Origin of the sequence: Romboutsia lituseburensis, assembly GCF_024723825.1 — a bacterium.
GTDB classification, from domain to species: domain Bacteria; phylum Bacillota; class Clostridia; order Peptostreptococcales; family Peptostreptococcaceae; genus Romboutsia_F; species Romboutsia_F lituseburensis_A.
Genome location: NZ_JANQBQ010000001.1, coordinates 2941251 through 3056593, shown reverse-complemented (window position 1 = coordinate 3056593; position 115343 = coordinate 2941251). Strand labels below are relative to the sequence as shown.

Annotated in this window: 89 protein-coding genes, 3 tRNA genes, 3 rRNA genes and 1 riboswitch (2 of these 96 cut by a window edge); of the genes, 7 read left to right on the top strand and 88 right to left on the bottom strand. The window is 28.6% G+C overall.

All coding sequences use genetic code 11. The features are described from left to right. The 23 genes from NWE74_RS14780 to NWE74_RS19125 all read right to left on the bottom strand — a co-directional run. A protein-coding gene (locus NWE74_RS14780) for a BMP family lipoprotein (protein ID WP_258243745.1) crosses the window boundary here: on the bottom strand, positions 1-492 show its beginning. 600 nt of this gene lie to the left of the window's left edge; the window shows 492 of its 1092 coding nt (coding positions 1-492); its start codon is at positions 490-492; its stop codon lies beyond the left edge, outside the window. Between the two features lie 194 nt (positions 493-686). After that, entirely contained in the window at positions 687-1442 is a 756-nt protein-coding gene (locus NWE74_RS14775; RefSeq protein WP_258243744.1) for a response regulator transcription factor, read from the bottom strand. Positions 1443-1453: 11 nt separating this feature from the next. After that, the gene (locus NWE74_RS14770; protein ID WP_258243743.1) at positions 1454-3217 is read right to left on the bottom strand and encodes a cache domain-containing sensor histidine kinase; all 1764 of its coding nucleotides are present in this window, start codon (positions 3215-3217) and stop codon (positions 1454-1456) included. Positions 3218-3500: 283 nt separating this feature from the next. Next, positions 3501-7271 carry a helicase-exonuclease AddAB subunit AddA gene (addA, locus tag NWE74_RS14765; protein WP_258243742.1) on the bottom strand — a complete coding sequence of 1257 codons (3771 nt, stop codon included), beginning with the start codon at positions 7269-7271 and terminating at the stop codon, positions 3501-3503. Beyond that, positions 7271-10723: a helicase-exonuclease AddAB subunit AddB gene (gene addB, locus NWE74_RS14760; RefSeq protein ID WP_258243741.1), complete on the bottom strand. Its 3453-nt coding sequence runs from the start codon at positions 10721-10723 to the stop codon at positions 7271-7273. Before addB ends, addA begins: the two co-directional genes overlap by 1 nt. Beyond that, entirely contained in the window at positions 10713-11492 is a 780-nt protein-coding gene (locus NWE74_RS14755; RefSeq protein ID WP_258243740.1) for a PD-(D/E)XK nuclease family protein, read from the bottom strand. The genes addB and NWE74_RS14755 overlap by 11 nt, the downstream gene beginning before the upstream one ends. Further along, positions 11485-13707 (bottom strand): ATP-dependent helicase, encoded by a 2223-nt coding sequence (locus NWE74_RS14750; protein WP_258243739.1) that lies wholly within the window; start codon positions 13705-13707, stop codon positions 11485-11487. Before NWE74_RS14750 ends, NWE74_RS14755 begins: the two co-directional genes overlap by 8 nt. A 1-nt stretch (position 13708) precedes the next feature. Further along, entirely contained in the window at positions 13709-15598 is a 1890-nt protein-coding gene (locus NWE74_RS14745) for a hypothetical protein (RefSeq protein ID WP_258243738.1), read from the bottom strand. Between the two features lie 154 nt (positions 15599-15752). Continuing rightward, the gene (locus NWE74_RS14740) at positions 15753-15935 is read right to left on the bottom strand and encodes a hypothetical protein (RefSeq protein ID WP_258243737.1); all 183 of its coding nucleotides are present in this window, start codon (positions 15933-15935) and stop codon (positions 15753-15755) included. 50 nt (positions 15936-15985) lie between these two features. Further along, positions 15986-16438, bottom strand: coding sequence for a hypothetical protein (locus tag NWE74_RS14735; protein ID WP_258243736.1), 453 nt, complete (start codon positions 16436-16438; stop codon positions 15986-15988). 95 nt (positions 16439-16533) lie between these two features. Beyond that, positions 16534-16650: ribosomal RNA gene (gene rrf, locus NWE74_RS14730) — 5S ribosomal RNA — on the bottom strand. Between the two features lie 135 nt (positions 16651-16785). Then, positions 16786-19687: ribosomal RNA gene (locus NWE74_RS14725) — 23S ribosomal RNA — on the bottom strand. Between the two features lie 234 nt (positions 19688-19921). Further along, positions 19922-19997: transfer RNA gene (locus NWE74_RS14720), tRNA-Ala, on the bottom strand. A 117-nt stretch (positions 19998-20114) separates the two neighbouring features. Beyond that, positions 20115-21617: ribosomal RNA gene (locus tag NWE74_RS14715) — 16S ribosomal RNA — on the bottom strand. The 16S, 23S and 5S rRNA genes sit together here with 1 tRNA gene alongside, the layout of an rRNA operon. Positions 21618-21930: 313 nt before the next feature. Next, positions 21931-22596 (bottom strand): glycoside hydrolase family 73 protein, encoded by a 666-nt coding sequence (locus NWE74_RS14710; protein WP_258243735.1) that lies wholly within the window; start codon positions 22594-22596, stop codon positions 21931-21933. 164 nt (positions 22597-22760) lie between these two features. Continuing rightward, the gene (locus tag NWE74_RS14705) at positions 22761-23813 is read right to left on the bottom strand and encodes an ABC transporter substrate-binding protein (RefSeq protein WP_258243734.1); all 1053 of its coding nucleotides are present in this window, start codon (positions 23811-23813) and stop codon (positions 22761-22763) included. After that, a complete protein-coding gene (locus NWE74_RS14700) occupies positions 23813-24487 on the bottom strand; it encodes an ABC transporter permease (RefSeq protein ID WP_330666396.1) in 675 nt (224 codons plus the stop codon). Before NWE74_RS14700 ends, NWE74_RS14705 begins: the two co-directional genes overlap by 1 nt. Before the next feature lie 104 nt (positions 24488-24591). Next, on the bottom strand, positions 24592-25428 hold the full coding sequence (locus NWE74_RS14695) for an ABC transporter permease (RefSeq protein ID WP_258243733.1): 837 nt from the start codon (positions 25426-25428) through the stop codon (positions 24592-24594). Between the two features lies 1 nt (position 25429). Then, positions 25430-26473 carry a spermidine/putrescine ABC transporter ATP-binding protein gene (gene potA / locus NWE74_RS14690; RefSeq protein ID WP_258243732.1) on the bottom strand — a complete coding sequence of 348 codons (1044 nt, stop codon included), beginning with the start codon at positions 26471-26473 and terminating at the stop codon, positions 25430-25432. Between the two features lie 19 nt (positions 26474-26492). Beyond that, positions 26493-27032, bottom strand: a complete 540-nt coding sequence (locus NWE74_RS14685) for a helix-turn-helix domain-containing protein (RefSeq protein ID WP_092727404.1) — start codon at positions 27030-27032, stop codon at positions 26493-26495. A 483-nt stretch (positions 27033-27515) separates the two neighbouring features. After that, entirely contained in the window at positions 27516-28265 is a 750-nt protein-coding gene (nagB, locus tag NWE74_RS14680; RefSeq protein WP_258243731.1) for a glucosamine-6-phosphate deaminase, read from the bottom strand. Positions 28266-28284: 19 nt separating this feature from the next. Further along, entirely contained in the window at positions 28285-29415 is a 1131-nt protein-coding gene (gene nagA / locus NWE74_RS14675) for an N-acetylglucosamine-6-phosphate deacetylase (protein WP_258243730.1), read from the bottom strand. Between the two features lie 12 nt (positions 29416-29427). Next, positions 29428-30162: a GntR family transcriptional regulator gene (locus tag NWE74_RS19125; RefSeq protein WP_270942713.1), complete on the bottom strand. Its 735-nt coding sequence runs from the start codon at positions 30160-30162 to the stop codon at positions 29428-29430. 200 nt (positions 30163-30362) lie between these two features. On the opposite strand from NWE74_RS19125, the gene NWE74_RS14660 reads away from it, so the two are divergent. Continuing rightward, complete coding sequence (locus NWE74_RS14660) at positions 30363-31205, top strand: S1 RNA-binding domain-containing protein (RefSeq protein ID WP_258243729.1); 843 nt, start codon at positions 30363-30365, stop codon at positions 31203-31205. Positions 31206-31315: 110 nt separating this feature from the next. On the opposite strand, the gene NWE74_RS14655 is transcribed toward NWE74_RS14660, so the two are convergent. The 20 genes from NWE74_RS14655 to NWE74_RS14560 form a co-directional block, all read right to left on the bottom strand. Next, positions 31316-31630, bottom strand: coding sequence for a PTS lactose/cellobiose transporter subunit IIA (locus NWE74_RS14655; RefSeq protein ID WP_258243728.1), 315 nt, complete (start codon positions 31628-31630; stop codon positions 31316-31318). Between the two features lie 63 nt (positions 31631-31693). Next, the gene (locus NWE74_RS14650; protein ID WP_258243727.1) at positions 31694-33001 is read right to left on the bottom strand and encodes a 6-phospho-beta-glucosidase; all 1308 of its coding nucleotides are present in this window, start codon (positions 32999-33001) and stop codon (positions 31694-31696) included. Positions 33002-33033: 32 nt separating this feature from the next. Next, a complete protein-coding gene (locus tag NWE74_RS14645) occupies positions 33034-34356 on the bottom strand; it encodes a PTS sugar transporter subunit IIC (protein WP_258243726.1) in 1323 nt (440 codons plus the stop codon). A gap of 214 nt (positions 34357-34570) precedes the next feature. Then, positions 34571-35275, bottom strand: coding sequence for a GntR family transcriptional regulator (locus NWE74_RS14640; RefSeq protein ID WP_258243725.1), 705 nt, complete (start codon positions 35273-35275; stop codon positions 34571-34573). A 146-nt stretch (positions 35276-35421) separates the two neighbouring features. Continuing rightward, positions 35422-36603, bottom strand: coding sequence for an NAD(P)-dependent malic enzyme (locus NWE74_RS14635; RefSeq protein ID WP_258243724.1), 1182 nt, complete (start codon positions 36601-36603; stop codon positions 35422-35424). Further along, complete coding sequence (locus NWE74_RS14630; RefSeq protein ID WP_258243723.1) at positions 36593-37138, bottom strand: Fe-S-containing hydro-lyase; 546 nt, start codon at positions 37136-37138, stop codon at positions 36593-36595. Before NWE74_RS14630 ends, NWE74_RS14635 begins: the two co-directional genes overlap by 11 nt. Before the next feature lie 12 nt (positions 37139-37150). Next, positions 37151-37990 carry a fumarate hydratase gene (locus NWE74_RS14625; protein WP_258243722.1) on the bottom strand — a complete coding sequence of 280 codons (840 nt, stop codon included), beginning with the start codon at positions 37988-37990 and terminating at the stop codon, positions 37151-37153. Between the two features lie 175 nt (positions 37991-38165). Further along, on the bottom strand, positions 38166-38678 hold the full coding sequence (ybaK, locus tag NWE74_RS14620) for a Cys-tRNA(Pro) deacylase (RefSeq protein ID WP_258243721.1): 513 nt from the start codon (positions 38676-38678) through the stop codon (positions 38166-38168). Beyond that, on the bottom strand, positions 38648-40441 hold the full coding sequence (locus NWE74_RS14615) for an aminopeptidase P family protein (protein ID WP_258244471.1): 1794 nt from the start codon (positions 40439-40441) through the stop codon (positions 38648-38650). Before NWE74_RS14615 ends, ybaK begins: the two co-directional genes overlap by 31 nt. A gap of 72 nt (positions 40442-40513) precedes the next feature. Then, a complete protein-coding gene (locus NWE74_RS14610) occupies positions 40514-41191 on the bottom strand; it encodes an ATP-binding cassette domain-containing protein (protein ID WP_258243720.1) in 678 nt (225 codons plus the stop codon). Next, complete coding sequence (locus NWE74_RS14605; RefSeq protein ID WP_258243719.1) at positions 41179-41952, bottom strand: ABC transporter permease; 774 nt, start codon at positions 41950-41952, stop codon at positions 41179-41181. Before NWE74_RS14605 ends, NWE74_RS14610 begins: the two co-directional genes overlap by 13 nt. Next, on the bottom strand, positions 41924-42922 hold the full coding sequence (locus NWE74_RS14600; protein WP_258243718.1) for an ABC transporter substrate-binding protein: 999 nt from the start codon (positions 42920-42922) through the stop codon (positions 41924-41926). The genes NWE74_RS14605 and NWE74_RS14600 overlap by 29 nt, the downstream gene beginning before the upstream one ends. Before the next feature lie 235 nt (positions 42923-43157). Continuing rightward, the gene (locus tag NWE74_RS14595; RefSeq protein ID WP_258243717.1) at positions 43158-43988 is read right to left on the bottom strand and encodes an energy-coupling factor transporter transmembrane component T family protein; all 831 of its coding nucleotides are present in this window, start codon (positions 43986-43988) and stop codon (positions 43158-43160) included. Positions 43989-43990: 2 nt separating this feature from the next. Further along, positions 43991-45691, bottom strand: coding sequence for an ABC transporter ATP-binding protein (locus tag NWE74_RS14590; RefSeq protein WP_258243716.1), 1701 nt, complete (start codon positions 45689-45691; stop codon positions 43991-43993). Between the two features lie 42 nt (positions 45692-45733). Beyond that, the gene (locus NWE74_RS14585) at positions 45734-46288 is read right to left on the bottom strand and encodes an ECF-type riboflavin transporter substrate-binding protein (protein WP_258243715.1); all 555 of its coding nucleotides are present in this window, start codon (positions 46286-46288) and stop codon (positions 45734-45736) included. 164 nt (positions 46289-46452) lie between these two features. Beyond that, a complete protein-coding gene (locus NWE74_RS14580) occupies positions 46453-48447 on the bottom strand; it encodes a YgiQ family radical SAM protein (RefSeq protein ID WP_258243714.1) in 1995 nt (664 codons plus the stop codon). A 278-nt stretch (positions 48448-48725) separates the two neighbouring features. Then, positions 48726-50078 (bottom strand): alanine:cation symporter family protein, encoded by a 1353-nt coding sequence (locus NWE74_RS14575; protein WP_258243713.1) that lies wholly within the window; start codon positions 50076-50078, stop codon positions 48726-48728. A 224-nt stretch (positions 50079-50302) separates the two neighbouring features. Further along, positions 50303-51952, bottom strand: a complete 1650-nt coding sequence (locus NWE74_RS14570; RefSeq protein WP_258243712.1) for an amidohydrolase — start codon at positions 51950-51952, stop codon at positions 50303-50305. A gap of 91 nt (positions 51953-52043) precedes the next feature. Further along, complete coding sequence (locus NWE74_RS14565) at positions 52044-53399, bottom strand: alanine:cation symporter family protein (RefSeq protein WP_258243711.1); 1356 nt, start codon at positions 53397-53399, stop codon at positions 52044-52046. A gap of 406 nt (positions 53400-53805) precedes the next feature. Next, the gene (locus NWE74_RS14560) at positions 53806-55329 is read right to left on the bottom strand and encodes a helix-turn-helix domain-containing protein (RefSeq protein ID WP_258243710.1); all 1524 of its coding nucleotides are present in this window, start codon (positions 55327-55329) and stop codon (positions 53806-53808) included. Between the two features lie 323 nt (positions 55330-55652). On the opposite strand from NWE74_RS14560, the gene NWE74_RS14555 reads away from it, so the two are divergent. Continuing rightward, entirely contained in the window at positions 55653-56960 is a 1308-nt protein-coding gene (locus NWE74_RS14555; protein WP_258243709.1) for a conjugated bile salt MFS transporter, read from the top strand. Positions 56961-57094: 134 nt separating this feature from the next. On the opposite strand, the gene NWE74_RS14550 is transcribed toward NWE74_RS14555, so the two are convergent. The 5 genes from NWE74_RS14550 to NWE74_RS14530 all read right to left on the bottom strand — a co-directional run bounded on the left by NWE74_RS14550 (position 57095) and on the right by NWE74_RS14530 (position 63130). Beyond that, a complete protein-coding gene (locus tag NWE74_RS14550; protein WP_258243708.1) occupies positions 57095-57553 on the bottom strand; it encodes a DUF1097 domain-containing protein in 459 nt (152 codons plus the stop codon). Between the two features lie 110 nt (positions 57554-57663). After that, on the bottom strand, positions 57664-58164 hold the full coding sequence (locus NWE74_RS14545; protein WP_258243707.1) for a PaaI family thioesterase: 501 nt from the start codon (positions 58162-58164) through the stop codon (positions 57664-57666). Positions 58165-58302: 138 nt separating this feature from the next. After that, entirely contained in the window at positions 58303-59934 is a 1632-nt protein-coding gene (locus NWE74_RS14540; protein ID WP_258243706.1) for an amidohydrolase, read from the bottom strand. A gap of 55 nt (positions 59935-59989) precedes the next feature. Continuing rightward, positions 59990-61333, bottom strand: a complete 1344-nt coding sequence (locus NWE74_RS14535; protein WP_258243705.1) for an alanine:cation symporter family protein — start codon at positions 61331-61333, stop codon at positions 59990-59992. 288 nt (positions 61334-61621) lie between these two features. Then, on the bottom strand, positions 61622-63130 hold the full coding sequence (locus NWE74_RS14530; protein WP_258243704.1) for a hypothetical protein: 1509 nt from the start codon (positions 63128-63130) through the stop codon (positions 61622-61624). Positions 63131-63584: 454 nt separating this feature from the next. Here NWE74_RS14530 and NWE74_RS14525 point away from each other — a divergent pair, with 454 nt between their 5' ends. Continuing rightward, the gene (locus NWE74_RS14525) at positions 63585-64862 is read left to right on the top strand and encodes a conjugated bile salt MFS transporter (RefSeq protein WP_258243703.1); all 1278 of its coding nucleotides are present in this window, start codon (positions 63585-63587) and stop codon (positions 64860-64862) included. Positions 64863-64904: 42 nt separating this feature from the next. Here the strand turns inward: NWE74_RS14525 and NWE74_RS14520 are convergent, their stop codons facing one another. The 7 genes from NWE74_RS14520 to hcp all read right to left on the bottom strand — a co-directional run bounded on the left by NWE74_RS14520 (position 64905) and on the right by hcp (position 71465). Beyond that, on the bottom strand, positions 64905-65615 hold the full coding sequence (locus NWE74_RS14520; protein WP_258243702.1) for a phosphatase: 711 nt from the start codon (positions 65613-65615) through the stop codon (positions 64905-64907). Between the two features lie 67 nt (positions 65616-65682). After that, positions 65683-66948, bottom strand: coding sequence for a 30S ribosomal protein S1 (locus NWE74_RS14515; protein ID WP_258243701.1), 1266 nt, complete (start codon positions 66946-66948; stop codon positions 65683-65685). Positions 66949-67134: 186 nt separating this feature from the next. Further along, positions 67135-67830 carry a DNA/RNA nuclease SfsA gene (gene sfsA, locus NWE74_RS14510; RefSeq protein WP_258243700.1) on the bottom strand — a complete coding sequence of 232 codons (696 nt, stop codon included), beginning with the start codon at positions 67828-67830 and terminating at the stop codon, positions 67135-67137. Positions 67831-67927: 97 nt separating this feature from the next. After that, complete coding sequence (locus NWE74_RS14505; protein ID WP_258243699.1) at positions 67928-69328, bottom strand: MATE family efflux transporter; 1401 nt, start codon at positions 69326-69328, stop codon at positions 67928-67930. Between the two features lie 220 nt (positions 69329-69548). Next, positions 69549-69623: transfer RNA gene (locus NWE74_RS14500), tRNA-Thr, on the bottom strand. A gap of 10 nt (positions 69624-69633) precedes the next feature. Continuing rightward, a tRNA-Cys gene (locus tag NWE74_RS14495) sits at positions 69634-69707 on the bottom strand. 117 nt (positions 69708-69824) lie between these two features. Further along, positions 69825-71465 (bottom strand): hydroxylamine reductase, encoded by a 1641-nt coding sequence (gene hcp / locus NWE74_RS14490; RefSeq protein WP_258243698.1) that lies wholly within the window; start codon positions 71463-71465, stop codon positions 69825-69827. Positions 71466-71580: 115 nt separating this feature from the next. Here hcp and NWE74_RS14485 point away from each other — a divergent pair, with 115 nt between their 5' ends. Further along, positions 71581-72219 (top strand): Crp/Fnr family transcriptional regulator, encoded by a 639-nt coding sequence (locus tag NWE74_RS14485; RefSeq protein ID WP_258243697.1) that lies wholly within the window; start codon positions 71581-71583, stop codon positions 72217-72219. Between the two features lie 48 nt (positions 72220-72267). Here the strand turns inward: NWE74_RS14485 and NWE74_RS14480 are convergent, their stop codons facing one another. The 7 genes from NWE74_RS14480 to NWE74_RS14450 all read right to left on the bottom strand — a co-directional run bounded on the left by NWE74_RS14480 (position 72268) and on the right by NWE74_RS14450 (position 81481). Then, positions 72268-72942, bottom strand: a complete 675-nt coding sequence (locus tag NWE74_RS14480; protein WP_258243696.1) for a copper homeostasis protein CutC — start codon at positions 72940-72942, stop codon at positions 72268-72270. A 73-nt stretch (positions 72943-73015) separates the two neighbouring features. Continuing rightward, positions 73016-73897, bottom strand: coding sequence for a cation diffusion facilitator family transporter (locus NWE74_RS14475; RefSeq protein ID WP_258243695.1), 882 nt, complete (start codon positions 73895-73897; stop codon positions 73016-73018). Between the two features lie 162 nt (positions 73898-74059). Continuing rightward, complete coding sequence (gene dinB / locus NWE74_RS14470) at positions 74060-75169, bottom strand: DNA polymerase IV (protein WP_258243694.1); 1110 nt, start codon at positions 75167-75169, stop codon at positions 74060-74062. 288 nt (positions 75170-75457) lie between these two features. Further along, positions 75458-76966 carry a DUF1846 domain-containing protein gene (locus tag NWE74_RS14465; RefSeq protein WP_092727368.1) on the bottom strand — a complete coding sequence of 503 codons (1509 nt, stop codon included), beginning with the start codon at positions 76964-76966 and terminating at the stop codon, positions 75458-75460. Positions 76967-77277: 311 nt separating this feature from the next. Next, entirely contained in the window at positions 77278-77463 is a 186-nt protein-coding gene (locus NWE74_RS14460) for a hypothetical protein (protein WP_258243693.1), read from the bottom strand. A 107-nt stretch (positions 77464-77570) separates the two neighbouring features. Next, positions 77571-80819: an ABC transporter permease gene (locus tag NWE74_RS14455; RefSeq protein WP_258243692.1), complete on the bottom strand. Its 3249-nt coding sequence runs from the start codon at positions 80817-80819 to the stop codon at positions 77571-77573. A 2-nt stretch (positions 80820-80821) separates the two neighbouring features. Further along, positions 80822-81481, bottom strand: coding sequence for an ABC transporter ATP-binding protein (locus NWE74_RS14450; protein WP_258244470.1), 660 nt, complete (start codon positions 81479-81481; stop codon positions 80822-80824). A gap of 242 nt (positions 81482-81723) precedes the next feature. Between NWE74_RS14450 and NWE74_RS14445 the strand changes: the two genes are divergently transcribed. Beyond that, a complete protein-coding gene (locus NWE74_RS14445) occupies positions 81724-82620 on the top strand; it encodes an SEL1-like repeat protein (RefSeq protein ID WP_258243691.1) in 897 nt (298 codons plus the stop codon). 50 nt (positions 82621-82670) lie between these two features. Here NWE74_RS14445 and NWE74_RS14440 read toward each other — a convergent pair whose 3' ends face one another. The 3 genes from NWE74_RS14440 to NWE74_RS14430 form a co-directional block, all read right to left on the bottom strand. Then, positions 82671-84332, bottom strand: a complete 1662-nt coding sequence (locus NWE74_RS14440) for a ribonuclease J (protein WP_258243690.1) — start codon at positions 84330-84332, stop codon at positions 82671-82673. A 180-nt stretch (positions 84333-84512) separates the two neighbouring features. After that, positions 84513-85547 (bottom strand): BMP family lipoprotein, encoded by a 1035-nt coding sequence (locus tag NWE74_RS14435; protein WP_258243689.1) that lies wholly within the window; start codon positions 85545-85547, stop codon positions 84513-84515. A gap of 208 nt (positions 85548-85755) precedes the next feature. Further along, positions 85756-86955, bottom strand: a complete 1200-nt coding sequence (locus tag NWE74_RS14430; RefSeq protein WP_258243688.1) for a M20 metallopeptidase family protein — start codon at positions 86953-86955, stop codon at positions 85756-85758. Between the two features lie 218 nt (positions 86956-87173). Here NWE74_RS14430 and NWE74_RS14425 point away from each other — a divergent pair, with 218 nt between their 5' ends. Then, on the top strand, positions 87174-87500 hold the full coding sequence (locus tag NWE74_RS14425) for a hypothetical protein (protein ID WP_258243687.1): 327 nt from the start codon (positions 87174-87176) through the stop codon (positions 87498-87500). Positions 87501-87553: 53 nt separating this feature from the next. Here NWE74_RS14425 and NWE74_RS14420 read toward each other — a convergent pair whose 3' ends face one another. From NWE74_RS14420 to NWE74_RS14310, 23 genes are all read right to left on the bottom strand, one after another. After that, complete coding sequence (locus tag NWE74_RS14420) at positions 87554-87742, bottom strand: hypothetical protein (RefSeq protein WP_258243686.1); 189 nt, start codon at positions 87740-87742, stop codon at positions 87554-87556. A gap of 166 nt (positions 87743-87908) precedes the next feature. Then, the gene (locus tag NWE74_RS14415) at positions 87909-88778 is read right to left on the bottom strand and encodes a hypothetical protein (protein ID WP_258243685.1); all 870 of its coding nucleotides are present in this window, start codon (positions 88776-88778) and stop codon (positions 87909-87911) included. Positions 88779-88840: 62 nt separating this feature from the next. Next, on the bottom strand, positions 88841-89941 hold the full coding sequence (locus NWE74_RS14410; RefSeq protein ID WP_258243684.1) for a hypothetical protein: 1101 nt from the start codon (positions 89939-89941) through the stop codon (positions 88841-88843). Positions 89942-90178: 237 nt separating this feature from the next. Further along, positions 90179-90550: an ACT domain-containing protein gene (locus tag NWE74_RS14405; RefSeq protein WP_258243683.1), complete on the bottom strand. Its 372-nt coding sequence runs from the start codon at positions 90548-90550 to the stop codon at positions 90179-90181. A 29-nt stretch (positions 90551-90579) separates the two neighbouring features. Next, positions 90580-91848: a dicarboxylate/amino acid:cation symporter gene (locus NWE74_RS14400; protein WP_258243682.1), complete on the bottom strand. Its 1269-nt coding sequence runs from the start codon at positions 91846-91848 to the stop codon at positions 90580-90582. Positions 91849-92263: 415 nt separating this feature from the next. Next, a complete protein-coding gene (locus NWE74_RS14395) occupies positions 92264-92689 on the bottom strand; it encodes a single-stranded DNA-binding protein (RefSeq protein ID WP_258243681.1) in 426 nt (141 codons plus the stop codon). A gap of 281 nt (positions 92690-92970) precedes the next feature. Beyond that, entirely contained in the window at positions 92971-94827 is a 1857-nt protein-coding gene (locus NWE74_RS14390; protein ID WP_258243680.1) for a glycoside hydrolase family 13 protein, read from the bottom strand. Then, entirely contained in the window at positions 94805-97252 is a 2448-nt protein-coding gene (locus NWE74_RS14385) for a glycogen/starch/alpha-glucan phosphorylase (protein WP_258243679.1), read from the bottom strand. Before NWE74_RS14385 ends, NWE74_RS14390 begins: the two co-directional genes overlap by 23 nt. A gap of 12 nt (positions 97253-97264) precedes the next feature. Continuing rightward, positions 97265-98707, bottom strand: a complete 1443-nt coding sequence (gene glgA / locus NWE74_RS14380) for a glycogen synthase GlgA (protein WP_258243678.1) — start codon at positions 98705-98707, stop codon at positions 97265-97267. Positions 98708-98726: 19 nt separating this feature from the next. Next, the gene (gene glgD / locus NWE74_RS14375) at positions 98727-99857 is read right to left on the bottom strand and encodes a glucose-1-phosphate adenylyltransferase subunit GlgD (protein WP_258243677.1); all 1131 of its coding nucleotides are present in this window, start codon (positions 99855-99857) and stop codon (positions 98727-98729) included. Positions 99858-99859: 2 nt separating this feature from the next. Continuing rightward, complete coding sequence (locus NWE74_RS14370; protein ID WP_309137289.1) at positions 99860-101014, bottom strand: glucose-1-phosphate adenylyltransferase; 1155 nt, start codon at positions 101012-101014, stop codon at positions 99860-99862. A gap of 36 nt (positions 101015-101050) precedes the next feature. After that, positions 101051-103084, bottom strand: a complete 2034-nt coding sequence (gene glgB / locus NWE74_RS14365; RefSeq protein WP_258243676.1) for a 1,4-alpha-glucan branching protein GlgB — start codon at positions 103082-103084, stop codon at positions 101051-101053. Positions 103085-103450: 366 nt separating this feature from the next. Continuing rightward, complete coding sequence (locus NWE74_RS14360) at positions 103451-104452, bottom strand: SPFH domain-containing protein (protein ID WP_258243675.1); 1002 nt, start codon at positions 104450-104452, stop codon at positions 103451-103453. An 18-nt stretch (positions 104453-104470) separates the two neighbouring features. Continuing rightward, positions 104471-104890, bottom strand: a complete 420-nt coding sequence (locus NWE74_RS14355) for an NfeD family protein (RefSeq protein WP_258243674.1) — start codon at positions 104888-104890, stop codon at positions 104471-104473. Between the two features lie 164 nt (positions 104891-105054). After that, the gene (locus NWE74_RS14350; protein WP_258243673.1) at positions 105055-105858 is read right to left on the bottom strand and encodes a PIG-L family deacetylase; all 804 of its coding nucleotides are present in this window, start codon (positions 105856-105858) and stop codon (positions 105055-105057) included. 188 nt (positions 105859-106046) lie between these two features. Further along, entirely contained in the window at positions 106047-106679 is a 633-nt protein-coding gene (locus tag NWE74_RS14345) for a hypothetical protein (RefSeq protein ID WP_258243672.1), read from the bottom strand. Positions 106680-106762: 83 nt separating this feature from the next. Continuing rightward, positions 106763-107530, bottom strand: coding sequence for an ABC transporter ATP-binding protein (locus NWE74_RS14340; protein WP_258243671.1), 768 nt, complete (start codon positions 107528-107530; stop codon positions 106763-106765). Further along, positions 107530-108612: a FecCD family ABC transporter permease gene (locus NWE74_RS14335; protein WP_258243670.1), complete on the bottom strand. Its 1083-nt coding sequence runs from the start codon at positions 108610-108612 to the stop codon at positions 107530-107532. Before NWE74_RS14335 ends, NWE74_RS14340 begins: the two co-directional genes overlap by 1 nt. Positions 108613-108755: 143 nt before the next feature. Then, positions 108756-108903, bottom strand: a riboswitch (cobalamin riboswitch). 169 nt (positions 108904-109072) lie between these two features. After that, positions 109073-110014: an ATP-binding cassette domain-containing protein gene (locus NWE74_RS14330; RefSeq protein WP_258243669.1), complete on the bottom strand. Its 942-nt coding sequence runs from the start codon at positions 110012-110014 to the stop codon at positions 109073-109075. Continuing rightward, on the bottom strand, positions 110007-111032 hold the full coding sequence (locus tag NWE74_RS14325; RefSeq protein WP_258243668.1) for an ABC transporter ATP-binding protein: 1026 nt from the start codon (positions 111030-111032) through the stop codon (positions 110007-110009). The genes NWE74_RS14330 and NWE74_RS14325 overlap by 8 nt, the downstream gene beginning before the upstream one ends. Before the next feature lie 65 nt (positions 111033-111097). Continuing rightward, positions 111098-112669 carry an ABC transporter substrate-binding protein gene (locus NWE74_RS14320; protein WP_258243667.1) on the bottom strand — a complete coding sequence of 524 codons (1572 nt, stop codon included), beginning with the start codon at positions 112667-112669 and terminating at the stop codon, positions 111098-111100. Between the two features lie 68 nt (positions 112670-112737). Continuing rightward, positions 112738-113631, bottom strand: a complete 894-nt coding sequence (locus NWE74_RS14315) for an ABC transporter permease (RefSeq protein ID WP_258243666.1) — start codon at positions 113629-113631, stop codon at positions 112738-112740. After that, complete coding sequence (locus NWE74_RS14310; RefSeq protein WP_330666390.1) at positions 113615-114631, bottom strand: ABC transporter permease; 1017 nt, start codon at positions 114629-114631, stop codon at positions 113615-113617. The genes NWE74_RS14315 and NWE74_RS14310 overlap by 17 nt, the downstream gene beginning before the upstream one ends. A 375-nt stretch (positions 114632-115006) precedes the next feature. Between NWE74_RS14310 and NWE74_RS14305 the strand changes: the two genes are divergently transcribed. Further along, positions 115007-115343 carry the 5' portion of a MarR family transcriptional regulator gene (locus NWE74_RS14305; protein ID WP_330666389.1) on the top strand. 95 nt of this gene lie beyond the right edge of the window, so the window shows 337 of its 432 coding nt (coding positions 1-337); its start codon is at positions 115007-115009; the stop codon falls past the right edge of the window.

The window sequence follows — 115343 nt, the reverse complement described above, 5'->3', positions numbered from 1 at the left end:
TGTGATTAAGCCAGCCATAACACCATTTAAAAATGTTTGTTCCGGCCAATTTGTATAAATTGAGCTTACATTTGGCAATTCTATTTTAGAGTCTATTATTGAAAATTTTTGATTTAAAAATTCTTTTGAGACCTTACTAACTGATTCCTCATGATCTAATCCAATTGAAATTATCAATTCATAATTTTGACTTTGTGCATAGTCCCTACAAATTTTTTCATAATCATCTTCAGATTTAGGTTCTGAATAATCAAACTCAACACCTAGGTCTTCTTGCGCTTTTAGTGCGCCATCATAACATAAATCATTAAATGATTTATCTCCTAGTCCAGGTGTGCTAAAAATAATAGCTACCTTTTTCTTTTCAGATGTGGAATTTGTAAATAAATTATTTAAATTTGTCTCATTATATTTAGTAGAACTTGTTATTATAAAAATAGCCACTATTGTGATTAAAATTACCATAACTATTTTTTTGTAATGATTCAACATATTATGCCCCCTATGTTTCTTCATAGTAAAGCAGTTTTCGTCAAATTTTTTCTTTCTACTTTACTAACATTATATTAAATAAAACGTTTTCTTTCCATGAATTATATTGATAACTCTCTCAATAATATTGATGTATATTTCTTAAAAAAGTTATCTTTACGGTAAAATTTTGACATTTGTGAAATATATTGATTTCAATACCTATCTTCATCAGGAGAAATACCTTTATACTTTTTATATGACTTAGAAAAATATCCTGAATTTGAATATCCTACCTCATTTGAAATTTGAGAAATCTTCATATCCGTATTTTTTATAAGATATTCAGCTTTTTTCATTCTATATAAAGTTAAATATGTTATAAAGTTCTCTCCTACTTCTTCCTTAAAAAGGCGTGAAAAGTACTCTGGAGATAAATATACATATTTAGATATACTTCCTAAAGAAATATGCTCCTTATAGTTTAAATCAATATATTCCATAGCTTTTTCTATGGCTTTTGAATAACCTCTATTATTAGTTTTACTACTATTTTCGTCTACTTTATCTATCGATACTTGTTCTTCGTTTTCAAATTTTATATTTTTATTTATTCCTTCTAATAATTCTTTTAATTCTTTTGGTCTTATTTCAGACTTTACTAAATATTCATATACTCCACAACTAATTGCTTGTTTTGCATATGAAAACTCTGCATAGTTAGTTAGCAAAACTACTATAGTCTCAGGCATAACTTTTTTTATTTGTTTTGTTAGCTCTATACCATCCATTATCGGCATTTTTATATCACTAATTATAACTTGTGGCTTAAGTTTTATTGCTAACTCATATGCTTCTTTTCCATTAGATGCACTCGCTAATACATTAAATTCTTTTGATATATTTGAAATTGTGTACACAACCCAATCTCTTATTGGAGCTTCATCTTCTACTATTAATATATTTAACATATTAATTCCCCCTAATTTGGTAGTATAAATGTAATTTTACTTCCTTCTCCTTCTGCACTTTCTATCTTTAGTCCATATTTTGATCCATAATTTAATTGAATCCTTTCTTGAACATTTATCAAACCGACCCTATTTATGCTAGCATCCTTATTTAAGACTGTTTCTAATTTATTTCTAGACATTCCAATTCCATTATCTTCTATAATGATTTTTATACAATCTTTTTGCTTATATCCTGAAACACTTATTTCGCCTAAATTATCTTCCTTTTCCATGCTATATAAAATAGCATTTTCCACTATTGGCTGTAATATAAAAGATGGAACTTCAAAATCATTAATTTCAGCATCTATATCATATACAACTTCAAAACAATCTGGATATCGAAGCTTTTGAAGTTCTGTATAATTTTTTATATTTTCTATTTCTTCTTCCAGCCTAATCATTTCACTTGCTTTTGGTAATAAGCTTCTAAGTAATTTTGTAAACCTATAAAGCATTTCTTCTGCTTCTTCTGTTTTGTTCATAGATACTAAAAATCTTATTCCGCTTAATGTATTATAAAGAAAATGAGGATTTATCTGAGCTTGTAAAAAACTTAATTCAGCAGTTCTTTTTTGCTTTTCTTGATTTTTTATTTCTTGTATAGATTCTTCTAGCCAACTTACCATTCCATTAAATGATCTTTCTAATTGTCCTATTTCATCAAAACGCTCATTAATAATTTTTATATTTAAATTTCCTTCCATGACTTCATTCATACTATTTTTAATATTTAATATTGGCTTTGTTATTCCAACTGATAATCTATAAGACACAATTATAGATATTATACTTACTAATAAAAGAACTAATATTGCTTTTTCTGTTAAAGCTTCTACAGGTTGCCTTATAATACTAAGTGGTATTTCTTCTACAATTACCCATCCATATTCATTAAGCATTGAGGATACTTGCATATTTTTTACATTATCCTTTGTAATTCTGTGATTTTGCTTATTTAGTAAATGATTTGTATTTTTTATACCCAACCCATAATTTGTACCTATGAGTCTCTTATCTTTTGTAGATATTATATTTCCTTCTTCATCAACTATATAAATACAACTTCCTTCTGTTAACACTTCTGAGTATCTATCATATAAAATAGTTTCACTTATATCTATAATCAAAACTCCCAAAGGTTTTCCTGTGATCAAATCTTTGATTAATCTTCCCATCTTAAAAACACATTTATATGGGCCTACTGCATTATCATCTTTATATGTGTTTATTAATATAGTTTTTCCATCAGCTTTGACAATTTTTTCATACCAATTATTTTGTTTTATATCTGACATAGTGTATTTAGTTTTTGAATAAGTATCATAAACTAATCCGTTTTCACCTAATACATAAAGTTCAGGCTTCATATTAAAATTTCCATATTTCCAAACTTCATCGGTTAAAAGTCCTTCAGCATAAGAATTCATATTTTTCTTTTGAGATTCATAATTTTTTAGTTCATCTTTAGGTATAGATAAAATTTCTATGAGTTTACTATCTATAGAAATTCTTTTTGCTATACTTTCTACATTTGATAATAGTATGGATATATTATTGCTAATTTGATTCAATGTTTGACTACTCATATTATACATCTCTGTTTCTATAGTTCTATTAGTATCGTTTATAAACCACATACCTAATATCATAGAAACTGATGCTGAAAGTCCAAATAATACTAAAAATAATTTATATGTTATACTCTTTTTTTCTAATTTTATATTTACCATCTCCCTATTTAACAAATATAGTGTCTAATTTATAATTTTAATATATTATTTTTTTAAAATCAATCTAAAATAGTAGTACTATATAACAGTTTTTGTATTATTTTGGAATTTTTAATTAAATAAATTTACCATTTTTAACATTTTTTAATATATTTATTTATATATAAAGAAGCATGGGATAATTTATAATTCCCATGCTTCTTTATTTTTTACGCTACAAATATTTAATTCATTTATAGTAAATTTTTTACTATATTTTATAGTTCTTTTAATATATCTTTAGTTATATTGATATATCTTTATCTATACCAAATAAATAAATATATTTTTCTTTTACTTCTTTACCCGTAAGCTCTTTTAATACATCACAATATAAATCTAATTGCTTTCTGTATCTATTTATAACTTCTTCTTTATTTTCATCATTTACAAAATCTGTTTTATAATCAACTAAAACTAATTTATCATCCTCTTCAAAATATGCATCTATAATACCTCTAAGCATAATACTTTCATCATCATATATTTCACTATTTTCATCCATAATTAAGTCTTCATAAATATATACATCTTTTAGTTTTATTTGAGTATATATAGCTTGTTCTCTCTTTATAAACTTAGCAGCTAACATTCTCTTTCCTAAATCAGATTTAAAGAACTTATATATTTTAAATGGGTTGATTACAGTTGCTTGTTTTTCAGTAATTATTTCTTTTTTAATAAATGAATTTATTTGTTCTTTAATTTCATCTACTGTATTTATCTTATTAAAATCGATAATTTGCATTATTAAGTGAATAATCGTACCTCTTTCAGCTCCAGTAATTTTTTCTTTATCTTCACTTTCTTGCATAAATAGAGGCTTTTTCAATGTTATTTGATTATTATTAAACATATTAGCTGAAGAATCATACTCTTCATGAGCATTCTGAATTTTTTTTATTTCTGTAACTGATATACTTGCCGGTTTTGTAATACAAGCTTGACAAGGATATTTAAAATCCAATTTATCTTTTATTACATCGTAGTACTGTGTATCAGGCTGTTCTAAATTAATATTTAATAATACATCACTTATATTCTCTTTTTCCTCTTCTTCTTTTGCTTCTAGTATCACATCTTCTTTAAACCAAAGCTTACCTAACCATTTTGATTTATGATTATCAATACTATCTAAATCTATTTCAGCTGCGTCCCTTAGATTTTCTAAATCTATATGTTTTAATACAGATGGCATTATCCAATCTAAAAATGTTTTACCTTTTAATACCTTATATTGTGATATTGGCTTATTTCCTTCAACACCATTTGCCCAAGTCCTTAGACTTTTTTCTATGTTTCTCGTAGAACCTGTTATTATAAGTTTTTCTTTTGGTCTGGTAAATGCAACATATAAAACTCTCATTTCTTCTGATAAGTTTTCTATATTTATTTTACTCTTTAATGCTTCTTTAGCTATACTTGGATAAGATATTTTTCTTTCATAATCAACTATTTGAGGTCCATATCCTAAATTATGATGGTATAAGATATTTTTCTTAAAATCTTGAGTATTGAAATTTTTTCCCATACCAGAACATATTACAACTGGGAATTCTAATCCCTTACTTTTGTGTATACTCATAATTCTAACTACGTCAGCATTTTCTCCCAGAGTTTTTGCACTTCCCATATCTGTATTGGATTTTTTTAATTTACTTACAAAGTTAATAAAATTAAATATCCCTTTAAAACTTGTTTCTTCAAACTGTTTTGCTCTTTCAAACAGAATTTTTAGATTGGCTTGCCTTTGTGATCCACCAGGAAGAGCTCCTACATAAGCATAATATCCTGTTTTCGTATACAGGTACCATAAAAACTCATCTGTACTCATATATAAAGATTTTTCTTTATAGTCATTAAGCCTTTCTATAAATTCAAAGCATTTTTTCCCTCTTTCATCTTTATATTGGCTAAACATCTCTAAAGCCTCATAAAAACTTTTATGACCATCTTCTACTCTTATATCTATTAAATCTTCTGGTGTAAAGCCACATATAGGAGATTTTAATACTGCTAAAAGAGGTATATCTTGCATCGGATTATCTATAACTTGTATTAAACTCATTATAGTTTTAATTTCTATGGTATCAAAATATCCTACCCCTATATCTGCATAAGTAGGTATATCCATATTCATAAGTTCATCAGCAAATACTGGTGCCCATGCAGAAGTGGCTCTAAGTAGTATTACAATATCTTTAAATTGAACAGGTCTATAATCATCTAATTTTTTATCATAAACCATTTGAACTTGTCCATCTTCGTTAGGAGTTCTTAAATCTTTAATTATTTTTCCTACCATTCTAGCTTCAAGTTGTATATTGTCTATTTCCTCTTGTTCTTCATTTTCATCATGTTCTTTTTCTTCATTATTTTCTACATCTTTTGATCTAGCCTTAGTTTGCATTATATGTATTTCAGATGGACCACCTACAATAGCTTCTTCATTAGTATTATCTTTGAATATCGCTCCTAGATTTAATCGTTCTTCTTCTGTGTATTCTATTTCTCCTATATTTTTGCTCATTACATTTTCAAATATATAGTTTGCACAATCTACAACTTCTTCTCTACTTCTAAAATTCTTATATAGCATTATTTTTCTATACAAAGATCCTTTTTCAGTATCATAGTCAGCATATTTTTGTAAAAATATTTCAGGTTTTGCTTGTCTAAATCTATAGATACTTTGCTTTACATCTCCAACCATAAATCTATTTGGTGTTTTTATTTTAGCTATAGTACTAAGTAAAACTTCTTGAACTAAATTACTATCTTGATACTCATCTATAAATATTTCATAAAACTTATCTCTATAAGTTAGAGCAATATCCGATGGTATATCTTTACCATTTTTATCTTTAGTAGCCAATATTTTAAGTGCAAAATGTTCTATATCATTAAAGTCTATTATTCCTTTTTCTCGTTTTCTAGCATCATAGGCTTCTTCAAACTTTATTACAACTTCAGAAATAGATTTAACAACTTGATATAAATATTTTATTTGTTCCTTGATTTCACCAGTTTCTTGGCTAAATGTAGAATCTTTCATATCCTCTACTGATTTTTTTACTTTCTTTCTAATATCATCAACTCTATCTTTTATATCCCTTATATAAGACGGAGTATCTTTGGCTAATCTTTTTACTCCTTTTACATAGTTTTCAAACTTCATTGATAACATTGCCTCAAAAGCTTTATCCCAAGATTCATTACATCCATTTAAAATTCTTTTTATTCCACTGTAATCACTTTTAAATTTATCTGTATATGTTTCAAGCTCTTCTATACCTTCTAATTCCTCTAAAGCTTTTGCCATACTTACTTCCATACCGCTAATTTCTATTTTTACTGTTTCAAGTATAGATTCTGCCCATATAGAATTTGAAAACTCAAAGCTATCATCTATATTAAATAACTCTGATGAAAATTTTAACCATTCCTTAGGATCTGGCGATGCCATTGCAAAGTTATATATACTTAATATAATTTCTTGTAAGTTATTATCTCCTCTTTTTTCAGCATAGCTTTCTACTAAATTTAAAAATCCTTTATCTCTATCTACATATAATTGTTCAAATACATCTTCTATCGCTTCTTGCTTTAGCAATGTACACTCTGTTGTATCACCTATCCTAAAGTTAGGGTCTAAATTTATTTTATGAAAATTTGATTTTATTACTTCTAAACAAAATGAGTGTATTGTGGTAATACTTGCTTTATTTAAAAGTATTAGTTGACTTTGAAGATGCTTGTTTTCTGGATTCTTATCTAATGCTTTACCTATGGCATCTCCTACTCTTTCTCTCATTTCTGATGCTGCTGCATTTGTAAAAGTAACCACAAGTAATTTGTCTATATCTATAGGATCATCTTTATCTGTTATCATTTGTATTATACGCTCAACTAGTACAGCAGTTTTTCCCGAGCCTGCTGCTGCCGCTACTAATAAGTTACAGTTTCTACTATCTATAACTGCTTGTTGTTCATCTGTCCATTTAGGAGAACTCATTATTTCACCTCTTCTCTCATTTGAGTTATTATATCATCATCACTTTTTTTATTTATAATTTTATATTTATTATCTTTTAAGGTAGTATCAAATTGGCATATGGCTGAATAATTGCAAAAAGCACAAGAATTCTGATCTTTATTTTTATATGGTGATATACTTATATTTCCACCAAGCATATCTTCACATATATCTTTTATAATACCTTTAACATATTTTCTTATAATATCGAATTCTTCTTTAGTAACACCTTTAGTGTATCTACCTAATGTTCCATCTTTATTTAAGTTTGCAGGTATTATTAATGATGTACTTCTTTCACCTGTTGCCAACGACTTGTCCATTTGTTTAATTATATCTGAATCTTTAATTAAAAGACCTTGCATTTTTAAACTTTTTAATATGTCTTCTCTTATTTCTTCATCGTCTTTATTTTCATCAAACTTAGCTATTGGATCATCAATCCTAGAATATAGTATTGCGGCTGGATTTACATCTTCACCCCTTAAGGCTCCACTTTCTAGGATAGCATCTAAATATACTAATAGTTGCAACTGAAGTCCATGATAAATATCAGTTAAGCTTAAATCTTTTTTTCCAGATTTATAATCTATTATTCTTATATATTTTCCATTTTCGCTATCATACTCGTCTATCCTATCAATTTGTCCTCTTAGATTTATTTCTTCTCCACTTTGTAAAATTATCTTTATAGGAGGATATTTACCTTTTACTCCAAAATCAACTTCATAATCCACTGGCTCAAATTCACCCTGTCTTATTTGTTCACTAATTATACTTATGGCTGATATAAGCATATTTTTTAATCTATGCGCTAAATACTTATATCTTTCTGAACTTTCTAGTATATATCCAGGTATTTTTCCTACTATATCATCTACTATTTGTGATACTCTATCTGAGATGTAGTTATAATCTATATCTCTCCAGTCTAAACTATCTATAATTAGTTGCTTTGAAAATCTATCCAAAATATTATGTATAAATGTTCCTAAATCTGGCGCAGTAAAAGAATATTCTTTCCTTTCTTTTGCTTTTAAACCATATTGAATAAAATATGCAAATGGACATTGAGCATATCGTTCTAATCTAGATACACTTAAGTTAGTGTCATATAAGCTTCTTATTTTTTGTTCCTCTACCCTTTGAACTTGATTAGTATAATTTAATCCACTTATTACTTTTTTAGCTATATCACTATACCCATTATCATTTAAATAGTATCTATATACATCTAGCCAAATGTTATTTATTTCTTTTCCATCATCACATTCTTTTATTTCTTTTATTAATTCATTAAATGTTGGAGATTTAACAGTTATCTTATCTATTATTTCTTCATCTGTCTTAGCTTCTATGTCTACTAAATAACTTTGATTATCAATGTTTGGGAATATCTTTTTAAGCCTTGATATAATTACTGAAGGTCTAACTGTTTTTCCTTCATGATCAGCAATTGGGTATGTAACTATTAAATTTTCACTTGTTGATGTTAAGGCTTTATACACTAAATATTGTTCTTCAAATGTTTTAGTCTTACTATCTATATCAACTTCTACACCATTTTTACCTAAGTTTTCTCTATCGCTATCACTTAATAGACCACTATCCTTTGCTATAAGTGGAAATGTTCCATCAGTTGTTCCTATTAAATATAAATATTTTGTATTAGGATTTTTAACTCTATCTACACTACTTACAAGTACCTGATCAATACTAGGAGGAACTAGTCCTAATTCATATTCATCAAATCCTAAACTTATAAGTTTAATAAATTTATCTAAGGATACTTTCTCTTCCCCCATTATTTCAACCATTTGATCAAATATATCTACAACTATATCCCATACCTGAGAATACTGATTTGCTACATCTAACACACCTTTACCTTTAAAGTTCATTATTAAATTTTCTATAGTTAATGGCATATCTATATCTATTAAAAATTCATATATATATGTGCAAATATCTTTTACTTTATTTTTTCCAACTATTTTTTCTTGTAATTTTATTATAGGTTGTAGCACTCTATTTTTTATTTCATTTACTTTTTGTCTTACTTCAATTTCTTCTTCTTTTTCTTCTGCTGAAATATTATGATTTATTCGGTATTCCCATGTTTCTTCAAACCATTTTTTACCCTTTATTCCATTAGCTAGAACATAATTTTCTAATAAACTTATATCCTCATTACTTATTCCTATAAGCCCACTTTTTAAATATCTAAACATAGTTTCATAACTATATCTTCTATTTCTCATTTCTAAAGCTGATATTATAAGTACTATTATTGGGTTACTTTTAGCTTCTCTTTTTTTATCTATAAAGTTTGGTATTTCATACTCATTAAATATTGAATGAACTAAAAAGTCATATTTATTTAAATCTCTTGTAGTTATAGTTATATCTCTATATCTAACATTTTTATCTCTAACTAAATTTACTATCTCCTTAGCTATTTCTTCAACTTCTGAATATAAATTATTAAACTCTTTTATTTTTATATTTGTAGTTGGCTTATCATAAACCTTATACGGATATGAATGATAATATTTTTCTAAATGTTGAAGTTCTTCACTATCTTTAAATCTTGGTATAACATCACTATTTAAATTTACTGGAGGATATAACTTTACACCTTCTTCATTACACAACTTTATAAGTTTTTGATATGTAAACTTTGTCCTTGAAAATGCATCTGCTTTGTTATAACTTATATTCATAGGATTATCTACTGTTAAAGATATACTTACTTCTTTCGCTTTATGAAATATACTATTTAAAGCTCTATACTGATTTGGTGTAAAACCTGTAAACTCATCTATATAAATATATGCATCATTAAAATAATCACACGAGCTTAATTTATCTGCTAATGATTTTAGTAGATCTTGAGAATCAACATAATTTTCATGTAACTGGTCTTCAAATTCTTTATATATTTTACTGACATCCTTTAACTTTAAACTTAAAGTCTCACTATGTACATCAGAAGATATATGTTCTAGCATTTCAGCACTAATATTGTACTGCTTAAATTCTGAAATCATATCAGATATAGAACTTACAAACCCAGATTGAGATGCAGATTTTGAGAATATCTCTAAATTATCACTTACCTTTTCTATTGCTCTATAAGTCATCATAGCATTACCACTTGAGTTTATATTAACATCAGTTAATCCACCTACATGAGAAAAAACAATACTACTCATAGTTTTAAAACTTAAAACTCTGGCTCTTAAATATTTATCTTTTTCTTCTCCTAAAAAAAGTTTACTCATTCTTTTTTCCATCTCAAATGTATACTGTTCTGGTACTAGGAGTATAACAGGAGATGTTTCATTGTCTTGTACTCTTTTTTTTATTTCATTAAGTATGTAAGTAGATTTTCCGCTACCTCCCCTACCTAATATAAACTTAACACCCATAAACTTCCTCCTCTAAAATACTGTAGTCTATGTCTTGATTATTACATAATTTATTAAACTCACAATATATGCAATGCTTTTTATTTTTAACTAATTCATATTTACAATTTTCTTGATTTTCATCATATTTAGTATAATTAATAGTATCTATATATGAAATTATTTTATTTCTACTTTGATTATACTTTTCTTCACTATATAAAATAGTTATTTCTTCTTCATCAAATTCAGGTTGATAATACTTCATCTTTATATTTTTAAACTCTATACTTAAATTAAATAATTTAGTAACAACTTCTTTTGCTAAAAACATATAAACTATTGTCTGCATTCTACTTTCAACATTTTTATAATCTATTTTCTTATTCTCAGTCTTCCAATCCCAAATTTCAATGCTATCTTCTTTTATTATTAATAAATCATATTTAGCTATAATTATATTTCCATTTAAATTATAGCTAACTTCATATTCTGGTAAATATATATTTTCATGTAATATTGGTACTAATTTTTTAACTTTTTCTATCCATCTTATAAAGTTTAAATTAGTATTTGAATTTGTGCCTAATGGTATATTACTAAAATATCTTTCACATAATAAATGAAATTCAGTACCTGTTTTAAGACTTTCATAATATTGTCTACTTTCTAAATCATCATGTTTCCAATTTATTTTTTCAATATATTTATATTTAAATTTTAAAGGACATGATTTATATGTATTTATAGAGTTTTGACTATATTTAAAGTTCTCTAAATTTTTATGCATTATTATTTACATCCTTTTTCCTTTGATTTATATATCTTTCAATCTCATTTATATATATACACGGTCTTTGTTCTTTATTTTTCTTTCCTATATCACTTTTATCTTTATATGCACTACATGATAATATAAGCATTTCTTTTGCTCTAGTAATTCCAACATATAGTAATCTTATTTTTTCATTTATTAAATCTATTTTGCTTTTATACATATAATTCATTGCTAGCTCACCTGTAAAGATAGCTTCTATTTCTGACTTAACTACAGCTACTGGATTTTTATATTTATCTTTTAAGTACCATTTATCACTCTGGAATTTTTGATTTACATTATCAGGAAAATTAAATTCTACTAAACCTAATAAAAATACACAATCCCACTCTAATCCCTTTGACTTATGGTAATTACAAATAGTTATACTTCCTGGTTCAGGTTCATAGCCATCCATCTCGTAGGCAACCTCAATTATATGATTAAAAACTTTATTTTTATTATTAGATAATAAATTATATACATCTACTATATTTGTGTTTATATTATCATTTGATATAAATTTTACATAAAAGGCTAAATAATCTATTATTGACCTATCTTCTTTTTCTAAATTTAACTTATCACCTATAAACAATAGTAATATATCTAGTCTTACTGTAGAATATTCTAATATTTCTTTTAAAATAGTTATACCATTTAAAAATCCTTTATAAACATCGCTACTAATATCTATTATTATGTTTTTAATTTTCTCATTATCATAAATTAAATCTTCAACAGTATATTGTCTAAGTATTGCTATAAAATCACTCTTACCTTGTTCATTATCACTATGAATAAATACTTTATCTAATACCTCTATAAGTTTTTCAATGTCATCACAGTTTATTAAAAAATCAATTATATAAGATAAATAATTCAATATCTTCCTTTTACTTAAGGCATTTGGACCTAGTTCTTCAAAATCCATTCCTTCTTCCATTAATTCTTTCGCTACTTGTGTTATTTGATCATTAAATGGTACTAAAATACCTATACTTTTATCTGGATATTTTTTCTTTATTCCTTTTATATATTTGATAGTCATCTTTAATTCATCTGACCAAGTTTGATATCTTTTTGTATTTATACTATATACATCAGGGTTAGGATTTTCTTTGTACCCCATTCCACTTGGAACAGTTCTAATCTCCATATCTTCCAAAGCATCTCTACATTCTGATTGTTTAAATTCAGATGTTACATATCTAACTAACCTATTAGCTAAATCTAGTATATCTTTTGAACTTCTATTTGACATATCCATTCTATAGCAATTATCAGCTTCCATTATAAATTCTTTAAAAAATTTAGGATCTGATGATGAAAACGTACCTGTTATACTTTGATTTATATCACCGACTCTAACTAAATTATTACTTTCTTGACATATTAATTTAATAATTTTACCTTGTATTTCATTTGAATCTTGACACTCATCTTCAAATATATATCTATATTTATTTTGAAACTTAGCTCTTAAATTTTCATCTATTCTTAGTGCTCTATATGCAAGTATCAATATATCATCATAATCTAATAGACCATTTTGTTTAAGTTTTTTATCATATTCCTTATATATAGGTAGTACTATCTTTAGTATTCCTTTATACCCTACTGATATAATATCTTCTAATTGTTCTGGAGAAATTTCCTTATACTTTAAATCTCCTATTGCATTTCCTATAAGATCATAGAATCCATTTTCCCAAGCATCCACCATCCTATCTCGCCACTGCCCATCTTTTTGCTCTTTTAAAAACCATTGAAAAGCTCGTTCTCCACCATTCATTCTAAATTTATATATACATTCATTTAGTATAATATTTTTTTGCAAGTCATCCGCAATACTAAACTCTTCATTTAACATAACTACTTCAGGTTTTTCTTTTATTATTTTTACCGCTAAGCTATGTATAGTCATAACTTCATATGAATTTTCTTCTTTTATTCCTTCTTCTTGCAATATACTTTTTATTCGTCCTTTAAAGTTATTTACAGCACTATTCATATAGGTAAGTATCAATATTTTTGAATTGCCATGCTTTTTTTCCCTTAGCAATTTTGCTACTAAATTAGTAACTATGAAAGTTTTACCCGCACCGGGAACTGCTGGAACTGCCATAGTTCCACTTTCATATGATATTATTGGTAATTGATCTTCTCTATAATTTATTTTCACCATACTACTTATCCCCTTTATCTAACATCTTTAATATTAAACTGTACAAGATACTTTCTTGTATATATCCGTTAACTGTATATTCACTTTTATATGCATATACAGTTTTTGCTCCTAAAAGTAAATTATAAACCATATTGTATAAATAATACTTTTTATACTGATCTTCCATTATGTCTGTATATATTTTATTTTCTTTAAATGATTTCCTAAGTACTATAACATTACTTATATCTTTTTCGATCTTCATATTCCATGCATTACTACCTATATCCACCCAAATCTGAATTGGCCTATCCATATTGTATGATATATATGAGTACGGAGTAGATATAACTACTTGATTTGAATCACTTAATTGTTGTAACTCTGCTACAGCATAATAATCATTTATTGAACTTTTTAATGCCTCAATAAATATCTGCTCTTTCTCTTTTTCATAATCTAGTCCTAATTTAGAAATATTATCAGTAAAAACTTCGCTTTCATGTATTATATTCTTGCATATATTTACATTTTCTCTACCATATTTTAAATTAAGCATTTTATCTATGTAAAATTGAATTAAAAACTCACTTATCTTTAATACTTTAGCTTTTTTATTTTCTATATAATCTAAAAGTTCCTTTAGATCTTCATTTTCTTCTTTGTTTTTATATATTTTAAATGCTTTTACTCTATTTACATTTAAAAGTATTTCTATAAAACTTATATACTCTTCTTCCTTTATATATTGCGTGTATTCATAGAAAATACAAGTTGCTACTAAAAGAGCATTAGAGTATGGATAATCAATTATTTTTCTGTCTTTCTTTACATTAAATACATCTATGTTGTTATCTTTTAATTTATTGGTTATTTGATAATCTAATATAGTATTATTTATAGGAGATATAATAGCTATATCATTCAAATCTATACCTTTTTCATAAAGATTTATAATCTTATTCGATACTTCATCTATCATCTCACCATATAATTGACTCGAATCATTTAATTCTAATTTAGCATCTAGTGAGAATAAATCCTCAATTTCTATACTATGTTTTACTATATCCATATCTTCTTTATATTTATTTATTAGTTTCTCTTGTATATACTCCATGTCTATATTATTAAAAACAGAATAATCTCTTGTTTTATTAAAGAATAAATAAGTATTTTCTGAATAACCTTGAACTAAATTTACAAAATCTACTTCTGCTGTAGAGCAACTTTCTAAACTTTCTACTACTAAATATTCGATTTGTAATTTTAAATATTCTATATATGATTCATTTTGTAAAAGATATTTATTATATAAATAAATACTCAAAGAATTATCTAGCATTGCACTTTGTAGCAAAGTATCTATATAATAATTTATTATTTCATTCATTTGACTATAGGAAAATTTCATTATACTATCTCTATTTTTCTTTGATAAATAAATTTTTTCTCCTATTGTATTGAAATCTATTAAACTTAAAGCTGCTTTATTTATATTAGTACTTATACTCATTGATATATTTTTATTTGTACAAGTTAAGTCTTCAAAATATCCTTCTAAATTTCTTTTTTGCTTTATCTTATTGTTTAGTATATAGTCAGTTAAACTACTTGATATAAATGTAGGCGATACTACTTCTTTTTTTATTTTATTACACTTGTTAGTAATTATTGGCCAAAATTTAATTAGCTCTTTTTTTACAAAACTAATATATGTAGTTACATTTAACTCTTCACTAAACTCAAAATGGATTTTACTTTCATAATTTAATTTTGTTGCATTATTAGGTACCAAAAGCATTATATTTTTAGATCTAAAGTTACTGTCTATTAATAATTGTTGATATAATTTTAAAACTTTAGAAAACTTGTTTTTGTTATTTGTTTCATTAAATAATTTTTTCATATTTACCCTTTCTACTTCAATTTATATGTATTTATAAATATAAAATTATTATATGCGAATTTAATTGCTATATATTTATTGATGCCCTTATTATGATTATACCATAATAATTTTATTGATTTTTTAATACAAAAATGCAGCCCTTTAGGGCTGCTTAATTTATTTTTATCAAAGCTATATCTTCATTATTAACTTCTAAATAACTTATTATAAAATCATCAATAAATATATTTTCAAATCTATAATAGTTATTTATTATATTAAATTTTTCACATCTAAAACTAAAAGGACCTTTATTGATTTCAAAATCCATATATCTCATTTGTACTTCATACATATAATCACCAACCCATTCTTAATACCTAGTTTTATACCTTATTATAAGTATTAAGACTTATTGATTAATCTATTCAGTATATTTTTAATTAATGATCCAGATATAACCAATAATATATTAATTAACATTATTTGAAATGCATATAAAATAGTTATATCTTTATAAAAAAAATCAATAATTGGTGTTGTTGAAATAAAATACGGCATTAAGATCCAAACTGCAGTATTTGGACAGTTTAACACAACTTGCACATAGATTGCAAAAAAGGATAGAAATATACCTACTCCACACCCCATAATTCCAACAATTAATGCTTCTGATGCTTTTAAATTATTTTTATATCCCATATAAAAATTTATTCCAAAGTATATTAAACAAATTATACTCCCTATAAAAAGTGTTATATTATTCATAGGAACCATTTTAAAATATACAAATGAAATAAGGCATATAATTAATACGTCAAAGAATAATCTTTCTCCTACATTAAATGCTTTTTGCATGTGCTCACCCCAAATTCCTTTATTTTATTATATTTTAATCAAAGGAAAAAGGTGATTGAAATTATATTTATCAAAATTTGCAATAAAAAAAGATTACGTGGCTACGTCTTACTCTCCCAGGGGGTCGCCCCCCAAGTACCATCAGCGCTAAAGAGCTTAACTTCTGTGTTCGGAATGGGAACAGGTGTATCCTCTTTGCTATAATAACCACATAATCTTTATTTTTAGAGTTAATACTCTGAAAACTGTATACCATTTAGATTGAATCATTTATTTTAGCAACCGAAATCTACCTTATTAAATATATAATAATGATTTGGTTGGCGATATAAACCTTTAGGTTTATTTTGGTCAAGTCCTCGACCTATTAGTATCGATAAGCTAAATACATTACTGCACTTACACCTTCGACCTATCAACCAGGTAGTCTTCCTGGGGTCTTACCCTTACGGTGGGAAATCTTATCTTGAAGTTGGCTTCGCGCTTAGATGCTTTCAGCGCTTATCCATTCCGTACATAGCTACCCAGCCATGCCCTTGGCAGAACAACTGGTACACCAGAGGTACGTCCATCCCGGTCCTCTCGTACTAAGGACAGGTCTCCTCAAATTTCCTACGCCTGCGACGGATAGGGACCGAACTGTCTCACGACGTTCTGAACCCAGCTCGCGTACCACTTTAATGGGCGAACAGCCCAACCCTTGGGACCTACTACAGCCCCAGGATGTGATGAGCCGACATCGAGGTGCCAAACCTCCCCGTCGATGTGGACTCTTGGGGGAGATAAGCCTGTTATCCCCAGGGTAGCTTTTATCCGTTGAGCGATGGCCCTTCCATGCGGTACCACCGGATCACTAAGTCCGACTTTCGTCCTTGCTCGACCTGTATGTCTTGCAATCAAGCTTCCTTTTGCCTTTGCACTCTTCGCACGATTTCCGACCGTGCTGAGGAAACCTTTGAGCGCCTCCGTTACTTTTTAGGAGGCGACCGCCCCAGTCAAACTGCCCACCTGACGGTGTCCCAAGACCTGATTCAAGGCCTATGGTTAGGATCCCAGTACTACAAGGGTGGTATCCCAAGGATGACTCCACACAAACTGGCGTTCATGCTTCATAGTCTCCCACCTATCCTGTACATGTAGTACCAAGACCCAACGTCAAGCTACAGTAAAGCTCCATGGGGTCTTTCCGTCCTGTCGCAGGTACCCGGCATCTTCACCGGGATTACAATTTCACCGAGTCTATTGTTGAGACAGTGCCCAAATCGTTACGCCTTTCGTGCGGGTCGGAACTTACCCGACAAGGAATTTCGCTACCTTAGGACCGTTATAGTTACGGCCGCCGTTTACTGGGGCTTAAGTTCACTGCTTCGGATTGCTCCTGACAGATCCCCTTAACCTTCCAGCACCGGGCAGGCGTCAGCTCCTATACATCGTCTTGCGACTTAGCAGAAACCTGTGTTTTTGGTAAACAGTCGCTTGGGCCTATTCTCTGCGGCCATCCAAAGGATGGCACCCCTTCTCCCTAAGTTACGGGGTCATTTTGCCGAGTTCCTTAACAATAGTTCTCTCGCTGGCCTTAGGATACTCTCCTCACCCACCTGTGTCGGTTTACGGTACGGGCGCCTTTAAACTCGATAGAGACTTTTCTCGACAGTGTGAAATCAGCTACTTCGCTACTAAATTTCGCTCCCCATCGTACCCCAGCATTATCTAGACGGATTTGCCTATCTAGACTGCCTCAGTACTTAGCCACACATAACCAACAGTGTGGTTAGCTTATCCTACTGTGTCATCCCATTTCTCAAACGCTTATTGGCGGTACAGGAATATCAACCTGTTGTCCATCACCTACGCCTTTCGGCCTCGGCTTAGGTCCCGACTAACCCAGGGCGGACGAACCTTCCCCTGGAAACCTTGGGTTTACGGCCCGTGGGATTCTCACCCACGTCTCGCTACTCATGCCAACATTCTCACTCGTATACTGTCCACATGTCCTTACGGTCATGCTTCAGCCTGCATACGAAGCTCCCCTACCCATCATAATGATGCCGTAGCTTCGGTAGTACGTTTTAGCCCCGGAAATTTTCGGCGCAGGATCACTCGACCAGTGAGCTATTACGCACTCTTTAAATGAGTGGCTGCTTCTAAGCCAACATCCTGGTTGTCTGTGCAATCCCACATCCTTTACCACTTAACGTACATTTAGGGACCTTAGCTGACGATCTGGGCTGTTGCCCTCTTGACTATGAATCTTATCACCCACAGTCTGACTCCCAAGTAAAAGAAAACGGCATTCGGAGTTTGATAGTCTTCGGTAAGTGCAATACCCCCTAGGACATTCAGTGCTCTACCTCCGTTTCTCTACGCTTGAGGCTAGCCCTAAAGCTATTTCGGGGAGAACCAGCTATCTCCGGGCTCGATTGGAATTTCACCGCTATCCACAAGTCATCCCCGAGCTTTTCAACGCTCGTGGGTTCGGTCCTCCACGAAATTTTACTTTCGCTTCAACCTGCTCATGGATAGGTCGCCCGGTTTCGGGTCTACGTCAAGTAACTTAGGTCGCCCATTTAAGACTCGCTTTCGCTACGGCTCCACACCTGAAGTGCTTAACCTTGCTACTTAACGTAACTCGTTGGCCCGTTCTACAAAAAGTACGCGGTCACACAAGAAATGTGCTCCCACAGCTTGTAAGTGCAGGGTTTCAGGTTCTATTTCACTCCCCTCCCGGGGTTCTTTTCACCTTTCCCTCACGGTACTATGCGCTATCGGTCACTAGGTAGTATTTAGGCTTGGAGGATGGTCCCTCCTGCTTCCCACAGGGTTTCACGTGTCCCGTGGTACTCTGGATCATGCTAGTAGCTTTCTCGTTTCAATTACAGGGCTATTACCTTCTATGGCGGAGCTTTCCAACTCTCTTCATTTACGATAGTGCATCCATGTTGCATGTCCGCAACCCCAACGAAGAAAACTTCATTGGTTTGGCCTTATCCGCGTTCGCTCGCCGCTACTTACGGAATCGAATTTCTTTCTTTTCCTCCAGGTACTTAGATGTTTCAGTTCCCCAGGTTCCCCTTATTAAGCTATGTATTCACTTAACAATACTTAGACATTACTCTAAGTGAGTTTCCTCATTCGGAAATCTTCGGATCAAAGTTTACGTGCAACTCCCCGAAGCTTATCGCAGCTTATCACGTCCTTCATCGGCTCCTAGTGCCAAGGCATCCGCCCTGCACCCTTAATAACTTGACCAGTTATTAAAAGTTATCGCTACTGAACAAACTTTGTATTCACTCGGTTTATTCCAGTGCTTAAAGTTGTAATTTTAAAGACTTTTTTTGTCGATGATATTTTTAGAAGTTATCTTCTTCATATATAAAATGATGTCATATCACTAAATGTTATACAGTTTTCAAAGTACTAAAGTACATCGCCAACGAACAATTTTCGCATATGCTCAACTTATTACGTTGCTTAAAGTACTAATGGTGGAGATGAGGAGGATCGAACTCCTGACCCCTTGCGTGCAAGGCAAGTGCTCTCCCAGCTGAGCTACACCCCCATTTTTCCGACACACGATATTTTAATACATTTAACCTCATATGTCAATAAGTTTTTTTACTTTTTTACAAAAAAAAATAAAAACCCTCAAAATTAAACAGTAGGTAATTCTCCTTAGAAAGGAGGTGATCCAGCCGCACCTTCCGATACGGCTACCTTGTTACGACTTCACCCCAGTTATTGGCTTCACCTTCGACGGACGCTTCCAAAAGGTTAGCTATCCGGCTTCGGGCGCCTCCAACTCCCGTGGTGTGACGGGCGGTGTGTACAAGACCCGGGAACGCATTCACCGCAGCATTCTGATCTGCGATTACTAGTAACTCCAGCTTCATGTAGGCGAGTTTCAGCCTACAATCCGAACTGAGAATGGCTTTAAGGGATTAGCTCCGCCTCACGACTTGGCCGCCCTCTGTACCACCCATTGTAGCACGTGTGTAGCCCTAAGCATAAGGGGCATGATGATTTGACGTCATCCCCACCTTCCTCCAGGTTATCCCTGGCAGTCCCTCTAGAGTGCCCAACTTAATGCTGGCAACTAAAGGCAAGGGTTGCGCTCGTTGCGGGACTTAACCCAACATCTCACGACACGAGCTGACGACAACCATGCACCACCTGTCACTTCTGTCCCCGAAGGGAAATCTCCGATTAGGGAGAGGTCAAAAGGATGTCAAGCTTAGGTAAGGTTCTTCGCGTTGCTTCGAATTAAACCACATGCTCCGCTACTTGTGCGGGTCCCCGTCAATTCCTTTGAGTTTCACTCTTGCGAGCGTACTTCCCAGGCGGAGTACTTAATGCGTTAGCTGCGCCACCGAGGGGGGTAACCCCCGACAGCTAGTACTCATCGTTTACGGCGTGGACTACCAGGGTATCTAATCCTGTTTGCTCCCCACGCTTTCGTGCCTCAGTGTCAGTTACAGTCCAGAGAGCCGCCTTCGCAACTGGTATTCCTCCTAATATCTACGCATTTCACCGCTACACTAGGAATTCTACTCTCCTCTCCTGCACTCAAGTCTCTTAGTTTCAAAAGCTTACTACGGTTGAGCCGTAGCCTTTCACTTCTGACTTAAGAAACCACCTACGCACCCTTTACGCCCAGTAATTCCGGATAACGCTAGCCCCCTACGTATTACCGCGGCTGCTGGCACGTAGTTAGCCGGGGCTTCCTCCTCAAGTACCGTCATTATCTTCCTTGAGGACAGAGCTTTACGACCCGAAGGCCTTCATCGCTCACGCGGCGTTGCTGCATCAGGCTTTCGCCCATTGTGCAATATTCCCCACTGCTGCCTCCCGTAGGAGTTTGGACCGTGTCTCAGTTCCAATGTGGCCGATCACCCTCTCAGGTCGGCTACTGATCGTCGCCTTGGTAAGCCGTTACCTTACCAACTAGCTAATCAGACGCGGGTCCATCCTGTACCGCCGGAGCTTTGATACTTCTACCATGCGATAAAAATATGTCATCCCGTATTAGCATACCTTTCGGTATGTTATCCGTGTGTACAGGGCAGGTTACCCACGCGTTACTCACCCGTCCGCCGCTCTCTTCCGAAGAAAATCGCTCGACTTGCATGTGTTAGGCACGCCGCCAGCGTTCATCCTGAGCCAGGATCAAACTCTCAAAATAAATTTGAATTTATCTCGCCAACGATATGTCTTCGCATTCGCTCAGCCACATCCGTTGCTCCAATAAAAGTTGTCCATCGCTCAGCTAATCATTATCTGAATATCTGGCTTGGTTTGTGTTTAATTCTATAAAGAATTATGTTTGTTTCTATAAATTAACCTACTGTTTAATTTTCAAAGTTCTTACTAGCTCTTATCGAGTACATTTAATATATTAACATTTTTATTGTAATAGGTCAATATTTTTATCTAAATTTTTTTAATTTATTAGATTTTAATTCCAAATATTCTTCAACGTCTATATAAATGACTTTTTATCTATATATCTTATCTATCTTATGAAGACCATATCTCTTTATTATATCTATTAACATGTCAGCGTATATAAACTCTCCACTTTTATTTTGTTTAGTGCTATATCCCGCATCTTCTAATGCTTGAGCTTGATCTTTATAATTTTTAGCTTTAAAAACTCCGTATTCTTCATATCTGGGGTTCTCAACTAAAAACTTAGCATGATCCTCTATTGATTTATTTATGTCTTCATACTTTCTAAATTTTGCAGTTATGGTATCATCATAATTTTCAGATGTTATTACCTCTACGTAATCTCCATTCCAGCTTATGTCTGCTTTAATTCCAAATATATTATTACTTTCCGTGGCTAATTTTGATTGACCCCATCCAGACTCTAGTATTGCTTGTGCTATAGTTACAGATGGATATATACCGTATTTTTTATAACTTTTCTTAGCACCTTTTTCTATACTTTTTATAAAACTTGTTTTATCTTTGTCTAATGATAATTCTATTTCTTTTTTCTCTTCTAATTCTTTTGTTTCTAAATCTTTTGTAATTAAAAATAATGCCACTATACTTAATAATACACATCCAGTAATACTTATTTTTTTACTGTATAACTTTAACTTGCTTAATATCTTTTTATTTTTTCCTAAGTGCTTTATTCTTTTTTTCCCCATTCGCGCCTCCTAATCTTTAAACTATATTAATTATATTATTGAGAAAATAAAAAAAGTCTTCTATATTTTATTTTTCCAGAAGACTTTTAATACAAAATAATTTATTCTTATATAATATAAAAAGAGTAGAAAAAAATCTACTCTTTTTATATTATATATTAAATTTACTTAGATTTTAATTCTATCCAAGCTCTATCATATACCTTTATATCACTACCTAAATCTACAAATGTTTCACACTTATCTAATAACTCTTTAGATGGGTAAGCAACAGGATTTGAAGTAATTTCCTTATCCAATAACTTTAATGCTCCTGTATTTGGAATAGAGTATCCTATATATTCCGCATTAACCTTCGCATTTTCTGGGTCTAGTAAAAAATTTATGAACATTTCAGATTCTTTTTTATTTTGAGCTGTTTTAGGAATACACATTGCATCTACCCATTTATTAGTACCTTCTTTAGGTATAGCATAATCTAAATTAGGATTTTGATCCATTAATGTTACTGCATCACCTGAATATATTATACCCATAGCAACTTCTTCACCTAATAATCTATCTTTACCTTCATCATTTACATAAGCCATAACTAAATCTTTTTGTTTCATTAATACTTCTTTAGCTTCATTTATTTCTTTAGGATTTGTCGTGTTTATGCTGTATCCTAACTTTTTAAGACCTATAGCCATAGTATCTCTAACCGAGTCAAACATCATTATATTACCCTTATATTTTGGATTCCATAATATATCCCAGCTATCTACAGGATCTTTTACCATTTTTTTATTATATAATATTCCAAATGTTCCCCACATATATGGTACACTGTACTCATTAGTCTCATCATATATCGGATTTAAAAATGACTTATCTATATATTTCATATTTGGTATATTTTTAAAATCTATTTTCTGAATTAAATTCTCACTCTTCATTTTTTCAACCATATAATCAGATGGGAATACTAAATCATAATTAGTGCTACCACTTTTAACTTTTTGATACATCATCTCATTAGTATCATAAGTTTCGTAAAGAACATCTATACCAGTTTCTTTTTCAAACTTACTGATAAGTTCTTCATCTATATAATCTCCGACATTATATACATTAAGTACTTTTCTAGAATCTGTTGATTTTTTACATCCTGTTGTTAAACTTAATGTAAGAATACCTATAGTCATTAGTGATATAACTTTTTTCATTTTGCTCATTATTCACCACTCCTTACTATAGATTGCTTCTTATTCGATAGTAAAAGTAATCCTAAAACTACTATAAACATTATAGTTGATAAAGCATTTATTTCAGGTTTTATACCTCTTCTAGCCATACCATATATTTCTATCGAAAGGTTGCTAACTCCATTTCCTGTGTTAAAGAAACTTATTATGAAATCATCTACTGACATAGTAAATGCAATCAGAAACCCAGATATTATACCTGGTTTTATTTGAGGTAATATTACTTTTCTAAGTGCATATATTGGTGTTGCACCTAAGTCCATCGCTGCTTCCTCTATATTTTGAGGTAAGCTCTTTATTTTTGGTAAAACTGATAATATTACATATGGGATATTAAACATTATGTGTGATAAAAGCATTGTAGTAAATCCAAATTCTATATTTACAAAAGCAAATAAACTCATTAATGCTACTGCAGTAACTATATCCGGATTTAATACTGGAAGATAGTTTATATTTAACATTAACTTTCTTCTTTTAGATCTCATTTTGTGTATACCTATCGCACTTATAGTACCTATTATTGTTGCTATTAAAGATGAAAGCAACGCTACTATTAAAGTATAGTATAAAGCACTCATTATACTTTCATTATGAATTAACCTTTCATACCATTTAAAAGTGAATCCTCCCCAGTGAGCCATCGATTTAGAATCATTGAAAGAGAATACTACTAATGCAAATATTGGTGCATATAAAAATATAAATACTAAAAATAAATATATATTAGATACTGCTTTCTTTAACCTTAAAATAATAACCCACCGCCTTCCTTGTCAGATTCATCTTCGAACTTAGCCATTACAGCCATTGATATTAGGATTACTATCATCATGAATATTGATACAGCAGATCCGAAATTCCAATCTCCAACTACTGTAAATTGTTGTTCTATTAAGTCTCCAAGTAACATAAACTTACCACCACCTAATAGTCTTGATATAGCAAAAGTCGTAACCGCTGGCATAAACACCATAGTTATTCCTGATACTACACCTGGTAAACTCAGCGGGAATATCACTTTAGTAAATACTTGTAAACTATTTGCACCTAAGTCTTTAGCTGCATTTACTAAATCATTATCCATTTTAGATAAAGATGTATATATTGGTAAAACCATAAATGGCAAGAAATTGTAAACCATTCCCAGCAATATCGCAAAATTAGTATATAATATACCAACTGGCTCTATTCCAAAGAACCCAAGGAATGAATTTATAAGTCCATTTTTGCCAAGTATAGCTACCCATGCATATGTTCTTAATAAGAAGTTCATCCACATAGGAAGGATAAATAATAATATTAAAGTTCCTCTTTTACTTATGTGCGCTTTTGATATTATGTAGGCTACAGGATATCCTACCACAAGACATATTAGAGTCGATATTCCCGCTAACATTATTGATCTAAAGAATACTTTAAAATATATCGGGTCCATTAATTCTTTATAGTTCTGTAGTGAAAAAACATATCCATTATCTGTTTCTTGTGAAAAACTGAAAAATACTACTAGTATTAAAGGGATTACAATAAATATTGCACTCCATATTATATATGGATATGCTAAAAAAGATTTTTTCTTCATTTTAATTACTCTCTTTTCTCATTATATGGATATCTTCTGGATATATATCCATACCTAATTCTGACCCAACTTGAGCAGTTTTAGTATTGTGAAGTATCCACTTTCTATCATTTTCTTCAAGTTCGATTTCATAATGAACACCCTTGAATACTGTAGAAGTAACTTTTCCCTTTAACATTCCATCTTCTGGATTAACCATTTTTATATCTTCCGGTCTGATTACAACCTCTATATTTTCATTTCTATTGAAACCTTTATCTACACAATCAAAAGTTCTATTGCAAAATTCAACTTTATAGTCATCTAACATTATTCCATCAAATATATTACTTTCACCTATAAATCTTGCTACAAACGAGTTTTTAGGTTCATTATATATATCTTCAGGAGTACCCATTTGCTGTATTTGACCTTTATTCATTACTATTATCGTATCTGACATACTAAGAGCTTCTTCTTGATCATGTGTTACAAATATAAAAGTTATTCCTAACTTTTGTTGCATCCTTTTTAATTCAATTTGCATTTCTTGTCTTAGTTTTAAATCTAGAGCTCCTAAAGGTTCATCCAGTAAAAGCACTTTAGGTTCATTTACTAAGGCTCTTGCTATAGCAATTCTTTGCTGTTGTCCACCACTTAATGAGTCAACTTTTCTATTTTCTTTTCCTTCTAATGCCACTAGTTTTAACATCTCTCTGACCTTTTTATCTATCTGAACCTTAGGCATTTTTTTTATTTTTAAGCCAAATGCTATATTCTCATATACATTCATATGTGGAAATAAGGCATATTTTTGGAATACTGTATTTACTGGTCTTTGATATGGTGGTATCTCATTTATATCTTTACCTTCAAATAAAACTTTTCCTTCATCTGCATATTCAAATCCTGCTATAATTTTTAAAGTTGTTGTCTTTCCACAACCACTTGGTCCTAGCAGTGTTAAAAATTCATTTTTCTTTATGTCTAAAGATAAATTATCTAATACTTTTAAATCATCATATTGTTTGCATAAATTTCTTAATTCTATTATGTTTTCTTCCAATTTTATTAACACCTCTTTTCTAGAATGACGGCGGGGTACTTACCCAAATCACTTTTGCAGTTGTTTTTCCTGCATTAGATATATAGTGATTTGCTCTTGGTTTAAAGTAAAAACTTTCGCCTTTTCTTACCTTACTCTTTTTATCACCTATATGAACATATACTGCACCTGCAAGTACATAGCCGAACTCTTCACCTTCATGGGGTTTTTCTTCTTTATATTGCCCACCTGGATATAAAGTTATTATTACAGGCTCCATTTCATTCTTTTGTGAGTTTGGTATTAGCCATTTAAATGTATACTTTAATTCTTCATCCTCTGTTTCAAACATATCATCTTTTGTAAAGCAGATTCTTTCATCATCTATTTCATTAAAAAATTCCCTTAAATTTGTACCTAATATTTCAAGTATATCTATAAGGGTAGCAATGGATGGTGATGTTAAGTTATTTTCTAATTGAGATATAAACCCTTTTGAAAGTTCACATCTATTAGCCAACTCTTCCTGGGTTAGTTGTTTTTCGATTCTCATTCGTTTTATTTTTTCACCGATATCCATACTTACACCTCCTAATTTTTATTTTGTTATTATAACTAAACCTAATGTTTAAAATATCTAAACAACAAAACTTATTATATAAAAGTTTATGTTATAATTCAATAGTTTTTGAACATTTTTTTATTTTTTATTTAAATAAAAAAATCTAGCATTTTAAACACTTTGTCTCATTTATTCTATAAAGAGTGTTTATATTAATATTTATAAAGTTTAGTATCTCTAACTCATATAAATATCTATATTTTTTTTATATTTAATAATTTTTGCAATATTTATTTATAATTACTTGCTTTTTCGCTTACTTTATATTAGATTCTAATTCAAATTAAAATATATTAATTCTTTAGATATAACTTATAATTTACATTTTTTCAGTAATATATTGATTTTTGATTATTTTTATATTTAATTATATTTTTACACATATAAAAAGAGCATTATAGGTATATATAAATCCTATAAAATGCTCTTTTGTGTTTTATATTAAACTAATTTGTAATCTTCAGGATTTAATTTGCTTGCAGCTGCTTCATCTAGTATAAGTACTATGTCATTGTGGAATTGTAATATCGATGCTGGAACTTCTGGTATTACTTTTCCATAAACAGTATTATATATAGCATCTGCTTTACTGTCTCCACATGCTAGTAGCATTATTTTTCTAGCTTTAAATATTGAACCTGTACCCATAGTTATAGCCTTTTTAGGTACATCTTCTATTTTTTCAAAAAATCTTGCATTAGCCTCTATTGTGCTCTCTTTTAAATCTACTAGATGAGTTCCTCTTTCAAAGTTTATAGTAGGCTCATTGAATCCAATATGTGCATTATGCCCTATTCCTAATACTTGTATATCTACGCCACCAGATTCTTTTATTTGCTTATCATATGTTTCACATTCTAATTCTACATTTGAAGCCATTCCATTTGGTATGTGTATATTTTCATTTTTTACATTTATATGATTAAATAGGTTTACCCTCATAAAATAATCATAACTTTGATCACTTGTTTTAGGTAAATTATAATATTCATCTAAATTAAATGTACTCACTTCTGAAAAATCAATCAACTTCTCATTATACATTTTTACTAATTCCTTATACATGCCTACAGGAGTACTTCCTGTTGCTAAACCTAATACTGAATTTGGTTTCAATGTAACTTGACTTAATATCATCTGAGCTGCTTTTTTGCTCATTTCATCGTAATTTTTACAAACTAATATTCTCATTTTTGTTGACCCCCGTAGATTATTTTTTATAGATTACTTTTCCATCACTTATTGTCATATAACAATTTATATTCTTATCAAATATTGCAATATCCGCGTCTTTACCTATTTCTAAACTTCCTTTTTTATCATCTATATTTAGAGATTTTGCAGGATTTATAGATGCTAATTTTATAACTCTTCTTATATCTAAGTCTGTGTTATTCATAAAATTATATACCATTTTATTTAACGGCATTACACTTCCTGCTAAACTTCCACTTTCTAGCCTTGCTTGATTATCTTTTACTATAACTTTTTGCCCACCCAAAGAATATTCTCCTGGTTCCAAACCTCCAGCCTCAATTGAGTCCGTTATTAAAATAATTTTATCCTCACCTTTATTCTTTAATATAAATGGGAATAAATCTTTTAATATGTGTATCTCATCTGCTATAACTTCGCAAAATACATCCATAGTTAAAGCTGCACCAACAACACCTGGATCCCTATGATTCAATCCACTCATACCATTAAACATATGAGTTATATTTTTAGCCCCTAAGTTAATTGCTCCTTTTGCCTCTTCAAACTTAGCTCTACTATGCCCAATAGATAAAACTATATTTGTATTTTTTCTAATTTTTTTTGTAAATTCAAAATTATAATCTGTTTCTGGAGCATACGTTATCACCTTAATTACATCTTTGTATTCTTCTATAAGATTATAGCTAGGAGAAACTATAAATTTAGGATTTTGAGCTCCTTTATAATCTACATTTATAAACGGTCCTTCTAAATGAGCTCCTAAAACTCTTGCCCCTTCTATATCTTTATTCATCAAGTGTATTATAGTGTCTAATGCTTTTTTTATAGATTCTTCATCCATAGTCATAGTTGTCGGTAAAAAAGATGTTACTCCATGTCTAGATATTGATTTAGAAATTGTAAATATTGATTCTTCATCTCCATTCATTACATCCTTACCCATATTTCCATGTATGTGTATATCTATTAACCCTGGGCAGACATAATTTCCATTTGCATCAATCACTTGGCATTCTTGTGGTACTTTATCCGTTATATCTATTATTTTTTCATCAAAAACTAAAACTTTATTTTCTAAAATTTGATTTTCTAAAACTATTTTTCCATTTATTATACATTTCATATATACCACATCCTATTCACTTAGTATTAATTCATACTGATATTTATCACTTCTAAATATTGAGATTGTATATTCTATAGGCTGATTATCTGCATTGTATGAGTTTCTTTGTATTTTAAGTGCTAAAGTTCCATCTTCTGCATCCAATATATTGCACTCTTCTTCTGACAACATTATTGGTTCCATGGTTTGCTCTGCTTTTTGGATTTTGTAATTATAATTTTCACTTAGCATTTTATAAAGTGAATTATTGTCTATCATTTTTTTAGTAAAACCTTTGCATGTATCTTCTGACAAGTATACTGTTTCTAATCCAAAAGGTTCTCCATCCATATACCTTAGTCTTATAACCTTATAAACATTTGTTTCTTCATTATCTATATTTAATTTTTTCTTTATTAATTCACTCGGTACTTCCATTTCAAAAGATAATATATCAGTTCTTATATTTATACCTTTTTCTTTCATTACATCTGTAAACCCTTTTACACTTCTAAATTGGTATTTCTTTTTGTTCTTTGCAACAAAAGTTCCTTTGCCTTGAACTCTATATAATAAACCTTCTGATACTAGACCTACAATTGCTTTATTTACAGTCATACGACTTACATTTTGCATATTACATAGCTCTCGTTCTGGGATTATAGAATCACCTTCTTTTAGTTCTCCAGTTTCTATCATCTTTTTTATTATAGAGCTAAGTTGAATATGTAAAGGTGTTGTGCTGCTTTTATCTACTATTTCCATTTATATCACCGCTTTTTTATATGGTATATACCTTTTTGGTATATACCAATTATAACTTATTTTTGTAGTAATTTTCAATACTTTCATACTAATTTGCACAAAATATTTATGTATTATATTTTTTATTTATATGCTATTATATTAAATTATGAATAATGTTTTATAATTTATTTAAGCATAAAACAAAGGAGATGATAATTTTGATAAAAATAGGTGATTACAATAAACTAGAAGTAAAAAGAAAAACTGATTTCGGTTACTTCCTAGATGGTAAAACAAATAATACAAATGACGATATACTACTTCACAACAGATTACTTAACAAAAACACAATCAATGTAGGTGATACTGTAGATGCATTTATATACATAGACTCTGAAGGTAGAAAAGCAGCTACTCTTGTACCTACAAAGGCTAAAGTAAATGAAATTGCATACTTAAAGGTTGTTGCTCATACTAAAATAGGTAGCTTTATAGATATAGGTCTACAAAAAGATATTTTAGTTCCTTTTAAATCTAAAACATATGATTTAGAAAAAGGATGTAGATATCCTTTCTTTATATACCTAGATAAAACTGGAAGACTTGCTGCTACAACAGATATCGATAGCTACCTTACAACTGATCACGAGTATAATGTATCTGATAAGGTTTCAGGGGTAGTTTACGGTTTCCAAACGAATAATTCAGCTATGATTTGTGTAGATAACAAATACGCTGGTGTTATCCTTCACAATGAATACTTTAATGAGCTAAAAATAGGTGATAATTTAGAAGATTTAACTATTATAAAGATATATGAAGACGGAAAACTTGGACTTTCTCCTAGATCAGGTAGAAAGGAAGAACTTGATTCTTTAGAAACAAAAATAATGAACTACCTTGAAGGTTCAGATGGATCTATGAGATTTAATGATAAATCAACACCTGAAGAAATAAGCACAGTTTTCAATACAAGTAAGAAAAACTTTAAACGTACTCTTGGAGTATTAATGAAAAAAGGATTAATATCTCAAGACGAAAATGGTACACACTTAAAGTAATATCTAAAAAAAATGTTGGTATATAGCCAACATTTTTTTATGCTTGCCAGCTTATATGTATATGCTAAAAGACTAGTTACTATGAGCAACTAGTCTTTATATTAACCATATTATTTTTCTAATCTTTCATATAAATCTATAAATTCTTCAGCTAATTGTTGGAAATTCATAGCATTCATAAGATGGTCTTGAGCGTGAACTAATATAACACTCATTTCAGTTTTATTACCACTTGCTTCATTTTGAATTAATTCAGTTTGGAATCTATGTGCTACAACCATTCCTTCTTTTGATTTTTTTATACATTCTCTCGCAGCTTCTATATTGCCTTCTTTAGCTTCTCTTATTGCCTCAAAAGCTAATCCCTTAGCATCCCCTGCATGAGCTATTATATTAAAAGATATTTCTATTATTTTTTCATCCATATGTCATTGCCTCCCCTGTATAAACTAACCTCTTATATATTTGTTATACTGTGATAATATCACTTATTTAAATTGTGGTAAATACTCTTTATGAGCTTGCATCATCTCATCTAATATTGTTTTTGCTAAGTCATCTGATGGTATTAAAGGATTTGTACTAAGAGCTAAAAGTGCCGTTTCATAGTCTCCATAAACTGCTGCTTTAGCAGCTAAAAGTTCAAATGATTTTATTTGTCTCACTAAACCATCAACAGAGTCAGGTAAATATCCTATAGCTAATGGCTTTGGACCATTTGCAGTTATTATACTACTTACCTCTACTGTTTGATCATCTTTAAAATTTCTGATCGCTCCATTATTTAAAGTATTTACAACCTGTATATCACCCTTATCATTATATATAGAGCTTATTAGATTACACGCTGCATCACTATAATATGCTCCACCTCTTTTTTCTAACTGTGGTGGTTTTATATCTAAATTTTCATCCTTATATAATTCAAATAATTGATCTTCTAATTCTTTGACTACTTGACCTCTTGCTTTTCCTTTAGCAAATTCCTGTAGTTCATCGTCTAACATTTCTTTAGTCTTATAGTAGTATTTATGATAAGGACAAGGTATTACTCCTAAAGCCTTTATAAACTCTGCATTAAAATCTATTGCTTTTATATTTTGCATAGTTATTTTAGAATTCGTAAACTTTTCTATTGCTTCTTCTGTAACATCTTCACCATCTAAAGATACATTTAATCCATATACCATATGGTTAAGACCTGCAAAGTTCATTTGAATTCTTTTGCTATCTACTTCAAATTCTTTTGCTATTCCATTTTTCATTCCTATAGGAACATTACATAAACCTATATAGTTTTTGAAATTTGTATATCTAAATACAGTTTCAGTTATTATCCCCGCAGGATTTGTAAAGTTTATAAGCCATGCATTAGGACATAATTCTTCTATATCTCTAACTATATCTAATATTACAGGAACAGTTCTTAATGCTTTGAAAAGCCCTCCAGCGCCATTAGTTTCTTGACCAATAACACCATGCTTTAAAGGTATACTTTCATCTTTTATCCTAGCATCTAAAAGGCCTACTCGTAATTGAGTTGTTACAAAGTCTGCATTCTTTAAAGCTTCTCTTCTGTCTAATGTTAGATGTATGTCTATATCTAATCCAGCTTTTTTTATCATTCTTTTAGCAAGATTACCTACTATTTCTAGTTTTTCACGACCTGCTTCTACATCAACTAACCAAAGTTCTGATACAGGAAGTTCTTTATATCTTTTTATAAAACCTTCTACAAGTTCTGGTGTATAACTAGAACCACCACCTATTGTCACTACTTTAAGTCCTTTTTTCATAAATGCTACCATCCAATCTAAATTCTATATTCTTAGTTAGCTTTTTGCTCAGCTAATTTCTTTTTTTCCATTCTTCCTTCTGCAACTACAAATGGTAAGTATACAACAACAGATATCAATAAGTTAACTGCTGCTAATATTCCTCCTTTTATACTTCCTGTAGCCATTATAGCTCCAAATACTGGTGGAGTTATCCAAGGTATTTTTGCCATTATAACTGGTGGTACTAATCCTGATGATATAGCCATATATGCAACAGTTGCACATATAACTGGTGCTAAAACAAAAGGTATCATATATATTGGGTTTAATACGATTGGCATACCAAATATCATTGGCTCACTTATATTAAAGCATGCTGGTGGTCCACCTAAAGCTATCATATCTTTACGTCTTCTACCTGCTATTATTAATGCTATTATTAATCCAAGTATCATACCTGAACCACCTAAGTATACAAATGCATCTAGGAAAGCTCCTGCAAATACGTGATATCCTTGAGTTGCTCCTTGAGCAGCTAACTCAGCATTTTTTCCACCTAATTCCATTAAAATTGGTTCTACTGCTGGAAGTGCTATATTTGCACCATGTAATCCAAATATCCATAATACATGTATAAATAATGCAACGAATATTGTACCTCCTAGTGAATCCGCTATTCCTGTTAGAGGTTTTGCTAAATATTGAGATAATAAATCATTTATAAATAATCCGCCAGATAAGTTGCTTACTAATACTCCTATAATACCTATTACAAATAATGCTATTACACCTGGTAATAATTTTGCAAAAGATCTTGATACTGCTGGTGGTACACCATCTGGCATCTTAATTGTTAACCAAGATACTTTAGATAATCTAACATATAATTCCGTAGAAACTATAGCTACTATCATTGCTGTAAATAATGCATTAGTTGAAATATATCCCCAAGGTATGAATCCCCAGCCTACTATAGCTTCAGTTGCACCTTCTGGTGTTATTGATGCTACTTGAGGAGATACTATTAAAAATCCACATAATGCTATAAGACCTGCTTGTAATTCATTTCCTTCATATGATTTCGCTAAGTAATAAGCTACTGATACTACTAAAAATAAAGACATCGCAGCAAGTGATCCCCACCATAGGTTTCCACCTAATGCTGCTATCGATTGCCCTATCGATGTATCCGTTAAAAATGCTTGATATGATTTAACGGGTAAGTTTTTTATAAGTGTTCCAAATGCACCTACCATAGTTACAGGTATCATTGCAACAAATCCATCTCTTACTGCTACTAAGTGTCTCTGCGAGCCTACTTTTGCTGCGATTGGAACTAAATATCTTTCCATGAAAGCCATTAGTTTTTCCATAATATTCCCCCACTCTCCTATTTTTTTCTCTAAGGTAACATTTTCCTTACCTCTTTGTATATAATTGTAATCCAAATGTATATACATTTCAATACTTTTTTTATACTTTTATTTATTATTCTATATATATTAGAAATTTTTATAAAAATTTAGTTTAAAATATTACTAAATAATAATTAAAAGCCGTATTCAAAATGAATACGGCTTTTAATTATTACTTTGGAACTGCATTTAATGTAAGTGTATACCCATAATGATATGTATGTGAGTACTCAAAAACATCTCCATTTTGTAATTTGCATACTTGAGCTATATATAGTAAGGCTTCTTTAGATTCTAAATCTAATGCACTTTCTATTTCATCATCTGATAAAACTGCTGTAACTTCTCTTTCAGACATTGCAATTTTATATCCACATTCAGATTCTATGTATTTATATAAAGATCCATTACAATGATCTCTCGTTAGATTTGGGAATAATTTAACAGGCATGTACGTAACCATGTAAGATACTTTTTCATCATTAGCCAATCTTACTCTTTTTATTTCCCAAACGTTATCATTTTCATCTAAATTTAATTTTTCTTTAAGTATATCATCAGCTTGGACTATATTTAATGTAATAACTATATTGGATACCTTATAACCTTTATTCTCCATCTCTTTAGTAAAACCACTTATTGTTGATATATTATCATAAATATTATTTCCTATTACAATACTTCCAACACCACGTCTTCTAGTTATATAGCCTCCATTAACTAAATTATTAAGTGCCGATCTAACAGTCATTCTAGTTACATTAAATTTTTCAGTTAATTGTTTTTCTGATGGTATTAAATCGCCCTCTTTTAGCTCTCCACTTTCAATCAAGTTCATAACATAGTTTTCTATATTCTTATATATGGGTTCCTTCATAACTCTCATCCCCTTCTGAATTATTTGTCTATATTTTATTTTAACGTCTCTAGTCATTTTATACTATAGTCAAAAGTATATTACAATTCGTTCAAAAATTAAAGACTAGGAAAAATTAATTCTTCCTAGCCTATCATTTTATAATTTTATATTCTATTAACTTTTGTTTGTTTTGCTGCTTCTTTTACTGCATTAGCTACATTTTCTACAACTTTCCTGTTAAATGCATTAGGTATGATATTCTCTGATGTAATTTCTGAATCTAAAATTGTATTTGCTATTGCATATGCAGCAGCTATTTTCATTTCTTCATTTATTTCTTTTGCTCTTACATCTAAAGCTCCTCTAAATATTCCAGGAAAAGCCAAAACATTATTTACTTGATTAGGAAAATCAGAGCGTCCTGTACCAACAACAAGAGCACCACCTAATTTTGCTTCTTCTGGCATTATTTCAGGAATAGGATTTGCCATAGCTAATACCATAGAATCTTTAGCCATAGTCTTTACCATATCTGCTGTTAGCATATTAGGTCCTGAGACACCTATAAATATATCTTTATCTTTTATAACATCTTTTAATGACCCTTTTTCATTTCTTATGTTAGTTACTTCAAGCATATTTTTCTGAGCCCAGTTTAAATCTTCCATCTCTTCACTTATAGCACCCTGTAAATTACAGAATATTATATTTTTTACATTCATACTTAGCAGTATTTTTCCTATAGCTATACCAGCTGCTCCTGGACCATTTATTACTATTTCTAAATTTTCTACACTCTTACCTGATAATTTTACATAGTTTATTATAGCTGATGCTACTACTATAGCAGTACCATGTTGATCATCGTGAAACACAGGTATATCTAATTCTTTTTTTAATTTTTCTTCTACTTCAAAACATCTAGGAGAGCTTATATCTTCTAAATTTATTCCTCCAAATACTGGTTCCATTAATTTAACAGTCTTTACGATTTCATCTACTTCATTTGTTTTTAGACAAATAGGAAAAGCGTCTACCCCTGCGAACTCTTTGAATAATATAGCCTTACCTTCCATAACAGGTATTGATGCCTCTGCACCTATGTCACCTAGGCCTAATACCGCACTACCATCACTGACAACTGCTACCATATTACCTTTAGAAGTGTACTTGTAAATATTTTCTTTATTTTTATGTATCTCTCTACAAGGTTGTGCTACTCCTGGTGTATATGCTATAGATAAATCATCTTTATTTTCAACTCTAACTTTACTTTCTAAACTAATTTTCCCCTTTTTATTTTCATGCATCTCAAGTGCTAATTTCGAGTAATCTTTATTTTGCATATTCTTCTCTCCCTTTTTCATATATGTTATTTCCATAGCTGTCTATAGCTACAATTAATTGTAAATTTTCAACTTCTAATTTTCTAATAGCTTCTGAGTCTAAGTCTTCATAAGCTACTATTTCACATGATTTTATAGAATTAGATATATAAGCTCCTGCTCCACCTACAGCAGCAAGATATACGGCATTATAATGTTTAATAGCTTCTATTATCTTCTCATCCCTCTTGCCTTTACCTATCATAATTTTCAATCCTTGTTCAAGTAATGGTATAGTTAGATCATCCATTCTATAACTAGTTGTTGGTCCTGCCGATCCAATAACTTGTCCCGGCCTACTAGGTGTGGGACCAACATAATATATTACTTGGTCTTTTAAGTCAAAAGGTAGGCTTTGATTATTATTTATACATTCTATAATTCTTTTATGAGCTGCATCTCTAGCCGTATAAATAGTTCCACTTAAAGATACTAAATCTCCACATATAAGTTTATTTATTTTTTCTTTATCAAATGGCATTTCTATAGATGTCATCAAACTCCCCCCTTATATAATTACCTTTTTATGCCTTGATGCATGACAATTTATATTTACTACTACTGGTAATCCAGCTATATGAGTAGGAAATGTTTCTATATGTACTGCCAATGCTGTAGTATTTCCACCTAATCCTTGCGGTCCTATGCCTAAATCATTTATCTTTTTTAATAATTCTATTTCTAATTCAGCTATATTTTCATCTTTGTTATGATTTCCCACATTTCTAAATAACGCTTTCTTAGATATTTGAGCACACTTATCAATAGTACCACCAATTCCAACTCCAACAACTATTGGTGGACATGGATTAGGGCCAGCATCAGAAACAGCCTCTATAATAAATTTCTTTACCCCTTCGATTCCATCAGAAGGTTTGAGCATTTTTAATTTACTCATATTCTCACTTCCAAATCCTTTAGGCGCAAATTCAATAATTAACTTATCACCTTTAGTTAATTCATAATGAATTATAGCTGGTGTATTATCTTTAGTATTTATCCTACTAATTGGGTCTACAACAGATTTTCTTAAGTAACCTTCTTCATATCCTTGCCTTACACCTTCATTTATTGCTTCATCTATTGTATCGCCTTCAATTATTACTTGCTGCCCTAACTTTACAAAAAACACAGCCATACCAGTATCTTGACACAATGGTATATTTTTTTCCCTAGCTATCTTTGTATTATCTATTAATACTTTTAATACATTTTTTCCCAAACTACTTTCCTCTTTTTTTATACCTTCATTAATTGCATTTAATACATCATTTCCTAAATTAATATTAGCACTTATGCAAATTTCCTTTACCTTTTTGATTATTTCATCTGACTTAATTACTCTCATACGAACATCCCCCATCATTTATCTTATCAATATTCGTTATATTTAAACTTTAACATTTTTTACTATTTTTAACAAGCACTTATAAAGTAATAATTTATACTCAAAATATTTTATTAAAATTAATTAAAACATAAAAATAAAAGGAGGATAGCTTCCTCCTTTTATTCTTATAGTATTATTTAACTATATCGCTAAATTCAGCATTTATAAGAGATTGTAACTCTTTAGGTGATAGTTCTACTTGATGTCCAATTTTACCAGCACTAACAATCATACTATCTAATGTTATAGCACTTTCATTTATAAATGTTTTATATAACTTCTTCATCCCTATAGGAGAACATCCACCTCTTATATATCCTGTAAACTTATTTATATCATTTACATTGATCATCTCTATGCTTTTTTCATTGGCTACTTTTGCACCTTTTTTTAAATCCAGATGCTCATTTACAGGTATAACATATACATATATATTTTTACTAACCCCCATAGCTACCAGTGTTTTATATACTTGATTAACATCCTTTTCTATTTGATGTGCTACTTCTACTCCATCTACATGCTCACCTTTTTTAACATTATATGAATACATATTATAAGCAATTTTATTAGAGTCTAAAATTCTCATTGCATTTGTTTTTACTTTTGACACTACTATATCTCCCTTGTATATTCTTTTAACCATTCTCTTTCTTCATCATTTAAAAATGGTGCTATTTTATTATAAACTTCTTTATGATATTTATTTAAATATTCTTTTTCATCTTTTAATAACAATGTTTTGTCAACTGCATCTAAATCTATTGGTGCAAATGTTACAACTTCAAAGTCCATAAACTGTCCATATTCATTTTTTTCTGCTTTTCTTACTACCAATTCATTTTCTATTCTTATTCCATGTGAACCTTCTATATATACGCCTGGTTCATTAGTAGTTACCATACCTTCCTCAAGTACACAGCTATCATCTCTGTCAGGCACAACTCTCCATCTAAATCCATTTGGAGATTCATGAACATTAAGCACAAATCCTATCCCATGACCTGTACCACACTTATAGTCAATACCCGTATCCCATAATGGACCTCTTGCTAATATATCTAAATTATATCCTCTGCAACCATGTAAAAATTTGGCCTTTGATAATCTAATCATTCCTCTTAAAACATTTGTAAAATGAGTTTGAGCTTCTTGTGATATAGATCCTAATGCAATTGTTCTTGTTATATCAGTTGTCCCATCATAATATTGTCCACCTGAATCTACCAAGAATAAATCTTTTGGTTCTAATGTATAATCACTTTCCTTTGTTGCACTATAATGCATCATAGCTGCATGCTCTTTATAAGCAGCTATTGTTGAAAAACTTGGCTCTATAAATTTATCTTGTTCTCTTCTAAATTGCTCTAGTTTTTCAGTTGCACTCATTTCTGTTATTTTTATTTTTTCTACATTAGTTTTTAACCAGTACATAAATTTAGTAAATGCAACTCCATCTTTGATATGGCTATTTCTTATATTTTTTAATTCTACTTCATTTTTCATAGCTTTAAATAATATTGTGGGGTTAGTACTTTCTATTTTTTGAACACCTTTAGGTATATTTCTATATATTGCATAACTTACTTTAGCTGGATCTAAAAGTACTTTTTCATCATTATTAATTGATTTTATAAAATCATATACTTCACTATATGGCTTTATATAAACATTTTCTTTATGTAACTCAGATTTAATTTCATCATTTAATTTATTTTCATCTATGAATAAATAAACGTTATCTAAACCTATAACAGCATAAGAAAGAACAACAGGGTTTGATTTTATATCTCCTCCTCTGATATTAAATATCCACGCTATATCATCTAATGATGTTATTATATGAGCAGTAGCACCTTTTTCTTTCATAGCACATCTTACTCTGCTTAGTTTTTCAGAAAAACTCGCTCCTGTATATTCAGTACCTAATAAAAATGCTTTTTTATCTGGTAAACTAGTTCTCTCTTTCCATATATGATCTACTAAATCATAATTATATTCTATAGTTATATTTTTAAATTCTAATTGCTTTTCTAGATTTTCTCCCTCTTTAGCACCAATTACTTTTCCATCAAACCCTAACGTTGAATCTTTAGGCATTTTTTCAACTAAGTATTTTTCAACTGTTGGTACTCCTTCTTCTCCCATTTTAAATAAAGTTATATTGCTACCACTTAATTCACTGTCTGCTTGTATGAAATACCTTCCATCCGTCCATAATCCTGCTTCATCTAAAGTTACAACCAAAGTTCCTGCAGATCCTGTAAATCCTGACATAAACTGTCTAGATTTAAAGTATTCACCTACATATTCACTTTGATGATAATCTGCTGATGGTATTATGTATGCATATATATTTTTTTGCTTCATCAATTCTCTTAATTCTTCTATTCTTGTTTTTATCATAATTTATCCCTCCTCTAATTCATTTACAATATTATTATAGCCTATTTTTTATCCCATCTATCAAATTAATATAATCTATATACTATTTTCAATTAATTCTTTGTTAAATTTTGTTTTATCATTAAAAAACATTTTAGATACAGTAGGTGTTTTACCTAATATATTTATATTGTCAGATAAATACATAGCTTCTTCAATATCATGTGTAACAAATATTACAGTTCTTTTTTCCTTTTGTATAATCATTTTAAAAATATTCATTATTTGTTTTTTGCTTGAAATATCTATAGATTTAAATGGTTCGTCCATTATAATTATTTGAGATGGATATACAAACGCCCTTGCAATATTAGCTCTTTGTCTAGTTCCACCACTCAACATCTGAGGATAATATTCTTTATATTCATAAATTCCAACTTGTTTTAAATACTTTTTACATATACTTTCTCTATCTGCTTTATTGTAATTTTTTTTTAGTACTAAATTAATATTGTCTTTAATTGTTATCCAGTCTATAAGCCTATCTTCCTGAAATATATAACTCATTTGCATACCTTCTATTTCACTATACAGTTCAGTATCATTTTTTATTATTTTGCTAAGTACATTTAAAAGAGTACTCTTTCCACAACCTGATTTACCCAATATACAATTTACTTTATTTTTATATAAAGTAATTTCAAAGTTTTTAAATACTACCTTTTCATTGTATGATTTATTTATATTTTTTATATTTAAACTTATCTCTTCCATATAAAAGTTCTCCTTAGTATGAGCTTTTGTAATATTTCTAGTGTTCCAGATATTATAATCACTATTATCAACCATGCAAATATACCAGGTGTATTGAAATTAACTTTTTCTAATTGTATCATACTACCTATTCCATAATCTGGTTGACCATATACCTCTCCTGCTATGACAATCTTTAATCCCAACGACATAGTAGATACTATTATAGTAGCTAATCTAAATTTTATAGACGGTACATAAATTTTAATAATTTTATCTTTTAAATCTAATTTATAAACATTAGACATCTCCAATAATGTTTTATCAATTGAACTTAAAGCTCCTAAAATATTTTCATACAATATTGGGAATACAACTAAGATGCCTACAATATAAGGAGCATTATCTTTGTTAAACCATATAAGTGCAAGTACAACCAAGATCATCATAGGTACTGATTGCATAATCATATTTATAGGCTTAAAAAAATTTCTAATAATTCTACTTATATATCCTGAAACACCTATAAGCATAGCTAAAAATAATGAAATTAAAACACTAACTATAGTTCTTTTTATAGTCATAAATATATTTATAAAAAATCCAGTTTGTAATACTAAATTATTTAATGATTTAAAAACTTGTCCTAGTGTTGGTAGATAAATTTCATTATTTATAAATAAAGCGATACATTCCCATAAAAATAAGAGGATAGTACATGATAGTACTACCTCTACAATATTTTTATCTAATTTATTTTTCAGTAAAGTAAATGCCTTCATCTGGTATATTTCCTCCTAAAGACTTTGAGTCAAAGTTCATTAGCTTGTTATAATAATTTTCATAGTCTTTTTGTGAATTATGTATTTTTATAAATTTTAAATTAGATCTTTCTAATGATTTACTTATTGTATCTGGTTGAATTGATGCACCTATTTCCTTCGCATACACTCCTACCTTTTCTCCATTTTTATTCGCCCAATCAATACTATTTGAAATTTGGCCTAAAAATAAATTTACAAATTCTTCATTTTCTTTAGCAAAACTTGACTTTACTATTATTGTAGATTGAGGATATCCATTTTCAGATTTATTAATTTCCTTCCAAGTATCATTTAAACCTTTTATTATTTTTATCTTTGGATTTTTATCAATCAATGTTGTTAATGCCGGCTCTGGCACAACCCCTGTAGTAGCTTTACCTGTTGCTAATAAAGGAACTAGTTCATTAGTTGTATTTACATAATTAAAATTAATGCTATCTACACTTATCCCTTTATCTTTAAGTATACTCTTTACTGTTAAATCAGGTGTAAGACCTTTTCCTGTATTCCAAACGTCTGTACCTACTAATTCATCAAAATCATTTATGTTTTCTGTAGAAACAAGGTAAAACGATCCACATCCTACTGTTCCTGCGATTTGATAATTAGATGTTTTATTATAAGCTATAGCCGCCATATTTGATGGTACTATAGCTATATCTGCTTCTTCTTTCATTATAGAAGTTGACAATGTTTCTGGTGTTTTTTCTATTGAATAATTTATATTATAGCCTTCTTTTATAATCGTTTTTTCTTTAGCTAATTTGGCTATGGCTATAGTAGGTAGTCCATCTGGTGTAATAACCTTAACATCTTTAGCAACTACTGCATTCTTATTTTCTGTTGATACTTTTTCTGCATTAGTACACCCCGTAAAAATCATAGTTCCTAAAACTATAGATAGCATGGTCGGTATAAGTTTTTTCATCTTTTTATTCCCCCTTTAAATTACTATAATCTAATAATTTCTTTAAATTTAGTGAATTTTCCTTCTTTTTATTTATATTTTTATTTAGTAACAAGCTTATAATTATAAGTATATGAATCCCAAATGGATTTATTAAATAAAATTGATTATAATAAATCAAAAAAAGAAGCTATTTCAAAATTGAAATAGCTTCTCTATATGTGAATTTTAAATAGTATATATCTGGCGATTTTAACTATATAAATGGATTATAAAATCTTGATCCATTTATTTTAACCATTGCTACTGATACGACTAACAATAATATTAATATTATTATTGATAAATAATCTTTTTTTTCAAATTTTCTTATATTAAACCATGTACGCTTTTTATTATTTCCAAAGGCTCTTAACTCCATAGCTAAACTTATTTTATCTATTCTCTCTAAACTTGAGAATATTAAAGGCATAAGTATTGCTGCTGAATTCTTAATTCTTTTAATTAGTTTTTCATTTTTTGATAAATCTATACCTCTTGCTTGTTGAGCAAATGCTATATCTTTATAATCTCTTTGTACATCTGGTATATATCTAAGCGCTATAGATACTGTATATGCAGCCTTATAACTTACACCAAGCTTATTTAGAGATGCTGCAAACTCACTTGGATCTGTTGTAAGTATAAACATCAACGCCATTGGTATTGTTGCAAAGTATTTTAGTACTACATTTAGTTCATAAAATAGCTGTTCCTTAGTTAAAGTATAAGGGCCTATAAGGTGACCTAAATCATGTCTAGTTCCATATATATCTACTCCTTGATAAGGAGCAAATAAAAATATCAATAATGTATTTAAAAGTAAGAAAAATAGAATAAAGTAAAGTACAAATGAAATTTCTTTAAACTCTATTTTAGATAATTTAAACACTATAATACCTATTATAAATAGACCTACTAAAACTCTTGTGTCATATGTTATCATTGCTGTTATTGTCCAAAGTAAGAAACAAATTAACTTAGTAGCTCCTGTTAACTTATGAATAGGCGAGTCTTTTTTTATATATGATAACATTTCTGCATTCATATTTATCTTACCCTCCTATCATAATCTATAAATTTATTTACAAATTCAATGCTATTATCTATATTACATTTTTTAGCTAATTCATGAAGTGAAGTCTCTTTTAAATTAGCTTTTTGTATTATTTCTTTGTTAGTTAAAATATTTGTAGCACTATCATCTGCTATTTTTTCTCCATTTGATAAAACAATTACATTATTAGTATACTCTAGCATAAGATGCATATCATGAGTTACCATTATAACTGTTACACCTTTTTTATTTAAATCTATTAAAAATTCCATTATTTCAGTGTAATGTTTAAAATCTTGCCCAGCTGTGGGTTCATCTAGTATTATTACTTCTGGATTTAGTACTAAAATAGCAGCTATAGTTACTCTTTTCTTTTGCCCAAAACTTAATGCTGATATTGGCCAATTTCTATGACCATATAATCCACAAGTTTTTAAAACATTATGAACTCTTTCTGTTATTTGATTTTCATCTACACCTCTTATTTTTAATCCAAATGCGACTTCATCAAAAACCTTAGTTTTAGATATCATTTGATTTGGATTTTGCATTACAAATCCTATTTTTTCTGAACGAGATTTAATAGATTCATTTTCTATGTTTTTTCCATCAAATAATATTTTTCCACTAGTTGGCTTATAAAAACCACAAATTAATTTAGATACAGTAGACTTTCCTGCACCATTTCTTCCAACAATACTCACCATATCACCTTTATTAATTTTAAATGATACGTTTTTTAGTATTTGCTTTTCTTGTGAATATGAAAAAGTGACATCTTGTAATTCTAGTATTGTATCACATTTTTTTTGTTTTTGAGATATTTTGGTGATTTCAAACCACTCTTTCACTTTAGATTTGCAATTGTCTATGTTTAAAGTTTTTACACTTTTGGGACACATCTCAGTATTTATATCACATCCAGCATATTTTAATGCTGTTATATATAAAGGTTCTCTAACGCCTACAGCGCCTAATTTATTACTTGATAAAAGTTCATCAGGTGTAGTATCACAAATAATACGTCCATCGTCCATCACAATTATTCTATCAACATCACAATGAAGCACATCTTCTAATCTATGCTCTATTATTACCACTGTTTTATTATCTTGTTTTTGTATATTATCTATAAGTTCCATAGCTCCTTTTCCTGTTGCAGGATCTAAACTTGCTAGTGGCTCATCAAATAATAAAACCTTAACGTCATCAACTGTAACTCCCGCTAAAGTTACTCTTTGCTTTTGACCTCCAGACAATCTATACGGTGATGATTGTAATTCTTTATCTATATCTACTAATCTAGCTGATTTTTCAACCTTTTCTTTCATTATTTTTTGTTCAACACAATAATTTTCAAGTTTAAAGGCTATGTCTTCACCTACTGTAAGTCCTATAAATTGACTATCTGGATCCTGTAATACAGTTCCTACTATTTTAGATAATTCAAATATATTTTTTGTTCTTATATCTTGTTCATTAATTTTTAATTCTCCACTCATATCTCCTCTATAATAAAATGGAACTAAACCATTTAAACAATGAGCTAAGGTACTTTTACCTGATCCAGATGGACCAACTATAAGAACTTTTTCTCCTTCATAGATAGTTAAGTTTATATCTTTTAATGTCGGCTCCGCTTGAACTCTATATTTAAAATTAAAATTTTTGAATTCTATTATCTTTTTTCTCATAAAACCCTCCTTTCATATATTAAATATACACATTTTAAATTACTATTCTATTCTTAAGCTTCCGCTTTTCATTTTAGTTTTAGAATATGTTAATAAAATTAAAGTTCCTAAAACTCCAATTGTTATCATATTCGAAATTCCACCTATTGCACCTTGCAAATATACTTTATTTGCTGGTTCTGCATATATTACAATATCCAATGTTGGTGCAACTCCAAACCATGCTATTATATTAGCAATTATTTGAGTTATATTAAAAATTATAATTTCTTTTAAAGCAAACTCACCATCATTGACTTTAATTTTTTTATATACCAATCCTATAATTAAACCTACTATAGCAGACGATATAACCCAACTAAACCATGGCATACCATAAAATACTAAGTCTTTTAATCCATGACCAATAAGCCCAATTAAAAATCCAGCACAAGGCCCATATAGTATAGCCATCAACGCTAAGTATGCATATGATGTTTCTATATTAGTATTTGGTATCCCACTAGGTATAGAGCCAAATCTACCTAATATCATAAATACCGCAGATCCTATTCCTATTGCAACTATTGTTTTTATTGAAAGTTTATTATTATTCATATTTACACCTCTCTGTTTTAGATGTATAGATTACATTTTTTTAATTTATGCACAAATTTTAGTATAAATCTTAAGACGAAAAATGTCAATAATGGTCGACTATATAGTAATTAAAAATAGCAAACAACATCAGCTTGATGTTATTTGCTATTTATTATTTTAAATTATCTTTTTTTCTTTTTTATAGGCTTAGCATTTTTATTATTTTTTGGCTTAAAAGTACTTCTGTCCTTATTGTTATTATTACTACTTCTATTACCTGTTTTACGCCCTGAAGAATTATTTCTCAAATCATTTCCTTTTGAATTATTATTCTTTTTCTTTCCTGAAGATACTCTATTTGCATAAGGTCTAACATCTTTAGGTTTTATTAAGCATCTATGACCAAGGCCTATTAAATCTTCTCTACCTGCTTCAATAAGTGCAGCGTGTACTAAGTCATAATTTCTAGGTGCTTTATATTGAAGTAATGCTCTTTGCATAGCTTTTTCATGTTTTGACTTTGGAACATATACAGGTTTCATTGTAAGAGGGTCTAATCCTGTATAGAACATTGTTGTAGATAATGTTCCTGGAGTAGGGTAGAAATCCTGTACTTGTTCTGGTTGATAATTTGTATCTCTTAAATATTCAGCTAATTCTATTGCACTATTTAATGTAGAACCTGGATGAGATGACATTAAATAAGGAATTATATATTGTTGCTTTCCTAATTGTTCATTTATAGCAAAGAATTTTTGTCTAAACTTATCATATGTGTTCCCTGCTGGTTTTTGCATATATTGTAAAACTTCTTCAGCAACGTGTTCTGGTGCAACCTTTAGTTGACCACTTACATGGTGCTCTATTAGCTCTCTAAGGAATTTATTATCCTTATCTGCCATTATATAATCATATCTAAGTCCTGAACGTACAAATACTTTCTTTATATCCGGAAGTTTTCTTAATTTTCTTAGTAATTGTAAATATTCACTATGATCTACATCTAAATTTTTACATGGTTCTGGATGTAAACACTGTTTGTTTTTACATGCTCCTAAACCTTCTGTTATTTGCTTTTTACATGCTGCTTTTCTAAAGTTGGCTGTTGGGCCTCCAACATCATGTATATATCCCTTAAAATCAGGTAAAGTAGTTATATATTTAGCTTCCTCTATTATAGAGTTTTGACTTCTACTTTGAACAGCTCTTCCTTGATGGAATGTTATTGCACAGAAAGAACAACTTCCAAAGCACCCTCTAGAACTAACAATACTAAATTTAACTTCTTCTATTGCTGGTATACCACCATCTTTTTTATATGTAGGATGGTATGTCTTTTGATAAGGAAGATTATACACTTCATCTAATTCAGATCTAGTTAAAGGTGTTTCTGGCTTATTTTGAACTACATATTTATCTGCATGCTTTTGAACAATAGCCTTACCTCTAAATGGATCTTGTTCATTATATTGTACTTTAAATGCTTTTGCATATTTAACTTTGTCGTCACAAACTTCTTTATATGATGGTATTAAAACGTAATCATCGTATATCTCATCTAAGCTATCTGCGACATAACAAGTTCCATTAATATGTCTTATATATTTTGGATCGAATCCATCATTTAGAGCATTTGCAACTTCTACAATTTGCTTTTCACTCATACCATATACTAACATATCCGCACCACTATCTATTAGCATAGACTTTCTTACTTTATCACTCCAATAATCATAATGTGCAAATCTTCTTAAACTAGCTTCTATACCACCTATTATTACTGGTACATTTTTATATGCTTCTCTTATCTTGTTACAATATACTATTGTTGCTCTATCAGGTCTAAGGCCCATTTTCCCACCTGGAGAATACATATCTTTTTCTCTATGCTTCTTACTTACCGAATAGTGGTTGACCATAGAGTCCATGTTCCCACCATTAACCAAGAATCCTAATCTAGGTCTTCCTAACTTCATAAAGTCATCTGTACTTTTCCAGTCAGGTTGTGCTATTATTCCCACCTTATATCCTGCGTTTTCTAAAACTCTTGATATTATAGCAGTTCCAAAACTATGATGGTCAACATATGCGTCTCCTGTTACTAAGACGAAATCTAGTTCTTCCCATCCTCTATCTATCATATCTTGTTTACATATTGGTAAAAACTTATTTTCCATTTTATCACCTGCTTAATCTATTGTTATTTATTATATCCTAACTATTTAAAAGAATAACTTAACTTAATTTTTATAGTAAGATTTAATTATAACATTAATTATATTCTTTTTTCATCACTATTTAAGTATTATACACCTTAATTTATATAAAAAAACAAAAGTTTATAAATACTTACAGAATTTTTAGGCCAAATATATTTTTCATAAAAAAGTATCTAAAATTAATAGTTACTATTATCCTTAGATACTTTACTGATTTTTACATTATATCAATTTTATTATGATACCTTATTATTTGATATTTTGAAGTTGTAGTCCCTTATTTTATACTTACTCCATTCAAACTCTGCAAACATTGCCAATGCACTTATATTTAATCCGATAGAAATAAGAAGTAATAAATCCAAAATATTAAATATCATATCAAATTTAAATATAGCTAATACTGAACCCATAAATACAAGGACTATATAAATAATATTATTCTTGTGTTTGCTATTATCAAGTATATTGTTTAAAAGGAAATATCCTCCTAATAAGGTTGTAATTCCTGATAATACTATAAATATAAATAATATCATAAATCCAAAATTTCCAGTTACGTTTATAACCGTTTCAAAATAAGATACTAGTTTATATACACCTTTAGCGGACAAACTTATTGTTCCTTCATTCATACCATATGATGCTATATATGACGTTACTATAATAGATACTACTACTAATGTCATAGTTAATGTTAAAGATATAAAGCCTGCTACTCTAGGGCTAGCCTCTGATTTTGATGCAGCCATAGCTAATGTTCCTAGTCCAGGCTCAGCTATCTGTATAACTCTTTGCATCCCAAATATAAGGCCTAATGGTATTCCAAATAGTATGGATGTTGGATTTTTAAAACCAACAATCATTCTTTCTATGAATGTTGGAATATAATGAGCTGTTTTTAATGTAAATAATCCAAAGAATACAAAGTAAAATACTATAGCAACTAGAATCATGCCTATCATGCTTTTTATAAATATTTTTTCTCTTTTATTAAATATAACGATAGATACTATTGCTATAATTGGAATAACTATATATATATATCTTTGGATTGGTGACAATTCTATATTGCTTACTTTATCAAGCGCTGTAATCATTATTGCATCTATTCCTGTGAATTGAACACCTCCTATTGCAAAAACATAAAGAAATATCAATGAAAGTACATACATTTCTCCTGCATTCTTTGATATAAATTTTCCTATATACTCTCTAGGAGACAAATTTACAATCTTTGCAATTAAAGTCTCACAGTATGAAATTGGTATCAATACAATCGATCCAATTAACGCCCAAATTGCTACAGCTTCTACATATATTTGCCCACTAATTGAAAGTTTGCTAAGAGCGCCTAAAAAACCTATTATAGTTCCTGTCCCCACCATTGCGCCTAATGTTACAGATGTTTGAGGTATTATATATTTAAAGTTCAGCTTACTTTTTTCAGTTGTAAGATGCTTTATATTGAAAATCACTTGAACGCTTACATAAATACCCACTAAGATTAAAAATGGTATAAAAACTGGCCATGCTATATTTGATATTATTCTTAGCAGTTCTTCTATTTCTAGTATAAGATTTTCCATTCCCTATATCTCTCCTTTATTCTAGTATATATGCATAAATTAAGCGTTGGCTTATTTTTTACCAACGCGTAATTTACAATATCAATAACATCTTATATTTAGTACATATTTATATAATATTTTTAATATTTAATACTTTTTTAAATAGTTCATTTTTATTTGTATTTTATCAAAAATATAGCGCAAATTTATATTTGCGCTATATTCATATATTATTAAGTAAATTATGCTTCTTGTAAAATAGACTCATTTACAAATATTGTATTACCTTCTTTTATAGTTTCTAAAACTTTTATAGTTTCTATTTCATCACTTGCTATTTCAAGTGGATTTTTATCTAATATAACTAAATCTGCATATTTTCCAACTTCTATACTTCCTTTTATATCTTCTTCAAAATATTGATAAGCTCCATTTATAGTTACAGCTCTCAATGCATCCATAACTGATATTCTTTGATGCTCACCTAATACTCTACCAGATTCTGTAGTTCTATTAACAGCTGTATGCATAGCCATTATTTGATTTGGCATTTTTACAGGTGGATCTTGATGTAGAGTAAACTTTATACCCTTTTCTAACGCCCATCCTATTGGAGATATATTTTGAGCTCTTTCTGGTCCAAATACTTGATCATGGTGTAAATCACCCCAAAATCTTACATGATCATTGAAAAATGTTGGTACTGCATTTAAAGCTTTAACTCTATCCAATTGATCCAATCTTAAAGCTTGACAATGAACCATAACTGGTCTTAATTCTGTTCCATGTCCTGTTATTTCAACAGCTTTCTCATAACATCTTAAGAATTGCTCACATGCTTCATCTCCATTTACATGGGTATGAACTTGTATATTCATATTTATACAATCAACGTAATACACTGTTAAAACTTCATCTGTTTGAGTTCCATATCCACAATAATCAGCTGGTTGACCTGTTGGTACTAAATGATAAGGCTTGCTTAACCAAGCTGTAAATCCTTGTGGTGATCCATCTAACCAAGTTTTAGCTCCTGCTAACTTGTAGCGGTTGAAATATTCTCTAGTTGGAGTACCTTCATCTTTCATTAAGTTCTTAGTTGATGGTTGAGTAGCAAGTCCTACTACATCTATCATTAACATATTATTTTGAGCACAAGCTCCTAATATATGATTGTAGTGATTAGCTTCTTCAACTGAAGCATCCATAGTTGTTGTAACACCTAGTGAAGCGTATAATTTCTGAGCTTTAACCATTGCTTTTAATATTTCTTCAAATCCTGGTGATTTTACAACTTTCTTCTTTTCACTATCCAGTATAGCATTTTCCTCTAATACACCGTTTGGCTCTTTAGAATCAGGCGATACCGTTCTTACAACTCCACCTTCTGGGACTATATAATCTTCTCCTACATATCCATATAGCTCTAATGCTTTAGAATTTACAGCAGCTAAATGTCCAGATGCATGAGAAACTGTTATCGGCACTTCTTTACTTATTTTATCTAAATCAAATTTAGTTGGATGTTCTCCACCTTCAAATTTAGTGTTATCATATCCAAATCCTATTAACCAGTTATCTCCAGATGGAGGATCATTTCTAAATGACTCTTCTAATCTAGCTAATAATTCTTCTTTAGAAGTTACATCTCCTAATGTAACTATCATTAAAGTTTGAGCAACAGGAACTATATGACCGTGTGGATCTATAAACCCTGGCACCATTACTTTTCCTTCAAGATCTACTTTTGTAGCCTCTGAATCTAATGAAAGTATTTCTTCATTACTTCCTACAGCTTTTATTTTTCCTTCCTCAACCAATATAGCTTGAGCAACAGTTTCATTGTTGTCTACTGTTATTATGTTTCCATTGAAATATATTGTCTTAGTCATTTTTTATATCCCCTCTTCAGGCTAGTTTTTTAATTTATAAATAAAAACTGCTTAAAAAAATTAAGCAGCTTTTTTATCATTTTTATTTAAATTAAGCAGCTTTCTTTCCAGAAATATTTTTGTTTAACTTGTGAGCTTCCCAATGCTTAAATGTAAACACAGCTAATGCAGTTACGTTTACTCCACAAAGAACAAATAATAACAAGTCAACAGCTTCGAATACAACATTAGCTCCAAATACTGCTAAAGTACCAGCAGCTACTATTAATCCTAAGTATATTGCTATATTCTTATTTACTGCATTTTGCTTAAATAACTTTGTCATATAATAATATGATCCAAGTATTGTAGTTAATGCTGATAATACTGTGAATGCTGATAGTACTACTAATCCAAACATTCCTGTTACACTTTCAGCAGTTGCAATATATCCACCTAATCTTTGCACTGTCCCTACTGAAGCTCCATTAGCATCTACTAAAGCTAAAGTTCCATGTTGAACCCCCCAAGAAGCTATATAAGAAGTAACAACTATAGAAACGAATACTGTAACAGCTGTTGGTAATAAAGATATCATAGCTGCTTCTCTTGGCTGAGTATCTGCTTCTTGAGCAGCCATTGCTAACGCTCCAAGACCTGTTTCCGCAGTTTGTAACACTTTTTGCATACCTAGTATTAATCCTAATGGCAATCCTAGCATAGCACTTACTGGGTTAGCCATACCTTTCATCATACTTGAGAAGAATGTTGGAACATAATCAGCAGTTTTTATTACGAACATTCCGAAGAATGCAAAATATCCTATAACTGCTGAACCTATCATATAAGTCATAGCTCCCATAAATAATTCATGCTTCTTAGATAATACTAATGCAGCAACTACTGCTATTACTGGTACTACTATAAATAAATATCTTTGAACTAATGATAATTCCATATTGAATTTATCCATTGCTATAGATGCAACTACTGAATCTATACCACTGAATTGGAATCCACCGAAACCAAATACAGCTAGTGCAACGAATGCTATTGCATATAACTTTCCTAAACTAGGATGTAATAATGATGATATATACTCTTTTGGAGTTTTATTCATTATTTTAGAATTTAATGTTTCAGCATAAGATACCGGTAGCATTATTAAAGAACCTATTAAAGCCCATATAGCCATTGCTTCTATATTAGCTTGCCCTGAAGCCGATAATTTTGATAAAGCACCTAACACTCCTATTATGGCTCCAGTACCTATCATTGCTCCTAACGATATAGATGCCGGACCTATAACATTTTTAATTTGTAGCTTAGCAGATGATGTAGTTTGCTTTTGTATCATAAATATTGTTCTTACTGCCATTGTTGCACCAACCACGAACATGAATGGTAAGAATATTGGCCATATTGCTTCAGATACTTTTGTTATTATTACTTCTAATTGATGTAGCATCTTTTAATTCTCCTTTTAATGTTTAGATTTTTTCACATTTATTTGCTGTATAACTTTTTATAAAATTGATTATTTCTAATTTAAACCTATTTTTTTGCAATAAAAAAATAGGTTCTCCCTAAAATTCAAACACTAAATTTAATCAATAATAACTTTAGATACGTTTTCTTTTATCATAGATATATATTATAGTTAATATAGCCATTTTATTTTAAGAGCTATTTTATTTTAAATATATAACTTGAATAAATACTAACGTATCTAAAGAGCATTACTGAATCTAATGTTATTTTTAAGCGCCTATTTACAATTACAGATTAGCAATTTTTTATACTCTTAGTCAATGTATAATTTTTTATGGATTTTATTTATTTCAATAAATTCAATTTTTTATGAATAATTCAATTTAAATCTTATAACTTTCGTTTGGGTTAAACGTTCCATTTATAATTCTTGCATAAGCTAAAGTTTTAGATATTCTTTCTATTATTTCTTCCTTGTCATCTATAACTACATCTTCTCTATCATTCCATAATACTTTAAATAATTCATCACATAGACTTTTAAACTCGTTATCTTTAATAACTATATAATCATTTATATCGTCTACAGGATGTGTTTTTGCTAGTTTAATATTTTTAGATAAATACAATGATGGGTCTGCATTATTTTTAAAATCTTCTACAAAGCTTCCATCTACTAATTTAATTTCTACATTCTCTGATTTTTCTACTATATCTTGTATATACTTTATATGTCTTTCTCTTTGTTCTAATGTTAATTTTATAGGTATATTAAAAAACTTAAGCTCACCTGTTGATATATATCTTTTTAATTCTGATTCATACATTAAAACCTTAATTTTAGATATATACGTTACATTTTGTAAAAATATATTTATTTGTCTTAGCTCATTTAGTACCTTTTCATCATCTCCAAATATACTAGCTCCAACTTCCATGAATAAATCATAGGGCATAAAAAATTCATTCATAGAACCTATTAGCCATCTTAAGTCTTGTCCCATTATATATTGAATATATATTTTATCTTTAATTAAATCTATTGGAGATTTTCGCTCTGCAATAAGCTTTCCTTGATTTTTTAATATATCTTCTAAGCTATAATACATTTCATCTATTATATGTTTTTCTTTAGACATACTAGTGAATAGACATCTTCTATCCTTGGCAAATATAGCACTATGAAAAATTCTATCTTTAATTACAGCTAATATTGCATTTGAATCTACATCACAATTATATATTTCAAACTTCATATTAGGGTAAACTGTCATCATATTTATTATTAATATAGTATTAAACACTATATCTTCATGACTTCCTTCAAACCCCATTAAAAACCTAACTCTTATATCACTATCTTTTGATAGTTTATTTAGGCCTTCCTTCATATCAGCTATAGCCATCTTTTCATCATTATTTAACTTGTACAAGTTTGCTGAAATTATTAAATCAAACTTATTAGATTTAGTAGCAAATATACCAAAATCTTTATTTAAATATTGCTTTCTAAGCCTTGGATTTATATGCATTATACTATTATATGAATCTTCAGATCTTGTGCTTTTATAAACGTTTAAAGAACCTTTTCCTGCAGTTGTTAAGTATGATTCTCTTAAACTTCGTTCTATATACTTAGTTAATACATCTTTATCACTTACATCTATATCAATTTCAAAATAGTCTATAAGTTCTTGCTTTGATGTCGGCGTAAGGGACTTAACTATAAATTCTGATGTAATTTTACATATTATAGATATATTTTTTTGTGTCGGTAAATTTTTAGCATTAATCCATTTACTTATATATGATACATCGTAGCCTAATTCTCTAGCTAAAGTACTCTTTTTCTGATTTGATAAATATAATAATTTCTCTAATAACTGCCCAAAAACTATACTTTTCATGTTGCCATTATCCTCCCTGACTTTTATCATTTTGCCTTAAAAATAGTCAATTACTATTTACTATTTACATATAATTCCTATTATATTCTTTAATTGTTTTTTATTTTAAAGATATCTTAATCTAAGTATAAACTAAATCCGTTTTGAAATATTATTGAATTCATTGAATTATATTGATTCCATATTTCAATACAATTCAGCATGATTCATTGTGAATCGCTTAGATTTCATACCATTCTATGATATCATAAAATTACACAACGTATTCCTTTAATTTGTACAAAGCCTATTTACAAAAAAAATAAAGGAGAAATCATAAAATTATGAGTACTTTAAATGAAAACAAGAAAAAATTCGCCACTGGTTGGTTAATAGTTGTTGCATGTATGCTTATACAAGCTATACCATTCGGAGTTGCAGCAAACATTCAACCTCAATTTGTAAGTTATGTTGTTGAGGAAAAGGGATTTACTTTAGCAGGATTCTCGTTAATATTTACATTAGGTACAGTAGTATCTGCCATAGCTTCACCATTTATAGGTATGATGTTCAATAAAATAAATGTTAAAATGATGTATTTATTAGGATGTATACTTTCTGGTGGAGGATTCTTAGCATTCTCTATGTGTCAAGAATTATGGCAATTTTACCTTGTTGCAGGTGTAGTTCAAGTTGGTACAGCAGCTATATCTTCAATAGGGGTTCCACTTTTAATAAATGGATGGTTTGATGAATTATCTAAAGGTAAAGCAATGGGATTAGCTTTTGCAGGGGGATCTATAGGTAATATCTTCTTACAACAAATGACTGCATTTTCATTAGCTACAAATGGAGCTTCTAAGTCTTACTTAATGTTTGGGGTTTTATCATTATTAATAGGTATACCTGTTACATTATTCTTCTTAAGAATGCCTAAAAATGAAAATGAAATAGTTAAAGGTAAGAAAAAAGAAAACGGAAAAGAAAATGCTGAAAAATCAGTTTCAGTTGACTGGGGTTATACTTTTAAAGAAGCTAAAAACCTTAAGTTCTTCTGGTTATTTGGATTTGGTTTATTCTTCTTAGGTATGTATGTATCTGCCTTAGCAGTACAATATCCAGCATATCTAAAGTTACATTTAAAAATAGATCCTATGATAGTTGGTATGGTTGGTTCTATATTTGCATTATGTTCACTTGGAGGAAACTTATTTGGAGGTATAATATTCGATAAGTTAGGTATAACTAAAGGTTTATTTGTTGCTTTCATATTAGCTGGGTCTTCATGCTTAGCATTAATGTTTGCAGGTCAAATGCCTATGTTAGCTCAAGTATTTGCAGCTTTAAAAGGTTTATCAGTATTTGCTTATATGATGGGGCCTTCTCTACTTGCAGGTTCATTCTTTGGTAAAAAAGAATTCGGTGCTATACTTGGAGTAGTTCAAATATTCTTTGCTGTAGGATTCGCTGCTGGTTCTTCTGTGTTCGGATTATTAGTTGATAAAATGGGATACGGTGTTGCTTGGACTGCTATATTAGTGTTCATCTTTATATGTTATGGATCATTAATATTAGCTTCTATCGGTATGTCTAAGTTAAATAAAGAAAGAATAGATAAATTACAAAAAGAAGCTTTAAAAGAGGCTGCTTAAGAATATCTTTATTTGAATAGTTGTTAAGTTAAAGTTAATTAAATTTAGTTAAAGTCAATGTGTAATATCCTTAAAAATATAATATCTAAGTCTAAAAGCTACTGTAATTTGATAATTACAGTAGCTTTTAATTTTTAATTATTTTTTTTATTAAATACTTCAAATAACCATAGGCCAGTTGATTCACAGATGTAACCTAAAATTGCTCCTAAAATCAAAGCTAAAGCTACAGCCTTCCAATTACCACCAGCTGCAAATGTTGACACTGAACCTATAAAAGTTCCAGGAATAAAATCTAAAAATTTAATTTTAGCTTGTATACACATTATAAATGTTATTACTGCCGTTGTAATAGCTCCAATATGCTCAATTTCAATATATTTACATATTTTTATACTTATCATAGCCCAAAAAACACCACTTAAATTTGTTAAGATAGTCTTTTTAAAACCTTTTGATTTTCCTCCTGCTGCGAAAAATGATGTACAACCTGCAAATCCAGCCCACGCAATTAAGCCTAAGCTAGAGCTTAAAGCACTCCATATTCCACAAAAAATAGCAGTCATTAAAGAAAGTGCAAATAAACTGTCCATATTGCCTCCTAAGAATTTATATTTTTATGCTACAACACTATAAAACGTTATCATAAATTTGTCAAGGTTTATAATACGTCTTAAAATATATAAATTTTAGGGATTAATATTTATAATTCTATATACTCAGGTGTTTCTTTATTATCTAAAAACCATTCATCTTCATCCAAATTTTCATTAGTTATTTTATCTACCGGCATCTTCATATATTTTCCTGTAGCTGTTACTGCAATCTCTCCATTAGGTAATATTATTTCTCCGCTACCTTCAAATAGTTTTCTATTTTCTTTAGTTATACGACCTACTATCTTTATAGTTGTATCAGTTGGTACAGGTTTTTTATATTTTAAATCTAAACTTACTGTAACTCCCCATATAGTTTCATCATTTATACTAATTGCTCTTCCTATTGTTTCATCTAATAAAGTGGCAGACATTCCTCCATGAACTCTACCAGGATAGCTCTGATGCCAATCTTTTGTATCACAAACCGCTACTAATTCATTATTTTCTAGTTCATAAAAAGTTGCTTTCATTCCAAGATCATTATCTACTCCGCATACTATACATCTACTACTGCTTTTTTGTTTTTTTATAACTTTATGCTTCATTTTTACACCATCCTAACGATATATCTATATTTAATAATTTTACATTTCTGTCTTTTATTTTATCATTATTTTAATCTTTATAAAAATAAAAAGAAGTGCAATTAAAATTACACTTCTTTTTAACTAATTCAAATGACTTTATGCCTTGAATATAGTAGTCCCTTCTTTTATAGTTTCTAGAACCTTTATTTTTTTTAATTCCTTTTTATCAACTTCTAAAGGATTCTTATCTAGTATTACAAAGTCAGCATATTTTCCTTTTTCTATTGTTCCTTTTACATCCTCTTCAAAGTATTGGTAAGCACCATTTATAGTTACAGCTTTTATGGCGTCTAACACAGATATTCTTTGATGTTTTCCTAGTATTCTTCCACTCTCAGTTTCTCTATTAACTGCATTATGTATAGCTAGTATTTGATTTGGAACTTTTACAGGTGGATCTTGATGTAAAGTAAATATTATTTCTTTTTCTAAAGCTGATCCTATCGGAGATATGTTTTGAGCTCTTTCTGGCCCAAATACTGACTCATAATGATAATCTCCCCAGAATGCAACATGATCATTAAAAAACGTAGGTATAGCTCCTATTTTTTTTACCCTATCTAATTGGTCTATTCTTAGAGCTTGACAATGAACCATAACAGGTCTTAATTCTGTACCGTGACCCGTTATTTCAACAGCCTTTTCATAACATCTTAAAAACTGCTCACAAGCCAAATCTCCATTAGTATGAACATGTACTTGTAGATTATTTTTTATACAATTTACAAAGTATTCTGTAACTGTATCATCTTCTTGAGTCCCGTATCCACAATAATCTTTAGGCTGTCCTTCTGGAACAACATGATAAGGTTGACTTAGCCAAGCAGTTTTTCCTTGTGGTGATCCATCTAACCAAGTTTTAGCCCCTGCTAATTTGTAATGATTATAGTATTTTCTGTTTGGAGTTCCTTCATTTTTCATTTGGTTAAATGTTGAAAATTGAGTAGACAAACCAACTATATCTATTATAGTTTTACCATTGCTAGCTGCCGCTAATAACATATCATTATAATGATTTTCTTCATTTACCGATGCATCTTGAGTAGTTGTTATACCTAATCCCGCATACATTCTTTGAGCTTTTTCTATACTATCTAAAACTTGTTCAAACGTCGGTTGAGAAACTATGGTTTTCTTTTCCGGACACATAAAAGCATTCTCTTCTAATATTCCATTCGCTTCTCTTGAGTCTTCAGATACAGTTTGTACAACTCCTCCTTCAGGCACTTCGTAGTTCATTCCTGTATAACCAAAAGCCTCTAGACCTGGAGTGTTTACTACCATTATATGTCCTGATGCATGAGCTATTGATACTGGAATTTCAGTAGATATCTGATCTAAATCAAACTTAGTTGGATGTTCTTTATCTTCAAACTTAGAATTATCATATCCAAATCCTATTATCCAAGCTCCTTGTGGTAGCTTAGTTGTATTTTTATATTCTACTAATTTATTTACTAATTGTTCTTTAGAAGTTACCTCTCCTAAAGCAACCACTAATAAAACTTGGCTCATTGCAACTATATGTCCATGAGGATCTATAAATCCTGGTAGCATAGTTTTTCCTTCAAGATCAACCATCTTTGCATTTTTATCATTTAGCAATAATATATCATCATTAGTTCCTACATTTACTATCTTTCCCTCTTCTACTAATACCGCTTCTGCTATAGAATTACTATCATTTACTGTAACTATCTTACCATTAAAATATATAGTTTTTTTCATCATACTGTCTCCCTTTTTATGTTATTTAATGATATTTTATATAGAATTTTTTATATTAAGCTGCTTTATCTTCTTTCACTGATTTTAACTCATATGCTTTCCATGCCTTAATTGTAAATATCGCTAATGCTGTTACATTTATACCAGAAAGTACGAACAATAATAAGTCTACAGCTTCAAATACAACATTAGCTCCAAATACAGCTAACGTTCCAGCTGTTACTATTAAAGCTAAATATATTACTATATTTTTATTAATTGGATTTTGTTTAAATAATTTAGTCATATAATAGTATGAACCTAGTATTGTAGTTAATGCTGATAATACAGTAAATGCACATAATACTACTAATCCAAACATACCTGTTACACTTTGAGCTGTAGCAAAGTACTCTGCTAATCTTTCAGCTGCACCACCTTGGAATGTTATTATTCCATTGTTTAATCCATAAGAAGCTATATATGAGGTAACAACTATAGAAACTACAACTGTGACAACTGTAGGTATTAGAGATATCATACCTGCTTCTCTTGGTTTAGAATCAGATTCTTGGGCAGCCATAGCTAATGCTCCCAACCCTGTTTCAGCAGTTTGCAATACTTTTTGCATTCCTAATACAAATCCTAGGGATATACCCGATATACCATTTACCGGATTAGTCATACCTTCTAATATATTAGCAAAATAAGTAGGCATATAATCAGCTGTTTTTATAACGAATAGTGTAAAGAATATAAAATATCCTAAAACTGCACTTCCTATCATATAAGTCATAGCATTCATAAATATTTCGTGCTTCTTAGATAAGACTAATGCTGCAACTACTGCTATTACAGGTATCACTATAAACATATATCTTTGAACTAATGTAAGTTGTATCCCCATAAATTGATCAGCTACTAAATTTGCAACTGAATCTATACCACTAAATTGGAATCCACCGAACCCAAACACTGCAAGTGCAACGAAGCATACAGCATAAATCATTCCTAATTTAGGTGATATTAAATCTCCTATATATTCTTTTGGACTTTTACCCATTATTTTTGAATTTAATGTTTCAGCATAAGAAACTGGAACCATTATGCATGCACCTATTAGTGCCCATATAGCCATAGACTCTACATTAACTTCTCCAGATGCTGAGAATTTTGATAAAGCACCTAATACACCTATTATTGCTCCCGTTCCTATCATAGCACCTAATGAGATAGATGCCGGTCCAATAACATTTTTTAAATTTAATTTAGCCGGTGTAGTTGCTTTTTTTTGAATAATAAATATTGTTCTTATTGATGTGAATGCTCCAACTATTAACATGAATGGTAAAAAAATCGGCCATATAGCATTAGAAATAGCTGTTATTGAATGTTCTAGTTGTAATAAAATATTAGACATTTATAATTTCTCCTTATTTTAAATTTATATATTCTAATATATTTTGTTGAACAATTCTTTTTAAGCTATTACGCTACTGATGCATACCAACTTTATTTTATAAAATAAAATAGGCATCCTCTCAAAACAGTACAAGCTCATAATGTTTAAAGTACCTAATTAAAAATACAAATAAAGTTTGTATTCTTAATTACATTATGATAATTGTATAATTTTGAGAAACGCCTATTTACAATTTTAGTTTATCAATTTTTATAATTAAAAGTCAATATATTTTTTATATTTATTTTAAATTTTTTCATTTATTATATTCATATATGCAATCGCTTTAGAGATTCTGTCTAATATATATGACTTATCTTTACATATTAAATTTTCTTCTATATTCCACATAGAATCAAATAAATCATCACACATATTTTTGAAATCATCATCTGTTGCAATTGCATATTGATGTTTTTCTTTTTGAATATTCATTTTTATAAGCTTAATATCTTTAGATAAAAACATTGATGTATTTTCTTCATTCTTAAAATCTTCTACTACTTTACCATCAATTATCCTTATGTCTATATCAGTACTTTCTTTAAATACTTTTTCTAGATGTCTTATATGTTTTTCCCTTTGCTTAAAAGTTAGTGTAACTGGAATATTAAAAAAACTCAATTCCCCTGATGATATATATTTATTAAGTTCTGACTCATATATTAGAACTTTTAATCCTGATTTATAAGTTAGATTATGAAGGAATATATTTATTTTTCTTAATTTATTCATGATATCTTCATCATATCCAAATATACTTTCTGCAATTTCTAAAAATAAATCTTCAGGCATAAAAAGCTCATTAATATTTCCTATTAACCATCTAGGATCATGTCCCATTATATATTGCATATAAGTAGTGTCCTTTATAATATCTATTGATGACTTTTTATTATAAATTAGATTCCCTTGGGATTTTAATAAACTCTCTACACTATAGTAAAATTCATTCACAGCCTCTTTTTCTTTGGATATATTTGTTAATAAACTAGCTCCATCAGGCCTAAATACTCCAAAATATGATAATTTATTTTTTACTATAAATGCACCTATACTATGTGCTACATCGCAATTGTATATTTCAAAATCCATTTTGTAATAAGATGACACCATACTTAAAATTACCATTGCATTTACTAAAACATCTTCTTTGTCGTACTTAAATCCTGTTAAAAATTTTATACTTAGATTATTTTCTCTTTCTATATTATTTAATTCTTGATTACTTAAAGCTAAGGCTATTTTATCTTCCATAGGAACATGAAATACATCTGCACAAATTAAAATATCTAACTTTTCATTTTTTTCTACATATCCAATTACATCTTCTGCCAAAAACTTTTTTCTTAGTCTTGGATTCACGTAGTTAGTACTATTATATCGTTCTTGGGTATACGTTTCTTGTAGCATTGAACCTTTATTAATATTTCCCGTTGCACTTAAATATGATTTTTTTAAATATTTTTCAATAATATTTAATAAGTACTCTCTTTTATCTTCATTTTCTTTTATATCAATTTCGAAGTATTTTACTATATCATTTGATGTAGATTCTGTTAAAGAATTAACTATAAAATTAGAAATCTCTCTACATATCGCATTTGCATTTTTTGAACTTGGCAAATTTTTTGAATTTATCCATTTACTTATATATGATATGTCATAGCCTAATGATTTCGCTAATGAGCTTTTCTTTTGATTTGATAAATACAATAACTTTCCTAATAATTCTCCAAATATTATATCATCCATTTTTAATACACCCCTTCACTTTATTGCTCAATATTATTATACTTTCTATAATTTGTTATTATAATACCATTTTACTAAGATAAAAGTATAATCTATTTTTAATTTTATTATATAATTTCCTATTATTTTGCAGTCATTTATTTTTTGAATTATATTGAACTTTTTTTCAATTTTTTGAATGCAATACTTGTCCTATTTTTTCATTAACTAGCCACTATTTTTGTTCATTTTTGATGGTATTATAAATGTGTAATCGTTATATTTTGTTGAAAAACGCCTATTTACAACAAAGTATAGTTTTTAATTATCTATAAATTTTTATTTTTTTTATAAAATTTAATTAATTATAAATAACATCATATTTAATATTATTTTCAATTAAAATAAAAAGTCAATTATAGATAATACTTTCTAATCAATATCGTAATTAATTAAAAATTAAGGAGAGATTTTAATGAATGAAAATAAGAAAAAATTTTCTGGAGGTTGGAAAATAGTAATAGCATGTATGCTTATACAAGCTATACCTTATGGTGTAATAGCAAACTTGCAACCTCAATTTATGCATTATGTAGTTAGTGACAAAACTTTAGGTTTTAGTATGGCAAGCTTTTCTCTTATATTTACATTAGGGACTATAGTTTCTGCTGTTGGGTCGCCTATTATAGGTGGGTTATTTAAAAAGTTTAATCTTAAAACATTATATATAGCTGGTGCAATACTTGGCTGTGGTAGTTTTGCAGCATTTTCATTAGCAAAAGCTCCATGGCAATTCTATATAATTGCTGGTGTAATGCAAGTTGGTGCTGCTATACTATCCGCACTAGGAATACCTTTACTTTTAAATGCTTGGTTCGATGAAGCAAGCAAAGGTAAAGCTTTAGGTATAGCTATGGCTGGAGGATCTATAGGTAATATTTTCTTACAAGGTTCTTCTGTTACTTTAATAAATGCCGTTGGATATAAACAAGCTTATTCAATATTTGGAATTGTAGGTCTAGTTGTCGCTATACCAATAATTCTATTTATGATAAGAATGCCTAAAAATGATTCTGAAATAGTAAGATCTAACAAAAGCGATTCTAACGATGTAGAAAACACTGATTCTAATGCAGGGTTTACTGTTAAGGAAGCACTATCTACTACAACATTTAAGTTTTTAGCAATAGGGTTCTTCTTTGTTGGTATCTATGTATCTGCTCTATCAGTACAGTATCCAGCATACTTACATCAAAACCCAGCTGTAAATACAGGTATAATAGGTTCAGTATTTGCCATATGCTCTCTTGCTGGAAATTTAGTTGGAGGTACCTTATTCGATAAGTTAGGCGCTGCTAAAGCATTCTTTATAGCAGGTATAATAGTTGCCATTTCTAATATATCTTTAATATTCGCTATTGATATAACTTATCTAGCTTATGTATTTGCTATAACTAAAGGCTTATCTATATTCGCTTATATAATGGGCCCAGCTTTACTTACTGGTAGATTATTCGGTAATAAAGAATATGCAGGTATACTAGGTATGGTTCAATTAGTATTTGGAATAGGATTCGCTTTAGGGTCATCTGTATTTGGATTAGTTGTTGATAAAGCTGGGTATGGAGTCGCTTGGTGGTCTATCTTATTAGCTGTAATAATAGCATTCACTTCTATAATAACATCTATAAAATCTATGGAAAAAATGAAAAAATCGAACTTACAAGATTCTAGCAATAAAAAAATTGCTTAAACATAAATACCTATTAAAAAGAGAGCTTTAAAAGCTCTCTTTTTATATATTGAATAATTTTATTATTTCTTCATCATGATAGTTTATAACTAATTCTTCAGGGAAGTTATTTTCTTCTATAGCTTTTTTAGAATAAGTAAAATCACCTATATCATAAGATATATGAGAATCAGTTCCCATTATTACTCTTACTTCTTGTTTTTTACATTCGTCTAAAAGCTTAGCTACATTCTCCCATGCACCTTGTCTAAATGTAGTTGGCTTTAATGATGAGTTATTTATTTCCATTAATATATTATTTTGTTTTGCTTTTTCAACTACACGTTCATAATCTACTACATATCTACTATCGTCTAAATGTCCTATTATTTTAACTTTTGGATGATCCATTACCTTAAGTATTGCATTTGTATTTTCCTCTTTAGTTCCAAATTGTATACATGGCGGATGTAAACTTGCTATCATGTAATCGATATGAGTAAGCATGTCATTAGGCACGTCCGTATTCCCTTCAAAATCAACGATATTTGCTTCAATACCCCTAAGTATTTTTAAACCATCGACTTCTTTTGGTATGCAATAAAGACTATGGAAATAAAACGGATGTGGTCCACCTGGCATTTGAGGTGCATGGTCCGATAATCCTAAATATTTTAATCCAGACTTTATAGCAGCTTGAATATTTTCTTGAACTGTACTATAAGCATGTCCACTTACAATGGTGTGAGTATGTAAATCTATTAGTGCTTTCATTTATTGTCCTCCTAAAATTTCAAACTCAATTAAGCCATATTGATAAATCAATATGGCTTGTCTCTTATTATTTTTCTAATCCTTTAAATTTATCCTTAAATAATTCCCCAAGAGTTCCTAATGAATCTTCAGTTTCTAAAAATTCGCTTATATCTTCTTCTGGCTCTCTTGTAGCTTCTTTTATAGATACAACCATTCTTCTATTTCTTGGCTTAAATTCTATTACCATAACGTTAACTTCATCACCAACATTTACAACATTAGTAACTCTCATAACTCTTTCTTCACTTAATTCTGATATAGGTAAAAATGCTTCTACACCATCTCTTATTTTAACAAAAGCACCTTTTTCTATAGTTCTAACTATAGTCCCTGTTATTATATCATCTAATTCTATATCTTGTTTTATTAATTCCCAAGGATCATTATTTATATCTTTTAATGCTAAAGCAAATTTCTTATGTTCAGCATCAATATCTAATACATATACTTGAACTTCTTGTCCTTCTTGTAACATATCTTCTACTGATTCAACTCTTTCCCAAGATAGGTTATTTAGGTGAAGTAACCCCTCTATTCCTCCAATATCTACAAATGCTCCATAAGACATTAGTTTAGTAACTTTACCATCTCTTCTTTGTCCAACTTCTAAAGAATTAAATAACTCTTCCTTCTCTGCTTTAACTTTAGCTATACGGGCTTCTTTTTCTTCTTTTGCCTTTGCTCTTGCAGCTTCTTTTTCTTCTTGTATACGAACTCTTCTTTCTTCTCTTTCTTTATCTAATCGTTCTTGTAATACATCTCTATGAGTAGCTACTAATCTATTTTTCTTAGTATCCATTTCTTTTATGTATACTTCTAAGTTATGCCCTACATATTCTTTTGTATTTGTAACAAACTTAGTATCTAATTGTGATATTGGTATAAATAAAGTTTGTGTTTTGTATGTAGCAAACACTCCTCTTTCTATGTTTTTTTCTACATTAACAGTTATTATTCTATGCTCTTGGTAAGCCTTTTCTAAATCATCAAAGTCAGATTTTTCATCTAATTTAAGCTTAGATAAGTGTATTACTCCATCCTTATGATAAACTTTAGTTATAACTGCAGTTATTTCATCTCCTACATTATATACTTCATCAGCATACTTTCCTTTAGGAAGATTTAATTCCTTTATAGATATAACCCCGTCAAATCCATAACTTAACTCTAAAGTTATCTCATCATGAGCTATTTTAGATATTTTTCCTGTTATAGTTTCTCCAACTTTAACACTATTAAACTCTTGCTCTTGTTGTTCTAATAATTCTTTCATCGATAGATTATCTGTCATAGTTATCAATCCTTTCATTATATAAATATCATATATAAATATTATACCATTAATATTTTAAATACTTACATTTTTCTTACTATATTAAAATACTTATTTTAATAACTTTTTTATTTATTTTATTATACTAAATTACAATAAAAATTTATCATATTATTTTAATTTATTTTAATTTATAATAATTTTTTATAAAATAACTTTAACCTTATCTTTTAGTTTTATGCTATCTGGCTTTATATAGCAATCATATGCTAATACATCTACATCTTTATTTCTAGCATTTATAAGAGCTTCACCTAACTCTTTATGCATTTTTCTGTTTGGTGTAAAATAAGTTACATCACTCATCTGAACTACAAATATTATATAGCATATATACCCTTCCTTTTTCGCTTCAATTAATTCATTTATATGTTTAACTCCTCTTTCTGTTTTTGCATCAGGAAACATTACTATATTATTTTCTTCTAATGTTACTCCTTTTATCTCTATAAAAACTTTTTTATTTTCAGTTTCAACATATATATCAAACCTTGAATTACCATAAGTTTTTTCTGGTTTAATAAATTTTATTTCTTCATCTAAACCTGGTAATATTAATTTTTTACTCATCAAAGCTTCATATACGACTTTATTTGGTATCTGTGAGTCCATATTTATTAACCTTTGTCCTTTTTCAACTGCAATTAATGAGTACTTAGTTTTTCTATTTGGATTATCACTCTCTTCTAAATAAACTGTACAATTTGGAGTTAATAATTCTTTACATCTACCAGTATTTTTTACATGTACTTTTTCAATACAGCCGTCTATATTACAATATGCAATAAACCTATTTGGTCTTTCTATGAATTTAGATTTAACTACTCTTTTATAATGCATTAACCTATTCCATCCTTTTTTATTTTAATATTTATATTTTACGTAAAAAACCCTTATGAATATTATTTATATCCATAAGGGCAACTATTTAAATATATTAATGTGTATTTATTATATCTTCTTTTATACTTTTATTATCTGCATTTTCTATAATAGACAGTGTCTTCTTATAAAATACTACAAAGCACATTATTGTTGTAAGTGCAGCTAATATATCTGCCACTGGTTCTGCTAGGAATACTCCAAATAATTGATTTTCTATAAACATTGGTAGTATAAATATTAATGGAACTAGTAATATTATCTTTCTTAGTAATGCTAAAACTAAAGATATTTTTGCTTGCCCTAATGCTAAGAATGTTTGTTGACATGCAATTTGAATTCCAAATATAAATATTCCAGCAAAATATATTTTTATACTCCACGTAGTTATTTCCATTAAAGCAGGGTCATTATTAAATATACTTACAAATAATTGTGGAACTAACATAAGAGCTGCCCACATTGCTATTGTATATAACGAACATAATGCTAAACATAACTTAAATGTTTGTTTTACTCTATCTATTTGCTTAGCTCCATAATTGTAACTTATTATAGGTTGAGCACCTTGTGTTAATCCCATATTTGGAAGTAATATAATTTGCATTATACTACTCATTATAGTCATCGCACCAACTGCTAAATCACCACCATATTTTTGTAATTGGCTATTTAGAGATACCAAAACTAAACTTTCAGTTGCTTGCATTATAAATGGTGCTATACCTAAAGCTAAGATTGGTAATACTACTTTAGATTCTGGTTTTATATATTTTTTTCTTATTTTTAATAAACTTTTCTTTCCAAATAAGAAATATAGTACCCATATAGCTGAAACCGCCTGAGCTGTTATTGTTGCAAGAGCTGCTCCTTTAACACCCATATCAAATCCAAATATAAGTATTGGATCTAGTACTATATTTATTATAGCTCCTATAGTTACAGTTATCATTCCTACTTTTGCAAATCCTTGTGTATTTATATAAGGATTCATACCTAAAGCAATTTGAACGAATATAGTACCTATAAGATATACGCCTAAGTAATCTAATGCATACCCTATAGTTGCATCACTTGCTCCAAATGCCCATAATATAGGCTCTTTAAATATTAAAAATCCTAAAGTCAATAATATCGCTAATATTATTAGAACTGAAAAACTATTACTCATTATTTTTTCTGCGCCTTCGTTGTCCTGCTCACCCATTTTTATAGCAGCTAACGGAGCTCCTCCCATACCTACTAACGCACTAAATGCAGATATAATTAAAATTATAGGAAAAGCTACACCAACACCTGCCATAGCCATGTCTCCACCTTGCATTCTTCCTATAAATATTCTATCAACTATGTTGTACAAAACATTTACTAACTGTGCAATTATTGCTGGAGTTGCTAATTTAAAAAGAAGTTTTCCTACACTTTCTTTTCCTAAATCAGTACTTAAATTGCTCATTTTATTTCCTCCAATAAGTTTTATTTTAAATTAATTCTATAATTAAAAAATATTTACATTCGAATATTTCATATTATTATACTATATTCGTTTTAATTTTAAAATATTTTAATTGAAAATATTTTTCAATTTTTATACCCATAAATATCCGAATTATTAATCTTAATTATAATACATAAAAAAAATAACTTTAATCAATACTGATTAAAGTTATTTTAATTGGAGCTGGTGATAGGAATCGAACCTACAACCTGCTGATTACAAGTCAGCTGCTCTACCGTTGAGCCACACCAGCATATATTATTTGGAGGCGACACCCAGATTTGAACTGAGGATCAAGGAGTTGCAGTCCACTGCCTTACCACTTGGCTATGTCGCCTCATTAACTACATTAATAATTATATTAATATTTGTTAAAATTTTCAACTTTTTTCATTCGTCATATTTTGACTTTTTATACTATAAGAAACTGCGTCTCAAACGCAGTTTCTTATTTTTATTTTCCTAAAAACATTTTTAAATCATCTTCAACATTAGTTATTCCGCCTATACCAAAGTTTTCAACTAATACTTTTGCTACATTTGGTGATAAAAATGCTGGTAACGTCGGGCCTAAATGTATATTCTTAACCCCTAAATATAATAATGACAATAATACTATAACAGCTTTTTGCTCATACCAAGCTATATTAAACGCTATAGGTAATTCATTTATATCTTGAAGTTCAAATACTTCTTTAAGTTTTAATGCAATTAATGCTAATGAATACGAGTCATTACATTGACCTGCATCTAATACTCTTGGTATACCATTTATATCTCCTAAAGGCAATTTATTATATTTATATTTTGCACATCCTGCAGTAAGTATTACTGTGTCATTTGGTAATGCTTTTGCAAAATCAGTATAGTAATTTCTTGATTTAGCTCTTCCATCACATCCTGCCATTACAAAGAATTTCTTTATTGCCCCTGTTTTTACTGCTTCTACAACTTGATCTGCTAGTGCAAATACTTGATTATGTGCAAATCCACCAATTATTTCTCCTGTTTCTATTTCTGTAGGAGCTTGACACTCCTTAGCCTGTTCTATTATCTGTGAGAAATCCTTATCATCTTCTGACGCACCTTTTATATGAGTACATCCAACAAATCCAGCAGCTCCAGTAGTATATAATCTATCTTTATAACTATCTTTTGGTGGTACTATACAGTTTGTAGTCATTAATATTGGTCCATTAAAACTTTCAAATTCTTCTTTTTGCTTCCACCAAGCATTTCCATAGTTTCCTGCAAAGTGAGAGTATTTCTTAAATGCTGGATAATAATGGGCTGGTAACATTTCTGAATGTGTATAAACATCTATACCTGTTCCTTCTGTTTGCTTTAATAATAATTCTAAGTCTTTTAAGTCATGTCCTGATACTAATATCCCTGGATTATTTCTAACACCTATATTAACTTTTGTTATTTCTGGATTACCATAAGTACCTGTGTTAGCTGAATCTAATAAAGCCATTCCATCTACACCAACTTTTCCAGTTTCTAAAGTTAATGCTACTAATTCATCTATACTTAAGCTGTCATTTAGCATTTTTGCTAATGTACTTTGCATAAATATATTTATAGATTCATCATCATATCCTAGGGCATTTGCATGTTTCATATATGCAGATAGTCCTTTTATACCATATATTATAAGTTCTCTTAAACTTCTTATGTCTTCATTTTTAGTAGCTAATACGCCTACCTTTGTTGATTTTTTATCCATCTCTTCATTTGAGTTAGCATTATATAATGCAGCTTCAGATAAATTAGATTTATTATCTAATAATGATAATAATTCTTCTTTAATATTTAATGTTTCTTTTACTCTTTCATAGAATATCTCATCATCAAAATTAGCATTTGTTATTGTAGTAAATAAATTTATTGTTACTATATGATTGACATTTGATGGTACTTGCTTTCCTTCTTCTCTCAATCTTGTAGTTACTTCTGATAATCCTTTAGTTGTATATATTAATAAATCTTGCATTCTAGCTAAATCTGGTGATTTTCCACATACTCCAAATTTTGTACAGCCTGTACATCCTGCTGTTTCTTGACATTGAAAACAAAACATTTTATCTTCCATTTTGATTCCTCCATTTTAAATGTGTATTTTATATACTCATTATATGTTATAATCAGTATATACTTCCGTAACATAGGTTACATTATTATATAATAAAGAAAGTTTGGTGAAATTTATGATTATGAGCAAAGATGATATACTAAGGTTCTTCGAAGAATCTCCATACACTGTTATAAGTTACTCTAAAAATGATGTTATAGCACTTGAAGGAACGCCTTGTACCAAAGTAGGCTTAGTTTTAGATGGAGAAATTGATATTAAGCGTATCTTAAGTAGCAATAATGTTATTCATCTATCTTCTTTTACTAGAGGCGAGTTTTTTGGAGAAGTGATAGCATTTTCTGATACAAATAAATATCCAGCTACAGTTTTAGCATCAAAACCAAGTAGTGTTATGTTTATTAGCAAAAACGACTTTATAAGTTTTTGCTCTCATAATCCTGAATTCTTGTCGATGTTTTTAAATGATTTAACAAATAAAATTATTAGCTTAAATAATTCTATTACAGGACTCTCATTGACTAGCATACGTCAAAAAATTGCTAACTATTTAGTTGTAGAATCTAAAAATCAAGAAAGTATTTTTATTAAACTTAATATGACAAAACAAAAATTATCTGAGAAGTTAGGTATACCAAGACCTTCTCTATCTAGGGAGTTAATAAAAATGAAAGATGATGGTCTTATTGACTATGCTCAAGATGTTATTAAAATTATTGATATCAATGAATTAAGATCTATTTTAATGCAATAAATATACATAAAAGAAGTTAGATTTAAAAAAATCTAACTTCTTATTTTATTAACTATTTAGTATCGATACTAATTTTTTAAGTTTTTTTTCATCTATCTTTTTAAATGGATCTTTATCAGTCCTCACAGCTGTACCAAAGTGATAATCACAACAACATATACTTTCTTTAACTTTTTCTATATTATCAAAGTTTAGACCTCCACCTAGTAACACTTTTATATTTTTAGATTCATTAATCATTTTATTTATAGTATCTAAATTATTTATTATATCTCCCTTTCCTCCAGATGTAAGAACATTTGTTATTTTACTATAACTATTTAATAGTTTTATACTTTCTACAGGATTAGTTTCATCTATTGCCTTATGAAAAGTTATGTCTAATGAATTAGTATTTTCTATCAATCTATTTAAATTAACTTTATCTATTTTATCTTTATCATCCAATAAACCTAACACAATACCATTTGCACCTATACTATTAACAATTTCTATATCCTTTAACATTATATTAATATCTTCTTCGCTATACACAAAGCTATTTGCATGATGTCTAATCATAACATTTACAGGTATCTTAACACTATTTACTACTTTTTCTATAAGGCCAAAACTAGGAGTAAGACCCCCTTCTGTAAGTGCACTTACCAGTTCTATTCTGTCTGCCCCACAATCCTCTATCATTTTAGCATCTTCAACTGTCATTCCTATAATTTCTAGCATATGTCCCCCCTATTATGTTCTTTTGTAATTAATATATATAATACTATAAATAGGCCTAATTTTATATTCTATTTTACTTACTTCTATTTTCATAAAATGGCTCTAAATGTACAATAACTTGAACATTTTTATTTAAAGTGTTTTTTATTCTATCTTCGATTTCATGTGTTAAATAATGAGAGTGCTCTATACTAATATAAGGATCTATTAATAAGTGCATATCAATGTGTATATCATTTCCACATCCTCTATTTCTAATCTTATGAACTCCTTTTACTTCTTCGAAAGTTTTAACTATATTTTCTATCTCATTTTCATCTATTATAGCTTGATCTACTAATACAGCCGTTGATGACTTAAATATTTCATAAGCTGAGTATATTATAAACCCAGAAACTATTAATGATGCTATTGGATCAATAATAGATGGTAATCCTAATTTTACTCCTATTAAAGTACATAATACCCCTATAGATACAAATATATCACTTCTTGTGTGCATTGAATCCGATATTAATATATAGCTATTTAATTTTTTTCCTATTCTATTTTCATAAGTAGTTACAAATATATTTATACATAACGTTATAATTAATGCTATTAAACTTTCCGTAGTTATTGTAGGATGAATCGAATTTGAAAATCTTGATATAGATGTTAATATTATTTTCCCAGCTATTATAAGTAGCATGCCCCCAATAAACATACTTGCAATAACTTCATATTTTGTATGTCCGTAGGGATGTTCCTTATCTTTCGGTTTTGATGCAATACCAATTCCAACAATACCAACTATGTTTGATGCTCCATCTGATAGAGAATGAAACCCATCAGCAGTCATACTTGCACTTTTTATTGTCGTACCAACTAAAATTTTTAGTATTGCAACAAAAAAATTTGCAAATAATATTATCCATAGTACTTGTTTTATTTTTCTAAAATTATTATCTTGCATATAAATCCCCCTAAATTAATTATCCAAGTATTGATATATACTTATACTTGAAACTCTTTTAATTTTAATAATGACTTTCATTAATCTTCTAATTAAAAAATCCATGAAATATATTTCATGGATTTTTATGCTATTTATTTTTATAATAAATTTCTAATATTTTTAATTGCTTGTTTTATTCTCTATATTCTCTATATATTCAAAAATAGTTATGTTTGTGCATACTTCTTTTATATCATTTAAATTTGAAACTGTTACTCCTAATAATCTAATCTGCTTATCATTACTTTTTATATTCTTTACTAAATTATATATATTAGTTCTAATATCTTCATGTAATGATATTTCATGTTCTAAACTTACACTTCTTGTTATCTGAGTAAAATCATCATATTTTATTTTTAATGTTACTGTTTTACCAGCTTTTCCTGAATATCTAAGTCTATTAGCTACATCTTGGCATATCTCATCTAGAATATCTACAACCTCTTCATCTTCAATATTTAAATTTATACTTAATGTACTTTCTGATCCTACAGATTTTCTTTCTCTGTGGGGTTGTACTGGTCTATAGTCTATTCCCCTTGCAAATTGATAAAATGTATATCCTCTATTTTTAAAAATTTTCTCTAATTGTCGTAATTCTAACATCCTTAAATCATATCCATTATTTATACCTAAGTTTCTTAATTGTCTTTCTGTGACTTTACCTACGCCAAAAAATTTATTTATCGGCAAGCTATCTAAAAATTGTTGCTTATTTTTTTTTGTTATGACAGTCAACCCACTGGGTTTCTGATAATCTGATGCTAATTTGGCTAAAAACTTATTATATGAAACTCCAGCAGATGCTGTTAATCCAACCTCTTCATATATTTCTTCTTTTATTCTTTTTGCAATATCTGTAGCATATTTAATATTCATCTTATTAATAGTTACATCTAAATATGCTTCATCCAATGATAGCGGTTCTACTAAATCAGTATATCTATGAAAAACTTCTCTTATCTGATTAGATACTTTATGATATATATCAAACCTTGGTCTTACAAAAACAGCATATGGACATCTTTTATATGCTACTTTTGATGGCATCGCTGAGTGTATTCCGTATTTTCTAGCTTCATACGAGCATGTAGCTACAACACCTCTACCGTCTGGATTGCCTCCAACTATCACTGGCTTTCCCTTTAAACTAGGATTATCCCTTTGTTCTACAGATGCATAAAATGCATCCATATCTATATGTATTATTTTTCTATTATCATCCAATATAATCACCTATAATAACTTAATTTTTAGTACTTTTATCTTTAAATATATAATTATAACTCTATTTCTTATAAGTTTATAAGTTTATTTTATTCTTTTTTAAAAAATAACTTGCAAATTTGTAAAAAAACCTTTAAAATAGTTATTCCAAGGAACTAACTTATTTTAGTAACTTGATGACCGTATATTTATATTTATTTTAGATTGTTCAATTTTATATAATAAAGACCATACTACCTAAAGGGTAATATGGTCTTATATTTTCTTTATTAATAATTAAATTATTTTTTAGTTTGCATAGTAAAGATTTTGTGATGGATATTCAGGATCACTAGTTACATCTATTCCAAGCTCCCTAAATGTTTGTTCATCATTTTTACTTAATATTGTTGTTGAATGTGCTTGAGCTCCTTTTAATAAAGGTAATTTATCAAGTACAGCTTGTGCAGTTGGATTTGTAACAGCACATATACTTAATGCAGTTAACACCTCTTCACAACTCAATTCAGGACTTCTACTTCCTAATGTTTTAGTTTTTAAATTTACAATTGGTTCTAATATAGATGGAGCTATTAAATGTAATTCATCATCTATTTTAGCTAAATATTTTATCGCATTTAATGTAGCTGCTGCAGTTGCATTCATTAAATCAGACCCTTTACCTGTAAGTATCGTTCCATCAGTTAATTCAATAGCAACAACTGGACATACATCGTTCTTTTGAGCAGTTTCTTTTAGTTTATTGCTATAATTTCTAGCAGGCATAACCACTGTTCTATCTTCAGGCTTTAAGTTAAGACCTTCCATTATTACTTTTATTCTTTCATAAGCACCTTTGTCTACTTGTCCTTTTTTGTATTCACAAGCAGTTTTAAAGTATCTTCTTATTATTTCTTGTCTTGATGCTTCTGCTACAACTTCATCATCTATTATACCATATCCAACTCTATTAACACCCATATCTGTAGGTGATTGATATATAGATTCTTTTCCTGTTATTTTTTCTATTATCTTTTTAAGAACTGGGAATAATTCTAAATCTCTATTGTAGTTAACTGACATTTCACCATATTTTTCAAGGTGGAATGAATCTATCATATTTACATCTTTTAAATCTACTGTCGCAGCTTCATACGCTATATTTAAAGGATGTTTTAATGGTACATTCCATACTGGGAATGTTTCGAATTTTGAGTATCCAACAACATTTCCTCTTTTATTTTCATGGTATAATTGGCTTAAACAAGTTCCTAATTTACCACTGTTTGGTCCTGGTGCTGTTACAACAACTATTGGCTTAGTAGTTTCTATATATGGATTTGCTCCGTATCCTTCATCACTAACGATTGTATCTACATCAGTAGGATATCCCTTTGTTGGTGCGTGCTTGTATACTTTTATACCTCTACGCTCTAATTTATTTATGAATACTGTAGTTGCAGGTTGTCCTTCAAATCTTGTTATAACAACACTGTTTACATCTAGTTCGTACTTTCTTAAGTCATCGATAAGTCTTAAAACTTCCATATCATAAGTTATACCAAAATCGCCTCTGATTTTGTTTCTTTCAATGTCTCCTGCATAAACACATATAACTACTTCAACTTTTTCCTTTATGTTTTGAAGTACTTTTATTTTTGCATTTTCATCAAATCCTGGTAATACTCTTTTTGCATGTAAGTCTCCCATTAACTTACCACCGAATTCTAAATAAAGCTTATCAAAGTTATTGACTCTTTCTAATATATACTTTGATTGCTCCTCTAAATATTTCTTGTGATCGAATCCTATTTTCATATTGCCACCTCACTAATTATTTAATTTTTGATAACCGTATATTTATATTTATTTTATATTTATATAAAGTGAAATTGATTAACATTCTATCGATGTTTTTTCATTTTTTCACTTTAAGTTTATATTATACATTCCAAATATAAATATTTCAAGATTATTTTTGAAGGTTTAAATTATACTTAGTTTGTTCTTTTGTTAAATTTTATATAAGTTAATAACATGTATTTTTCATATAAAATAAAAAAGAACTATCGTATTAAAGATAGTTCTTTTTATAACTTTAGATAATTAAAGATGTTTGACTAAAATAATTAGCATCCACATCCTCCATCAAATATATCTCCTGCTCCACAAACTATTAATAATAGTATTAAGAAAGGTATCCAAGCACATATGTCTATATCTACCCAACACTCAGAAAAAGCTAAGAATATAAAAAATAATACTACTATCCAGATTCCTCCGAATCCACCTTCACCAAATAATCTGTCTAACATTTTATTACCCCCTGTTGATATATAAAATTTGTGGAGTATTCACTCCTAACATATACTATGAGATATTATTTATTTTTGACAGTAATTTATTTGGTCATAATTTTCTATTAATCTACAGATTTTAACGATTCTACCATTTTTACATTTTTTAATTTGTAATACATTGTAAAATTAACTATTAATCCAAGTACTATAGTTAGTATTGCTGCTATTATATAGCTCTTACTTCCTATAACTCTTCCAAACATCATACTTTCTATTTCTACAGTTATCATTATAAATTGATGTAGTAGTTTTCCTATTCCTAGACCTACAAATGTTCCTATAATAGTTAAAATTATATTTTCTCTATAAATATATGCAGACACTTCATTATCATAGAAACCTAGCACTTTTATAGTAGCAATTTCTCTTATTCTTTCTGAAATATTTACATTAGTTAAATTATATAAAACTACAAATGCTAATGCTCCTGCAGATATAGTCATTATAAGAACAACATAATTTAGACTTTTCACTGTATTTTCAAAGTTTTCTTTTACTCCAGTATTGAATGATATTCCATTTATCTTTGAATATCCAACTAAATCTTTAGACAAAGTATTTTCACCATTAATAGATTTATCACTTATGGTTCCCACTACTCTATTATAATTTATATCTCTTTTATATAATTTTTTATAATATTCTTTTGACATATATACATAATGAGATACGTAATTTTCTGTTATTCCTATTATTTTAGCTTTTGCTATTTGATCTTTGCTGTTTAAAATTTCAACAGTATCTCCAACTTTTAATTCTAAATCTCTAGCTGTTTTCTCACTAAGAACTATACCATCTTCAATTATCTTAATATTTTTTTGACTAGCTCTATCTTGCAGTCCTATAAATTCTTCCATTTTTATTTTATCTTTAGGGATAACTATAGTTATTTGTTTTTCTTTTTCATCTGATATTAATTTTCCATTTTGATTATTCATAAACAAATAGCTAGCTATAGATTCAGTACTATCTATTCGATTATGAATTTTTTTTATTTCACTTAATTTGGCACTATTATCTATAGTTATAGTCATATCATATTTAAATATCCTTCCATACTGTACATCAACTATCATTTGTATTGAATCCTTTATACCTAATCCGGTTAATATAAGTGCTGTACATCCAGATATTCCAAGTATAGTCATTAAAAATCTTTTTTTATATCTAAATATATTTCTTATAGTTACTTTACCTATAAATCCTACCTTGTCCCATATAAAAGGAATTTTTTCTAACCATATTCTTTTCCCGTTTTTAGGTGCCTTTGGCCTCATTAATACAGATGGATTTTCTCTTAATTCTTTATAACATGCGCTATATGCTGCTATTGTAGTTATAGAAATAGCAGTAAATGTAACGCCCATTGCTAGTGGAAAATTAAATGATAATTGAACTTTTGGCAATACGTACATCATCTTATAAGCATTAAATACAACTATTGGAAATACAGTAAATCCAATCAATATACCTATAATACTACCTATCAAACTAGCAATTAGTGCATATAGTATATATTTTTTTGCTATTTTTCCTTTCGTATATCCTAAAGCTTTTAGTGTTCCAATATTAACTCGTTGCTCATCAACCATTCTTGTCATAGTTGTTAAACAAACTAGCGCTGCTACAGAAAAAAAGAATACTGGGAATATTTTAGAAAGTGCATCTATACTACTTGCACAGCTAGCGTATTCGGCATATGAATAATGACTATTTCTATCTAATATATACCACTCAGGTTTTTCTATCTTTTTAATTTCATCTTCAGAGTCTTTTATTTTTTTATTAGCTTTATCTAACTCATCTTCAGCTTTTTCTTTAGATTCTTTTAAACTTAATTTTCCAGATTCTAACTTTATTTTACCATCTTTAATTCTTTCTTCAGATTTTTTAAATTCTTTTTCTGATTTTTTTTCTATTAATACTAAATTTCTTTTTTCTAATTCTAACTTTTGTTTATTTTTATCTAATGTTTCTTTTGTATTGGTTAACTTTTGTTCTGCATTTATTAATTCTTGCTTTTTTAAATTTAAGTTTTTTATGCCTTGCTCATAAGATATATTTAAATCATTTATAATTTTATTATTTTTATCTAATTCACTTTTTAAATACTCAATCTCATCTAAACTTAAACTATCATCATTTAGCTTACTTTCTATTGTTTTATTATAACTATAAAGATTATCGATTTTACTATTAAGATCATCTAGCTTTTGCTGTGCATCTTTAAATCCAATCTCAGCTTTTGATTTATTATCATTAAATAGTTTTAATCCTTTTTCATATTGTAAATATCCATTATTTAATGAATTTTCACCTTGATTTATTTTAAGCTTTCCATCTTCTATTTGTTTTTTAATTGTTTGTTGGTTTCTTTTTAGCTCTTCCTCACCTTTTTTTAATTGTTTTTCTGAATTTAATATATTTATCTCCGCGTTTTCTAGTTTTTCACTTACTTCCTTCTTTTTATTATAATATTCTAATTTTCCTTTATCCAACTCATCATTTGCGGTATTTATGACTTCATTGTATCTAGCATCTATTCTACCTTTAGATATATCGTCTATTTTATTTGTTACGACTTTTATATCCTCAAAATATTTATCATCATAAGAATTTTTTTCTTTAGCCCCTTTTAAGGTGACAAACATCTCTGTATATGAATCTATCTTAAAATCATCCTGCGGAATCATTATTACAGAACTTATAGTTCCATTACCTATAGAACTACTTCCTTTTTCATAAGATAAATAATATGGAGTTTCTATTTTCCCTACAACTGTATATTCAGTTTTCTTTAATGTGTTGTCAAGTTTATCATCAGTTCCTGACTCTAATTTAATTTTTGTTCCAATTGGTACATCAAATTTACCAACTTTATTTTGTTCAACTACGCACTCACCTGAATTTTGTGGAAGCCTACCATCTACAACATTAACTTTATTTATATAATTTTTACTATTTTGGGCTATCTCATTTATAGGTAATGCATGAATTTTTAAAACATGCTGTTCTGATTTATAATCTGTTAATACATCCGTTGAATACGTAGGAAAAATACCATCAACTTCTGGTATTTTTTTTACTTCATTTACATCTTCATCAATAAGACCTAAAGTAGATATGATTTTGATATCCATAAAATTATATTTATCATAATAATCATCTGAAGTTTTTTTCATAACTATAGGTGAAACTTTGATCCCAGAAAAAAAAGCTACACCTAATGCAACTATACATAAAATAGATAAAAACCTACCTCTTGATTTACGTATATCTCTTATGATGTCTTTATTTAAAACACTCTTCATTGCTACCACTCTATCCTTTCCACTGGAACTGGCTTTTCATTTATAGTAACACTTTCTATTTTTCCATTTTTAACCTTTATAACTTTATCTCCCATTGGTGTTAAAGCTAAATTATGAGTTATTATAATAACGGTCATACCCATCTTTCTGCATGTATCTTGGAGTAATTTAAGTATAGACTTTCCTGTATTATAATCTAAGGCTCCTGTAGGCTCATCACATAATAACAATTTTGGATTTTTAGCAAGTGCTCTCGCTATTGCAACTCTTTGTTGCTCTCCACCAGATAGCTGTGCTGGAAAGTTATTTTTTCTATTTTCTAAACCTACAGCAGCCATAATTTCATCTATATCCAATGGATCTTTGCATATTTGAGTGGCCAATTCAACGTTTTCCCTAGCTGTAAGATTCTGTACTAGATTATAAAATTGAAATACAAATCCAATATCAAATCGTCTATATGTTATTAATTCTTTATTTAAATAATTATTTATTTTTTTATTATCAACAATAACAGTTCCACTTGTAGGGCTGTCCATACCACCTAAAATATTAAGTATTGTACTTTTTCCTGCGCCGCTTGCTCCTGCCACTACCACAAATTCGCCTTTATGTATAGAAAAATCAACTCCACTTAAAGCCGATATTTCAATATCACCCATTTTGTAAATCTTTTTTACATCATTAAATTCTATATATTTATGCACAACTACTATTCCTCCATTAAATTTAGAATATTTTTAATTATTATACCATATCTATTGTCTAGACTTATGCGAATAATACTATAAATCTCTCTATTGCTATATTTTCTTATCAAGATTCACCAATTATATTTTTTAATCATAATATAATTGGTGATAAGGTTTGGATATTTGTATATATTATATTGGAGGAGATAGCTTTGGATTTTATAAATGTAAAAAACTTTTTTTTAAATGACGGCTTAAAGTTTTTCAATTTAGCTAATTCATACTACTATGGGATTAACGTCGATAAAGATATAATTAAAGCTTATAATTTGTATTTAAAGTCTGCATCATTAGGTGTATGTGAAGCTCAAAATATGGTTGGTATTATGAACTTTAATGGAGAAGGTATATCTCCAAATACAGAAAATGGCATAAAATACTTTGAAAAAGCATCAAGTCAAGGTAATACTACCTCTATGTTCAACTTAGCTATGATATATTTATCAGATGAAAATAAAAAAGATTATAAAAAAGCTTATGAATATCTTATAAAATTAGCTGATTTAGGATACATTTTAGCTAATGATGTACTTGGTTATATGTATTTTGAAGGTCTTGCAGATGAAAAAAGCTATGACAAGGCTTTAAGTTATTGGAATAAATCCATTGAAAGTCAAGATATCAGTAACACATCTAATGAAACTAATAACACTTTTAATTCTCCTGATTTAAAGTATGAAGAATTAGTCACAAACAATAATATAAATTCTACAGCTAGTTTTAATAATTTAGAATATACAATTGGAACTATCGATAACTTCGAAGAGCTACCTATATCTAAAAATAAGACTTGTACTATTAATCAAATTTCTCCACAAGAAGTTGATTCTGACCTTGAAAAAATGACTTTAGGAGATAGTTATTTTAATGGAACTAATGTTGATATAGATTATGTAAAAGCATTTGATATTTATAAAGAACTCGCTGAATCTGGTAATATAAATGCTCAGATAAAAATTGCTAATATGTACAAAGATGGATTAGGTGTTAATCAAGATTACTATAAATCAATTGAATGGTATTCTAAAGCAATAGGTTCTCAAATTTAAATATAAAAAACTCATATATAAATTCAATTGAATTTATATATGAGTTTTTTTTATACTTCCATTATTATAGGAAATACACTAGGATTTCTTTTTGTTTTATGATACAAAAAGTGCTCTACTGATCTTCTTACACTATTTTTTAATACTTGCCATTCTAAAATTTCTTTTTCTAAGCATTTTTCAACTTCTTCTTTGGATATTTCCTTAACTTTATTGATTATATCTTCAGCTTCTCTAGCGTATATAAATCCCCTAGTTATTACATCAGGGCCTGCTACGATACTATAGTTTTCTTTATTTATAGCTACTACTATAGTTACCATTCCATCTTTTGCTAAATCTCTTCTATCCCTTAAAACTATATTTCCTACATCTCCTACTCCAATTCCATCTACAAATAAAACCCCCGTATGAACAGTTTTTGATGTATTTACTCTATCTTCAGATATTTCTAATACTTGTCCCGTTTCTAATGTAAATACATTTTCAGGCATCATGCCTAGTTTTATAGCTAAATCTCTATGGTGTTTTAGATGTCTATACTCTCCATGCACAGGCATAAAATACTTTGGTTTTACTAAACTATGTATAAGCTTTAGTTCTTCTTGATATGCATGTCCTGATACATGAATTTCTTCTAAGTCTTCATAAATAACGTCTACACCTTTTCTAAATAACTGATTTATAACCCTAGATACTAACTTATCATTTCCAGGTATCGGAGATGCTGAAATTATAAATAAATCACCTGGCTCTATAGAAATCAAACGATGTGAACCATATGCAATTCTTGATAAACCTGCCATTGGTTCTCCTTGACTTCCTGTAGTTATTATAGTCACTTCTTCACTAGGATACTTATTCACTTCCTTTATATCAATGATATAATCATCCGGTACATGTAAATATCCTAAGTTCATAGCAACTTCAGATATATTCTCCATACTTCTACCACTGAAAGCTATTTTTCTATTGTAAGCAATAGATGCATCTGCAATCTGCTGCATTCTGTGAATATTAGATGCAAAAGTAGCGACTATAATTCTTCCTTTTGCTCCAGAAAAAATTCGTTTTAATGTCTCTCCTATAGTTTTTTCTGATATAGAATGACCATGTCTTTCTACATTGGTACTATCAGCCATTAAAAGTAATACACCCTTTTTACCTAATGCAGCTATTCTATTAAGATTTGTCATTCTCCCATCTATTGGAGTGTAATCTATTTTAAAATCTCCAGTATGAAGAATTATACCCATAGGTGTATATATCGCTAATGCACATGAATCTGCAATACTATGAGTAACTCCTATAAATTCTATTTTTAAATTTTCTAATTTAATAGTTTGTCCTGTCCTAACAGGCTTTAATTTAGATTCTCTAAGTATATTATGCTCTTTTAACTTATTCTCTACTAGACCTAATGTCAGTCTAGTTCCATATACAGGCATGTTAATTTGCTTTAATATATACGGAATAGCTCCTATATGATCCTCATGACCATGAGTTAAAAACATTCCTTTTATTTTATTTTTATTTTCTAATAAATACCTAATATCTGGTATAACTAAATCTACACCATACATATCTTCATCAGGGAATGAAATTCCACCATCTATTACTATTATTTCATCTTTGTATTCTATTGCAGTTATATTTTTACCAATTTCCCCAAGACCTCCTAGGGGAATTACCTTTAAACTTTCTCTCTCCATTGAATTTACTCCTTTTATATTCTTTTCTTTATATAAAATATAATTGTTAACTAATTTAACTTTTATTTATTATTTTCTCTCTAATTCATATATTAAATTCATGTTTCTAAAAAACTTTTATTTATATATAAAAAAAAGCTAGTTAGATGAGTTTTCACCTAACTAGCTTTTGATTTTATATTATTTTACCATTTCTTTGTATTCTTTTTCAGTCTTAGGAGCTTTTAACTCTCCTTTTTCAAATTTCTTAGCTTCTCCATTTACATAATCTAATATTTCTTGAGAAACTAAATTTTTAGTTGTTTCAGGTATTCCTACAGCACCTTCTTGTAGACCGTATATAACATTTGTTCCTAATTCTAATTTACCATCTACTAATTCTTTAACTATATCAAACACACCAACATCTACTCTTTTTATCGCTGATGTTAAAACATTTTTTGGAGCTAAATCACTTTGATCTCTATCAACCCCTATTGCATATTTTCCATTTTCTTTAGCTGCTTCTATTGCACCTGTACCAACATCTCCACCAGCTGTAAATATTACATCTGCTCCTTTTGAGTACATCTGATTAGCTATAGCCTTACCTTTAGCTTGATCTGTAAATGAGTTTGCATATTGAACTTGTATATCCATTTTAGGGTTTACAGCTTTAGCTCCTGCCATATATCCGTATTGGAATGCTTCTATAACAGGCAATTCCATCCCACCTATAAATCCTATATTGTTAGTTTTAGTCATTTTACCAGCTACTAATCCAGCTAAGTATGCTGACTCTTGAGAGTTGAATTGTACTGTTTTTACATTTTCAGGTATTTTGTCATATGTTTCATCTATTAAAGCAAATTTTTGCTCTGGATATAAATCTGCTCCTTCTTGTATTGATGGAGCTAATTTCATACCAACTCCTAATATTAAATCTACACCTTCATCTACTAATGTTTCTATATTAGCTGCATAATCTGAATCTTGCTTTGATTCTAAGTACTTAACTTTTACACCTAATTCTTTTTCAGCTTTTTGAAGACCTTCCCATGCTGATTGGTTAAATGATTGGTCATTAACACCAGCTACATCTGTTATCATAGCTATTGTCATTGGCTCGTCTGTCTTAGCACCTTCTGTTTCTGTTTTTTTACTTGAACATCCTACTAATAAAGATGCGGATAAAACTGTTGTTGTAGCTAATGCTATTAATTTTTTGAACTTCATATTAAAACCTCCATGTATAATTACTAAAAATTCTTAAAAAAAATCCTTTTATCAGCATGATAAAAGGATAGTTATTCTTATATTAATTTAACCATAAATATATCTTTTTAGTCTCTCTGGACTAAATTAAAGCCGATTCTGTTTAAATTTATTTAATTTTTATTTATTATTACATTTTTATACAATTTTGTCAATATCAAATCTTTTTTTAATGTAAATTATTCTTACTATTAAAATAATAAACATTGGCAATATGCATGGCTGTTCCTATTATCAAGCAATCTTCATCTATATTAAAATTTGGTGTATGAAGTGGATATATTATATTTTTATCTTCATTTCTGCATCCTATATGAAAAAATACACCTTTACAATTTTCTGTATAAAAAGAAAAATCTTCACCGCCTAGTGATGGATGTTCCTTCATAATAAATTTATCTTTTCCTAGTATTTTTGATGTATTTTCAATTATTATATCAACCATATCTTTATCATTTATAACTGCTGGAAATCCATCAGGTTCTATACTAAGTTCGCCTTTGCATCCAAAAGCTTCTGAAATTTTTTCTATTAAATTTCTTATTCTTATTATTAAGAAATCTCTAGTTTTTTTATCTAATGTTCTTAATATTCCTCTCATTGTTATAGTGTCACAAATTATATTTTGAGCTTCTCCACCTTGTATTTTTCCTATAGTTAAAACTGCACTATTAAAAGGTGAGATGTTTCTACTAATAACACTCTGTAGAGCAGTAATTATATTAGATGAGGCTAATAATGCATCTATTCCATTTTCAGGATATGCTCCATGAGCTTTTTTTCCTTTTATACTTATTTTTAATGAATCTGTATTAGCATTTAAAGCACCATACTTAGTTTCTATATATCCAACATCTAGATGAGGCATAACATGCAATCCAAACATATAATCTACCTTAGGATTTTCTAAACACTTATCTCTTACTAAAAACCTTGCCCCACCTAATGTTTCCTCTGCTGGTTGAAATAAAAATTTTATATTTACATTTAAATTTTTTCTATCTTCATATAAAATCTTAATTGCTCCTAACAACATAGTTATATGCGCATCATGCCCACATGCATGCATTACTCCATTATTTATAGATTTATATGAATTATCTGATTCTTCTTGGATAGGTAAAGCATCCATATCTGCACGTATTCCTATAGTTATATTATTCATAGGATTTATTATATAAGCCATGACTCCTGTATGATTCTTAAATACTTTATATTCAATTCCTATTTCATCTAGGTATTTTAAAATTTTTTCTTTAGTTTTGTACTCTTTTAATGACAATTCTGGCGTTTTGTGAAAATCTCTTCTTACATTAAAAAGCCACATTTTTATATCTTCACAATTTCTAAGTATATTTTCTTTATTCATTCACTTAACCCCTTTATATACTATTAAACTTTTAATCTTATATAGTACTGTGTTAAATATTTATGCTGTATATGTTTTTATATTACAACTCTTAATTGCAGTATTGATGTATTATGTATTTTTGAATTTTCTGAAAGGATTCTATTATATGATAATAGAATCATATAATTAAGTAAGATTTATATTTGTTTATATATTAAAAAAGGTGGGTGTTAAGTATGTTTGAAATGATTAAATTTCCGTATAACGACAGAGCTGTTGCTAGATTAGATTCTAATAATGTAGTCCATAATCACCTATATCACAATTGTCCTATTGGAAAAGTTGATGAAAATAATATAATTTATAATATTAATAATGAGCCTATTGGAAGAGTTGATAAAAATGGTACAGTATATTCACACAAATTTAACGATACCTCTATCGGCAAAGTTTTAGAAAATGGCTTTATAGAGAAAGATGGCTCTCTAATAGGTAAAGTTAATGCTAACGATCCTTTAGCATCTGGCGGTGCATATTTACTGTTAGTTCATGATAATAGATAAAATTTATTATATTTAAAAAGGACAGTATATACTGTCCTTTTTTATTTATATTATTATTTTAAATTTATATCATTTGCAACTTTAAACTCATTATATTTCTCTTGGATTACCTCATATCTATATGAAAAAGTTCCTGCAATTAACACAGAAGCTGCTACTATCATAGCAACTCTTCTCTTCATTAATAGTTCCTTACTATCTTTAATCTTTCTAAATTCATTTATGCTAATTACTTTTTTCATATTACCGCCTCCAGGTAAACATTTTCTTGTCACTAATATTTTACTATACTTCCAAGAAAAAATCCTCGTTTTTTGTCAAAATATTTACAATTATATTAATAATTATAAATATTAATTTCAATAAAAATAAAGTATCCATAAAAGAATACTTTATTTTTATTTGTTATTATTTTAAAAATTGATTTATAAATTCAATCATCATAGTTTTAAATATACCACTATAATCTACTATTTGGGCTACCTGATTATTATTTTCAGTATGGCTATTAAAGTTGGCTATTTTAAAAGTTAAAATACCATCTATATCTTCTATTAAATATCCTATATCTATCGATTTAGATATATCTAAATCTCCCATATCTATATCTAAATCATCTATCGTTTTCTTATTTGCACATAATATTCCTTGTGAATATGAGCTCATATCTGTTGCAAAAACTACATACTTAGCCCCAGTATCTTTGTCATCTGATTTTATAAAAAGCCTATCAGTCAAACTACTTTTTGTTATTTTTATAGGTACTAAACTTTCATCAATTGCCTCATCTAAATTTTCCTTAGTAGCTTTTATAAAACTTTCCATATCAAATTTATCAGATTCTATTTTTAATATATTTAATGTATCTAAGTTTTCTTTAGGTATGTAGTTTACTACATTTTCAAAAACATTATAAACATCTTTTATTTCATAACCTTTTTTAATGTAAGATTCTTTTATTTTATATTCTTCATCAAATTCTTCTATTAATTTAGGTAATCTTTCTTTAGTGCTAGCATCTTTTATATCAGTTACAAATGGTATTACTTTACTTGGTTTCATTAAAAACAGTTCTAAAGGTTTGATTACTTCATTAGCTTCTTTTACATCATTTTCTTCAAATGCCTTTTCTATTCCATCTTCTAAAAATGCTACTTCTACTTCCATTTCATATTCATCTTCATTTATTATATTACTTCCAACTGGATACATAACTATCAACTTACTTTTGTCAAATACATATCCAAATGAATAATCTAATTCTAATTGTTTCTTCATACTGTTCTCCTTAGTTAATTATGTAAATAATTTTAGTCTATAAATATATATGCATATCCATATTATATACGTTTCATTATGACATTAATACTATTAGTTATATTTATTTTTATTCGCTTGATAAATATTGATAATATTATTATAGCTCCAAACAGTCCTGATAATGGATATATAACTTTTACTAACATTGCAAATGGTAACCTTCCACATACAATACCGATTACTGTACATAAAACTGCTATTTTTATAAATTTAAATGATTTTTCAGGTGCAAAGCTACTACAAACGCTCCATAATAAAGGAACTGCTGTTGTATAAATTCCGGCTATTAACATAACAGAAAACATCATTCCAACTATAGGTCCAATTTTATCTGCCATATATAAAGTTGGAATTTCTGTAATATATATATTTTGTATATCTGACATTATCCCTAAATTAAGTGCCATAGCAGCCATCATAAATGTTACGCCACCTATTACGCCACCCCATATACAATTATTTTTATTCTTAGCTGTTGCTCCAACACCAACTAAAAATGGAGTTGCTATTACTAAATTCAGTCCACTATATATGATTCCAGTTAGCCACCAACTATCAATAGCTTTTGTTACATTTACAGTAGATATGATTTGATTTATATTAAAAAATGTCTCATAATTTCTAGCTATAGTTACAATTCCAACTCCCACTGAAACAATAGCTATCATAGGACCTATATTTCCAAGTATATCTATTACCTTATTTATGCCAAGTAGTATAGAAACTAAGGCAAGTATAGCTAATATAAGCGATCCTAAATCTTTATTTATTCCATAGTATTGATTCATTGAAGCACCTGCCCCTGATACCATAACTATAAAACTACAAAGAAAAAATATTGGCATAAAAAATTCGAAAAATTTTCCAATATAGTTTCCACATAAATATGTAAATATGTCATTACTAGATTTTAGCCTTACTGTTTTTCCTGTTTCAAGCAATGCTGCACCACAGTACGCTAATACAATCATACAAATTAAATTAGACACAACGCTAATCATTCCATGAGCTGAAAAAAACTGCATTATTTCTTGACCAGTTGCAAATCCAGATCCAATACATACTGATATATATGTACCTGCAAACTTCATAATTTCTTTTAAATTACTACCCTTACCCATAATATTCCTCCTTTCTTGTTCAAGCCCTTACTATGTATATGCCTGTTTTATTTTATTTATAATTTATTTCATCATAAAAAATTTAATTTTTCCTATTTTATCAATCCTCTCCTAATTCTTTAAATCAAATTTTTCATCTCATCTGCAATTTTTGATTTATTTAATCCTCTAAACAACTAAAAAAAGAGTATCTTTAATTAAAGATACTCTTTTTTATTTAATATATATATATTGAACCTAAATAAATCTAAATCCATTGTACTCCAAAATTTCACATGCATTGTCTACATCAGATTCTTTTATTAAAAAATAATTCTTATCTTCTACTTCTATTTCAAATATACTTATATTACAATCCTTAAGCATTTTACTAATTTTAGATGCTATTCCAACTAAATATAAATTTATTGGTTTTAATATCTCTAATAGTCTCCAATCCCCATCGGTACTTGCGTCTTTTGGAATACTTTTTTTTAAGCATATTATACTTAAATCCTCTTTAAACTTAGTTATATAATAGAAACTATTTGTGTCTATACATATCGGTGAACTTATGTTATTACTTAAATTACATACTGCATAATTTTCTTTAAATAATTTTAACTTCATAAAAATACCTCCGTGTATAGCAATATTTTTTAAGCTACTTTTTTATCAAAAACACTGTTATATGCTTCTAAATTTAAATCTTTCTCACTATTTGCTACAACTAATGTACAAACATTGTCTCCCATTACATTTACAGTAGTTCTGAACATATCTATAATTCTTTCTACACCCATTATTAGTCCTATACCTTCTAATGGTAATCCTACTGATTGTAATACCATAGATAGCATTATCATTCCAACTCCTGGAACGCCAGCTGTACCTATAGATGCTAGAGTCGCTGTTAGAACTATAGTCATCATATCATTCATACCTAAATCTATTCCATATATTTGTGCTATAAAAAGTGCAGCTACACCTTGCATTATAGCGGTTCCATCCATGTTTATAGTTGCTCCCATAGGTATTGTAAATGATCTAGTTGATTTACCTACGCCTAATTCTTCCATTATTTCTAAACTAACTGGTACAGATGCATTACTTGATGCAGTTGAAAATGTAACAGCAGCTACTTGTGTGAACTTCTTTAAGAATGGTTTTACATTTTGTTTTGTAAATAATTTAAATGCTCCTCCATATACAACACATACATGTATCAATAAACCTATAAGCACTACCGCAACATATTTTAATAGTGCAAATATAGCATCTGTTCCAACTGTTGCAAAAGTATCTGCAACTAATGCAAATACTCCATATGGTGCAAAAAGCATTATTATATTTACCATTTTCATACATACTTCATTAGCACTTTCAAATAAAACTTTTAAAGGCTCTGCTTTCTCTCCAACAACATTTATAGCTATTCCTATAAGCATTGCAAAGAATATAACTTGTAACATTTCTCCATTTGCAAGTGACTGAATCGGATTACTTGGTATTATATTTAAAATTATTTCAACTATTGATTTCGATTCACCTATTGCTACGTCTCCAGACATCATATGACTCATATCTAAACCTATCCCTGGCTTTAATACGTTACCTAATATAAGAGATATTATTATTGCTAATGCAGTAGTTGATAGATAAAATGCCATAGTTTTTCCACCAATTCTACCTAGCTTTTTTACATCTCCCATAGATGCTGAACCGCAAATTAAAGAAACAAATACTAGTGGAACTACCATCATCTTTATTGCACTAGTAAATCCAGTTCCCAATACTTTAAATATTCCGCCTAATATTACTGTATCTTTCATATACCCTGATGGTATTTGTTTTAATATTAATCCTACTATAAATCCTAACAATAAACCTAGTAAGATTTTGTTAGTTAATGTCATTTTTTTCTTCATGATCATTCTCTTCCTTTCGAACGTTTTTGTTATTTATATTTTAATTATACACTATTTTTTCAATTTGCGCATTAAAAAATAAAGTTTTTTAACTCATGCATTACTTTAAATTTTATTTATTTAAGTTTTTACATTTCAAAACTTAAATAAATAAGTATATTTAGTTGTGACCCAATTTATTTAATTCGTTTTTATAAAAATTCATTAATTTACATAGTTAGGTGTTTTTACTATACATTTTCTAATTATTTTAAATCAAATTCCATTTATAACTTAATAAATTTAGGTATCTATCTCATTGGTTACACTTATATAAGTAAATACTACATATATGTATAATCAATAAAAAAATATAGCAATATTTTGTAAACATTTTCACAAATTATTGCTATATTTATAATTTAAATATATTAATTTAAAATGGTAATTCATCTTCTGCAAGTTTTGCGCTAACTTTAGTTTTATTGAATATAGATGTAGCATCATAATATTGGTCTTGATTAGATTCAGTTGATGTATTTTTTGAAAAGCTTAAAAACTTTACCATATCTGCTCTAACTTTAGTGGAGTATCTATTCTCTCCATTAGAATTTTGATATCGGTCTACCCTTATTTGCCCTTTTATACAAGCCATGCTACCTTTATTTAAATATCTTGAGCAAGTTTCAGCTTGTCTACCCCATACTTCTATCTCTATAAAATCTGCTTTTTTTTCTTTATCTGCATTTGTACAATTTCGATCTACTGCAAGATTAAATTTAGTCAGTGCTGTTGATTCATTACCTATATATTGTATTTCAGGCTCTCTAGTTAGTCTTCCAACTAAAATAACATTATTCATGTGAATATCCTCCAATATAATATTAAGCTTTTCTATATCATTTCCAGTTAAATGTCACTTTATACATATTTTACTATCAATTATTATTTACTTATACGTAAAAAAGTCGCTTTGCTCCTTTCGCCAAAGACTTCTTCCATTACTCAAAATATCATTTTTTACTTTCACAAATATATTGACATGACTATACTTTATAACTTATACATAGTTTTTGAAGTATTATAAATTCCTTAATCGTAAAAAATAGACATAGAAAAAATTTCTATGTCTATAAAAATGTTCTATCCAATTAAGTTCTTTAAATTAAATAATTTTAAAGATTTTGCACTTATATTAACTTCGAAACTTCTATAATTTGCAAATATATCTTCTATGTATTTTTTTAAGTTACTTTCTATATCTATTTCTTCAATAGTATTCTCATCTAAATCTAATTTTATATCATGCTCTATTTCACTTCTATTTACTATAATCATCATTTTTTCATCTTCTGTCTTTCTTATAAAAGCAAATACATCCGCATTTTTCGTGTCTATAAATGAAGTTTCTCCATATATTAATGCCTTGTACTTCTTTCTTATTGTAGTTAAATTCCTGTAATATTCAATCATATCTTCATCTTCTTTTTTCCACGGATATGTTCTTCTATTATCAGGGTCTGTATTACCACAAACACCTGCCTCATCGCCATAATATATGTATGGTATGCCCTCAAAAGTCATCTGAATTCCTACTGCTAATTTAACTAATTCTTTATCTTCATTTAATTCTGTTTTTATTCTTTTTACATCATGGCTTCCTATTAAATTTAAATTAGATTTAAAAGCTTCACTTGGATAATTTTCTTTTATTTGCATAAATCTATTCAATAGGTCAATTGATTTAATATCATTTTTTAAGAAATACACTATATTAGATCTGAATGGATATCCCATAACAGAATCTAATTGCTCTCCTAAAAGATATTCTCTTCTTTGGTCATAACTTATTTTATTAGATGCATCTTCCCATACTTCACCTATTAAAATAGTATCATCGGCTACATCTTTAAGTTCTTTTTTGAAATCTTTTATGAATTTTTCAGGTAATTCATCTGCTACATCTAATCTCCAACCTTTAACTCCCATTGACGTCCATTTTTTTAAGACACTATCATCATCTTTAATTATATAATCCATATAAGTTGGATCTAATTCATTTACATTTGGTAAAGATTTAACTCCCCACCAGCAATCATAATCATCTGGATAATTATTAAATTTGTACCATGAATTATATTTTGATTCTACTGATTGATATGCACCTAATTCACTATATCTATTGTATTTATTAAAGTATATGCTATCAGATCCTGTATGACTAAATACACCATCAAGAATTATATGTATACCTTTTTTTCTAGCTTTATCTAACAACTCCTTAAATATTTCTTCATCACCAAACATGGCATCAATTTTTTTATAGTCTCCTGTATCATATTTATGATTGCTTGATGCTTCAAATATAGGACTTAGATATATTATGCTAACACCTAATTTTTTTAAATAACCTAGTTTATCGATTATTCCTTTTAAATTTCCTCCGTAAAAATCCCATCTAACTATATTGCCTTCATTATCCTTTATATACATAGGATCATCATCCCAGTTAGCATATATGAAGCTATTTTTTTTAGGATTATTTACTTTTTTAGTTCTATTACCATTATTGAATCGATCTACAAATATATGATATAGAATACCTTCCTTATACCATTTTGGCACTTCATAGTCTTTATAAACTGTTATTTGATATTTATTTAGATCTTCATATGAATATTCACATGCCTCTCCACTTTCTATATTCTTACCATAATATTTTTTTTGAACTACTCCATCTAACTCAATCTCTACCTCAAAGTAATAAAAATAAACACCCACTTCATTGAATCCATTAAATTCGCCTTGATAATACTTTTTATTTTCTCTTATCAAACTTGTTTTTACTATTTCTACATTTTCCTTCATAATTACCCAGGAAATATTACTTATTTTATAATCTTCACTTACCCTAACTGATATCCTCATATCTTGGTTTAATGATAAGGCTCCAAAAGGAGCCTTATCTTCCCAAGAGTTATAGTTTATTACGTTCCCCATTAATCTCACACCCTTTAAACCAAATATCTCTTGCATAATCAGATATTGTTCTATCTGATGAAAATATCCCTGAATTCGCTATATTAATTAAGGATATTTTATTCCATTGTTCTTTATTTTTATATAGCTTATTAATTTTCCATTGAGCTTCAGTGTAATTTTCTAAATCTCTAAGTACAAAGTACTCATCATTATAGGTTATTAGTGAATCATATATAGCTCTACCTTCATTGTCCATATTAGGAATAAATCCATTAATAAGATCATCTACTACTCTTTTTATATATCGATTAGAATTATATAAATCTAATGCAGAATATCCACCATATTTGTTATAATGTAGTACTTGATGTGCTTTCAATCCAAATATTACAATATTATCATCTCCAACTTGCTCGTGTATTTCTACATTTGCTCCATCTAAAGTAGCTATAGTTATAGCTCCATTCATCATAAACTTCATATTACCAGTTCCTGATGCTTCTTTAGTTGTTGTCGATATCTGCTCACTTACTTCAGTTGCAGGTATTATCTTTTCAGCTAGAGAAACTCCATAATTTTCTACAAATACGACTTTTATTTTGTTTTTTATTCTTTCATCATTATTAATTTTAGTAGCTACAGAATTAATCAATTTTATTATACATTTAGCTAGATAATATCCTGGAGCTGCTTTCGCACCAAATATAAATGTTCTTGGTTCCATATTAAAATTAGGATTTTCCAATAATTCATGATATAAGTGAAGTATGTGAAGTACATTCAATAGTTGCCTTTTATATGCATGTAACCTCTTAATTTGAACATCATATATAGAATTTGGATTAATATCTATTCCATATTCTTTTTTTATAAAATCAGCAAAATTTTTCTTATTATCTAATTTTATTTCTGCTAATTTTTCTAGTACTTCTTTATTTTCTTTATATATTTCTAGATTTTTTAGATGACTAGTGTCTTTCTTCCACTCTTCACCTATTAGTTCTGTGATATAATCGCTAAGCTCTTCATTACAACTAATAAGCCATCTTCTATGTGCAATTCCATTAGTTTTGTTATTAAACTTTTTAGGTTCATCTAAATAAAAATCATTTAGAACTTCATTTTTCAATATTTCAGTATGAAGATATGCTACTCCATTTACACTATGACTCCCCACTATAGATAAATTAGCCATACTAATATTATTTTCATTAATAATACTCATTCTTTTTATTCTCTCATAATCACTATATTTATCTGTTAGATCCTTTAGATATCTTCTATTTATTTCTTCTATTATCATATATATTCTAGGTAATAGTTTCTTCATCATATCTATCGGCCATTTTTCCATAGCTTCTGCCATTATTGTGTGATTTGTATAAGATATTGTATTTTTTGTAATTTGCCAAGCTTCTTCCCAAGATAATCCTTCTTCATCTAATAGGATTCTCATAAGCTCTGGTATACATAATGTTGGATGTGTGTCATTTATATGAATCGCTACATTTTTTGGTAAGTCAATTATTTTAAGTTTGTTCTTCTTATACTTTCTAATTATGTCTTGTATTCCTGCACTTACTAAAAAATATTCTTGTTTTAATCTTAATAATCTCCCTGCATAATTTGAATCATTAGGATATAAAACTTGGGATATTTCTTCAGTGTAGTATTTATATTTTAGTGCATCTTCATAGCTTCCTGAATGATTTTTTGCATTTGCTGTTATAGGACCAAAGTCTCTATTTACAATTTCACTTTTAAATAATCTTAATGTGTTTATATAATTGTTTTTGTATCCGATTATAGGTATATCATATGGCATAGCCATAACAGGAATATAGTTTTTGTGTATCACTTTAAGTCTATTGTTATCATTAACTAAATAAACATCACCTTCAAATTTAACTACAGTTGCTTTATTTGGTCTAACAGTTTCCCATATATATGAACCTTGAGTAAGCCAGTTATCAGGTACTTCTACCTGATAACCATTTACAAACTTTTGCTCAAATAAACCATATTTATATCTAAGACCATACCCATGACCACTTATATTAAGAGATGCCATAGAATCTAGAAAACACGCAGCTAACCTACCTAATCCTCCATTACCTAAAGCAGGATCACATTCCTCTTCCATTAAGTTTTCTAACTTTATTCCCATTTCTTTCAATCCATCTCTTATTGTATCTTGTATATCTAGATTTAATAGGTTTGACTTTAATTGTCTTCCCATTAAGAATTCTATACTAAAATAATAAATTTCTTTTTCACAACCTAATCTGGTTCCAATCCACCTCTTAGATATAATATCTTTAATTACACTACATAAAACATTTAATAACTGTTCATTAGTAGCTCCTTCTATAGATTGTGCATATAGACTATACATTTTACTTTCAAAGCATTGTTTGAACTTTTTTTTACTTATTGTGATCATTAAATCGCTCCTTTAACTTAGCATTTCATGATACGTCTTTATATACTCCCTAGCTGATTTTTTCCAACTACTATCTGTATTCATAGCACTTATAACTAAATGTCTCCATTTACCTTTATCTTTGTAAAGTTCCATTGCTCTTTGAATGCAGTAAAGCATCTCATGAGCATTATAATTTTTGAAACTAAATCCATTCCCTCCTCCGGTAAATTTATTATAAGGATTAACTGTATCTTTAAGCCCACCAGTTTCTCTAACAATAGGAAGAGTTCCATATCTCATGGCTAACATTTGACCTATACCACATGGTTCAAATAAAGACGGCATTAAAAACATATCACTACTTGCATATATTTGTTGTGCAAGAGCACTATCAAAGGTAATATTTGCAGAAACTTTGTTAGGATAAATAGATGCATAATAATTAAACATAGATTGATATTGATGGTCTCCTGTCCCTAATATAACCATTTGGATATCTTCTCTCATTATTTCAGGCATAATATAAGATATTAAATCAAGCCCTTTTTGTGATACTAATCTTGATACAATCCCAACTAGTGGTATATCTGGATTTACTTCTAAGCCTAACATCTTTTGAAGATGAAGTTTATTTTCTATTTTTTTGTCTACAGTTGCTATGTCATAATTTATAAATATATCCTTATCTGTTTTAGGATTATTTAAATCATAATCAATTCCATTTAAAATTCCTTTTAGCTTATATGAATTAGCTCTTAATAATCCATCTAAACTTTCACCATAAAATTCAGTTTGTATTTCATTTGTATAGGTAGGACTGACTGTCGTAACTTTGTCACTATATACTATTCCTGACTTCATGAAGCTTACACCACCGTAATACTCTACATCACCATTTTCTAAGTATTTATATGGTAGATCTAAAATATCGCCTAATACATTATTAGAAAATACTCCTTGGTACTGTAAATTATGGATAGTATAAATAGTTTTTATATTTTTATATTTTTCTAATCCTCTATATTTTTCCTTTAATATCAATGGTATCATTCCCGTATGCCAATCATTCATGTTAATTATCTCTGGATAAAAATCAAGTATAGCTAAAGCTTCTAATACCGCATTACTAAAGAATGTATATCTTTCAACATCATCTCCATATCCATATAGATATGCGATTTCACCTTCTCTTTTAAAATAATACTCATTGTCTATAAAATAAAATTTAACTCCATCTAATTCCATTTCTAATAGTCCACAATATTGATTTCTCCATCCAACTTTTACATTAAATACTGCTACTTCTCTTAACTTTTCTTTTAAGTAATTTGGCATAGTCGAGTATTTAGGCAATATAACCCTAACATCAACACCTTCTTTTTTTAATTCTTTAGGTAATGCATAGGCTACATCTCCTAATCCTCCAGTCTTAGCAAATGGCCAACACTCTGATGTTACATAAAGTACTTTCACTAAAAATTTCCCCCTCTAATTAAATACTTATATTTTTTTCTACAACTATAGGATAGTTTTCATCTCCTCTTAATTCTTTTCCTTTTGCTAAGTTTATATTTTTATCAAATATTACATTTTCTAAATTACACTCTTCCCCTATAAATGAATTCTGCATAATTATACAGTTTTCAATATTAGTACCTTTCTTAATATGAACTTTCCTAAATATAATACTATTTTTAACATTGCCTTCTATAACACATCCACTTGCTATAAACGAATTTTCTACGTTTGCATCTTCCGTATATATAGTTGGAGACTCATTTTTTTCTTTAGTAAGTATTTTTCTTTCTGAATAAAGTAATTCTCTAGCAACATTAATATCTAATAATTCTTTACTTATTTCAAAGTAAGATTGAATAGACTTTATACATTTTAAGTATCCATCATACTTATATACTCCTACTTGTTTATATTTAACAGCTTCAATCAAAAAGTCTTCTAAGTATTGATAATCTCCTGTGTTTGTTAAATTATATATAGCCTCTATAAAATCAGTTCTTTTCATTATATACATTTCCATATATATATTTGCGTTGTTGAATGCACCTATATTGCTACCCATATTTATAACTTTACTATCTTCATCTAAATTTAATGTTAAATTACCTTTAAAGTCATTATTTGCATTATCTATATTCTTGTATATCATAGTTATATAGTTGTTTGATTTTTTATGATACTTTAATGCTTCTGTATAATCCATATTGCATACCATATAGCTAGGAGATACTAATATATATTCTTCTTCACTTTTCTTTATATAGTCTATGTTGCATAATATATTGTATATATCACCTTTTCTATAAGGATATATATTTTGAGATTCAGTATTTTCTGGACTAAATATTGATAATCCACCTTTTTTCCTACTCAAATCCCAATCTTTTCCACTCTCTATATGATCAGTTAAAGATCTATATTTTTCTTTAGCAAATATACCAACATTTGTTATACCAGAGTTAACCATATTTGAAAGAGCAAAATCTATAACCCTATATCTTCCTCCTATAGGAGTAGATGCTATCGGTCTTCCATAATTTAATTTGCTTATGTTTGGATTACCCTTTTTAGTTAAGTTTATAAGTCCCATACACTCATTTCTCATTATTACATCCCCCCTTGTAATACTAACTCAGCTTTTACAATTTCATATTCTGATACTACATTTATTTCATCATTATCGTTCTTTATAATTGCATTATCCTCTATTACTGCACCTTCACCTATCATTGCTTTTTGTATAATTACATTTTTTCCTATCTTTACATTAGGCATTATAACCGAATCTTTTATTTCACTACACGCTCCGACCTCTACACCATGAGATAGTACAGAATTTTCAACTTTACCTAGTATTATGCAGCCATCTGCAACTAATGAATTAGTAGTTTTGGCATCTTTACCAACATATTGAGGCGGCATAGCCATAGTATTTGTATATATCTTCCATTTAGGATCTTGTAAATCTAAAATATCTCTTGATTTTATAAGATCCATATTTGATTCCCATAAGCTCTGTATAGTACCTACATCTCTCCAATATCCTTTGAATGGGTATGCATACATCCCCACATTGTCTTCTAGCATTTTAGGTATTAAATCTTTACCAAAATCATCATAATTTAAATTTTCTTTTTGAGATTCTAAAAAGTAGCTTTTTAACATTTCCCAATCGAATATATAAACACCCATAGACGCTAAGTTGCTTTTAGGACTTTTTGGTTTTTCATCAAATTCATATATACTTCCATCTGTATTAGTATTCATTATTCCAAATCTAGATGCCTCATCCCATGGAACTTCTATTACAGCAATTGTTGCTTTAGCATTTTTTTCTTTATGATATTCTAGCATTTTACTGTAGTCCATTTTATATATATGGTCACCTGATAATATAAGTACATATTTAGGATTGTAACTATCTATAAAGTTCATATTTTGATTTATAGCATGTGCTGTACCCTTATACCAGTTACCTTCTTTTTCATTCATATAAGGTTGTAATATATACACTCCTCCATTTATTCTATCTAAATCCCAATGGCTCCCCATACCTATATGAGAATTTAGTATTAATGGTCTGTATTGCGTTAGCACACCTACTGTGTCTACCCCTGAATTTGAACAATTGCTCAATACAAAATCTATTATTCTATATTTACCACCAAATGATACTGCTGGTTTAGCTATTCTCTTTGTAAAAACCCCTAATCTTGAACCTTGGCCCCCTGCCAAAATCATTGATAACATTTCCTTTTTCACTAGATATCCCCCTTAAATCTTAGTTAATTTATATTTTTATAATTTTTCTTTATTTATATTTTTACTTTTCTTAGCTTTATTTTTCTTATTACTTATACTAGCTACAATTTCATTGTTTCCACCAATTAATATCTTCTCTGTTTTCTGAATTTCAATTTTATTTATTTTTTCTAAATTGTATTTACCTTTTATAAACGTAGCTCCTAATGGAGGTACTTTTATCTTTATATGATACTCCTTATTGTGCCACTTTTCTTTTTGAGCAACTAACTCTGCATTTCTCATGGTTTGATCCGAACCACCATAATTTTTATCATCAGTGTTAAATACTTCTTCATATACTCCAGGATAAGGAACTCCTATTTTATAATCATAGTGTACTAATGGTGTAAAGTTTATAACTGCTATTATAAAATCTTCTGTTTTCTTTCCTTTCCTCATTAAAACTATTACACTTTGCTCATTGTTGTGAGGATCTATAAAGTCAAAACCTTCATAACTATTATCAATTTCATATAATGCTTTTTCATTTTTATATAAACAATTAAGATCTTTTACATAATTTTTTATAGCCATATGAGGCTCTCTTTCTAATAGCTCCCATTCTAGTCCATATGCATATCTCCACTCTAATCCTTGTCCAAACTCGCTACCCATAAACAATAATTTTTTACCTGGATGTACCATGTAATAAGCATATAAAGTTCTTAGATTAGCAAATTTTTGCCAAGGATCACCTGGCATTTTATCTAGTAACGATTTTTTACCATGTACAACTTCATCATGAGATAATGGCAAAATATAATTTTCTGAGAATGCATACATAAAAGAAAATGTTATAAGTTCATGATGATATTTTTTATATATAGGATCCATCTCCATATATTTTAAAGTATCATTCATCCATCCCATATTCCATTTATATGTAAATCCTAAAGCCCCTGTATATGTTGGCCCAGTAACCATTGGCCATGCAGTTGATTCCTCTGCTATTATTAATGGATTTTTTACATTATCATAAATTACCTCATTGAACTTTTTAATAAATTCTATAGCTTCTAGATTTTCTCTACCACCATATTTATTAGGTTTCCACTCACCTATATCATAATCAAGATATAGCATACTCGATACTGCATCAACTCTTATACCATCGATATGAAATTCATTAAACCAATAAATAGCATTAGAAATTAAAAAACTATTTACTTCTGGTTTTCCTAAATCAAAGTGGGAAGTTCCCCACCCTATATTTTCTGATTTTAATGGATCTTTATATTCAAATTGAGGTGAACCATCAAACTTGTATAAGCCATGGTTATCTTTACAGAAGTGACTATATGCAAAATCTACTATTACACCAATATTATTTTCATGACACTTATCTACAAATACTTTAAATTCATTTGGTTTACCATGTCTACTTGTACTGCTATAATAGCCTACTGTCTGATACCCCCAAGATTCATCAAGTGGATGTTCGGTTATCGGTAAAACTTCTATGTGCGTATATCCTATTTCTTTAACATAATCAATCATTTCATACAATTCTTCGTATGAAAAAAAACCTCCATCCCACTTTCTTTTCCATGAACCTAAATGAGCTTCATATATATTTAATGGCATCTGATTAGGATTTGATTTTTGTTTTTTTAACTGCCAATTTTTATCTTTCCACTTGTAACTTTCTAGATTATATACTATAGATGCTGTATTTGGCCTTAATTCCGAAAAAAATGCATATGGATCGGATTTTAAACGACTTACGTTATCACATCCGACTACATTGTATTTATAAGAATCTCCTTCTTTTACTTCACTTAATGATATATTCCATACACCACTATTTCCTATATTAGTCATAGGGTGAGAGTTATTATTCCAATTATTAAAATCTCCTACTAAATATACTTCTTTCGCATTAGGTGCCCATACATTAAAAGAAAACATATTTTTTTCTTTTAATGTATGACACCCCATAAATTTATAGCTATCATATGATTCTCCAGATTTAAATTTTTCGATACTTTTTACTAGAGAATCATAATAAGTCATCTTCTTCTGATTCATACTATAAATTGCTCTCCCCCTCTCAATAATCCCCTGTATAGTATTTAATTATATATCAATATGTGTTATTATTCACAATCAATTTTTAGCAAAATTCAGTCAATTCACATCTTTTTTCACCATATTTGTATATTTTAATACAAATTTATATAAAATAAGCTATGAAATTTTGTATTAACTAAAATTCTCCTTATAAAGACAATTAAGTTTTGAAAACGTTACCCCTTCTGAAGCTTATGTTCCATGTTATTTCACTTTCTAATTGTTATTTTTTTAACTTTTGTTTGTAGTATTTTCTTTACCTAAAATGAAAAAAGACTACTTATAAAAATTATAATTTTTTATAAATAGTCTTTTTATTAATATTTATTTATCATCGCTTAATACTTCTTTTATTCCTTTGAAAGTTCCTAATAAATTTACAGCTTCTGATGGTAAAACTAATTTAGTCGCATTTCCTTGAGCAACTTTTTCTAAGGCTTCCATTGATTTTAAAGCTAACATATTTTCATCAACTTCTGATTCTTTCATAGCTAAGAATACTTCTCTAAGACCTTTAGCTGTAGCTTGCTGAACTCTTAATATAACTTCTGCTTCCCCTTCTGCTTTAGCTATTGCTATCTGTCTTATAGCTTCGGCCTCACCTTGTGATTTAAGTATAGAAGATTCTTTTTGTCCTTCAGCTTCACGAATCATAGCTTCTTTTTTTGCCTCGGCTCTTAATATTGCAGATTGTTTCTCACCTTCTGCTTGTAATATAGATGATGATTTATTACCTTCTGCTTGAAGTATAGATTCTCTTCTTTCCCTTTCAGCTCTCATTTGTTTTTCCATAGCTACTTGAATATCATGAGGAGGCATTATATTCTTTAACTCAACTCTGTTTACCTTTATACCCCATTTATCTGTAGCTTCATCTAATATTGATCTCATCTTAGTATTTATTACATCTCTAGATGTTAATGTTTCATCTAAATCAAGTTCTCCAATTAAGTTTCTTAATGTTGTTGCTGTTAAATTTTCTATAGCTGTAATAGGATCTGCTATTTCAAATACGTATCTTACAGGATCAGTTACTCTATAGTAAACAACTGTATCTATTTGCATAGTTACGTTATCTTTAGTTATAACTGGTTGAGGTGGAAAATCAACTACATTTTCTCTCAAGTCTATAACATAACTCATTTGATCAATAAATGGTACTAAAAAATGAACTCCAGTATCAGCTACCTTTCTAAACTTTCCAAGTCTCATTATTATACCTACTCTAGATTGTTTGATTACTTTTACACAAGATAATCCTATTATCACTGCTACTATTATAATTACTATTGGCAGTGCTAATCCTACGATTGATGATAATTCCATATTTTCTCCCCCTAATTTTTATTTTTTACTTACTATTAATTTTACACCTTCTATTTTTAATATTTCTACTTCTGTATTTTCTAATATTGCTTCATTATTTACAGATATAGCACTCCATTCTTCATTTTCAACTACAACTATTCCAGTTTCATTCGGAAGAATGTCTTTTCTTACAACACCGCTTTTCTTTACTATAGCTTGTAAATTAGTATCATATTGATGATTTTCATCTTTCTTTACTATAATTTTTGTTGCTACTATAAGTAATGTTACTGATATTATTCCAAATAATATTACTTGGATTAAAATACTTTTAATAAAAGTACTTAAGAATATTAATATCAAGGCACCTATACTAAACCAAATCAACGTCAAACTCGGTGTCATAGCTTCTGCTATTGCAAATATAATAGCTACTATTAGCCATAATAGCTTCATATAAATCCCCCTTTCCAATTATTGCTTATTTTCATTATACTATAAGGTTTTTTATATTAGTATTTTTGTAAACATTTGTTACTATAAAGACATATTTTTGTAACTATTAAAAAAACTACTTTAATAAATCTAAATAAAATAAATTTATTAAAGTAGTTTTTTAGTTACTTATTCTCTTCGTACAATGTTGATGTTAACTTTGGATTTAGTAATAATTCATCAAAATAGCTATGTGCAGAAGTATAACCTATGCCATATCGATGATCTTTATTATTTTTTAATTGATATTCTTTACATGCATTTTTTATTTTATTATATTCTTTATCATTAATTACTACATACGTAGTTTTTTTATTCGGATCCACTTTTTCAGCATATTTAGGTTTTAAAAAGTACATTACATCCTTTAACTTACCTTCTTCATATAGTTTATGTATGACTTTTCCATTTTGCCTATGCATAGGATGGTTATCTAATTTATAGCAATGCGATACATGTGTCACGCTTACAAATTTCTTTTCAAAATTTAAAGCTACTTTTTCCATAAGGTCAAAATGAGTACCTTCATGATTATCAATATCCGCTAGTATTATTATATTTTTTTCTTTTATACCTAGATGTTTTAATGCTGCTTTGAATTCTACGTTTCTTAATGCTTCTTTTTCTTTTCTAGTTAAATCTTTATACTTATGGTTATTAAAAACATTTACACCAGACCCATCTGATACTAATACCACATAGACATTATCTTTTCCACACTGTTTAATGGCTTCAACTATTGCACTACCACCCCATAAAACTTCATCATCTTGATGTTGTGGATAAAATACAACATGTTCTTTAAAACTTCTTTGATTCTCACCTTTAATTAAATCTTCTTTAGTTGATTTTTTAACTACTGTATCCATCAATCCAAGTACTATCAATAAAAAAACAATACCATAGATTAATTTATTTTTTTTTATCATAGATGTCCACTTCCTTATTTAAAGATTTAATATTTTTTGGATTTAAAAAGATTGTTTATATTTATATAATTATTAACATTTTATGAATTGGTTACATTTATTATTATTAATCAAATATATAAAATTTATTAATAACATAGAATTTAAGCATAAAAAAAGCACTTAATATCAATAAGTGCTTTTAATAATTATTTGTTTTTATGATCTATTATAGTTTTAGTTGTATCTACATCTTTTGCTATACATCTTTGGCTATTTATTCTTTCTGATACTAACATCTCTGCTACTATACCTTTTAGCTCTTTTATCAATGTATTTATATCTGTTTTATTTACTTCTTCTTTTTTATTGTCATGATCTATTATAGTCTTAGTTGTATCTATATCTTTTGCTATACATCTTTGACTATTTATTCTTTCTGATACTAACATTGTATTAACTAGTTGCTTAGCTTCTTCTGCTAATTTATTTATTTCTTCTTTAGTAAACTCTGTTTTGTTTTCCTTATGATCTACTATAGTCTTAGTTGTATCTACATCTTTTGCTATGCATCTTTGACTATTTATTCTTTCTGATACTAACATTTCGTTAGCCATTCCTTTTAAGTCTTGAGTTAATTTACCTATTTCCATTCCAATTTTATTTAAATCGTCTTGGCTAAACTCTTCACTTTCATTTTTGTGATCAATTATAGTTTTAGTTGTATCTACATCTTTTGCTATACATCTTTGACTATTCATTCTTTCTGATACTAGCATTACATTTAATAAACCAGCTAGTTCATCCTTTAAATTTTCTAAAACTACACTTACTTTTTTCATATGTATCACCTCGTTGTTAAATTTTATGTCAATTCATTATATATTACACTAGAAAAATTTGTAAACAATTTATTTATATATATTTAAATATATGGGCTATATGCTATATTTATGGTGTTATTTTCATTATTTTTTGTTATAGTAGCATCTACTTCATAAACATTTTTTATTAACTCTTTTGTTAATATTTCATTTGGTTTTCCATACGCTACAATTTCGCCATCTTTTAATACATAAATTTTATCACAATACATTGCTGCTATGTTTAAGTCATGTATTGCCGCTATTACCTCTATATTTAACTGCTTTACTATATTCATTAATTGTAGCTGATACTTTATGTCTAAATGATTAGTTGGTTCATCTAATATTAAACATTCCGTTTGTTGAGCTAAAGCTCTAGCTAATATAATCCTTTGTTGTTCTCCTCCTGATAGAGTTGTAAAACTTCTTTTTTTAAAATCTTCCATATTAACTTTTTCCAAAGCTTTGTCTACAATTTCATAATCCTTTAAGCTATCTCTCTCCATCATTTTTTTATGAGGTGCTCTTCCCATAAGTACAATATCCTCAACACTAAAATCAAAGTTATAATGATTATGTTGTGATACTACGCTAATTTTTTTAGCAGTTTCTTTTACAGTTAATTTATTTATATCAATTTTATCTAAATTAATAACTCCACTTGTAGGCTTTAAGTTCCTATATATACATTTTAGAAAAGTTGATTTTCCGCTTCCATTAGGCCCTATTATTCCAATAAATTCTTTTTTATTTACATCTATATCTATACCCTTTAATATATGCTTATTACCAATTTTTACATAAATATTTTCAGTTTTTATATTCATTAGTTTTTGCCTCCAAATCCATACGTCTTTTTAACCATTAACCAAATAAAACATGGTGCCCCTATCATTGATATTAATATTCCTATAGGTATCTCCGTTCCTTTTATAATAGTTCTAGATAGTACGTCTGCCCATATTAAAAATATAGCTCCTAATATAGCTCCTATTGGTATTATCTTTTTATGATCTGTTCCAAAAATCATTCTTACCATGTGTGGTATTACTAAACCAACAAATCCAATCATACCTGATGCATATACTAATGTACCTATCATTAAAGAGGTTACTATTAAATATAAATGTCTATATTTATGTAAATCTGTACCTAATGTTATTGAGACTTCATCTCCTAGTAACATTAAATTTAAAGTTCTATATTGTGTTATGAAAAATACGGTTCCTAATAAAATAGTAGGTAATATGAATTGTATTTCGTTCCAATCAGCTCCTGCTAAGCTTCCCATTAGCCAAAACGTTATGCTTTGCATTCCCTCAGCATTATTTGCAAAATATACAATAAAACTAGAAAATGCACTACAAACAGAGCTCAATGCCATTCCAGCCAAAAGAAGTTTTATTGAATTTGACCTTCCACCTATATTAGATATTAATAATACAAGCATAGATATAATAAATGCACCTATAAATCCACAAACACCTATTGCATTTGTTCCAAATATACTACCGACTCCAAACATAACTGCAACTGTCGCACCTAAAGATGCGCCTGATGATACACCTAATATATAAGGGTCTGCCAATGGGTTTTTAACTATAGCTTGCATTACTATTCCTACAACTGATAGTCCGATTCCTACCCCTATAGATAAAATAATTCTTGGTAATCTAATCAACCATACAACATCATTTACCGCTGGATCTATAACTATATTTAGATTAAATAATTTATTAAATATAATCTCATAGACTTCTTTTATACTTATATCTACAGATCCTATAGTAACAGATACCCCTATAGATAAAAGTAGAATTGCTATTAGTACTAATGATGTAATAATATAAATCGGCATTGATTGTATTATGCTTTTCTTCTCACATTGTATATGTATCTCTTTCTCCATTTCTAATCTCCTAGTCACTAAATTATCGCATTACATATAGATTAGTATAAGGATACTCCGCAAAGTTTTTCATATATTTTTTATTAAATATCATGTAATATCACCCTTTATACCGAAGAGTATCGATATTTTTAATATTATAAAAGTATCCTGACTTATAGATCATCACTTCAACTTACCTTCCCAGAATATATATCCAGTGGATTTTATAGTTTCAGCTTCCTAATTACAGTAGCGGCACTGTGTGGAAATTTCATCCATCTTCCTTTTTTAATATTATCCATATAGTAATTTAATTACTTAAGTATAATTATATTGTAAATATGCATATATAGCCATATTTATACATAATTTTATAAATTCTTTTTATATTATCTTTAAATATGTAAATAAATATCTTTTTAATTTAAATAAAAAAAATAGTGATTATAATTAACATGTATATTATAATCACTATTTTTTATACTATATTTAACCTATTATTAAATAATCGAATTTCACTTTGTGATAAATATACATAATGATCTTTATATACTTCTATCCATTCTGGCTCTTCTTTAGAGTAATCATGTATTGATTGACTATACTTAATCTTTTGTCTAGACTTTGTTTTTCTAGGGTCTGGTATTGGTATTGATGATAATAACGACTTTGTATATGGGTGTATAGGATTACTATATAACTCATTTGCTGTAGCTAACTCTACTAATTTGCCATTATACATTACACCGATTCTGTCACTTATATGTTTAATCATGGATAAATCATGAGCTATGAATAGGCAAGTTGAACTTGTTTCTTTTTTTAATTTTTTAAATAAATTTACTATCTGAGCTTGAATAGAAACATCAAGAGATGCAATTGGTTCATCTGCTATTATAAATTCTGGATCTATACAAATTGCTCTAGCTATTTGTATTCTTTGTCGCTGACCACCTGAAAATTCACTTGGATATTTATTTATACTACTTTCATCTAATCCTACTAATTGTAAAACCTGTTTTACTTTTTCATGTCTTTGTTCTTTATTTTTATAAATTTTTTGTATTTTTAATGGCTCTGCTATTATATCACCAACTTTCATTCTTGGATTTAAAGCTGATGAAGAATCTTGAAATATTATTTGCATATTTTTATTTATAATTTTTTTTTCTTTTTTATATACTTTTCTGTCAGTAATACATTTATCTCTATATATTATCTTGCCGTTAGTTGGTTTATAAATATTCATTATACACCTTCCTATAGTAGATTTTCCTGATCCTGATTCCCCTACCAATCCAAAAATTTCACCTTTATAAATATCAAATGATATATCATCTACAGCCCTTATCATATTTTTTTTATCCAGCTTAAAATATTGTTTTAAATTTTTTATCTGTAAGATTTTCTCCTTATTCATTGCTAACCCTCTTTTCTGATTTATTAAATCTACTTTTATTAAATTCAGGTGCTTTTTCGTGAAGTAACCAAGTTGCAGCACTATGTTTTTCACTTATTTTAAACATAGGTGGCTCTTCAAAATAATCAATTTTTAAAGCATTCTCATTTCTACAAGCAAATGCATCTCCTTTAGGAGGATTTATCAAATCTGGAGGCATACCAGGTATGCTGTATAAAAAATCCACGTCATTTTTAATATCAGGTAATGAGTTTAAAAGTCCTCTTGTATAAGGATGTTTCGCATTATAAAATATATCTTCCGCCGTTCCTACTTCAACTATCTTTCCTGCATACATAACAGCTACTCTATCTGCAATTTCAGCTACTACTCCTAAATCATGTGTTATAAATATGATAGAAATACCTGTTTTATCCTGTAAGCTTTTAATTAACTCAATTATTTGTGATTGAATAGTAACATCTAATGCAGTTGTTGGTTCATCAGCTATAAGTATCTTTGGATTACATGCTAGGGCTATTGCTATTACTATCCTTTGTCTCATTCCTCCTGAAAAATGATGGGGATATTGCTTGTATCTACTCTTAGCATTATCTATACCAACTAATTCAATTAACTCTATTGCTTTTTTCTTCGCTTCTAATTTACTTATTTTATTATGTACTAGTACTGACTCCTGAATTTGTTTTCCTACAGAAATTGTTGGATTAAGCGATGTCATAGGATCTTGAAATATCATACTTACTTCTTTGCCTCTAATACTATTCATTTCTTTTTGACTTTTATCAACTATATTATAATTATTTAAAGATATTTTTCCTTTTTTTATAAAACCATTTTTAGGTAATATTCTCATTATAGTTTTACATAAAACTGATTTTCCACATCCTGATTCACCTACTATTGCCAATGTTTCTCCTCTTTTAAGTTTTAACTCTATATTCCTTACAGCTTCAACTTCTCCATCTTCTGTATTAAAACTAACTTCTAAGTTTTTTATTTCCAATATATTATTCATAATAATCTACCCCTATACTATTTAAAGCTTAAGGAGCCTATAGCTCCTTAAGCTATTTAAAATAACTATTCTATTGTCCAGTCAGCTATGTTCCAGAATATTCCTACACCATGATGTCCTAAAGTAGTTTCATGAGTTATACCTTTTACATTGCTTTTTCCAACATATATAGCATCTATATATGATATAAATGTATACGGCATATCTTTAACCATTTCTTCTTGGAATTCCTTATAGTATTTCATTCTTTCATTATTATCATCTGTTTCTCTTGCTTTTTGAAGTAATTCATCAATATTCTTATTAGAGTACATATTAAAATTAGAACCTTTGTCTGTTCCAAATACTTTATATGTATGATCATCCGGATCAAATGGGCTACCCCATCCAATTAAATAACTGTCTTGATTTTCCCAATCAATTTCAGACTTAACTGATACCTTAGCGTCAACACCTACTTGCTTTAATTGTTGTGAACAAATATTAGCCATGTCTATCCTTACTTGATCGCCTTCGCTACACACTATCTCAAAAGATAATTTTGTCCCATTTTTCTCATATATACCTTTTGAATCTAGCTTCCATCCATTTTTCTCTAACTCTTGTTTCGTTTTATCTGGATTATAATCAAATTTTTCTATATCTGGATTATTATATGGTCCAGCTTGTAATGGAGAATATGCAATCTGACCATGTCCAAGTAATACACTATCTAATATTGCTTTTCTATCTATTGCATAGCTTAATGCATTTGGTAATTCTCTATTTTCTTTAAATAAAGGAGCATTAAAATTATACATTATACCTCTATAATCTGAAGTTTTCATGATATTTACATTAAAATCTTTATTTCCCTCAAATATAGCCATGTCTTTAGGTGTAACTTGTGCCAAGTCTAATTCTCCAGATTTAAGCTGCATTGCCTTAGCTTTTGCATCTACTACAATCTTAAATACTACTTTATCTAGTCCAGGCTCTTTTTCAAAATAATTTTCATTTTTAACTAATGTTATACTTTGACCCTTATCCCATTTATCTAATTTAAAAGGACCTGTTCCTATAGGACTTTGATTGTATGGATCTGTTGTTATATCCTTACCTTCTAGTACATGTTTTGGTAACATTCCAATTGTTAGATAATCAAGCATCGCTACATTCGGTGCTTTTAAAGTTATCTTTACAGTTGACTCATCTGCAACTTCTATCTTAGTTATATCTTCATAATTTGATGCTATTTCAGAAGCATTTTTAGGATTCATTATTGTTTCCAATGTAAATTTAACATCTTCTGCTGTGAAATTTTTTCCATCGTGCCATTTTACATCATTTCTTAATTTAAAAGTATATGTATTAGTACTTTTATCAAATTCCCAACTTTCTGCTAAGCATGGAACTACTTTATTATTTTTATCATGGGCAGTAAGGCCATTAAATATTAATGAGTTTATTTCTCCATGTTCATATAATGCTGGGTTTATACTTGTATAATCACCACTTCCGTAAACTAAAACATTTTTATCTGATGATTTTGATTTATCGTCAGATTGTTTTGTTGAATCATCTTTAGATGCTGAACATCCTGCCATTAAACTCAAAATCATTACTAAACTCATAATTTTCAACTTCTTCAGTTTCATAATTATCCCCCTCGTTTATAGTCATAATAATTTATTTCAAATACTAATTTTAGTATTTGTTCTATTTTCTATAGATTACTTAATTTTTTATTATTTATTTTTCTTATGTAATTTCCTATATTTGTTATACAAACCAATGTTGTTACTAAAAATATTCCAGGTATTAATATTACCCACCATTGATTGGTCAATAATGATTGTTCTGCTAACGATAACATGCTGCCCCATGATATAATTTCTATTGGAAGTCCTATTCCAAAAAAACTAAGTGTAGATTCAGTTCCTATAGCTGTTCCTATATTTGTTACTACCATAAACATTATTGATGATATAAAGTTTGGAACTAGATGTTGATAGATTATATAAGTATATCTACCACCCATAGTTTTGGCTGCCAATATATATTCACTATTTCTAATCTGTCTTACTTCACTTCTTACTACCTTAGCTATGTTCATCCAACTAGTAATTCCTATTACTATTGAAATAGATATAGGTGTAGATCTACCAAGTATAGCTTGAACAAATATTATTACTAATATAGATGGTATACTTAAAATAATTTCTGTAAATCTCATCATAATATCATCTATCAATTCTGATGAGATACCACTTATACTTCCATATGAAATCCCTATAAATGTTGAAATCATAGTTGATAGTATCCCTATAAATAAAGATATCTTTCCTCCATACCATATCATTGAAAATATATCTCTTCCCATAGAATCTGTTCCAAAGTAAAATTCTTTATTTGGAGATAAGTTTGAATTTATTAAGTCCATATACTTTGGATCATGATTCATTATCTGTTTATTAAAAAAACAACATAAAACTATTAAAGTTAGAATTCCAATAGATATATATGGGATATTCTTATTTTTTTTAATATTTTTTTTAACATTTTCTTGGTTAATATAGTTTGTACCTACTACTTCAAAATCACTACATTGCAATTTCACTATTTTCACCCCTATTATGTTTCATTCTAGGATCGATTTTATTATTTATAATCTGAGCCACCATATTTGAAACTACTACTAAAATACCTGTTATTAAACTTAATATTAAAAGCATATTATAATCATGGTACTTTGCACTTTCAAAACAAAGTGACCCTAGTCCAGGATATGAAAATACTTGTTCTACAATATATGTACCTCCTAATATATGAGGTACTGAAATTGCCATTATACTTATGTATGTAGGCATTATATTCCTTAGACAGTGTTTATATATTATTGATTTCTCATGTAATCCTTTAGCTTTGCAAAGCAAGACATAATCTTCTCTAACTTCATCCAATAATTTATTTCTTATCATATATGTGTAATACCAAAGATGACTTAATATCAAAACAGTTATAGGCAAAATTAAATGTGTTATTCTATTATATATATCGTTTTCTTTACCCATTGAATACGCTCCACTAGTTGGTAGTATTCCTAAATTAATACTAAAAATTAATATTAATACTAGTGATACCCAAAATGATGGTATACAATTAGTTATAGTTCCAAGCTTACATATAAATCTATCTATTATCTTATCCTCGTGTAATGCGCAAAATATACCTAAAATCAATGCTAACACAAAAGTGAAGATATATCCTAGGCCACCTAAAATCAATGTATTTATATATGCATCCTTTATTACTGTTATTACTGGTTGCTTATATTTAAATGAAATTCCAAAATCACCTTTGGAACAGTTAGATACCCATTTACCATATTGAATGTATATAGGTTCATTTAAGCCTAACTTATCTAATGCATTTTCTCTTTCATGTATACTCATTCTTTCAACAGTTTCTCCGTAATATGATTTTAATGGATCACCAGGAGCTAATCTTGACATATAAAATACAACTATAGATAGTAAAAACATTACACCTACTAGTTGAATTAGCTTTTTTAGTACATTCCCTCCCAAATCAACACCCCTTCTTATAAAAAAAGCCACAAAAGCATACACCTATAGTGTAAAACCTTCATGGCTTTAATTTCAGAATTATTTAACATTTATTTACATGATAATTTTAGCACTACTTTTTTTAAAAGTAAACAAATTTTTTATCTAAATTTGACTTTAATTGTTTAATTTAAATATCTCTTTTATTTTTTCTAAATACTCATTTCATTATCTAAATTTTTACATTTATAAAATAACCTCTCTTAATATTACATTTGTATGTTTTAAAATTAAATAAATAAACACATCTTATTTAATAAAAATTAATATATATAAAAAAATAAATAGTTTGCACGAAAACTATTGACTTTTAATATACTTTATATTATAGTAGTTCGCATAGAAACTATTTTAGGAGATGATATTGTGAATTTAAATTGTGATTCATTTAGAATTGCTATGTTGTTAAAAGAGCTTTATTCTAAAACAATGTACTCTATTGAAGATAATTTTAAGGAAAATGGATTAACTCATCAACAAGTTATAGTTATTAAGTTAATTGCTCATAACAAGGAAATGACTATCTCAGACTTATGCGATCAAATGAGTTTAGCTAAAGGTACTGTATCAGGTATAGTAACTAGGCTAGAACAAAATGGATTTGTAGAGAAATTTAAAAAAGAAAATGATAAAAGAAATACTTATCTAAAATTCACTAAAAAAGGATTTGATTTTGCAATTAATTTTAGAGAGAAGATACAGC

What these genes read in the sequence shown, in the direction of transcription:
- NWE74_RS14775 (WP_258243744.1), bottom strand. Translation starts at nt 1,442, where the DNA reads ATGTTAAATATATTAATAGTAGAAGATGAAGCTCCAATAAGAGATTGG.
- NWE74_RS14770 (WP_258243743.1), bottom strand. Translation starts at nt 3,217, where the DNA reads ATGGTAAATATAAAATTAGAAAAAAAGAGTATAACATATAAATTATTT.
- addA (WP_258243742.1), bottom strand. Translation starts at nt 7,271, where the DNA reads ATGAGTTCTCCTAAATGGACAGATGAACAACAAGCAGTTATAGATAGT.
- addB (WP_258243741.1), bottom strand. Translation starts at nt 10,723, where the DNA reads ATGGGTGTTAAGTTTATATTAGGTAGGGGAGGTAGCGGAAAATCTACT.
- NWE74_RS14755 (WP_258243740.1), bottom strand. Translation starts at nt 11,492, where the DNA reads ATGCATAAAAATTTAGAGAACTTTAAATATAGTCAAAACTCTATAAAT.
- NWE74_RS14750 (WP_258243739.1), bottom strand. Translation starts at nt 13,707, where the DNA reads ATGGTGAAAATAAATTATAGAGAAGATCAATTACCAATAATATCATAT.
- NWE74_RS14745 (WP_258243738.1), bottom strand. Translation starts at nt 15,598, where the DNA reads ATGAAAAAATTATTTAATGAAACAAATAACAAAAACAAGTTTTCTAAA.
- NWE74_RS14740 (WP_258243737.1), bottom strand. Translation starts at nt 15,935, where the DNA reads ATGTATGAAGTACAAATGAGATATATGGATTTTGAAATCAATAAAGGT.
- NWE74_RS14735 (WP_258243736.1), bottom strand. Translation starts at nt 16,438, where the DNA reads ATGCAAAAAGCATTTAATGTAGGAGAAAGATTATTCTTTGACGTATTA.
- NWE74_RS14710 (WP_258243735.1), bottom strand. Translation starts at nt 22,596, where the DNA reads ATGGGGAAAAAAAGAATAAAGCACTTAGGAAAAAATAAAAAGATATTA.
- NWE74_RS14705 (WP_258243734.1), bottom strand. Translation starts at nt 23,813, where the DNA reads ATGAGCAAAATGAAAAAAGTTATATCACTAATGACTATAGGTATTCTT.
- NWE74_RS14700 (WP_330666396.1), bottom strand. Translation starts at nt 24,487, where the DNA reads ATGGCTCACTGGGGAGGATTCACTTTTAAATGGTATGAAAGGTTAATT.
- NWE74_RS14695 (WP_258243733.1), bottom strand. Translation starts at nt 25,428, where the DNA reads ATGAAGAAAAAATCTTTTTTAGCATATCCATATATAATATGGAGTGCA.
- NWE74_RS14685 (WP_092727404.1), bottom strand. Translation starts at nt 27,032, where the DNA reads ATGGATATCGGTGAAAAAATAAAACGAATGAGAATCGAAAAACAACTA.
- nagB (WP_258243731.1), bottom strand. Translation starts at nt 28,265, where the DNA reads ATGAGAATATTAGTTTGTAAAAATTACGATGAAATGAGCAAAAAAGCA.
- nagA (WP_258243730.1), bottom strand. Translation starts at nt 29,415, where the DNA reads ATGAAATGTATAATAAATGGAAAAATAGTTTTAGAAAATCAAATTTTA.
- NWE74_RS19125 (WP_270942713.1), bottom strand. Translation starts at nt 30,162, where the DNA reads ATGGAAATAGTAGATAAAAGCAGCACAACACCTTTACATATTCAACTT.
- NWE74_RS14655 (WP_258243728.1), bottom strand. Translation starts at nt 31,630, where the DNA reads ATGGATGAAAAAATAATAGAAATATCTTTTAATATAATAGCTCATGCA.
- NWE74_RS14650 (WP_258243727.1), bottom strand. Translation starts at nt 33,001, where the DNA reads ATGAAAAAAGGACTTAAAGTAGTGACAATAGGTGGTGGTTCTAGTTAT.
- NWE74_RS14645 (WP_258243726.1), bottom strand. Translation starts at nt 34,356, where the DNA reads ATGGAAAAACTAATGGCTTTCATGGAAAGATATTTAGTTCCAATCGCA.
- NWE74_RS14640 (WP_258243725.1), bottom strand. Translation starts at nt 35,275, where the DNA reads ATGAAGGAACCCATATATAAGAATATAGAAAACTATGTTATGAACTTG.
- NWE74_RS14635 (WP_258243724.1), bottom strand. Translation starts at nt 36,603, where the DNA reads ATGCAAAATAAAGATTACTCGAAATTAGCACTTGAGATGCATGAAAAT.
- NWE74_RS14630 (WP_258243723.1), bottom strand. Translation starts at nt 37,138, where the DNA reads ATGACATCTATAGAAATGCCATTTGATAAAGAAAAAATAAATAAACTT.
- NWE74_RS14625 (WP_258243722.1), bottom strand. Translation starts at nt 37,990, where the DNA reads ATGAGAGTAATTAAGTCAGATGAAATAATCAAAAAGGTAAAGGAAATT.
- ybaK (WP_258243721.1), bottom strand. Translation starts at nt 38,678, where the DNA reads ATGGTTAAAAGAATATACAAGGGAGATATAGTAGTGTCAAAAGTAAAA.
- NWE74_RS14610 (WP_258243720.1), bottom strand. Translation starts at nt 41,191, where the DNA reads ATGGAAGAGATAAGTTTAAATATAAAAAATATAAATAAATCATACAAT.
- NWE74_RS14605 (WP_258243719.1), bottom strand. Translation starts at nt 41,952, where the DNA reads ATGAAGGCATTTACTTTACTGAAAAATAAATTAGATAAAAATATTGTA.
- NWE74_RS14600 (WP_258243718.1), bottom strand. Translation starts at nt 42,922, where the DNA reads ATGAAAAAACTTATACCGACCATGCTATCTATAGTTTTAGGAACTATG.
- NWE74_RS14595 (WP_258243717.1), bottom strand. Translation starts at nt 43,988, where the DNA reads ATGAATGCAGAAATGTTATCATATATAAAAAAAGACTCGCCTATTCAT.
- NWE74_RS14590 (WP_258243716.1), bottom strand. Translation starts at nt 45,691, where the DNA reads ATGAGAAAAAAGATAATAGAATTCAAAAATTTTAATTTTAAATATAGA.
- NWE74_RS14585 (WP_258243715.1), bottom strand. Translation starts at nt 46,288, where the DNA reads ATGAATAATAATAAACTTTCAATAAAAACAATAGTTGCAATAGGAATA.
- NWE74_RS14580 (WP_258243714.1), bottom strand. Translation starts at nt 48,447, where the DNA reads ATGGAAAATAAGTTTTTACCAATATGTAAACAAGATATGATAGATAGA.
- NWE74_RS14575 (WP_258243713.1), bottom strand. Translation starts at nt 50,078, where the DNA reads ATGGAAAATCTTATACTAGAAATAGAAGAACTGCTAAGAATAATATCA.
- NWE74_RS14570 (WP_258243712.1), bottom strand. Translation starts at nt 51,952, where the DNA reads ATGACTAAGACAATATATTTCAATGGAAACATAATAACAGTAGACAAC.
- NWE74_RS14565 (WP_258243711.1), bottom strand. Translation starts at nt 53,399, where the DNA reads ATGCTACATCAATTAGAAGTAATAATAACAAAAGTATCTGAAGCAATA.
- NWE74_RS14560 (WP_258243710.1), bottom strand. Translation starts at nt 55,329, where the DNA reads ATGAAAAGTATAGTTTTTGGGCAGTTATTAGAGAAATTATTATATTTA.
- NWE74_RS14555 (WP_258243709.1), top strand. Translation starts at nt 55,653, where the DNA reads ATGAGTACTTTAAATGAAAACAAGAAAAAATTCGCCACTGGTTGGTTA.
- NWE74_RS14550 (WP_258243708.1), bottom strand. Translation starts at nt 57,553, where the DNA reads ATGGACAGTTTATTTGCACTTTCTTTAATGACTGCTATTTTTTGTGGA.
- NWE74_RS14545 (WP_258243707.1), bottom strand. Translation starts at nt 58,164, where the DNA reads ATGAAGCATAAAGTTATAAAAAAACAAAAAAGCAGTAGTAGATGTATA.
- NWE74_RS14540 (WP_258243706.1), bottom strand. Translation starts at nt 59,934, where the DNA reads ATGAAAAAAACTATATATTTTAATGGTAAGATAGTTACAGTAAATGAT.
- NWE74_RS14535 (WP_258243705.1), bottom strand. Translation starts at nt 61,333, where the DNA reads ATGTCTAATATTTTATTACAACTAGAACATTCAATAACAGCTATTTCT.
- NWE74_RS14530 (WP_258243704.1), bottom strand. Translation starts at nt 63,130, where the DNA reads ATGGATGATATAATATTTGGAGAATTATTAGGAAAGTTATTGTATTTA.
- NWE74_RS14525 (WP_258243703.1), top strand. Translation starts at nt 63,585, where the DNA reads ATGAATGAAAATAAGAAAAAATTTTCTGGAGGTTGGAAAATAGTAATA.
- NWE74_RS14520 (WP_258243702.1), bottom strand. Translation starts at nt 65,615, where the DNA reads ATGAAAGCACTAATAGATTTACATACTCACACCATTGTAAGTGGACAT.
- NWE74_RS14515 (WP_258243701.1), bottom strand. Translation starts at nt 66,948, where the DNA reads ATGACAGATAATCTATCGATGAAAGAATTATTAGAACAACAAGAGCAA.
- sfsA (WP_258243700.1), bottom strand. Translation starts at nt 67,830, where the DNA reads ATGCATTATAAAAGAGTAGTTAAATCTAAATTCATAGAAAGACCAAAT.
- NWE74_RS14505 (WP_258243699.1), bottom strand. Translation starts at nt 69,328, where the DNA reads ATGAGCAATTTAAGTACTGATTTAGGAAAAGAAAGTGTAGGAAAACTT.
- hcp (WP_258243698.1), bottom strand. Translation starts at nt 71,465, where the DNA reads ATGGAAGATAAAATGTTTTGTTTTCAATGTCAAGAAACAGCAGGATGT.
- NWE74_RS14485 (WP_258243697.1), top strand. Translation starts at nt 71,581, where the DNA reads ATGATTATGAGCAAAGATGATATACTAAGGTTCTTCGAAGAATCTCCA.
- NWE74_RS14480 (WP_258243696.1), bottom strand. Translation starts at nt 72,942, where the DNA reads ATGCTAGAAATTATAGGAATGACAGTTGAAGATGCTAAAATGATAGAG.
- NWE74_RS14475 (WP_258243695.1), bottom strand. Translation starts at nt 73,897, where the DNA reads ATGCAAGATAATAATTTTAGAAAAATAAAACAAGTACTATGGATAATA.
- NWE74_RS14465 (WP_092727368.1), bottom strand. Translation starts at nt 76,966, where the DNA reads ATGAAAATAGGATTCGATCACAAGAAATATTTAGAGGAGCAATCAAAG.
- NWE74_RS14460 (WP_258243693.1), bottom strand. Translation starts at nt 77,463, where the DNA reads ATGTTAGACAGATTATTTGGTGAAGGTGGATTCGGAGGAATCTGGATA.
- NWE74_RS14455 (WP_258243692.1), bottom strand. Translation starts at nt 80,819, where the DNA reads ATGAAGAGTGTTTTAAATAAAGACATCATAAGAGATATACGTAAATCA.
- NWE74_RS14450 (WP_258244470.1), bottom strand. Translation starts at nt 81,481, where the DNA reads ATGGGTGATATTGAAATATCGGCTTTAAGTGGAGTTGATTTTTCTATA.
- NWE74_RS14440 (WP_258243690.1), bottom strand. Translation starts at nt 84,332, where the DNA reads ATGGAGAGAGAAAGTTTAAAGGTAATTCCCCTAGGAGGTCTTGGGGAA.
- NWE74_RS14435 (WP_258243689.1), bottom strand. Translation starts at nt 85,547, where the DNA reads ATGAAGTTCAAAAAATTAATAGCATTAGCTACAACAACAGTTTTATCC.
- NWE74_RS14430 (WP_258243688.1), bottom strand. Translation starts at nt 86,955, where the DNA reads ATGAATAAAGAAAATATACTTAGAAATTGTGAAGATATAAAAATGTGG.
- NWE74_RS14425 (WP_258243687.1), top strand. Translation starts at nt 87,174, where the DNA reads ATGTTTGAAATGATTAAATTTCCGTATAACGACAGAGCTGTTGCTAGA.
- NWE74_RS14420 (WP_258243686.1), bottom strand. Translation starts at nt 87,742, where the DNA reads ATGAAAAAAGTAATTAGCATAAATGAATTTAGAAAGATTAAAGATAGT.
- NWE74_RS14415 (WP_258243685.1), bottom strand. Translation starts at nt 88,778, where the DNA reads ATGAAGAAACAATTAGAATTAGATTATTCATTTGGATATGTATTTGAC.
- NWE74_RS14410 (WP_258243684.1), bottom strand. Translation starts at nt 89,941, where the DNA reads ATGGGTAAGGGTAGTAATTTAAAAGAAATTATGAAGTTTGCAGGTACA.
- NWE74_RS14405 (WP_258243683.1), bottom strand. Translation starts at nt 90,550, where the DNA reads ATGAAGTTAAAATTATTTAAAGAAAATTATGCAGTATGTAATTTAAGT.
- NWE74_RS14400 (WP_258243682.1), bottom strand. Translation starts at nt 91,848, where the DNA reads ATGAAGAAAAAAATGACATTAACTAACAAAATCTTACTAGGTTTATTG.
- NWE74_RS14395 (WP_258243681.1), bottom strand. Translation starts at nt 92,689, where the DNA reads ATGAATAATGTTATTTTAGTTGGAAGACTAACTAGAGAGCCTGAAATA.
- NWE74_RS14390 (WP_258243680.1), bottom strand. Translation starts at nt 94,827, where the DNA reads ATGGGGAACGTAATAAACTATAACTCTTGGGAAGATAAGGCTCCTTTT.
- NWE74_RS14385 (WP_258243679.1), bottom strand. Translation starts at nt 97,252, where the DNA reads ATGATCACAATAAGTAAAAAAAAGTTCAAACAATGCTTTGAAAGTAAA.
- glgD (WP_258243677.1), bottom strand. Translation starts at nt 99,857, where the DNA reads ATGAGAAATGAGTGTATGGGACTTATAAACTTAACTAAAAAGGGTAAT.
- glgB (WP_258243676.1), bottom strand. Translation starts at nt 103,084, where the DNA reads ATGAATCAGAAGAAGATGACTTATTATGATTCTCTAGTAAAAAGTATC.
- NWE74_RS14360 (WP_258243675.1), bottom strand. Translation starts at nt 104,452, where the DNA reads ATGGAATTATCATCAATCGTAGGATTAGCACTGCCAATAGTAATTATA.
- NWE74_RS14355 (WP_258243674.1), bottom strand. Translation starts at nt 104,890, where the DNA reads ATGAAGCTATTATGGCTAATAGTAGCTATTATATTTGCAATAGCAGAA.
- NWE74_RS14350 (WP_258243673.1), bottom strand. Translation starts at nt 105,858, where the DNA reads ATGATAAAAAAAAATAAATTAATCTATGGTATTGTTTTTTTATTGATA.
- NWE74_RS14345 (WP_258243672.1), bottom strand. Translation starts at nt 106,679, where the DNA reads ATGAAAAAAGTAAGTGTAGTTTTAGAAAATTTAAAGGATGAACTAGCT.
- NWE74_RS14340 (WP_258243671.1), bottom strand. Translation starts at nt 107,530, where the DNA reads ATGAATATAAAAACTGAAAATATTTATGTAAAAATTGGTAATAAGCAT.
- NWE74_RS14335 (WP_258243670.1), bottom strand. Translation starts at nt 108,612, where the DNA reads ATGGAGAAAGAGATACATATACAATGTGAGAAGAAAAGCATAATACAA.
- NWE74_RS14330 (WP_258243669.1), bottom strand. Translation starts at nt 110,014, where the DNA reads ATGAATAAGGAGAAAATCTTACAGATAAAAAATTTAAAACAATATTTT.
- NWE74_RS14325 (WP_258243668.1), bottom strand. Translation starts at nt 111,032, where the DNA reads ATGAATAATATATTGGAAATAAAAAACTTAGAAGTTAGTTTTAATACA.
- NWE74_RS14320 (WP_258243667.1), bottom strand. Translation starts at nt 112,669, where the DNA reads ATGAAACTGAAGAAGTTGAAAATTATGAGTTTAGTAATGATTTTGAGT.